Annotated in this window: 108 protein-coding genes, 2 tRNA genes and 2 pseudogenes (2 of these 112 only partly in view); 48 read left to right on the top strand and 64 right to left on the bottom strand. The window is 66.9% G+C overall.

Features of this window, described 5'->3' with window-relative positions; all coding sequences use genetic code 11:
- Both AC3IPM_RS17480 and AC3IPM_RS17485 read left to right on the top strand, forming a co-directional pair.
- Positions 1-1,346, top strand: the 3' portion of a protein-coding gene (locus AC3IPM_RS17480; RefSeq protein ID WP_489301515.1) for a histidine kinase. 364 nt of this gene lie to the left of the window's left edge; only the last 1,346 of its 1,710 coding nucleotides appear in the window; its start codon lies beyond the left edge, outside the window; the stop codon is at positions 1,344-1,346.
- Complete coding sequence (locus AC3IPM_RS17485) at positions 1,334-2,035, top strand: LytR/AlgR family response regulator transcription factor (protein WP_489301516.1); 702 nt, start codon at positions 1,334-1,336, stop codon at positions 2,033-2,035. Before AC3IPM_RS17480 ends, AC3IPM_RS17485 begins: the two co-directional genes overlap by 13 nt.
- On the opposite strand, the gene AC3IPM_RS17490 is transcribed toward AC3IPM_RS17485, so the two are convergent.
- The 4 genes from AC3IPM_RS17490 to AC3IPM_RS17505 form a co-directional block, all read right to left on the bottom strand.
- Positions 2,036-2,230 carry a heavy-metal-associated domain-containing protein gene (locus AC3IPM_RS17490; RefSeq protein WP_489301517.1) on the bottom strand — a complete coding sequence of 65 codons (195 nt, stop codon included), beginning with the start codon at positions 2,228-2,230 and terminating at the stop codon, positions 2,036-2,038.
- Between the two features lie 91 nt (positions 2,231-2,321).
- Positions 2,322-2,810 carry a Cu(I)-responsive transcriptional regulator gene (gene cueR, locus AC3IPM_RS17495; RefSeq protein ID WP_489304196.1) on the bottom strand — a complete coding sequence of 163 codons (489 nt, stop codon included), beginning with the start codon at positions 2,808-2,810 and terminating at the stop codon, positions 2,322-2,324.
- A gap of 26 nt (positions 2,811-2,836) precedes the next feature.
- Positions 2,837-3,856 (bottom strand): 2Fe-2S iron-sulfur cluster-binding protein, encoded by a 1,020-nt coding sequence (locus AC3IPM_RS17500; protein ID WP_489301518.1) that lies wholly within the window; start codon positions 3,854-3,856, stop codon positions 2,837-2,839.
- On the bottom strand, positions 3,853-6,387 hold the full coding sequence (locus tag AC3IPM_RS17505; protein WP_489301519.1) for a heavy metal translocating P-type ATPase: 2,535 nt from the start codon (positions 6,385-6,387) through the stop codon (positions 3,853-3,855). Before AC3IPM_RS17505 ends, AC3IPM_RS17500 begins: the two co-directional genes overlap by 4 nt.
- A gap of 159 nt (positions 6,388-6,546) precedes the next feature.
- Here AC3IPM_RS17505 and AC3IPM_RS17510 point away from each other — a divergent pair, with 159 nt between their 5' ends.
- Entirely contained in the window at positions 6,547-7,044 is a 498-nt protein-coding gene (locus AC3IPM_RS17510) for a GNAT family N-acetyltransferase (protein WP_489301520.1), read from the top strand.
- A gap of 58 nt (positions 7,045-7,102) precedes the next feature.
- On the opposite strand, the gene AC3IPM_RS17515 is transcribed toward AC3IPM_RS17510, so the two are convergent.
- From AC3IPM_RS17515 to AC3IPM_RS17540, 6 genes are all read right to left on the bottom strand, one after another.
- On the bottom strand, positions 7,103-7,552 hold the full coding sequence (locus AC3IPM_RS17515; protein WP_489301521.1) for an SRPBCC family protein: 450 nt from the start codon (positions 7,550-7,552) through the stop codon (positions 7,103-7,105).
- A gap of 63 nt (positions 7,553-7,615) precedes the next feature.
- Complete coding sequence (locus AC3IPM_RS17520; protein ID WP_489301522.1) at positions 7,616-7,993, bottom strand: putative quinol monooxygenase; 378 nt, start codon at positions 7,991-7,993, stop codon at positions 7,616-7,618.
- A 48-nt stretch (positions 7,994-8,041) separates the two neighbouring features.
- A complete protein-coding gene (locus AC3IPM_RS17525; RefSeq protein WP_489301523.1) occupies positions 8,042-8,770 on the bottom strand; it encodes a carboxymuconolactone decarboxylase family protein in 729 nt (242 codons plus the stop codon).
- A gap of 40 nt (positions 8,771-8,810) precedes the next feature.
- A complete protein-coding gene (locus AC3IPM_RS17530) occupies positions 8,811-9,311 on the bottom strand; it encodes a (R)-mandelonitrile lyase (protein WP_489301524.1) in 501 nt (166 codons plus the stop codon).
- A 121-nt stretch (positions 9,312-9,432) separates the two neighbouring features.
- On the bottom strand, positions 9,433-10,623 hold the full coding sequence (locus tag AC3IPM_RS17535; RefSeq protein WP_489301525.1) for an MFS transporter: 1,191 nt from the start codon (positions 10,621-10,623) through the stop codon (positions 9,433-9,435).
- On the bottom strand, positions 10,620-11,678 hold the full coding sequence (locus tag AC3IPM_RS17540) for an alpha/beta hydrolase (protein WP_489301526.1): 1,059 nt from the start codon (positions 11,676-11,678) through the stop codon (positions 10,620-10,622). The genes AC3IPM_RS17535 and AC3IPM_RS17540 overlap by 4 nt, the downstream gene beginning before the upstream one ends.
- Before the next feature lie 144 nt (positions 11,679-11,822).
- Between AC3IPM_RS17540 and AC3IPM_RS17545 the strand changes: the two genes are divergently transcribed.
- Positions 11,823-12,743, top strand: a complete 921-nt coding sequence (locus AC3IPM_RS17545) for a LysR family transcriptional regulator (protein WP_489301527.1) — start codon at positions 11,823-11,825, stop codon at positions 12,741-12,743.
- A gap of 31 nt (positions 12,744-12,774) precedes the next feature.
- On the opposite strand, the gene AC3IPM_RS17550 is transcribed toward AC3IPM_RS17545, so the two are convergent.
- Both AC3IPM_RS17550 and AC3IPM_RS17555 read right to left on the bottom strand, forming a co-directional pair.
- The gene (locus AC3IPM_RS17550; protein WP_489301528.1) at positions 12,775-14,043 is read right to left on the bottom strand and encodes a hypothetical protein; all 1,269 of its coding nucleotides are present in this window, start codon (positions 14,041-14,043) and stop codon (positions 12,775-12,777) included.
- Positions 14,044-14,159: 116 nt separating this feature from the next.
- Positions 14,160-14,273, bottom strand: a pseudogene (locus tag AC3IPM_RS17555) (IS5/IS1182 family transposase); the annotation flags it as partial.
- A 186-nt stretch (positions 14,274-14,459) separates the two neighbouring features.
- Here AC3IPM_RS17555 and aroQ point away from each other — a divergent pair.
- The 4 genes from aroQ to accC are packed head-to-tail and all read left to right on the top strand — an operon-like array spanning position 14,460 to position 17,252.
- Positions 14,460-14,909, top strand: a complete 450-nt coding sequence (aroQ, locus tag AC3IPM_RS17560) for a type II 3-dehydroquinate dehydratase (protein WP_489301529.1) — start codon at positions 14,460-14,462, stop codon at positions 14,907-14,909.
- Complete coding sequence (locus AC3IPM_RS17565; protein WP_489301530.1) at positions 14,909-15,331, top strand: lysozyme inhibitor LprI family protein; 423 nt, start codon at positions 14,909-14,911, stop codon at positions 15,329-15,331. The genes aroQ and AC3IPM_RS17565 overlap by 1 nt, the downstream gene beginning before the upstream one ends.
- Positions 15,332-15,385: 54 nt before the next feature.
- The gene (gene accB / locus AC3IPM_RS17570) at positions 15,386-15,874 is read left to right on the top strand and encodes an acetyl-CoA carboxylase biotin carboxyl carrier protein (RefSeq protein WP_489301531.1); all 489 of its coding nucleotides are present in this window, start codon (positions 15,386-15,388) and stop codon (positions 15,872-15,874) included.
- Positions 15,875-15,884: 10 nt separating this feature from the next.
- A complete protein-coding gene (accC, locus tag AC3IPM_RS17575) occupies positions 15,885-17,252 on the top strand; it encodes an acetyl-CoA carboxylase biotin carboxylase subunit (RefSeq protein WP_489301532.1) in 1,368 nt (455 codons plus the stop codon).
- Between the two features lie 202 nt (positions 17,253-17,454).
- Here the strand turns inward: accC and AC3IPM_RS17580 are convergent, their stop codons facing one another.
- Together AC3IPM_RS17580 and AC3IPM_RS17585 are read right to left on the bottom strand one after the other, a co-directional pair.
- On the bottom strand, positions 17,455-17,826 hold the full coding sequence (locus AC3IPM_RS17580; protein ID WP_489301533.1) for a hypothetical protein: 372 nt from the start codon (positions 17,824-17,826) through the stop codon (positions 17,455-17,457).
- Positions 17,823-18,782: a hypothetical protein gene (locus AC3IPM_RS17585; protein WP_489301534.1), complete on the bottom strand. Its 960-nt coding sequence runs from the start codon at positions 18,780-18,782 to the stop codon at positions 17,823-17,825. Before AC3IPM_RS17585 ends, AC3IPM_RS17580 begins: the two co-directional genes overlap by 4 nt.
- 184 nt (positions 18,783-18,966) lie before the next feature.
- Here AC3IPM_RS17585 and prmA point away from each other — a divergent pair, with 184 nt between their 5' ends.
- The 3 genes from prmA to fis all read left to right on the top strand — a co-directional run bounded on the left by prmA (position 18,967) and on the right by fis (position 21,121).
- Positions 18,967-19,887 (top strand): 50S ribosomal protein L11 methyltransferase, encoded by a 921-nt coding sequence (gene prmA / locus AC3IPM_RS17590; protein WP_489301535.1) that lies wholly within the window; start codon positions 18,967-18,969, stop codon positions 19,885-19,887.
- A 30-nt stretch (positions 19,888-19,917) separates the two neighbouring features.
- Positions 19,918-20,733, top strand: a complete 816-nt coding sequence (locus AC3IPM_RS17595; protein WP_489301536.1) for a DUF3426 domain-containing protein — start codon at positions 19,918-19,920, stop codon at positions 20,731-20,733.
- Between the two features lie 112 nt (positions 20,734-20,845).
- On the top strand, positions 20,846-21,121 hold the full coding sequence (gene fis, locus AC3IPM_RS17600) for a DNA-binding transcriptional regulator Fis (RefSeq protein WP_489301537.1): 276 nt from the start codon (positions 20,846-20,848) through the stop codon (positions 21,119-21,121).
- A gap of 2 nt (positions 21,122-21,123) precedes the next feature.
- Here fis and AC3IPM_RS17605 read toward each other — a convergent pair whose 3' ends face one another.
- The 7 genes from AC3IPM_RS17605 to AC3IPM_RS17635 all read right to left on the bottom strand — a co-directional run bounded on the left by AC3IPM_RS17605 (position 21,124) and on the right by AC3IPM_RS17635 (position 29,495).
- Complete coding sequence (locus AC3IPM_RS17605) at positions 21,124-22,107, bottom strand: phosphatidate cytidylyltransferase (RefSeq protein WP_489301538.1); 984 nt, start codon at positions 22,105-22,107, stop codon at positions 21,124-21,126.
- A complete protein-coding gene (locus AC3IPM_RS17610; RefSeq protein ID WP_489301539.1) occupies positions 22,104-22,739 on the bottom strand; it encodes a lysophospholipid acyltransferase family protein in 636 nt (211 codons plus the stop codon). The genes AC3IPM_RS17605 and AC3IPM_RS17610 overlap by 4 nt, the downstream gene beginning before the upstream one ends.
- The gene (locus tag AC3IPM_RS17615) at positions 22,729-23,163 is read right to left on the bottom strand and encodes a hypothetical protein (protein ID WP_489301540.1); all 435 of its coding nucleotides are present in this window, start codon (positions 23,161-23,163) and stop codon (positions 22,729-22,731) included. The genes AC3IPM_RS17610 and AC3IPM_RS17615 overlap by 11 nt, the downstream gene beginning before the upstream one ends.
- Positions 23,160-24,491 (bottom strand): phosphatase PAP2/dual specificity phosphatase family protein, encoded by a 1,332-nt coding sequence (locus tag AC3IPM_RS17620; protein WP_489301541.1) that lies wholly within the window; start codon positions 24,489-24,491, stop codon positions 23,160-23,162. Before AC3IPM_RS17620 ends, AC3IPM_RS17615 begins: the two co-directional genes overlap by 4 nt.
- Positions 24,484-26,241: a bifunctional alpha/beta hydrolase/class I SAM-dependent methyltransferase gene (locus tag AC3IPM_RS17625; protein WP_489301542.1), complete on the bottom strand. Its 1,758-nt coding sequence runs from the start codon at positions 26,239-26,241 to the stop codon at positions 24,484-24,486. The genes AC3IPM_RS17620 and AC3IPM_RS17625 overlap by 8 nt, the downstream gene beginning before the upstream one ends.
- Positions 26,242-26,278: 37 nt before the next feature.
- Complete coding sequence (locus AC3IPM_RS17630; protein WP_489301543.1) at positions 26,279-26,884, bottom strand: CDP-alcohol phosphatidyltransferase family protein; 606 nt, start codon at positions 26,882-26,884, stop codon at positions 26,279-26,281.
- 76 nt (positions 26,885-26,960) lie between these two features.
- A complete protein-coding gene (locus AC3IPM_RS17635) occupies positions 26,961-29,495 on the bottom strand; it encodes a tetratricopeptide repeat protein (RefSeq protein WP_489301544.1) in 2,535 nt (844 codons plus the stop codon).
- A gap of 191 nt (positions 29,496-29,686) precedes the next feature.
- On the opposite strand from AC3IPM_RS17635, the gene purH reads away from it, so the two are divergent.
- The 4 genes from purH to purD all read left to right on the top strand — a co-directional run bounded on the left by purH (position 29,687) and on the right by purD (position 34,466).
- Positions 29,687-31,270, top strand: a complete 1,584-nt coding sequence (gene purH / locus AC3IPM_RS17640) for a bifunctional phosphoribosylaminoimidazolecarboxamide formyltransferase/IMP cyclohydrolase (protein WP_489301545.1) — start codon at positions 29,687-29,689, stop codon at positions 31,268-31,270.
- A gap of 17 nt (positions 31,271-31,287) precedes the next feature.
- Complete coding sequence (locus tag AC3IPM_RS17645) at positions 31,288-32,148, top strand: hypothetical protein (protein ID WP_489301546.1); 861 nt, start codon at positions 31,288-31,290, stop codon at positions 32,146-32,148.
- A 9-nt stretch (positions 32,149-32,157) separates the two neighbouring features.
- Positions 32,158-33,102: a hypothetical protein gene (locus AC3IPM_RS17650; protein WP_489301547.1), complete on the top strand. Its 945-nt coding sequence runs from the start codon at positions 32,158-32,160 to the stop codon at positions 33,100-33,102.
- Positions 33,103-33,179: 77 nt separating this feature from the next.
- Complete coding sequence (gene purD / locus AC3IPM_RS17655; RefSeq protein WP_489301548.1) at positions 33,180-34,466, top strand: phosphoribosylamine--glycine ligase; 1,287 nt, start codon at positions 33,180-33,182, stop codon at positions 34,464-34,466.
- A 110-nt stretch (positions 34,467-34,576) separates the two neighbouring features.
- Here purD and rpoH read toward each other — a convergent pair whose 3' ends face one another.
- From rpoH to rhlB, 6 genes are all read right to left on the bottom strand, one after another.
- A complete protein-coding gene (gene rpoH, locus AC3IPM_RS17660; RefSeq protein ID WP_489304198.1) occupies positions 34,577-35,452 on the bottom strand; it encodes an RNA polymerase sigma factor RpoH in 876 nt (291 codons plus the stop codon).
- Between the two features lie 478 nt (positions 35,453-35,930).
- Positions 35,931-36,650 (bottom strand): uracil-DNA glycosylase, encoded by a 720-nt coding sequence (gene ung, locus AC3IPM_RS17665; protein ID WP_489301549.1) that lies wholly within the window; start codon positions 36,648-36,650, stop codon positions 35,931-35,933.
- Positions 36,647-37,489 carry a response regulator gene (locus tag AC3IPM_RS17670; protein WP_489301550.1) on the bottom strand — a complete coding sequence of 281 codons (843 nt, stop codon included), beginning with the start codon at positions 37,487-37,489 and terminating at the stop codon, positions 36,647-36,649. Before AC3IPM_RS17670 ends, ung begins: the two co-directional genes overlap by 4 nt.
- Positions 37,490-37,496: 7 nt before the next feature.
- Positions 37,497-38,462 (bottom strand): permease-like cell division protein FtsX, encoded by a 966-nt coding sequence (ftsX, locus tag AC3IPM_RS17675; protein WP_489301551.1) that lies wholly within the window; start codon positions 38,460-38,462, stop codon positions 37,497-37,499.
- Positions 38,459-39,145: a cell division ATP-binding protein FtsE gene (gene ftsE, locus AC3IPM_RS17680; RefSeq protein WP_489301552.1), complete on the bottom strand. Its 687-nt coding sequence runs from the start codon at positions 39,143-39,145 to the stop codon at positions 38,459-38,461. Before ftsE ends, ftsX begins: the two co-directional genes overlap by 4 nt.
- Before the next feature lie 165 nt (positions 39,146-39,310).
- Positions 39,311-41,023: an ATP-dependent RNA helicase RhlB gene (rhlB, locus tag AC3IPM_RS17685; protein WP_489301553.1), complete on the bottom strand. Its 1,713-nt coding sequence runs from the start codon at positions 41,021-41,023 to the stop codon at positions 39,311-39,313.
- Between the two features lie 557 nt (positions 41,024-41,580).
- Here rhlB and trxA point away from each other — a divergent pair.
- The 3 genes from trxA (at position 41,581) to AC3IPM_RS17700 (ending at position 45,776) form a co-directional block, all read left to right on the top strand.
- Positions 41,581-41,910, top strand: a complete 330-nt coding sequence (trxA, locus tag AC3IPM_RS17690; protein ID WP_489301554.1) for a thioredoxin — start codon at positions 41,581-41,583, stop codon at positions 41,908-41,910.
- Between the two features lie 221 nt (positions 41,911-42,131).
- Entirely contained in the window at positions 42,132-43,916 is a 1,785-nt protein-coding gene (rho, locus tag AC3IPM_RS17695) for a transcription termination factor Rho (RefSeq protein WP_489301555.1), read from the top strand.
- A gap of 273 nt (positions 43,917-44,189) precedes the next feature.
- Entirely contained in the window at positions 44,190-45,776 is a 1,587-nt protein-coding gene (locus AC3IPM_RS17700) for a GGDEF domain-containing protein (RefSeq protein WP_489301556.1), read from the top strand.
- Between the two features lie 18 nt (positions 45,777-45,794).
- Here the strand turns inward: AC3IPM_RS17700 and AC3IPM_RS17705 are convergent, their stop codons facing one another.
- From AC3IPM_RS17705 to AC3IPM_RS17755, 11 genes and pseudogenes are all read right to left on the bottom strand, one after another.
- Positions 45,795-46,652, bottom strand: coding sequence for an energy transducer TonB (locus tag AC3IPM_RS17705; protein ID WP_489301557.1), 858 nt, complete (start codon positions 46,650-46,652; stop codon positions 45,795-45,797).
- A 124-nt stretch (positions 46,653-46,776) separates the two neighbouring features.
- On the bottom strand, positions 46,777-48,489 hold the full coding sequence (gene aceK / locus AC3IPM_RS17710; protein WP_489301558.1) for a bifunctional isocitrate dehydrogenase kinase/phosphatase: 1,713 nt from the start codon (positions 48,487-48,489) through the stop codon (positions 46,777-46,779).
- A gap of 246 nt (positions 48,490-48,735) precedes the next feature.
- Positions 48,736-49,095: a hypothetical protein gene (locus AC3IPM_RS17715; protein ID WP_256776593.1), complete on the bottom strand. Its 360-nt coding sequence runs from the start codon at positions 49,093-49,095 to the stop codon at positions 48,736-48,738.
- Between the two features lie 50 nt (positions 49,096-49,145).
- Positions 49,146-49,559 (bottom strand): annotated as a pseudogene (locus tag AC3IPM_RS17720) (roadblock/LC7 domain-containing protein); the annotation flags it as partial.
- Positions 49,552-50,100 carry a GTP-binding protein gene (locus tag AC3IPM_RS17725; protein WP_489301559.1) on the bottom strand — a complete coding sequence of 183 codons (549 nt, stop codon included), beginning with the start codon at positions 50,098-50,100 and terminating at the stop codon, positions 49,552-49,554. The gene AC3IPM_RS17725 and the pseudogene AC3IPM_RS17720, both read right to left, overlap by 8 nt.
- 2 nt (positions 50,101-50,102) lie before the next feature.
- Positions 50,103-51,059: a hypothetical protein gene (locus tag AC3IPM_RS17730; protein ID WP_489301560.1), complete on the bottom strand. Its 957-nt coding sequence runs from the start codon at positions 51,057-51,059 to the stop codon at positions 50,103-50,105.
- 279 nt (positions 51,060-51,338) lie between these two features.
- Positions 51,339-53,564, bottom strand: a complete 2,226-nt coding sequence (locus AC3IPM_RS17735; RefSeq protein ID WP_489301561.1) for an NADP-dependent isocitrate dehydrogenase — start codon at positions 53,562-53,564, stop codon at positions 51,339-51,341.
- A gap of 494 nt (positions 53,565-54,058) precedes the next feature.
- Positions 54,059-54,559, bottom strand: a complete 501-nt coding sequence (locus AC3IPM_RS17740) for a hypothetical protein (protein WP_489301562.1) — start codon at positions 54,557-54,559, stop codon at positions 54,059-54,061.
- Positions 54,560-54,602: 43 nt separating this feature from the next.
- Positions 54,603-54,899: a LysM peptidoglycan-binding domain-containing protein gene (locus AC3IPM_RS17745; protein WP_489301563.1), complete on the bottom strand. Its 297-nt coding sequence runs from the start codon at positions 54,897-54,899 to the stop codon at positions 54,603-54,605.
- Between the two features lie 130 nt (positions 54,900-55,029).
- Entirely contained in the window at positions 55,030-55,848 is an 819-nt protein-coding gene (gene queF / locus AC3IPM_RS17750; RefSeq protein ID WP_489301564.1) for an NADPH-dependent 7-cyano-7-deazaguanine reductase QueF, read from the bottom strand.
- Positions 55,849-56,004: 156 nt separating this feature from the next.
- Complete coding sequence (locus AC3IPM_RS17755) at positions 56,005-57,330, bottom strand: M20 family metallopeptidase (protein WP_489301565.1); 1,326 nt, start codon at positions 57,328-57,330, stop codon at positions 56,005-56,007.
- A 226-nt stretch (positions 57,331-57,556) separates the two neighbouring features.
- Between AC3IPM_RS17755 and AC3IPM_RS17760 the strand changes: the two genes are divergently transcribed.
- From AC3IPM_RS17760 to AC3IPM_RS17800, 9 genes are all read left to right on the top strand, one after another.
- On the top strand, positions 57,557-58,801 hold the full coding sequence (locus AC3IPM_RS17760; RefSeq protein WP_489301566.1) for an efflux RND transporter periplasmic adaptor subunit: 1,245 nt from the start codon (positions 57,557-57,559) through the stop codon (positions 58,799-58,801).
- Between the two features lie 88 nt (positions 58,802-58,889).
- A complete protein-coding gene (locus AC3IPM_RS17765; protein WP_489301567.1) occupies positions 58,890-62,123 on the top strand; it encodes an efflux RND transporter permease subunit in 3,234 nt (1,077 codons plus the stop codon).
- A 34-nt stretch (positions 62,124-62,157) separates the two neighbouring features.
- Positions 62,158-65,280 (top strand): efflux RND transporter permease subunit, encoded by a 3,123-nt coding sequence (locus AC3IPM_RS17770; protein ID WP_489301568.1) that lies wholly within the window; start codon positions 62,158-62,160, stop codon positions 65,278-65,280.
- 110 nt (positions 65,281-65,390) lie between these two features.
- Entirely contained in the window at positions 65,391-67,568 is a 2,178-nt protein-coding gene (gene yccS / locus AC3IPM_RS17775; RefSeq protein WP_489301569.1) for a YccS family putative transporter, read from the top strand.
- Positions 67,569-67,727: 159 nt separating this feature from the next.
- Positions 67,728-68,522: an SDR family NAD(P)-dependent oxidoreductase gene (locus AC3IPM_RS17780; RefSeq protein WP_489301570.1), complete on the top strand. Its 795-nt coding sequence runs from the start codon at positions 67,728-67,730 to the stop codon at positions 68,520-68,522.
- A gap of 87 nt (positions 68,523-68,609) precedes the next feature.
- Entirely contained in the window at positions 68,610-70,499 is a 1,890-nt protein-coding gene (locus AC3IPM_RS17785; RefSeq protein ID WP_489301571.1) for an MFS transporter, read from the top strand.
- A 164-nt stretch (positions 70,500-70,663) separates the two neighbouring features.
- Positions 70,664-70,954, top strand: a complete 291-nt coding sequence (locus AC3IPM_RS17790; protein ID WP_489301572.1) for a CD225/dispanin family protein — start codon at positions 70,664-70,666, stop codon at positions 70,952-70,954.
- Positions 70,955-70,996: 42 nt separating this feature from the next.
- Positions 70,997-71,275 carry a CD225/dispanin family protein gene (locus AC3IPM_RS17795; protein WP_489301573.1) on the top strand — a complete coding sequence of 93 codons (279 nt, stop codon included), beginning with the start codon at positions 70,997-70,999 and terminating at the stop codon, positions 71,273-71,275.
- Between the two features lie 58 nt (positions 71,276-71,333).
- A complete protein-coding gene (locus AC3IPM_RS17800) occupies positions 71,334-71,762 on the top strand; it encodes a DUF2752 domain-containing protein (protein WP_489301574.1) in 429 nt (142 codons plus the stop codon).
- 21 nt (positions 71,763-71,783) lie between these two features.
- Here the strand turns inward: AC3IPM_RS17800 and ampE are convergent, their stop codons facing one another.
- The 5 genes from ampE to AC3IPM_RS17825 all read right to left on the bottom strand — a co-directional run bounded on the left by ampE (position 71,784) and on the right by AC3IPM_RS17825 (position 75,420).
- Positions 71,784-72,677, bottom strand: a complete 894-nt coding sequence (ampE, locus tag AC3IPM_RS17805) for a regulatory signaling modulator protein AmpE (RefSeq protein ID WP_489301575.1) — start codon at positions 72,675-72,677, stop codon at positions 71,784-71,786.
- Positions 72,678-72,790: 113 nt separating this feature from the next.
- Positions 72,791-73,696 carry an NAD(+) diphosphatase gene (nudC, locus tag AC3IPM_RS17810; protein ID WP_489301576.1) on the bottom strand — a complete coding sequence of 302 codons (906 nt, stop codon included), beginning with the start codon at positions 73,694-73,696 and terminating at the stop codon, positions 72,791-72,793.
- A 69-nt stretch (positions 73,697-73,765) separates the two neighbouring features.
- Positions 73,766-74,155, bottom strand: a complete 390-nt coding sequence (erpA, locus tag AC3IPM_RS17815) for an iron-sulfur cluster insertion protein ErpA (RefSeq protein ID WP_489301577.1) — start codon at positions 74,153-74,155, stop codon at positions 73,766-73,768.
- 46 nt (positions 74,156-74,201) lie between these two features.
- On the bottom strand, positions 74,202-74,663 hold the full coding sequence (locus tag AC3IPM_RS17820) for a bactofilin family protein (protein ID WP_489301578.1): 462 nt from the start codon (positions 74,661-74,663) through the stop codon (positions 74,202-74,204).
- A gap of 4 nt (positions 74,664-74,667) precedes the next feature.
- On the bottom strand, positions 74,668-75,420 hold the full coding sequence (locus AC3IPM_RS17825) for a DUF6776 family protein (RefSeq protein ID WP_489301579.1): 753 nt from the start codon (positions 75,418-75,420) through the stop codon (positions 74,668-74,670).
- 183 nt (positions 75,421-75,603) lie between these two features.
- Here AC3IPM_RS17825 and AC3IPM_RS17830 point away from each other — a divergent pair, with 183 nt between their 5' ends.
- From AC3IPM_RS17830 to AC3IPM_RS17840, 3 genes are read left to right on the top strand one after another with little or no spacing between them, the layout of a single operon-like run.
- Complete coding sequence (locus tag AC3IPM_RS17830; RefSeq protein WP_489301580.1) at positions 75,604-76,233, top strand: DUF4126 domain-containing protein; 630 nt, start codon at positions 75,604-75,606, stop codon at positions 76,231-76,233.
- A 45-nt stretch (positions 76,234-76,278) separates the two neighbouring features.
- Complete coding sequence (locus AC3IPM_RS17835; RefSeq protein ID WP_489301581.1) at positions 76,279-78,144, top strand: EAL domain-containing protein; 1,866 nt, start codon at positions 76,279-76,281, stop codon at positions 78,142-78,144.
- A 2-nt stretch (positions 78,145-78,146) separates the two neighbouring features.
- Positions 78,147-80,426: a response regulator gene (locus tag AC3IPM_RS17840; RefSeq protein WP_489301582.1), complete on the top strand. Its 2,280-nt coding sequence runs from the start codon at positions 78,147-78,149 to the stop codon at positions 80,424-80,426.
- Position 80,427: 1 nt separating this feature from the next.
- Here the strand turns inward: AC3IPM_RS17840 and bfr are convergent, their stop codons facing one another.
- From bfr to AC3IPM_RS17855, 3 genes are all read right to left on the bottom strand, one after another.
- The gene (bfr, locus tag AC3IPM_RS17845; RefSeq protein WP_489301583.1) at positions 80,428-80,898 is read right to left on the bottom strand and encodes a bacterioferritin; all 471 of its coding nucleotides are present in this window, start codon (positions 80,896-80,898) and stop codon (positions 80,428-80,430) included.
- A gap of 110 nt (positions 80,899-81,008) precedes the next feature.
- Entirely contained in the window at positions 81,009-81,218 is a 210-nt protein-coding gene (locus AC3IPM_RS17850; protein WP_026070525.1) for a (2Fe-2S)-binding protein, read from the bottom strand.
- 125 nt (positions 81,219-81,343) lie between these two features.
- Positions 81,344-81,979 carry an RNA pyrophosphohydrolase gene (locus AC3IPM_RS17855; protein ID WP_489301584.1) on the bottom strand — a complete coding sequence of 212 codons (636 nt, stop codon included), beginning with the start codon at positions 81,977-81,979 and terminating at the stop codon, positions 81,344-81,346.
- A 120-nt stretch (positions 81,980-82,099) separates the two neighbouring features.
- On the opposite strand from AC3IPM_RS17855, the gene AC3IPM_RS17860 reads away from it, so the two are divergent.
- Both AC3IPM_RS17860 and AC3IPM_RS17865 read left to right on the top strand, forming a co-directional pair.
- A tRNA-Met gene (locus AC3IPM_RS17860) sits at positions 82,100-82,176 on the top strand.
- A gap of 59 nt (positions 82,177-82,235) precedes the next feature.
- Positions 82,236-82,309, top strand: a tRNA-Gln gene (locus AC3IPM_RS17865).
- 259 nt (positions 82,310-82,568) lie between these two features.
- Here the strand turns inward: AC3IPM_RS17865 and rpsI are convergent.
- Positions 82,569-82,961: a 30S ribosomal protein S9 gene (gene rpsI, locus AC3IPM_RS17870; protein ID WP_017354549.1), complete on the bottom strand. Its 393-nt coding sequence runs from the start codon at positions 82,959-82,961 to the stop codon at positions 82,569-82,571.
- Positions 82,962-82,963: 2 nt separating this feature from the next.
- Positions 82,964-83,392, bottom strand: coding sequence for a 50S ribosomal protein L13 (gene rplM / locus AC3IPM_RS17875; RefSeq protein ID WP_038685795.1), 429 nt, complete (start codon positions 83,390-83,392; stop codon positions 82,964-82,966).
- Positions 83,393-83,571: 179 nt separating this feature from the next.
- On the opposite strand from rplM, the gene coq7 reads away from it, so the two are divergent.
- Positions 83,572-84,216 (top strand): 2-polyprenyl-3-methyl-6-methoxy-1,4-benzoquinone monooxygenase, encoded by a 645-nt coding sequence (coq7, locus tag AC3IPM_RS17880; RefSeq protein ID WP_489301585.1) that lies wholly within the window; start codon positions 83,572-83,574, stop codon positions 84,214-84,216.
- Positions 84,217-84,506: 290 nt separating this feature from the next.
- Here coq7 and speD read toward each other — a convergent pair whose 3' ends face one another.
- Positions 84,507-85,301, bottom strand: a complete 795-nt coding sequence (speD, locus tag AC3IPM_RS17885) for an adenosylmethionine decarboxylase (RefSeq protein ID WP_019185315.1) — start codon at positions 85,299-85,301, stop codon at positions 84,507-84,509.
- Positions 85,302-85,471: 170 nt separating this feature from the next.
- Between speD and crp the strand changes: the two genes are divergently transcribed.
- Entirely contained in the window at positions 85,472-86,137 is a 666-nt protein-coding gene (gene crp / locus AC3IPM_RS17890; RefSeq protein WP_489301586.1) for a cAMP-activated global transcriptional regulator CRP, read from the top strand.
- A 79-nt stretch (positions 86,138-86,216) separates the two neighbouring features.
- A complete protein-coding gene (locus tag AC3IPM_RS17895) occupies positions 86,217-86,978 on the top strand; it encodes a sulfite exporter TauE/SafE family protein (RefSeq protein ID WP_489301587.1) in 762 nt (253 codons plus the stop codon).
- 53 nt (positions 86,979-87,031) lie between these two features.
- Here AC3IPM_RS17895 and AC3IPM_RS17900 read toward each other — a convergent pair whose 3' ends face one another.
- From AC3IPM_RS17900 to AC3IPM_RS17930, 7 genes are all read right to left on the bottom strand, one after another.
- A complete protein-coding gene (locus tag AC3IPM_RS17900; RefSeq protein WP_489301588.1) occupies positions 87,032-87,748 on the bottom strand; it encodes a haloacid dehalogenase-like hydrolase in 717 nt (238 codons plus the stop codon).
- Complete coding sequence (gene trpC / locus AC3IPM_RS17905) at positions 87,745-88,548, bottom strand: indole-3-glycerol phosphate synthase TrpC (RefSeq protein ID WP_489301589.1); 804 nt, start codon at positions 88,546-88,548, stop codon at positions 87,745-87,747. The genes AC3IPM_RS17900 and trpC overlap by 4 nt, the downstream gene beginning before the upstream one ends.
- A gap of 63 nt (positions 88,549-88,611) precedes the next feature.
- Positions 88,612-89,649: an anthranilate phosphoribosyltransferase gene (trpD, locus tag AC3IPM_RS17910; RefSeq protein ID WP_489301590.1), complete on the bottom strand. Its 1,038-nt coding sequence runs from the start codon at positions 89,647-89,649 to the stop codon at positions 88,612-88,614.
- A 34-nt stretch (positions 89,650-89,683) separates the two neighbouring features.
- Positions 89,684-90,262, bottom strand: coding sequence for an anthranilate synthase component II (locus AC3IPM_RS17915; RefSeq protein WP_489301591.1), 579 nt, complete (start codon positions 90,260-90,262; stop codon positions 89,684-89,686).
- A gap of 2 nt (positions 90,263-90,264) precedes the next feature.
- A complete protein-coding gene (locus tag AC3IPM_RS17920; RefSeq protein WP_489301592.1) occupies positions 90,265-91,062 on the bottom strand; it encodes an SIMPL domain-containing protein in 798 nt (265 codons plus the stop codon).
- 62 nt (positions 91,063-91,124) lie between these two features.
- On the bottom strand, positions 91,125-92,600 hold the full coding sequence (trpE, locus tag AC3IPM_RS17925; RefSeq protein ID WP_489301593.1) for an anthranilate synthase component I: 1,476 nt from the start codon (positions 92,598-92,600) through the stop codon (positions 91,125-91,127).
- A gap of 217 nt (positions 92,601-92,817) precedes the next feature.
- Positions 92,818-95,208: a Tle-like phospholipase domain-containing protein gene (locus tag AC3IPM_RS17930; protein ID WP_489301594.1), complete on the bottom strand. Its 2,391-nt coding sequence runs from the start codon at positions 95,206-95,208 to the stop codon at positions 92,818-92,820.
- 107 nt (positions 95,209-95,315) lie between these two features.
- On the opposite strand from AC3IPM_RS17930, the gene AC3IPM_RS17935 reads away from it, so the two are divergent.
- Both AC3IPM_RS17935 and AC3IPM_RS17940 read left to right on the top strand, forming a co-directional pair.
- Positions 95,316-96,188: an ankyrin repeat domain-containing protein gene (locus tag AC3IPM_RS17935; protein WP_489301595.1), complete on the top strand. Its 873-nt coding sequence runs from the start codon at positions 95,316-95,318 to the stop codon at positions 96,186-96,188.
- Positions 96,189-96,221: 33 nt separating this feature from the next.
- The gene (locus AC3IPM_RS17940) at positions 96,222-97,070 is read left to right on the top strand and encodes an ankyrin repeat domain-containing protein (protein WP_489301596.1); all 849 of its coding nucleotides are present in this window, start codon (positions 96,222-96,224) and stop codon (positions 97,068-97,070) included.
- 22 nt (positions 97,071-97,092) lie between these two features.
- Here the strand turns inward: AC3IPM_RS17940 and yegS are convergent, their stop codons facing one another.
- The 4 genes from yegS to AC3IPM_RS17960 all read right to left on the bottom strand — a co-directional run bounded on the left by yegS (position 97,093) and on the right by AC3IPM_RS17960 (position 99,758).
- Positions 97,093-98,019 (bottom strand): lipid kinase YegS, encoded by a 927-nt coding sequence (gene yegS / locus AC3IPM_RS17945; RefSeq protein WP_489301597.1) that lies wholly within the window; start codon positions 98,017-98,019, stop codon positions 97,093-97,095.
- Between the two features lie 198 nt (positions 98,020-98,217).
- Positions 98,218-98,700 carry a GNAT family N-acetyltransferase gene (locus AC3IPM_RS17950; protein WP_489304200.1) on the bottom strand — a complete coding sequence of 161 codons (483 nt, stop codon included), beginning with the start codon at positions 98,698-98,700 and terminating at the stop codon, positions 98,218-98,220.
- Positions 98,701-98,709: 9 nt separating this feature from the next.
- The gene (gene rpe, locus AC3IPM_RS17955; protein ID WP_489301598.1) at positions 98,710-99,387 is read right to left on the bottom strand and encodes a ribulose-phosphate 3-epimerase; all 678 of its coding nucleotides are present in this window, start codon (positions 99,385-99,387) and stop codon (positions 98,710-98,712) included.
- Between the two features lie 41 nt (positions 99,388-99,428).
- Positions 99,429-99,758 carry a J domain-containing protein gene (locus AC3IPM_RS17960; RefSeq protein WP_489301599.1) on the bottom strand — a complete coding sequence of 110 codons (330 nt, stop codon included), beginning with the start codon at positions 99,756-99,758 and terminating at the stop codon, positions 99,429-99,431.
- A 143-nt stretch (positions 99,759-99,901) separates the two neighbouring features.
- On the opposite strand from AC3IPM_RS17960, the gene AC3IPM_RS17965 reads away from it, so the two are divergent.
- The 8 genes from AC3IPM_RS17965 to AC3IPM_RS18000 all read left to right on the top strand — a co-directional run bounded on the left by AC3IPM_RS17965 (position 99,902) and on the right by AC3IPM_RS18000 (position 107,710).
- Complete coding sequence (locus AC3IPM_RS17965) at positions 99,902-100,828, top strand: phosphoribosylaminoimidazolesuccinocarboxamide synthase (protein ID WP_489301600.1); 927 nt, start codon at positions 99,902-99,904, stop codon at positions 100,826-100,828.
- 118 nt (positions 100,829-100,946) lie between these two features.
- The gene (locus AC3IPM_RS17970; RefSeq protein WP_489301601.1) at positions 100,947-101,432 is read left to right on the top strand and encodes an Mpo1 family 2-hydroxy fatty acid dioxygenase; all 486 of its coding nucleotides are present in this window, start codon (positions 100,947-100,949) and stop codon (positions 101,430-101,432) included.
- A gap of 373 nt (positions 101,433-101,805) precedes the next feature.
- Positions 101,806-104,634, top strand: coding sequence for a monovalent cation/H+ antiporter subunit A (locus AC3IPM_RS17975; protein WP_489301602.1), 2,829 nt, complete (start codon positions 101,806-101,808; stop codon positions 104,632-104,634).
- A complete protein-coding gene (locus tag AC3IPM_RS17980; RefSeq protein ID WP_489301603.1) occupies positions 104,634-105,020 on the top strand; it encodes a Na+/H+ antiporter subunit C in 387 nt (128 codons plus the stop codon). The genes AC3IPM_RS17975 and AC3IPM_RS17980 overlap by 1 nt, the downstream gene beginning before the upstream one ends.
- The gene (locus tag AC3IPM_RS17985) at positions 105,017-106,552 is read left to right on the top strand and encodes a monovalent cation/H+ antiporter subunit D (protein WP_489301604.1); all 1,536 of its coding nucleotides are present in this window, start codon (positions 105,017-105,019) and stop codon (positions 106,550-106,552) included. The genes AC3IPM_RS17980 and AC3IPM_RS17985 overlap by 4 nt, the downstream gene beginning before the upstream one ends.
- Entirely contained in the window at positions 106,549-107,055 is a 507-nt protein-coding gene (locus tag AC3IPM_RS17990; protein WP_489301605.1) for a Na+/H+ antiporter subunit E, read from the top strand. The genes AC3IPM_RS17985 and AC3IPM_RS17990 overlap by 4 nt, the downstream gene beginning before the upstream one ends.
- Positions 107,052-107,336 (top strand): K+/H+ antiporter subunit F, encoded by a 285-nt coding sequence (locus tag AC3IPM_RS17995; protein WP_489292761.1) that lies wholly within the window; start codon positions 107,052-107,054, stop codon positions 107,334-107,336. Before AC3IPM_RS17990 ends, AC3IPM_RS17995 begins: the two co-directional genes overlap by 4 nt.
- A complete protein-coding gene (locus tag AC3IPM_RS18000; RefSeq protein WP_489301606.1) occupies positions 107,333-107,710 on the top strand; it encodes a Na+/H+ antiporter subunit G in 378 nt (125 codons plus the stop codon). Before AC3IPM_RS17995 ends, AC3IPM_RS18000 begins: the two co-directional genes overlap by 4 nt.
- Positions 107,711-107,766: 56 nt before the next feature.
- Here the strand turns inward: AC3IPM_RS18000 and AC3IPM_RS18005 are convergent, their stop codons facing one another.
- On the bottom strand, positions 107,767-108,720 hold the full coding sequence (locus AC3IPM_RS18005) for a sodium:calcium antiporter (protein WP_489301607.1): 954 nt from the start codon (positions 108,718-108,720) through the stop codon (positions 107,767-107,769).
- Positions 108,721-108,856: 136 nt separating this feature from the next.
- On the bottom strand, positions 108,857-109,459 hold the full coding sequence (locus AC3IPM_RS18010) for a hypothetical protein (RefSeq protein WP_489301608.1): 603 nt from the start codon (positions 109,457-109,459) through the stop codon (positions 108,857-108,859).
- Positions 109,460-109,592: 133 nt separating this feature from the next.
- Between AC3IPM_RS18010 and AC3IPM_RS18015 the strand changes: the two genes are divergently transcribed.
- The 3 genes from AC3IPM_RS18015 (at position 109,593) to AC3IPM_RS18025 (ending at position 110,737) form a co-directional block, all read left to right on the top strand.
- Positions 109,593-110,129 carry a hypothetical protein gene (locus AC3IPM_RS18015; RefSeq protein ID WP_489301609.1) on the top strand — a complete coding sequence of 179 codons (537 nt, stop codon included), beginning with the start codon at positions 109,593-109,595 and terminating at the stop codon, positions 110,127-110,129.
- 96 nt (positions 110,130-110,225) lie between these two features.
- A complete protein-coding gene (locus AC3IPM_RS18020; RefSeq protein ID WP_489301610.1) occupies positions 110,226-110,477 on the top strand; it encodes a type II toxin-antitoxin system Phd/YefM family antitoxin in 252 nt (83 codons plus the stop codon).
- The gene (locus AC3IPM_RS18025) at positions 110,474-110,737 is read left to right on the top strand and encodes a Txe/YoeB family addiction module toxin (RefSeq protein WP_489301611.1); all 264 of its coding nucleotides are present in this window, start codon (positions 110,474-110,476) and stop codon (positions 110,735-110,737) included. The genes AC3IPM_RS18020 and AC3IPM_RS18025 overlap by 4 nt, the downstream gene beginning before the upstream one ends.
- 39 nt (positions 110,738-110,776) lie before the next feature.
- On the opposite strand, the gene hmgA is transcribed toward AC3IPM_RS18025, so the two are convergent.
- Positions 110,777-112,078, bottom strand: a complete 1,302-nt coding sequence (gene hmgA, locus AC3IPM_RS18030) for a homogentisate 1,2-dioxygenase (protein ID WP_489301612.1) — start codon at positions 112,076-112,078, stop codon at positions 110,777-110,779.
- 83 nt (positions 112,079-112,161) lie between these two features.
- Positions 112,162-112,281, bottom strand: partial view of a 4-hydroxyphenylpyruvate dioxygenase gene (hppD, locus tag AC3IPM_RS18035; RefSeq protein WP_489304202.1) — the 3' portion only. It continues 951 nt past the right edge of the window; the window shows 120 of its 1,071 coding nt (coding positions 952-1,071); its start codon lies beyond the right edge, outside the window; the stop codon is at positions 112,162-112,164.

Genomic DNA, 112,281 nt, shown 5'->3' on the forward strand with positions numbered 1-112,281 from the left:
AGGAACAGCCCGGCAGAATCGACATTCTGCGCGTGCTGCCACCGACTTCACCCACTGGCACGGATACCCTGGCCGTACTCGCCTCCAGCCAGCACCAGTGGCTGCGCCTGCGTTCGGCCGACGCCGTGATCGTGGTGGGCCCGGTGGATGCGATCTACGGCCACCGCCTCGGGCCGTGGCTGATCGCCGCCCTGGCCACCGGCGCGCTCGGCGCGGCATGCCTGTACTTCCTGACGGTCCAGCACGGCATGCAACGCGTACCGGGGGCACGCCTGCTACTGGCGCTCGGCGCGGTCGGCCTGGCCTTGCCGATGACCGAAGCCTGGCGCCCGTTGCTCGGCTATCCCTATCCTTGGCATGCGCCGCGCCTGCTTGCCCTGCTGCTGTTGCACCTGTCCGCGGCGATACTGCTGCCGGCCTATCTGGCGCGGCGTTTCAAAGTGGCGGTATCCACCGGCGGGTACTGTCTCTACGCCGTGGTGCTGTTGGCGGTGCTGGCGTTCGTGCCGGGCTTCGATGCCCGTGGCGCCATTCTGCTGCTGATCAGCCTGCTCACTTCGGCCTGGCTCCTGCTGCGCGCGCGCGGCGAGCGGACCGAGCGCGGGTCGATCCTGGCCCTGGTGGTGGTCGGTGCACTGGCGATTCCGGTGGCCGGCGGCATCTTCCTCGACGGCCCGTACTTCCTGTTCCTGGCCGTGCTGATGGGCGACCTGCTGCTGCGCCACGCCGCGCAGCTGCGCGACCTGGACCGCCACAACGCGCTGCTGCGCGAAGAGCGCGCCCGCCTCGCGTTGCAGCTGCTGCAGCGGGGCATCCAGCCGCACTGGCTGATGAACACCCTGACCTGCCTGCAGGAGCTGATCGAGCAGGCACCGATGCGCGCCAGCCGCCTGGTCGAATCGCTGGCCGAACAGTTCGATCGTCTACGCCAGAGCAGCGCCCAGCAGAGCGTGGCGCTGGAAGACGAACTGGCCCTGTGCCGCAACCATCTGGACATCGTCGGGCAGGCGTTGGAACGCCATATCGCTCTGGAGGTGCACACCGATCATCCCGGCCTGTGGCTGCCGCCCGGCGTGCTCCACGCCCAGGTCGAGAACGCCCTTACCCATGCCGGTGCCCTCGCCTGCGCGGCGCATCCGTTCCGCCTGCGCGTGCAACGCGACAACAACCGCTGGGTGCTGGAACTGCGCAGCGCGCACGGCACCGCCGCGCACCGCGGTCAGGGTACCGGCACGCGTTACATCGAGGCCAGCCTGGCCGCCGCCTGCCCCGGTGGCTGGCGCTTCGTGCAGGGTATCGACGGCGCGGACTGGTGCAGCCGGATGGAGCTGACATGCGCATCCTGATCGTCGAAGACGAACTGCTGGTACGCCAGCGCCTGCTGCGCCTGTGCGCTGAACTGGCCGGCAGCCGCGCCCGCTTCGATGCCGTCGCCGACCTGGAGGCGGCCGGCGACCGGTTGCAGCGCAGCGTCTATGACGGGTTGCTGCTGGACCTCAACCTGGGCGGTGAGGACGGCTTCGAGCTGCTGCGTCGCGCGGTGGCAGGCCGCTATCACTGCGTGGTGGTTTCGGCCCATCGCGAACGCGCGTTGCAGGCCTTCGAGCACGGCGTGCTGGATTTCGTGCCCAAGCCCTTCTCGCGCGAACGCCTTGGCCAGGCCCTGGAGCGGCTGCTGGATGTGGGCCGTTACCGCGCAGGCGGCGCTCGCTACCTCGGTATCTGGCATGCCCAGGGCACGGCGCTGGTCGAACTCGCCGACGTGCAGTGGATCCGCGCCGATGGCGACTACAGCCAGCTGCGCATGCGCGACGGCCGCAGCGAGCTGCACGACAAATCCCTGGCCAGCCTCAGTGCCGTGCTGCCACCAGACTTCGTGCGTTGCCACCGCTCCTACCTGGTCAACCTGCGCCATGTGCGCACCCTGCACGCCGGGTCGGGCAGCCGTTATTGGCTGGTGCTCAACGACGGCACGGACGTACCGGTCGGCCGCGCCCATGTCGCCGCACTGCGCGGCGAACTGGCGTTGGCCTGATCAGCGCCGGTCCGGGTAACCGGCCTCTGCGAGCGCGGCCAGGAAGGCACCTTCGGCCATCGCGCTGTCCACGCGTGCCTGGCGTGCCGGCGGATCGGTTTCAATGCGTGCGTTCGGATCCACGCTCAGCAGCGCCTTGGTCACGGACTTCGCGCAGCCGCCGCAGGTCATGCTGGGAATATTGAAATGGTGCATCGAAGTAGCCTTGTTCACGGGATGGCCGACTACTTTCATGCCTGACAGCATGGCAAGGTCAAGCGCCTTCAGACGCGGGCTGGCAAACGGTTCAGCGGCGGGTGCGTTTGCGGGTGGAGACCGGCGTGTCGGCACCAAATTTCGGTGTGCGGTGCGGTGCGCGGGTGCGCTGCTCGGTCAGCGCCGCCGCCGTCGGCTCGGCCAGGTCGGCGAGGATCGGGCACTCGGGCCGATCATTGCCATGGCAGTGCTGGGCCAGATGTTCCAGGGTCTGCGCCATGGCCTCCAGCTCGGCAATCCGGGCCCGCAGCCCGGCGACATGGGACAGCGCCACCGCCTTGACGTCGATGCTCGCGCGCTGGCGGTCGCGCCACAGCAGCAGCAGTTCGGAAATCTGTTCGACCGGGAATCCCAGGTCGCGTGCGCGACGGATGAAGCGCAGGCTGTGCGCGTCCTGCGTGGTGTAGTTGCGATAGCCCGCCTCCGTGCGATCGGCCTTGGGGATCAAGCCGATCTGCTCGTAGTAGCGGATCATCTTCGCCGACACGCCGGAGGCCTTCGCTGCCTGACCAATATTCAACATGGTTCTCTCCCGATCAACGCCCATCATCGCGCCATTGGCAGCGCAGGTGTGAAGAACACATCCGCATGCGCGTCTTCGGCGCCCAGTCGGCGTGAGCGCAGTAGTCGCAACACCGCATCCACCATCGCCGGGGGCCCCGCCACATAGGCCTTCCAGCCCTTGAAATCGTGCAGATCCTGCGCGACGGCGTCGGTTACCCAGCCGGTGCGGTGAGCAGTTCCAGCGTCGGCCACGGAAAGTACCGGCGTGAAGCGCAGCGCCGGATGCTGCCGCGCCAGCGCCTGGAAATGCGCGAGCCGGTACAGATCACGCTCGCTGCGGACGCCGAAGTAGACATGGATCGGCTGCGTCATGCCGCCTGCCAGTGCGGCGTCGACAATGCTCTGGATCGGCGCAAGCCCCGAACCGCCGGCCACGCACAGGATCGGCCCGGCGTGCTGCTCGCGCAGGTAGGACGCCCCCAAGGGCCCTTCCACCGCCACGATATCGCCCAGTGCCACCCGCGCATGGATCTGCGCACTGGCGGTGCCACCCGGCACCCGACGGATGTGGAACTCCAGCACCCGGTGGCCGGGTACGCCGGCCATCGAATACGCACGCGCGGGCACGCCGGGAAAGGTGAGCTGCGCATACTGGCCCGCCTTGAACACCAGCGGATCGTCGTCCGCCACGGCCAGCTGGATGCACTTGATGTCGTGGGTGACGTCCTCGATCGCGGTCACCCTGGCGTTCCGTTGTTGCACCGGATCCACCGCCGTGTCCGCCTCGCCATTGCCCCATACCACCACCGCGTCGGTCACCGGCACCGCGCAGCAGGCAAGGATCAGGCCCTGCGCCCGTTCCTGTGCCGACAACGCGAAGCGGCTGTGCGGCAGCAGCGTCACCTCGCCATGCAGCAGTCGCGACAGGCACGACCCGCAGCGACCGGCACGGCACCCATGCGGGTAGGCGATTCCCTGGGCAAGCGCGGCCTCCAGCAGCGTGACGCCCGCGGGCACCGCAATGCGGCGGCCGTGCGGCAGGATCTGGACCTGATGGGTCATGGCTGCATCACGGGCGGCCGGGCGTCGACCTGCATCGGCGCGCGGAAGCGCTTGAGCCGCAGGGCATTGCCGAGCACGAAGATGCTCGACAGCGCCATCGCCGCCGCCGCGAAGATCGGCGACATCAGCGTACCGTTCAGCGGATACAACGCGCCGGCCGCGACGGGAATCAACACCGCGTTGTAGGCGAAGGCCCAGAACAGGTTCTGCTTGATATTGCGAATCGTGGCCTGGCTCAGCGCAATGGCATTGGTCACCCCGCGCAGGTCACCGGACATCAGCACCACGTCCGCTGCTTCAATCGCCACATCGGTGCCGGTACCGATGGCCAGGCCGACGTCGGCCTCGGCCAGTGCCGGCGCGTCATTGATGCCGTCGCCGACGAAGGCGACCCGCGCACCGTTGGCGCGGAACTGCTTGAGCGCGGCCACCTTGCCATCGGGCAGCACTTCGGCGGCCACTTCATCGATGCCCAGCTGGCGCGCGATGGCGGCAGCCGTGGCCGCGTTGTCGCCGGTGATCATCGCCACCTTCAGACCCAGCGCGTGCAGCGCCCGGATCGCCTCCGGGGTGGAGTCCTTGATCGGGTCGGCCACCGCGATCACCGCGGCCAGACGGCCATCGATCGCGGCATACAACGGGCTCTTGCCCTCGGCCCCCAGCCGCTGCGCAGCGCCCAGGAAGCCGCTGACATCGTGCCCCAGCCGGGTCATGAAACGGTCAGCACCGACCGCGACGTGGCGCCCGTTGGCCGTGGCGGTCACGCCGAAGCCCGGTGTCGCCTCGAAGCTGTCGACCGTGGCCAGCGCCAACCCACGCTGCGTGGCCGCCGCCACGATCGCCTCGGCAATCGGGTGCTCCGAGCGTGTCTCCACCCCCGCCACCAGCGCCAGCACCTCGTCATGCGTGAAGCCAGCGGCGGGCACCAGATCGGTCAGCTCCGGGCGGCCCTTGGTCAGCGTGCCGGTCTTGTCCAGCGCGATCACACGCACGTCGCGCAGCGCCTGCAGCGCCTCGCCCTTGCGGAACAGCACGCCCAGCTCGGCGGCGCGGCCGGTGCCGACCATGATCGAGGTCGGCGTGGCCAGTCCCATCGCACAGGGACAGGCGATGATCAGCACGGCCACCGCATTGACCAGCGCAAACGTCAGCGCCGGCGACGGGCCAAAGATCAGCCACACCAGGAAGGTCAACGCCGCCGCCACCATCACCGCCGGCACGAACCACATCGTGACCTTGTCCACCAGCGCCTGGATCGGCAGCTTGGAGCCCTGGGCCTGCTCGACCAGGCGGATGATCTGCGCCAGCACCGTATTCGCGCCCACCTGGGTGACGCGGAAGCTGAAGGCGCCGGTCTTGTTGATGGTGCCACCGACGACCCCGGCCCCCACGTTCTTGGCGACCGGCACCGGTTCGCCGGTGATCATGCTTTCATCGACATACGACGCGCCCTCGATGACCTCGCCATCCACCGGAATCTTCTCGCCCGGGCGCACCATCACCACATCGCCGGTGGCCACCTGGTCCAGCGGAATTTCGACGGTGACACCGTTGCGTTCCACGCGCGCGGTCCTGGCCTGCAATCCAACCAGCCGCTTGATCGCCTGCGATGTCCGCCCTTTCGCGCGCGCCTCCAGCGTCCGCCCGAGCAGGATCAGGGTGACGATCACCACCGCCGCTTCAAAGTAGATGTTGGCGGTGCCCTGCGGCAGCACCTCGGGAATGAAGGTGGCCACCACCGAGTAGCCATACGCCGCCGCCGTACCGACCGAGACCAGCGAGTTCATGTCAGGGGCGCCGCGCAGCAGCGCCGGTACCCCCTTGCGGAAGAAGCGCAGGCCCGGCCCGAACAGCACCAGGGTGGCCAGCACGAACTGGATGTAGGCATTGGTCTGGTGGCCCAGCACCCGCATCACCCAATGGTGCATGGCGGGCACCAGGTGCGAGCCCATCTCCAGCACGAACACCGGCAGGGTCAGGGCCGCAGCGATGTACAGCGCACGGCGCAGGTCACGCCCCTCGCGCTCGCGACGCTCAGCGTCCGCATCGCCGGTGGCGCCAGCGGCCGTCTCCAGCGGGCGGGCGCTGTAGCCGGCGCCCGCTACCGCCGCCGACAGGTCGGCAACGGTGACCACACCTGCAATATGGCGAACCCGTGCACGCTCGGTGGCGAGGTTGACGCTCGCCTCCAGCACCCCGGGAACCTGCAGCAGCGCCTTCTCGACCCGGCCCACGCACGAGGCGCAGGTCATGTCCTGGATCGCCAGCTCGGTGGTGGTCGCGCTGACGGTATACCCGGCGCCCTCGATGGCGCCGATGGCGGCCTGCACATCCGCCGCCGCCGTGAAGCTGACATCGGCCCGTTCGGTGGCCAGGTTGACCGCAGCGGCCTGCACGCCGGGAACGGCCGTCAGTGCACGCTCGACACGGCCGACGCAGGACGCACAGGTCATGCCTTCCACCGGCAGACTCAGCCGGGTAAGGGCCGAACGGGGCGGATGGGCGCCTTGTCGGGGGGCAACGGAAGCCATGGGATAACCCTTGTACGGTGATGTTGATGCCCAGCCTGAGGGTTACCACGATGGGAAGGTCAAGCGGGCGGACGCCCTACGCAGGGGATCCTGTGCAACATCACGCGTGTCGCCTACCATGCGCAGGGCTGAAGCCCAGCGCACACCCGGAGTTGGATCATGGAAGGATTGAGCCTGGTCAGCGCCAAGGCGGTGGACACAGACGTGTTGTTCCGGCTGATGCAGCTGTACTACTTCGAGGCCTCCGCGTGGAGTGGCGAAGCGATTCTGGCGGACGGCCTGTTCGACTGCGCCCGCGCGGATGTCGAGGCCACACTCCAGGAGCAACCGGGCTGGGCCCAGCTGCTCTGGCTGAACGGCGAGCTGTGTGGATTCGTACTGAGGGACGACATCGACTTCCAGGGCCGCCGCATCCCCGAGTTGGCGGACCTGTTCGTGCTGCCCCGGCATCGCGGCAAGGGCATTGCCCGCGCGGTTGTCTCGACCCTGGTCACCCCGGGCAGCGGTCAATGGCTGTTGGCCACCTTTCGCAATGACCACGGCGCGTACGCCTTCTGGAGCCGAAACCTGCCCAAGATGGGCATGGCGGTCGACGTTGTTTCCGCGCCTGAAGATTCCGATTTCCGCTCGTTTCTGATCAGCGCGTTGCAGGATTGACGCAGCGATTCCATCCACCTGCCAGGCCGGGTCCCACACTGAATCGGCCCGCTGCGTTTTAACCCTGCAGGCTGGTATCGAGGGGGAAGGCCCCGGCGCGTTCCTCGGCATAGGCTTTCAGCGAACGCAGGGTTCGAGGAAGCCCCTCCCGAACCTGCCTGGCAACCCCTGGGCCGAACAGAAAGGCAAGGCCACCCGTGAACCACACGCGGTGAACCACTTCGGCGCCGCCACTTACGGCGGATACCGTGTGCTCGAAGTGCATGCGGAACAGAGGAATATGGCCCTCTACCGTGAATGACCGACCCACTGAGCGCTCTGTCACAACCATCGCAACGCCCATTCCCTTTTGGGGGACTATCCGCCCCTTGGTTCCAACGGCGAACGGCCCATTGAGTTGGGCTGCCTTGGTGTCCGGGTCCCAAAGATGCCATCGGTCAACCTCGCTCCAGATCTGGTCGATGACCGTGGGCGGGACTGCGATGACGATGCGTTCTTCGATTCGCATAAGCAGAGGATCCCTGGCCGTATTCATATGGCAGCAATCATACAAGCGGATAGCCGATGACCCCTACTTGATCTTCAGCTCCGGCAAGAGCGGATCGACGTCAACCAGTTCAAGCGACTTGACCATGTGCAGCGTTTCGCTTTTGTACTTGAGGAAGTGTGGGCTCCTGACGTGCTGCTCGTAGGCCTCACGGCTTTGGTAGATCTCAAGAATGGTCAGCCGCGTGGGGTTCTCCTTCTCAAAGACCGCGTACAACGACAGGACCCCCGGCTCAACCTGCATGGAGGTACGAACCTCTTCAGCCAAAGCGTCCCGATACGCGGCCAGATGTTCGGGATCAACCGTGATCTTTGAAAGCCTGGTCATCTGTACGGATGCCGCATGTGCACCGAACGACAGCACCGACAGGCCGATGAGAACGCCAAGAATGGCTTTGGTCATTTCCTACTCCGATATGTGTTGATTCTGCGGAGAGCGTCCGCAAGCACATTACTTGGCGCGCGAGGAATCCCTCTGACGCCCAAGCGCAGCACGCACCCGTTCTGCGGCGTCCGCGCCAACGCGCGCTTCGAGAACATCAGCAACGGCGCCTAGTTCATCGGCATCCAATCCGATGTTCATGCTGATGCCGATATGCGACTGCAGCTGGGATTCCACCCCCGTCATCGCTGCCAGCATGCTCACAGTAGCCAGTTCGCGGCTTTGCCAATCCAGGTTGTCACGCTCGAAAATATCGCCAAACAAATGGGTGCGCAGGTATTCGTTGGCCTGCGGCGCGAAGTCGAACAGCGGGCCTGAGACGGGCGCGCCCGCCAGCCGGGTCTGGTTGGCCGTACCCGCCGCCAATAGCGCCTCCCCTTTGGGAACAGGCTTTGCAGGCTCGCGCCCGGCATCATCCTGGATACCGCGCTGCCTGCGCGCATCCACAACGCTCATCAACGCGCCCAACGCATTGAGACTTCGCGGAAATCCCGCGTAGGCGTAAACCTGCAGCAGAATCTCACGCGCCTCGGCCACGGTCATACCTGCGTCCAGGGCGTCGTCCAACGCGGGCTTCAAGCGGTCGATGTTGCCCGCTGCCGCCCATGCGCTGATCGGAATGATGGCCTGCTGGTTGGCATTCAAGGCGGAGGCCTTCGCCTGATTGGATTCGATGTTCATGGTGTTTCCCTCGTGTGCGTACACTATCTGGCCCAGCAGGCTGGCAAGCAGCACCATGCCGAACCGCCAGGTAAGGCGGCTGCACCGCCAATGTCGATCATTGCCCGTTGTACTGCGCATCGGTCACCTTCTCCATCCAGTTCACGTTCTCGCCGTCCCGGGTTCCGGTCACGGCAAGGTGCGTCATGGCGACGTCATGGGCGGCACCATGCCAGTGCTTCACGCCGGGCGGACACATCACCACATCGCCCGGCCGCACGATCTGGATCGGCTTTCCCCATTCCTGCACAAGCCCAACGCCGGCCGTTACCAGCAGCCGTTGGCCGGCCGGATGGGTATGCCACGCCGAACGTGCGCCGGGCTCAAAGGTAACCAGCCCGCCAGAGGCGTTGATACCCGGATCGGCGGACCAGACCGGGTCGATGCGTACGCGGCCGGTGAAGTACTCGTCCGGCCCGCGCATCGCGGGAACATCGCCGGCGCGGATGATCTGCTGCCCGGATCGGGCAGCTCCCGCTTCCGGTGCGCTACCAGAAGCATCCGCTGCGGACAGGCAGGCAGCAATGCCAAATGCCACGGATCGACTCAACATGTTCATGGTCCTCCTGAGGGATGGATGATGCGCTGGAGACAGAGAATCGCCGCGGCAACTTCGCGATGAAGCCGCATGCGTGATGCTGTCTTCCAGGGTGGCGAGCAACGTCTGAGGCGAATTTTCATCAGGCCGTCGCACCCACGACGGGCGCGCGTTCCGCCGCCGTCAGGTAGGCGAGCAACGCCCCCAACAGCAACAGGCCGGCACTGGCGAGAAACGTACTGGCGAAGCCGAAGCTGTCGAACAGCAGGCCGCCCAAGGTGGAACCCAAGGCGATCGAACACTGCACCACCGCGACCATCAGCCCGCCGCCCGCTTCGGCGTTGTCGGTGAAGGTCCGCGCCAGCCAGCTCCACCACCCCACCGGCGCGGCAGTGGCGAGCAGGCCCCACACGGACAGCAGCGCGGCCGTCGGCCAGAGCTGCGGGCCCAACGGCACCAGCACCACGGCGATGACCGCCATCACTGCTGGAATCCCCACCAGGGTGCGGTACAAGCCGCGTTTGAGCGCCGCCCCGATGGCCACCGTGCCGATGAAACCGCTCACGCCAATTGCGAGCAGCACCAGAGGTACGGCCGTGGCACCCGCGCCGGTGATCCGTTCCAGGAAAGGCCGCACGTAGGTGAACAAGGCAAACTGCCCCATGAAGAATGCACCGCACGCGGCCATGCCCAGCACCACGGCGCGCCGCGTGAGCAGTGCCGCGATGCCATCGCCCCTTCGTGCGCGCTCCACCGCCATGACCGGCAGGCTTATCCATTGCCATACGAATGCAACGGCGGCCACCGGCAGCAGGCACATGAACGCCCCACGCCAGCCGATCACGCCGCCAAGGTAGCTGCCGAGCGGGGCGGCGATCACCGTGGCAAGTGCGTTGCCGCCATTGAAGATCGCCATTGCCTTTGGCACCTGCGCTGCAGGCACCAGACGCATGGCGGTGGCGGCCGACATCGACCAGAAGCCACCGATCACCACGCCGATCAACGCACGGCCCGCCATGTAGACGGGGTAGCTCGGCGCCACGGCCACCAGCACGCCGGACACGGCCATCAAGGCCGTCAGCGCCAGCAGCAGCGTTTTGCGGTTGATGCCGGCCGCCCATCGCGAGATCGACAGGCTCGTCAGCACCGCGAACGCGCCCGATATGGCGATGCCATACCCGGCCAGGCCTTCGCTAACCTGCAGCTCCGCGGCCATCGGCGTAAGCAGGCTGACCGGCATGAACTCCGACGCGATCAACGCAAAGACGCATAGCGTCATCGCAAGCACGCCGCTCCAGTTGGCCTGGCCTTCAACGGTGTCGGAAGGGTTCATTGCCTGGCCAGGCCCTGCTGGAAGAACCGCGTCAATTCGGCAAAGGGAATCAGGTCGGTACGGTCGTACAGATCCACGTGGCCAGCGCCTTTCACCCAGTACAACGCCTTCGGCTGGCCGGCCTTGCGGTAGGCATCCTCACTGAACTCGCGCGAATGCGCCTGGTCTCCGGTGATGAACAGCATCGGCCGGGGGGAGATGGTGTCGATATCGTTGAACGGGTAGAAGTTGATGAACTTCACCAGGCTGCTGAAAAGCGGCTGTGTCGTCAGTTCGGCCTTCTCGCCTTCTGGCGTGTAGGCGCCGCGCGCCGTGCGGTAGAAGTCGAAGAACTCACGCTGCACGGCTGGCGTATCGGCTTGCAGCCGGTTCACGGTGCCAGGCACGTAGGTGGGAGCGGCACCATTGAACTCGGCGAAACGCTGGCTGGTGGCTGCCGCGATCAGCGCGTTGCGCTGGTCCAGCGACTGCGCGTTGTTGAGCCCCTGCCGCACCACCGCCCCCATGTCATACATGCTGACCGTGGCGATGGCCCGGATGCGCGGATCGATCTTGGCCGCACTGATGACAAAGCTGCCACTGCCGCAGATGCCCAGGCCGCCAATCTGCCCGGCATTCACGAAGGGCTGTGCACTCAGGTAGTCCACGGCCGCACTGATGTCGTCCGAATAGATTTCAGGCGCGACCAGGTGACGCGGCGCGCCCGCGCTTTCACCCCAGAAGGAAAGGTCCACGGCCAGCGTGACAAAGCCCTGCTCGGCCAGCTTCTGCGCGTACAGCTGCGCGCTCTGCTCCTTCACTGCCCCCATCGGGTGGCCAACGACAATCGCCGGCGCGCGGCTGCCATGCCCCAGGCCCGGCGGGCGGTACAGCGTGCCCACCACGTTCATCTGGTATTGATTGCGGAAGCGCACGCGCTCGCCCGACACGGTGGCGCTTTTGTAGAAATTGTCCGCGCCGGCGGGCCGGGCTTGCACCGGCGCGTCAGCAGCCTGTGCGGAGAGCGGAACAAGGCAGCTGGCGACCAGGGCCAGCAACAGCGTGGTGGGTTTCATGCGCGGAAAACCTCGGCGGGGGATGCAGGTGAGCACCATAGGTCCCGCCCGCCACCGTGATAATCCGGCTGACGGTTGATGCATTACTGAGCTGAGCTCACAATTGCCTGCACGGGGTCTCCCTCTCCCAGCGTGGTATCGCCCATGAACGCCGTGAAGACCAACGACCTGCAAGCCTTCCTCGTGGTGGCACAGGAGCAGAGCTTCACCAAGGCAGCGGTGCGCCTGGGGGTGACACCCTCTGCGTTGAGCCATTCGATGCGGCTGCTGGAAGAACGGCTGGGCATCCGCCTGTTGGCGCGCACCACGCGCAACGTTTCCCCCACCGAAGCGGGTGAGCGCCTGATGCGCTCCATCGCCCCGCACTTTGACGCCATCGGTGCCAGCATCGAAGCGCTGGGCGACCTGCGCGACCGCCCGGCCGGCACGCTGCGGATCTCCTGCACGGATGATTCCATCGAAACCATCATCCGCCCGCGCCTTGCCGGCTTCCTGGCCGCATATCCCGACATCACGCTGGAGCTGTACGTGGACTACGGCTTCACCAACGTGGTGGAACAACGCTTCGACGCCGGCATCCGGCTGGGCGAAGCGCTCAGCAAGGACATGATCGCGGTCAGGGTCGGACCGGACTGGCGCCTGGTCGTGGTGGGATCACCGGGCTATTTCAAGAAGCATCCCAAACCGAAGACGCCCGCCGACATCACCCAGCACCGCTGCGTGAACATCCGGCATCGCCCGAACGGCGCGATCTATGCGTGGGAGTTCGAGGAAAAAGGCAAGGAATTTACCGTCCGCGGCGACGGGCCACTGGTGTTCAACAGCATGACCCACGTCATCAACGCCGCACTGGATGGACTGGGGCTGACCTACGCGCCCGAGCCGCTGGTGGCCGACCACATCGCCGAGGGACGGCTGGTGGCCGTGCTGGACAAATGGTGCGTGCCCTTCCCCGGCTATCACTTGTACTACCCCAACCGCAGGCAGCCCTCGCCGGCGTTTTCAGCGTTGGTGGCATGGCTGCGATCGCCCGTAGCGGCGGGCTCGGTAACGAGCTCGATGTGATGTTCGCGCCCATGCTGAAAGCGGACACCCGCTAGGGGGCGTCAGGCGCCCCCAGCTTGGTGGACGGAGACAGTTCCGGCGCCACAACGGCGAGGTCGTAGCCGCGGATGAGCTCGCGCCATTCAGGCGTCATGGCTTCCATATCCTTGCTGCGCAAACGGCGCAGATCCACCAGAATCCAGTCGCCCGGTGCGGTGCCCGAGGGGCGGGCCAACATCACATCCTTGCGCCAGTCGCTGTCCTCGCCCGTGGTCGCATCGAAGGCGTACACCTTCATCGGGCGACCGACCCCGTTGTATCCGGCGCCCGTGCCTCTCGCGCCGACAACGATCAGGTTCAGGGAATGCACGCCCTGCCCGTCGGCAAGTTCAGCGACGAAGTTGCCCACGTCGCGCTGGCCGAGTGGGTTGTAGCCCTTGTAGAGATGAAAGGCGCCGAACTTCATCAGCACGCGCGCCTGCGGCACCTCCGCGAAATGGGCCGCGAGCGTCCGTTTCATCAGCCGCGCCCTGCGCCCGTTCGCATCGCCACGACCAGACTGCGAGGCCTGATAGATCGCGCGTGTTTCGCGCAAGGCGGCGAACAGCGCCTTTGCCCGCTCGCCGCCGTCCTGGTCGATGGCTTTCCCCGCCGGATCCAGCGCTGCATCGGTGGCCTTCAACAGGAAAAAGTCCATGGGTGAACCCGAAGCGAGCGCGGCCTGCACCGCCGTCCGCTCCTGTTTGGCCAAGGCCTCGATCTGGGCACGGGCGAGCGGCCCGGGGCCGGACGCCAGCATCTGGTCGAACAGATAGCCGCTTGCCCCCAGGAACTCCTGATCCAGCCCCCACAACGTGAAGTCCGGCCCGGCGACAGCGGCGCAATCGGCCACCGTCTGGCCTTCGGCGCGGCTGTTGAGGAACGCCATGGCGTCGGGATAGGCGGTCAGGAAGTCGGTAATCTGCTGTTCCCGGTCCGGCGCTCTCATCCGTGCGTTGACTGCGCCAGCAGCCTCCGGCCCGGTCTCGACGACCATGGCGGTCAGGCCACCGGGCGCCATCAACCGACAGACGTTCGTGGTGAAGGCGGGGATCTCGCGCGAGAAATGGCTCTCGCCGATGAGGACGTAGCGGCTGGCGTCCACCGCGTCCGACAGGATGGCGGCGCCGGGACCGGAGAAGCCATCCGGCCGGACGGTCAGCACCGACCCTGCCTGCGCCAGGCGCTCGGCAAAGGTGAGAGGTACAACGGTCTCCGCGTAAGCGGAAGCGGCGCACAGGCATGCGAGCGACAGTGCCGCTCCAATCGACTTCAGACGCATATTGCTTATCCCCCTGGATGAATCGGCTTTACGGATATTCCCGAAACACCGCGAGTTGAATCGCGGTCGCAGCTCCCCCCGCTGCTTGGAATCCGTTCAACGCCTTCTGGACAGTGGGCCAGGAAAGGCACGTGAACGAACTGCGGGCCAGTGTAGAGCAGACGCTCGCCGCTTTTCCGCAGCCTTCGGTTCTTCTCCAACCACGCAAAACTACATCCGCCAATCCAGCGCCCCGAAGCAGCCGGCCACCACCTATGCTGAGCCGCACACGGACCCGTTTCACGCGCCCGCCCCGCACCAGCGCAAGCGATCCACCCAAAATTCAAACGCTCGCTTTAAACACACCTAACTTCGCCGAACTGGACACGATCACCCGGTTCCGCCAGACTGCCGCCCTTTCCTGTCGTTCGGCACCCATGGCGAAACTGCTGGTCCTGCATGGCCCCAACCTCAACCTGCTCGGCACCCGCGAGCCGGGCGTGTATGGGCGCACCACGCTGGCGCAGATCGACCTGGCCCTGCTGGCCCAGGCACAGGCTGCAGGCCACGCGCTGGACCACCTGCAGTCCAACGCCGAGCACGTGCTGGTGGACCGGGTCCAGGCCGCGCGCGAGGACGGCACCGCCTTCATCCTGATCAACCCGGCGGCGTTCACCCACACTTCGGTGGCCCTGCGCGATGCGCTGGCCGCGGTGGACGTGCCGTTCATCGAGATCCACCTGTCCAACCCGCATACGCGCGAGCCGTTCCGTCAGCACAGCTATTTCAGCGACAAGGCCGTGGGCGTGATCTGCGGTTTCGGCGCGGACAGCTACCGCTATGCGATGGATGCGGCCCTGACCCGGTTGGCGGCCCTCCCCGCGTGATGACCCTGCCGCGCGTCCTGGCCAGCGTCGTGCTGTGGGGCTGCCTGTGTGGCGCTGCCATGGCGGCTGACCGCAGCGCCGAAGGCATCGACTGCCAGCACCCGTCGGGCACGATGGAGAGCGACCTGTGCGCCTCCGACGTGGCCGCCGAAGCCGACACCGAACTCAACACCGTGTACGCGCAGGTGCGTGCCGAACTGCGTACCCAGGCCGCCGAGGGCGCGTGCACCCATTGCACCGATGCCGAAAAGCAGCTGGTGCAGGCCCAGCGCGCCTGGATCCAGATGCGCGACCACGACTGCGACGCCGTGTATGCCTTCAACGCCGATGGCACCTCGCGCAATGGCGCGCAGATGCACTGCCTCACCACGCTGGCGCGCGACCGTACACGGCAGCTGCGCGACTTCTACGAATTGCTTTGACCCGAGCGCAACGCGCTTCCCACCACACTGACACCACGAGCTAAAGAGGCCCCTATGGATCTCCGCAAAATCAAGAAGCTGATCGACCTGCTGGAAGAGTCGAACCTCGCCGAAATCGAAATCAAGGAAGGCGAAGAGTCCGTGCGTCTGTCGCGCGCCCCGGTTTCGGGCTACGGCATGATGCAGGCCGCGCCGCAGATGATGATGGCCCCGGCACCGGTCCAGGCCGCTGCCCCGGCGATGCCGATGCAGTCGCCGACCGAAGCCTCCACCGGCGGCACCGCCAAGCCGGGCAATGCCCTGCCCGACGGCCACGTGCTGCGCGCACCGATGGTCGGCACCTTCTACGCGTCGGCCTCGCCGGACAAGCCGGCCTTCGTGTCGGTGGGCCAGCAGGTCAAGGCCGGCGAAACGCTGGCGATCATCGAAGCGATGAAGATGTTCAACCCGATCGAAGCCGATGTCTCCGGCACCATCGTCGCCGTACTGGGCGAAAACGGCCAGCCGGTCGAATTCGACCAGCCGCTGTTCGTGATCGGCTAAGGATCCGTCCATGCTCGACAAAGTCGTTATTGCCAACCGAGGGGAGATCGCACTGCGCATCCTGCGCGCGTGCCACACCCTGGGCATCCGCACGGTCGCCGTGCATTCCACGGTCGACCGCAACCTCAAGCACGTGGCCATGGCCGACGAGTCGGTCTGCATCGGTCCGGCACCGTCCTCGGAGAGCTACCTCAACATCCCGGCCCTGATCGCCGCGGCGGAAGTCACCGACGCCCAGGCCATCCATCCGGGCTACGGCTTCCTGTCGGAGAACGCCGACTTCGCCGAACGCGTCGAAGAATCCGGCTTCATCTTCATCGGCCCCAAGGCCGACACCATCCGCCTGATGGGCGACAAGGTGGAAGCGATCCGCGCGATGAAGGCTGCCGGCGTGCCGTGCGTGCCCGGCTCGGGCGGCCCGCTGACCGATGACATCGTGGCCAACACCAAGATCGCCCGTGAGATCGGCTACCCGGTCATCATCAAGGCATCCGGTGGTGGTGGCGGTCGCGGCATGCGCGTAGTGCATGCCGAGGCGGCACTGAAGACGGCCATCGAGACCACCAAGTCCGAAGCCAAGGCGGCCTTCAGCAACGACCAGGTGTACATGGAGAAGTTCCTGGAGAATCCGCGCCACGTGGAAATCCAGGTGCTCGCCGACGGCCAGGGCAATGCCATCCACCTGGGCGAACGCGACTGCTCGATGCAGCGCCGCCACCAGAAGGTGGTGGAAGAAGCACCGGCCCCGGGCATCACCGAAGAGATGCGCGAGCAGATCGGCAAGGTGTGCGTGGAAGCCTGCATCCGCATCGGCTACCGCGGCGCGGGGACGTTCGAGTTCCTGTTCGAAGATGGCCACTTCTACTTCATCGAAATGAACACCCGCGTGCAGGTGGAGCATCCGGTGACGGAGATGGTGACCGGCATCGACCTGGTCTGCGAGCAGCTGCGCATCGCCGCAGGCCAGAAGCTGACCATCAAGCAGAGCGACGTGGTGCTGACCGGCCACGCGATCGAGTGCCGCATCAACGCCGAAGATGCTGAAACCTTCGTGCCGAGCCCGGGCCAGATCACCGCCTTCCATCCGCCCGGTGGCCCCGGTGTGCGCGTGGACACCCACATCTACAGTGGCTACCGCGTGCCGCCGAACTACGACTCGATGATCGGCAAGCTGATCGTGCATGGCCCGGACCGCGAAACCGCGATCGCACGCATGCGTGTGGCGCTGAGCGAGATGGTGGTGGATGGCATCAAGACCAACGTCGCGCTGCAGCAGCGGATCATGCGTGACAAGGGCTTCCAGGCCGGTGGGCAGAACATCCACTACCTGGAAAAGCGCCTGGCCGAACGCAAGAACAAGTCGATCGCGCTGACCTGATCGACGGCACCACGCGTTACAGCAGAAAGGCGGGGATTTCCCCGCCTTTTCTGTTTCTACCGGAGGCCGTCCTGCACCGAGGCATTCCCACCCCGGGCGCGCATCGCAGCGGCGAAGTCCGAGTGCTGGGTGCCGGTGGCATCCAGCCCCGGCAGCACCACCAGCCGCAGCGGGCGCGAGGGATCAGCGCCCGCGGCCGGCATCAGGGCCGGGTGTCGGCCGCGGTGACCTGGGAGTTCTTGACCGGTGCCACGCCCGAGGACGAGGTCGGATCGACGATCACCATGGTCTCGGTGGAACCGTCGGGCCAGACCACCTGGAAGGTACTGCCGGCCGGCAGCGAGGCGAACGGCATGCCGCTCTGCGCGCGATACACCGCCGCCACCTGGCTGGCCCCGGCACGCCTCACGTCTTCCTGGGTCTTCACCGAGGTCAACTGCACCTTGGACAGCTTGCGATAGCGGTCATCGTAGGTATCGATCATCACCAGCCCCACCGCACCGGCGGAGTAAGCCACGAACAGCGCCACCCAGAACCAGAACTTGGCGCCATGCAGGAATCGACGGTAGTTCATCGCCCCTTCCTCCGCTTGATCAGTTGTTCTACCAGCGTCTTCATTTTCCCCGCACCTTGCCGCGATACCGCAGCGTCATACACAAAAGTCGAAAAGTCCTGCCCGCCATCCGTCGAACAGATCCCGGCATTCGCACAGAAATTATTCATCAGCACACTGTCCGGCCCGCAGGCCATGCCCAGCTCGCAGGCCGCCAGACGCCAGGCCAGTTCACTGAACTGGTCGCCGGCCACCATGCCCTCCAGCGCGCGGTCACCGCTGGCGCGCACGCCCATGCCGGTGGACAGCGCCATGTAGGCTTCCGGGTCACGCGAATCCATTACCCGCTCGACCAGGCCACGTCGATACGCATCGGTGGTCTGCAGCGGCTCGCCCTCGGCGAACAGCGACGCCTCGGCAGCCAGGTTGCCGGCCTTGGCGGCCTGGCGGCGCTGGGCGAGGATCAACTGGCGGCCGAGCTGGTCGCTGCTCACAAAGCCCACGCAGCGCCGTGCCACGCGTTCGCGCGCCTGCACCATCGGCGCCGAGGCGGTCATGCCCAGCCCGGACAGCACGTTGTTGTCCAGCTGGTAGCCACCGGGGTCCATCGCATAGATGGCGCAGTAGTCGTATACGCGGCTGACCATCCAGCCGGCCTCGGCGTTGCCGTTGGCGGCCTGCAGCTGCAGACGCTGCGCATACGCGAACAGATCGGTATCGCCTTCGATATCGGCCCGGATGTCCAGCGGCAGCCCCGAGGCGATCGCACTGCCGCGCTCCCGGGCCAGCAGCTGGCGGGCCAGGCGCTGGGCTTCCACCGGCATCACCGGCGTGCTGCCCAGCGGCACCTCTTCAGCCACGGCCTGGGCGGACTCGGCGTGCAGCGCCCGGCCACCCGCGCGATAGCCCACCACCCCAAGCAATGCCAGGGCCGGGACAACCAGCAGCCAGGTTTTGAGGGTGGGCACGAGCGCCATGCGCGGGACCGGAAGTTGCCCTTGCGGGCAGCGGAATGCCAAGTCTAGCAAGCACCTGCGCCCCTGTCTGAACCTGCCGTTCGGCCGATTCTCACGGCCATGTGAGACACCGTCATGACCGCGACCCGGCAGTGACCGCCCGCAATGGTCTAGCATTCACGTTTTTCCGCAGGTCCCCATCGCCATGCCGTTCCTGGAACTCACCCTTCACTGCACCGAAACCACCCAGCCCCGCTACGAGAACGCGCTGGACGATGTCGGCGCGCTGGCGGTGACCCTGCTCGATGCCGATGCCGACACCAGCAACGAGCGCGCCATCCTGGAGCCGGGCGTGGGCGAGACCCCGCTGTGGAACGACCTGGTGCTCACCGCCCTGTTCGCCGCCGAAACCAATGCGCTGGCCCTGCTGGCCGCGCTGGAAGCATTCGACCCCGGCCTGGACTGGTCCAACGCCAGCTTCCGTGCGGTCCAGGATGAAGACTGGGAACGCGCCTGGCTGGACCAGTTCCAGCCGATGGCCTTCGGTGAGCGCACCTGGATCGTGCCGTGGAACCATGAACTGCCCGAGGCGGCCCAGGCCGCCGACGCCGCCGTGGTCCGGCTCGACCCGGGCCTGGCGTTCGGCTCGGGCACCCACCCCACCACCGCGCTGTGCCTGCGCTGGCTGGACGGGCTGGCCGGTGAAGGCCTGCTCGATGGCCAGACCGTGCTCGACTTCGGCTGCGGCTCGGGCATCCTCGCGCTGGCCGCGCTGAGGCTCGGTGCGCAGCGCGCGGTGGGCGTGGACAACGACCCGCAGGCCGTGATCGCCACCGGCGACAACGCCGAACGCAACGGCCTGCAGGACCGCATCCAGGTGTATCTGCCCGCCGACGAACCGCAGGCCACCTACCCGGTGGTCGTCGCCAACATCCTGGCCTCGGCCCTGGACGCGCTGGCCGACGTGCTGGCCGCGCGCGTGGCTGCAGGCGGCCGCATCGCGCTGTCGGGCATCCTGCACGGGCAGGAAGGCGAACTGGTGGAACGCTATGCCGCCTGGTTCGATACGCTGGAGGTGGCCCAGGACGGCGACTGGATGCGCATCACCGGCATCCGCCGTGCTTGAATAGGGCGACCTCCGCCCGGCCCTGCCTTGATGACCGAGCCCACGCCACCACGCCGTCCGCTGGCCACGTTCCTGCGCGCGTCCAGCGAGGACGCGCCACGCCCTGCGCCGGACGCCACACCGGCGCCGGAAGTGCACACCGTGCCCGTGCCGGATCCGGTGGTTGCCGAACGTCCTGCAGCGCCCGCGATCACTGAGCCGCTGGCAGGGTCCGAGCTGCACGATACCGATACCGATACCGATACCGATACCGATACCGAGCCCAGCGTGGCGCAGGTATCGGAAAACGATGCCGTCGATGCCGCAGCCAGTGCGGCATTCGATTCACCCACCGTGAGCGCGGCGCCCAGCTTCCTGCGCCTGCCCGGCGCGCGCCTGCGCACGCCGCGTTGGCAATGGGGCCTGGTGAGTGGGCTGGTGGTGGTGCTGCTGTTGCAGATCGCCGTGGCCGACCGCGCGCGGCTGGCCGCCGATGCCGGCAGCCGCCCCTGGATCGCCGGCCTGTGCAGCGTCCTGCGCTGCACGCTGCCGGCCTGGCAGGAGCCAGCAGCCATCAGCATGATCAGCCGCGATGTGCGTCCCGTGCCGGGCCAGCCCGGCGCGCTGCAGGTGCAGGCCAGCTTCCGCAACGATGCGCGCTGGGCGCAAGGCTGGCCATCGCTGCGGCTGTCCTTGTCCGACGCCGATGGCCGCGTGATCGGCAGCAGCGTGTTCGCGCCCCGCGACTACCTGGACGCCGCGACTACCGCGCAATCCGTACTGGAACCGGGTCAAAGCGCACAGATCGCGTTCCGCGTCCGTGAGCCTGCCGCCGCCACTGTCGCATTCACCTTCGAATTCCTGTAACCGTCTTTCCCGCCACCGAGCGTGGCGGGCCGGGCACGCACGCGCTAGACTGGCCCTCAACATTTTTCCGCCAGGGGCTGAAGTCCGCCCCGGCATCGCACCGGGAATCTCCTTGAACGCTGTCCTTTCTCGTCCTGACACCAGTCGTGGCGCGCCCAAGCCACCGCTGCGCGAACACGTGGCCCAATCGGTCAGGCGCTACCTGCGGGACCTGGATGGATGCGACGCCGACGATGTCTACGAAATCGTCCTGCGTGAAATGGAGATCCCGTTGTTCGTGGAGGTGCTCAACCACTGCGAAGGCAACCAGAGCCGTGCCGCGGCAATGCTGGGCATCCACCGCGCCACGCTGCGCAAGAAGCTCAAGGAATACGGCATCACCACCTGAGATCAACCGCTCCAGAAATAACGCACCAGGTGGAAGAACACCGGCGCGGCGAAACACACCGAATCCAAGCGATCGAGCATGCCGCCATGGCCCTCGATCATGTGGCCCCAATCCTTGATGCCGCGATCACGCTTGATCGCCGACATCACCAGGCCACCCCAGAATCCCATCAGGTTCACCGCCAGCGACATCCCGAACGCCTGCCACGGCGTGAACGGCGTCAGCCAGCACAGGGCCGCACCCAGCGCACTGGCCGACAGCACCCCGCCAATGAAGCCTTCCACGGTCTTGGACGGCGACAGCTTCGGCGCGATCAGGCGCTTGCCGATCAATTTGCCCCAGATGTACTGCAGCACGTCCGAGGACTGCACCACGATCACCAGGAAGGCGAACAGCAGCAGGTTGCGCGCCGGATCCACCCCGGCCAGCTTCAGGTTCAGCAATGCCGGCACGTGCGAGATGCAGAACACGCAGATCATCAGCCCCCACTGCACCTTGGACGTACGCTCCAGGTAATCGGTGGTGTCGCCGCCGATGGTGGCCAGGATCGGCAGGAACAGGAACGCATAGACCGGGATCAACAGCGTGTACATGCCGTACCAGTCGGTCCACACCAGCCAGTACTGCCAGGGCAGCACCACGTAGAACGCCACCAGCAGCGCGTAGTAGTCACCGGCGCGGGTGGGGGTCAGCGTGATGAACTCGCGCAGTGCGAACAGCGACACCAGCGCGAACAGCACCACCACCCCGGTGCGGCCGAAGAAGAACGCCAGCGCCACCACCGCCGCCATCACCCACCACGCGCGGATCCGCGACACCAGGTTGGCCAGCACGCTGCTGGGCGCATGTCGCGCGCGCCAGCGCAGCGTCTCGGCGATCACCGTGGCCACCAGCAGCACCGCTACGATGCCGGCGAACAGCAGGCGTGTCTGCGCGTGCGTGGACAGCTGGTCGAGATCCGTGGACAACATCGAGAACAGCGTCATGCGGTGTGGCTCCGGCGCGGCTGCGGGTCCAGCGCCAGCAGCGCCATCCGCGCCCGTTCCAGGAAGCGGTCCTTGTCCTCGTCGGCCTTCAACCGCAGCGGCTCACCGAAGGTGGTGGTGCACAGCAGCGGCAACGGCAACCAGCGCCCCTTGGGCATCACCCGCTTGAGGTTGTCGATCCACACCGGCACGAACTCCAGTTCCGGGCGTTGCCGGGCCAGATGGTAGATGCCGCTCTTGAACGGCAGCACCCCTTCTTCCGGGTTGCGGGTACCTTCCGGGAACAGGATCAGCGAATTGCCCTCATCCACGGCCTGGCACAGGCAGGCGATGGGATCGTGTTCGCGCTTGGCCGGATCCCGCTCGATCAGCACGCCGTTGAACACCGCGTGGATCAGATACCGGCGCAGGCCATCACGCTGCCAGTAGTCCGCTGCCGCCACCGGCCGCACCTGGCGGCGTAGCGCATTGGGCAGCGCCGACCAGATCAGCACGAAGTCGCCATGGCTGGCGTGGTTGCCGTAGTAGACCCGATGGTCGCTGGATGGCGCGCAGCCCTGCCACAGGGCACGTGCACCGGTGAGGGTGCGGATGGCACCACTGCAGCTGCGAGCGATCAGCTCAGCAAACATCGGACAAGCTCCCGTAGAGGGCAACCAGCAGCGCAACCGTCTGCAGTATCAGGCACAGCAGCTGTCCGCGTAGCAGCCGGCGCATGCCCTGCCAGCGTACCGGCCATGCACGCGTCTGCGCCGCGGGTGCGCGCAGGCCCAGCGCCTGCAGCGCGTCATCAAGCGGGACCAGCGCGGCATCCGGGTCGCTGTAGCTGCTGGCCAGGGCTTCGAGCAACGCGCGGTCAAAGCCCAGGCGCGCGGCGAAATACGCCTGCGCCGCCGCGGCCAGCAATGACACCGCCACCGCACCCAGCGCCAGTGATGAAACGCCCAGGCACAGCAGCAGCAACGCGACCGCCGCCAGCAACCACGACACCGCCGCGGGAATGCGCGCCTGCTGCAGCAACGCGGCCATCACCCGCAGCGGCAGCACGCCACTCATGCGCTGACCTGCGGTGCGCCGGAAATCGTATTGGCGTGCACGGCCTGTGCGATCGCCTGTCGATGGCGGTCGTGCAGCACGATCCACGGGCAATCCAGCGCCAGCAGTGCGATCGCCTTGTCGGCCGAGTCGGCATGGCCACTGCGGCACAGCCACACCGCCAGTGCCGCGGCACTGCGCGAGTAACCCAGCGCGCAGCACACCAGCACCTCACCGCGGCGTTTGCCGTGGGCGATCGCTTCGGCCGCGCGTTGCAGCGCTTCCGGGCTGGGCGTGGCCAGGTCCAGCATCGGCACGTGCCGGTAGTGGCGTGCCTGCGCCAGGAAGGGCAGTTCGGCGCACACGTCCACCACGGTCGGTGGCAGCGCCTTGGCACTGGCATCGGGCATGCGTCCCAACCACACCCCATCGATCACCAGCTGGGGCTGCGGCGCGCGCCGCGTCCACCAGCGCGAGTTCGCCCACGCGGCCAGCAGGTAGGGCGCCAGCAACCAGCTGGCGGCCACGCTCAAGCGGCCGGTCTCCTGCTTCTGGAACACCGCCGTACCCAACCCGGCATAGGCCAGTGCGACCAGCAGCAGTGACAGCGCCGGCCAGCCCAGCCACAGCGCCCAACCACCGAAGGTCAGCGCCAGCGAGGCGCACAGCACACTGCCCAGCGCATACAGCGCCGCCAAGCGCCAGCGTGCGCCCTCGCGCGCGGTGCGCCATTGGCGCAACGGTGAAGCGTCGTGTGCCGGCCACAGCCACACACACAACCAGCCCACCGCCACGCCGGTGGGTACGTCGATGAAGTGATGCTGCCAGGTGGTCAGCACCGAAAGCCCGATCAGCGCGAACCACACATGCAGCGCGATGCGCCACAGGCCGTGCAGGTGCTGCTGGAAGCGCACCCACAGCACCACCAGCAGCACGATGTGCAGCGATGGGGCCTGGTTGAACGGTTTGTCGAACCCCAGCAATACGTCGAACAACCAGCCGAACACGCCGCCGGTCTCCGGGCGCTCCAGGCTGAAGCGCAGCGGCCACAGCAGGAAGCACGCCACCGACAGCACCTGCGCGGTCAGCAGCCGGCGCGCATGCATGTCCAGCTCGGCACGGCGACTGCAGACGAAGAACGAGGCCACGTAGAACAGGTCGATCGACCAGTACGGCACGATGGTCCAGGCCTGAAACGGAATCTTCGCTTCCCAGCCGAACACGATCGACGGCACGAACGGCAACCGCCCGGCCATCGCATTGGCGAAGCCGTAGCTGAGGAAGAAGAACGGCCCCAGCAGCGCCAGCCACAGCAGCGCCCGCCGCCATGGCCGCCCGACCTCAGTCATGGCCCACCCGGCGCGCCAGCGACACGGTGAAGATGCCGAAGCGGTCGATCCGCTGGGCGACCTTCTCGAATCCGGCCAGACGCACCAGCTCGTCCATCTCCTGCTGGGTGCGGCGCCGCATCACCCACGCCGCGCCCTCGCGATGACTGGTCAACGCACGCGCGATGAACTCCAGCTGCGGGTGCCACGGCTGCCCGGTATAGACCAGATAGCCACCTTCGCGCATTGCCGCGGCGATGCCCTCCAGCGAGCGCGACACGGCATCGTTGTCGGCGAACAATTCGTACAGCCCCGACACGATCGACAACGTCGGCGCCTCCGGCAGCGCGGCCAAGCCCTCGCGGTCGAACGCATCGCCCTGCTCGAAGCGGGCGATGTCCTGGGCACCGAACTCGGCGATCAGCTTGCGTCCGTCGATGACATTGCGTTCGCTGAAATCGCGCAACAGCATCGACTCGGCGCGCTGCTCGCCCTGCGCCAGTGCATCCAGTGCGTAGCGGCCATGCCCGGCGGCCACATCCAGCACCCGCACCGGCCGGCCTTCGCCGTGCAGGTGCAGCGCGGCCAGCTGCAGCAGTTCACGCACATGCGCACGCCGCACGCGGATGCCGCGCCAACCGATCGCATCGAGGTAGTTGCGGTCCACCATGCGACCCAACGGGCCGCGACCGCGCGCCTGGTCGCGGTAGATGTAGTCCAGCGTACTGCCGGAATCGAAGCCGGTTTCCAGCCCCAGCGCGATGCCTTCGGACAGCGTTCCGCCGAAGCGCAGCCCGGCGCGGGTGAAGCGCCAGTACAGGTCCTGCGCGCTGTTGCGCGGTGGCGGCCAGGCCAGGATCTCGGCCTCATCGAAAGTCGGCCCGTGCCGGTGCGCCTGGCGCAGGCTGGGGCGCACCAGCGGCGCGGCGAAGCGTTCGCTGACGAAACGACGGATCGCCGCGATCGCCGGGGCGCGGTCACGCTCGCCCAGGGTGTCGTGGAAGAATCCAGGCAGCAGGTGGCGTTCCTTGATCGGCGAGGACAGCCGCTCGTAGAAGCGGTCCTGCGGCGCGCGGTGCACCACGAAGTCCGCGCCCGACACCAGCAGCTGGGTCGGCACGGTGATCGCCTGCGCATCGCCGACCACGCGCTCAGCCGCCTCGTACAGGCCCAGCAGCACACGCACCGAAATCGGCCGGGTGATCAACGGATCGGTGCGGTAGCTTTCCACCCGTTCCGGGTCATGGGTAAGCCATTGCGGTTTGACGTAGCTGTTGACGAAGAAGTTGCCGCGCAGCTTCTGCATCAGCTTCAAGCCCGGTACCGCCAGCGGCACGTACAGCTTCACCTTGAACGCCGGCGACGCCAGCACCAGGGCGCGCAGCGGCGGTGCGTAATCGTGCACCCAGCTCGCAGCGACCACCGCGCCAACGCTCTGGGCAATGATCACGATGTCCTGCACGGCGATGCCATGCTGCTGGCCGATATGCGCGATGAAACTGTCCAGGTCGCGCACCAGCGCTTCAAAGCCCGGGGCATCGCCACGCTCGCCCGGTGACTGGCCGTTGCCACGCGCATCCCAGGCAAATACCGCGGTGTCGGGCAGGTCCAGCTCATCGACCAGGTGCGCAACGCGACCGGAATGCTCATGGCCGCGGTGCAGCAGCACCAGCGCGCGCGGCGGCGTTGCGGGGGTGGCGGTGGGCCAATGACGGTAGAACAGCGGCTGGCCGTCAAAGCTGTGGAACTGCAGATGTTCCTGTTCGCGCATGCATCACTCCGTTGTGCATCCGACGGGGCGGGCCAGGTCAGCCAGCCTCCGCCAATCCTTGTCGCACGCGCCGGCAGGCGGTCAGCGCACACAGCACTGCCGCGCCCCACGCGATCCAGCCCACCGCCGCGCCGTCGATCCAGCCCAGCGCCAGCAGTACACCTACCAGCCCCACCACGAACGCGCGGTCGCTCTTGCCCATTGGCCCGTCATAGCGCCGGCTGGCCCCGACCATCACCCCCAGGACGCCAGCGTACTCGCAAACCGCCGCCATCCACGTCAGTACCCACAGCGCCGTGGCCGGAACGCCCGGCAGGCTGAGCAGGCTCAGGTACAGCGCGGCATCGGCGACGATGTCGCACAGTTCATTGAGATAAGCCCCCAGCCGCGACTGCTGGCCGAACTCGCGCGCCAGCATCCCGTCCACGGCGTTGAGCGCCATGCGCAGCAGCATCCACACCGGCAACGCCAGATACCACAGCGGCTGCGCCGGTCCCCATGCGTACACCGCAGCGGCCACCGCCAGCGACACCACGGCGGCGCTTACGGTCACCGTGTTGGCGGTGATGCCCATTCGATACAGACCGCGTACGCCCGGGCGCAGCAGATCCTGGAAACGCCCCTTCAATGCATAGATCGACATACCGCAACGTTCTCCTGACCCGTTCCACAGTATCGGTGCCTGCCACGGCAGGGAATTGCCTCGTTGCCGCGTCCGCTCATCGTGCCGCCATCAGTTGCCGCCACAGCTGCACGAAGCGCGGTGAATACCAATAGCCTTCGTTGCGCATCAATTGGGTAGGCAGATCATCGGCCAGCCGGTAGCGGCCGTCGAAGCGCTGGCCGAACTGCTGCTTCAGGCGGGTCAGGTGCGCGGGGTCGCTGTCGAGCATGGCGCAGGCCAGCAGGCCCAGCCAACCGTCCACGTCGTCCGGCTCGCGGGTAAAGGCCTGTTCGAACAGGCGCTTTGCATCCTGCGGGCGGCCCAGGTCCAGCAGCATGAATCCGTAGTTGCGTTGCGCGTCGAGGTTGTCCGGCTGCGCCTGCAGCAGCTGTTGCATGCGCAGGGCAGCCTCGCCGGTGCGGCCCAGGTGGAACAGGACGTAGCCGGCGTGTTCCAGCAGGTCCGGGTCAGGCTGCGCCTGCGCCGGCTGCGCGCGTTGCAGGGCGTCCAGGCGTACCCACGCCGCCTCGAAATCGGGCGTGACCGACGCCGGGTCGCCGGCCGACAAGGCCATCGCGGCACGGTTGAACCACGGGCGGTAATCCTCGGGCGCTTCGTCGATGGCGGCCTGCAGCGCGGCACGTGCGCCGGCAGCATCGCCACTGTCGGTGAGCGCGCTGGCCAGGTTGAGATGGATGCTCATGCGCTGCTCGCGCTGCCCGTCGGCGTCCAGGTCCGGCGCCGACGGCAGTGTCAGCGCGGTGCGGTATTCCTGCACGGCCTTGCGCGGCTGCTTGAGCTGCTGCAGGTACAGGTTGCCCAGGTTGAAGTGCGCATCCAGGCGCTTGGGCTGCAGCCGCATCGCCGCGCGGTAGGCATCCACCGCCAGGGCATGCTGGCCGCTGTCACCCAGTGCACTGCCCTGGTTGAGGCGCAGGCCATAGTTGTCCGGGAAGCGTGCCACGCCGTTGCCGGCCACTACCGCCGCCTCGCGGGTATCGCCCAGCTGCAGCAGCATGGCGGCGTAGTTGATGAAAGCATCCGGCGACACATTGCCGGGCAGCGTCACCAGTTGGGCGTAGTAGCGCCGCGCCTTGTCGGTCTGCCCGGTGCGGCTGTAGTGGTAGGCCAGGCGCTGCTGGATGTCCAGGTTGCCCGGCTCCAGCTGTGCGGCCCGCAGCAGGTCCTTCTCGGCCGCGCCATCATCGCCGAGTTCATGCAGCACATTGGCGCGGTTGAGCAGGCCGATGGTCTTGAGCGGGGCACGCTGGATGTAGTCGTTGAACGTGTCCAGCGCGCGCTGGTGCTGCCCCAGCCTGGCCTGCGCCACGCCCAGGTTGAGCCAGGCGGTATCCAGGCCGGGATCCAGCCGTACCGCCTGCGCGAACAGGTCCGCCGCGGCCTGCCACTGTCCTGTCCGGCTCTGCGCCTGGCCCTGGTTGAACAGCAGCTGCGCCTGGTTTTCGGCCGGCAGCGCAACGGCCTGCGCGGCCACGGCCGCACGATCGCCCTTGCCCCCCTTGCCCAGCAGCGACAGCCGGTTGGTCAGCGCCCGCGGGTTGCCCGGCTCCTTGGCCAGCGCCCGGTCGTAGGCGGCCAGCGCCTCGCGGGTGTGGCCCAGCCGCTCCTGGACCACGCCGATGTTGAGCCAGGTATCGGCATCGTCCTTGCCCAGCGCCAGGGCCGCGTTGAAGTCCTGCAGCGCGCCGGCCGCATCGCCCATGTCCAGCCGGGTCACACCACGGTTGTAGGGATACAGCGGTTCGGACGGCGCCAGCCGCATGGCCTGGCCATCATCGGCCAGCGACTGGCTGGACCGGCCCAGCGCGTGCTGGGCCAGTGCGCGGTTGCCGTAGTAGCCGGCCACCTGCGGCGATTGCGCGATAGCCTGGTCCAGCAGCTCCAGCGCGCGCCGTGGCTGGCCCAGGTGGTGATACGCCTGCGCGGCGTGGAAGAGGATGTCGGCCTGCTGCCCGGTGCCTTCCGGGTCATCGCGGTAAGCCTGCTCGTAGGCGGCGAACACCGCCAGCATGCGCGGGTTGTCGTGCTGCTGGTTGAGCAGGAACAGGTAATTGCGGAACAGGCTGCTGGCGTGGCCACCGGCCTGGAGTGCCGCCGCGTAGTCGGCGAGCGCGCCGGCGGTGTCGCCGGCCTTGGCCTTGGCGGTGCCCTGCAGCTGCAGGCTTTCCGCGTCGGTCGGGTCGGCCCGCAGCGCCTGCGCGGCGGCGGCCAGTACCCCGGCGTTGTCGTCGGTCGCCGCGGCGATGTAGGCCTTCAGGCGATACAGGCGGGCCTGCTGCGGGTCCAGGACGATGGCCTGGTCGATCAGCCGCCTGGCCCCGGGCCAGTCCTGCGCCTCGTAGGCCGCGTTGGCCAGCTGCTCCAGATCCTCGCTGCTCGCTCCGTCAGCATCGGCGGGTGCATCGGCGTCCGAGGCGTCCCGCGCCGACGCCGCTGCCGTCGCCACGTCCTCCACCCCCACCGGCACATCGGCCACGCTGGCGGCCTCCTGCGCCTGCGCGGCGCCCATCAGGCTGGCCCACGCCGCAATGCCGGCAAGCAGCACCCCCTTCCCTGTTGCTGTCGACACGATCTGGACCTGCAAATCCCTGGCAGATCGCGCAGCCTACCCTATCGCCCTGCGCTTCCGGCTGGCGCTGGCACGTCCCGCACGGCTGTGCCGGATGCGGCCGGCGGCGTGGATATCGGCCGGCGGCGCCCGCCACCGGCCCCCACGGCCTACAATATCGGCCCCGCTCCGCTGCCGATTGCCCTGTCCCCATGACTGCTGATCTGTTGCCCGTTCGCCGGGCCCTCCTGTCTGTTTCCGACAAAACCGGTCTGATCGACCTGGCCCGTGCCCTGGCCGCCCGCAACGTGGAGCTGCTGTCCACCGGCGGCACCGCCAAGGCGATCCGCGAGGCCGGCCTGGCGGTCAAGGACGTGGCCGATGTCACCGGCTTCCCGGAAATGATGGACGGCCGGGTCAAGACCCTGCACCCGCTGGTCCACGGTGGCCTGCTCGGCCGTGCGGGCCTGGACGAGGCGGTGATGGCCGAACACGGCATCGGCGCGATCGACCTGCTGGTGCTGAACCTGTACCCGTTTGAGGCGGTCACGGCCAAGGCCGACTGCGCGCTGGAAGACGCCGTGGAGAACATCGACATCGGCGGCCCCGCCATGCTGCGCTCGGCGGCCAAGAATTTCGCCCGTGTCGCCGTGGCCACCGATCCGTCGCAGTACGCCGAACTGCTCGCCGAGCTGGACGCCAACGATGGTCAGCTGTCCGCGGCCAAGCGTTTCGCCTTCTCGGTGGCCGCCTTCAACCGTGTGGCCCAGTACGACGCGGCGATCAGCAACTACCTCTCGGCGGTCACCGCCACCGATGCGGCCGTACCGGCGCGGAGTGAATTCCCCGCGCAGATGAATGCCAGCTTCGTCAAAGTGATGGACCTGCGCTACGGCGAAAACCCGCACCAGGCCGGCGCGTTCTACCGCGACCTGCAGCCGGTGCCGGGCACCCTGGCCACCTTCGAGCAGCTGCAGGGCAAGGAGCTGAGCTACAACAACCTGGCCGATGCCGACGCCGCCTGGGAATGCGTGCGCCAGTTCGACGCCCCGGCCTGCGTGATCGTCAAGCACGCCAACCCGTGCGGCGTGGCCGTGGGTGCCGGCAACGGCGATGCCTACGAGCTGGCCTACGCCACCGACCCGACCAGCGCCTTCGGCGGCATCATCGCCTTCAACAAGCCCCTGGACGCCGCCACCGCGCAGGTGATCCTGGACCGCCAGTTCGTCGAAGTGCTGATCGCCCCGGACTACGAACCGGCCGCGCTGGCGTACGCACAGAAGAAAGCCAACGTGCGCGTGCTGCGCATTCCGCATGGCGATGGCCGCAACCAGTACGACACCAAGCGCATCGGTTCGGGCCTGCTGGTGCAGTCCTCGGACAACCGCGGCATGACCCGCGAAGAACTCAAGGTGGTCAGCAAGCTGGTCCCCACCGACAAGCAGTTCAGCGACCTGCTGTTCGCCTGGAACGTGGCCAAGTTCGTGAAGTCCAACGCGATTGTCTATGCCAAGGACAACCGCACCATCGGTGTCGGTGCCGGCCAGATGAGCCGCGTGTACTCGGCCCGTATCGCCGGCATCAAGGCCACCGATGCGAACCTGGTGGTGGAAGGCTCGGTGATGGCCTCCGATGCGTTCTTCCCGTTCCGCGACGGCATCGATGCCGCGGCCGCTGCCGGTATCAAGGCGGTGATCCAGCCGGGCGGTTCGATGCGCGACGCCGAAGTGATCGCCGCCGCCGACGAACACGGTCTGGCGATGGTGTTCACCGGCGTGCGCCACTTCCGCCACTGAGCACGGGAGCGACACGGATGTCCGCATTTCGATACAACACCCTCACGGTGCTGGCCCTGGCCGGCACCGTCCTGCTGGTCGGCTGCACCCCGGCCAATGAACCGGCCGCGGCGCCGTCCGCCGCCACGCCGTCGACCACGCCCACCGCCGCCCCCGTGCACGTCAGCCGCACCGCGCGGCTGCAGGCGTTCCTGACCGAACGTTATGGCAAGGCGGCCGTGCTCTCGGGCCAGTGGCGCGGCAGCTGGACCCAGGATGGCGATACCCGCGCCACCGATTGGCAGGTCTGTGCCGAGCAACCGGTGGTGACCGGCGACAGCTGGCAACAGCTGCTGGCCGTGTGCGGTTCGCCGCTCGACGGCGCCCATCCGGATCCAGGTGCGATCGACTTCTTCGTCCTGCGCCCCAGCGGTGATCGTTTCAGCATCGCCGCCGAGCTCACCGGACAGAACTTCGGCAGCCAGGGCCAGCCCGGCACGGTCAGCATCATCCGCGCCGGCAGCGACTTCTACGGCTTCCGCATCGAGCATGGCTGGTTCGGCCAGGGCTATTCGCTGATCTCGCAGACGCTGGTTCTGCCCGGCCCGAACGGCATGGTCGAGGCCGGCGGCCTGCGCAGTCACATCGACAATGCCAGTGCCTACGACTGCGACGATGCAGACGCGGACGCGGACTGCCGCGACAAGCTGTTCAATCTGGATTTCAGCCTGGACTTCGACAACAGCGACCCGGCCGCACGGCAATGGCCGCTGGTGGTGGAAGAAGCCGGCAGCAGCTGCGGTGGCAAGCCGATGCACCGCACGCACCGTTTCACCCTCGACCCGAAGACCTGGACCTACAGCTTCCCCGAGGCGCTGCAACGCGAAGGCTGTGAGTAAGGTGTCGCGGTGAGCCCGCGCCGCAACGCCGGTGCAGGCCGGGGCCTGGGTTGGCTGGCCCTGGCGGCGGGGCTACCGGTCCTGGTTGCCGGCTGTGACAACAGCACGCCCATCGCCGACGCCGGCAAGCCACGCCGGACGCTCGACAGCAGCGTGCGAGTGGAGCAGGCCGTCTACGTCAGCGGCACGCCCGAACAGCGCCTGCTGGGTTTCCTGCACGCCCGTTATGGCGACAACGCCACCCTGGACGGTGCCTGGAAAGACCGGTGGCAGGACACCGAGGTGGATGCCGAGCGCCCGGTCACGCGCAGCGTGTGCGCGCGTGACACGCTGGACACCGACGGGCAGCGCCAGACCCTGCTGGCGGTGTGCCAGAGCCTCGACGTGGCCGCCAGCGTGGAACCCGGCCGCATCGACCTGTACGTACTGCGGTTGGGCAGCGACGAGGCGGGCGCCGCACAGGGCAGCCTGTTCGACCAGTTGATGGCCGACCATCCGCCACTGCAGGTGATCGCGCAGCGACTGCAGGGCCAGTACGGGCGCGAAGGCGTGCCCGGCACGGTCGAGATCGAGGCCCTCGGCCCACAGCGCCATGCCTTCCGCATCCATCACCCGTGGCAGGGCCGCGGCACCATGCTGCTGTCGCGCACTTACATCGCCGTGCACAGCAGCCGCCTGCGCGAGGTCGCCCTGCTGCACGAACACATCGACAACCGCGCCGCGCAGGACTGCACGGACGCCTCCAGGTTCTGCGATGACACCGCATTCGACATCGATTTCAGCATCACCGTGGGCCACGCCGATGCGGTGGACGGCTACTGGCCGTTGAGCGTCCGCGCACGCGGCCAGGACTGTGCCGGGCCTGCCCAGGAGTACCACGTGCTGCCCTTCGACCCGGCCACGCGCAGCTATACGGTGCCCGAGGCGCTGCAGCGCACGTCCTGCCCGGAGTGAGCCGCGTCCACGGCAATGCAGGCCCCGCCCGCACCGCGTAAAATCACCGCCCTGCCCCCTCTTACGCGAGAACTGCATTGAAGATCCTGGTCATCGGCGCTGGCGGCCGCGAACATGCCCTGGCCTGGAAGCTGGCCCAATCGGCCAAGGTCAGCGAAGTGCTGGTGGCACCGGGCAATGCGGGCAGCGCGACCGAACCGAAGTGCCGCAACGTGGCCGTAAAGGTCACCGACCTCGACGGGCTGCTGGCCCTGGCCGCCGCCGAAGGCATCGGCCTGACCGTGGTCGGCCCGGAAGTGCCGCTGGTAGCCGGTGTGGTCGACCGCTTCCGCGCCGCAGGCCATCGCATCTTCGGGCCCACCGCCGCCGCCGCCCAGCTGGAGGGCAGCAAGGCCTACGCCAAAGACTTCCTGGCCCGCCACAACATTCCCACCGCGTTCTACGCCGTGCACACCGAGGTGGAGCCGGCACTGGCCTACCTGCGTGAAAAGGGCGCGCCGATCGTGGTCAAGGCTGACGGCCTGGCCGCCGGCAAGGGCGTGATCGTGGCGATGACCCTGGCCGAGGCCGAAGACGCCGTGCGCGACATGCTCTCCGGCAATGCCTTCGGCGACGCCGGCGCACGCGTGGTGATCGAAGAATTCCTTGATGGCGAGGAAGCCAGCTTCATCTCGATGGTGGACGGCCGCACCGCGCTGCCGATGGCCACCTCGCAGGACCACAAGCGCGTCGGCGATGGCGACACCGGCCCGAACACCGGCGGCATGGGCGCGTACTCGCCCGCACCGGTGGTCACCGATGACGTGCATGCCCGGGTGATGCGTGAAGTGGTCAACCCGACCGTGCAGGGCATGATCGCCGACGGCATTCCGTTCACCGGTTTCCTCTATGCGGGCCTGATGATCGATGCCAGCGGCGCGCCGAAGGTGATCGAGTTCAACGTGCGTTTCGGCGACCCGGAAACGCAGCCGGTGATGCTGCGCCTGCAGTCGGACCTGGTGGAACTGGTCGAAGCCGCCATCGACGAGCGCCTGCACGATGTACAGGCACAGTGGGACCCGCGCCCGTCGCTGGGCGTGGTGATGGCCGCCGCACCGTACCCGGAAACGCCGATCACCGGCGAGGTGATCCACGGCCTGGACGCGGTGCCGACGACGGCCAAGGTGTTCCATGCCGGCACCACGCTGGATGCGCAGGGCCAGGTGCTCAGCGCGGGCGGCCGGGTGCTGTGCGTGGCCGCGTTGGGCGACAGCGTGAGCGATGCGCAGGCCAACGCGTACGCCGGTGTTGCCGCGATCACCTGGGACCACGAGTTCCACCGCAACGACATCGGCTGGCGCGCGATTGCGCGTGAGCGCAGCTGACCGGCGCCTTCGTCGTGCATGGCAATGGCCCGGCCATGTCGGGCCTTTGAGTCGCCCAAAGAAAAAGCCCGGCAATCGCCGGGCTTTTGCATGTCATGCAGTGCGAACGATCACGCGGTAAACAGCGCCTTCATCTTCTTCAGCGCGTTCGCTTCCACCTGGCGGATGCGTTCGGCCGACACGCCGTACTCATCGGCCAGTTCCTGCAGCGTGACCTTGCTGTCCGCGTCCAGCCAGCGACGGCGGATGATGTCGCGCGAACGCGCATCCAGCTCGGCCAGGCCTTCGCGCAGCAGCTGCAGCTGGTTGTCTTCGCTGTCTTCGCGCTCGTAGGCCATCGACGGATCTTCGGCGTCGGCCATCAGGTACGCAGCCGGCGACGGCGGCGCATTCTCGTTGTCATCGTCGCTGGGCGCATCGAAACCGATATCGCGGCCGGACAGGCGCGACTCCATCTCGAGCACTTCGCGCTCGGACACGTTCAGGTCCTTGGCCACCGCACGCACTTCGGCCGCGTTCATCCAACCCAGGCGCGTCTTGGACTTGCGCAGGTTGAAGAACAGCTTGCGCTGCGCCTTGGTGGTGGCGACTTTGACGATGCGCCAGTTCTTCAGGATGAACTCGTGCATTTCGGCACGGATCCAATGCACCGCGAACGACACCAGGCGTACGCCCATGTCCGGGTCGAAACGCTTCACCGCCTTCATCAGGCCGATGTTGCCTTCCTGGATCAGATCGCCCAGCGCAAGGCCGTAGCCGTTGTAGCCACGGGCCACGTGCACCACGAAGCGCAGATGCGAGTGGACCAGTTCGCGCGCGGCGTCCAGGTCCACGTCGTCGCGGAAGCGACGGGCCAAGTCCTGCTCGTCATCGACCGACAGCACCGGGATCTGGTGCACGGCACCGATGTAGGCGTCCAGCGAACCGAGCGCACTGGGAATCGGGAGATTGTTTGCCACAAGGGCAGTAGAGGTGTTCTGGCTCATAGGGCTCATCTTAGCAGTCCGGTTATTCGACTGCTAAAGGGGAAAAAAGTTCCAGCGTTCTGTTGATGCAACGCTGGCGCTGATTACCCCACTACGCTACCGCGAAATGATGACAGTGGCGAGCGGCGGCAAATAGCCTTGATTCATCTATTAAATCAATTAGATAGCCTGAAACACCAGGCCAAACCGTGTGCTTTTTGGCTGAACATCGGGCTGGGAAGGCCTATTCAGGTTACAGATGTTGTCCGACATTCAGCCGGGCATGGCCCGGCTCTACCAAGGCCCTAACACCGACGTTCATGGACCCACCGAAGCCAACCGCCGAAGCCACCCTCTCCGGTAGTGCCGAGCCATGCTCGGCAGGCCAGACAACACCGAAGCCCACCACCGGCCACCGCCAACACCCGACCCGACCCAACACCCCACCGCGCCGCCCCCGACCCCACCGCCCCGCTGCCCCACCCACCCTACGCCTCGCTCAGCCCTCCACATCCAACCCCGCACGCGACGGCAGCGCCCAATCAATCCGCCCCAGGTTGCGCCGGCCCAGATACTCGTTGGTCGCCGAGAAATGCCGACACCCCATGAACCCCCGGTGCGCCGACAGCGGCGAAGGATGCGGCGCCTTCAACACCCGGTGGCGGCCGGTATCGATGACCTTGCCCTTCTGCTGGGCATAGCTGCCCCACAACAGGAACACCAGGCCTTCGCGCTCGCGGTTGAGCGTGTCCACCACGTGGTCGGTAAAGCCTTCCCAGCCGCGGCCCTGGTGCGAGCCGGCCTTGGCCTCTTCCACGGTCAATACCGCGTTCAGCAGCAGCACGCCCTGGCGTGCCCACGGCAGCAGGCAGCCATGGTCCGGGCGCGGAATGCCGAGGTCGGCTTCGATCTCTTTATAGATGTTCAACAGCGACGGCGGCACCGGTACGCCGGGCATCACCGAGAAGCTCAACCCATGCGCCTGGCCATAGCCGTGGTACGGGTCCTGGCCGAGGATCACCACCTTGACCTGCTCGAACGGGGTGGCATCGAAGGCGGCAAAGATCTGCGGGCCCGGCGGGAACACATGCGCGCCTGCCGCTTTGCGCTGGCGCAGGAAGCCGGACAGTTCACGCATCTCCGGGCGCAGCAGCCAATCGCCAATACGCGCCTTCCAGCTCGGTTCGAGCTGGATGCTCGGTTGGGTTTCGTCGTTCATCGCACCACGGGTTTGTCGTTGAGGCGGGCCAGGCGCAGCTGGAACAGCACCTTGGTGATCAGCAGGCGTTCTTCGATCGGCTTCTGCACCAGATCGTTCGCACCGGCCTGGAGCAGGCTGGACTGGTTGTGCGGGTTGCCATCGCCGGTCATCACCAGCACCGGCAGGCGGCGCTTGCCGTAGCCGAAGTCCACGCGCACGCGCTGCACCACATCGCGGCCGCTGAGCTCGCCCTTCAGGGTGACGTCGGTCAGCACCAGGTCGATGCGGTGGCTGCTACGCCCCAACGATTCGGCGGTGAGCAGCGCGAACGCATCCTCGGCGGTCATCACGTGCAGCACGCGCAGGCCCTGGCGCTCGAGCATGCGCTTGGTCGCCTCGGCAACCACGCGACTGTCCTCGACATACAGGATGGTGGCGCCGGGAATGGTTTCCGGCTGCACGTAGCCGCGGATGAAGGTCGCCAGGGCTTCGTGGCCCAGCGCCTTGTCGAAATAATCGGTGACGTACTCGGTGAAGCGGCGCTGTTCCAGATGCTGCTGCGCGTCACCGGATACCACGATCACCGGCACGTAGGCCTGCCCGGCGGTCTCGCGGATGATCCGCGCCAGCGCCAGGCCATCGCCGTCGCTGAGCGTGAGCGAGGTGGTCACCAGGTTCACCGGGCCAGCTTCCAGCGCCTGGCGGGCTTCCTCGATGCTGGCGCAGCCGACGACGTCCACCGCCGGCAGTTCGCGTTGCAGCACATCGGCAATCAACTTGCGGACCAGCTTGGAACCGTCGACCACCATCACGCGCGGTGCGTCGTCGGCCAGGTGCTTCAGGGCTTGCGGACGCATGCGGGCCTCAGGTCTCGGTCGGTCGGGTCTGGCGCAGGAAATGCCCTGTCACCAGCCATGCGCCCAGCCAGCCCAGCACCACGGTGCCGAGCAGTACGAACGAAGAATGCAACAGGTCCAGCCCGTGCAGCACGAACGGGCTGGCATAACTTTCCGACAGCGCCGCCAGCGGCGGGCGCAGGGCCAGCCCGGCCACGCCGATCAGCGCCAACGCCAGCGCACCGGCGCCCAGCCCATACCAGGCGCCCAGGTACAGGAACGGGCGGCGGATGAAGCCATCGCTGGCCCCCAGCAACTGCAGCACGCCGATTTCGTCGCGACGGGCCTGGATGTCCAGCCGCACCGTGTTGCCCACCACCAGCGCCGCGCCCAGCCCCAGCAGCACCGACAGCACCTGCACCAGCCGCGTGCCGAAGCCCAGCCACGCATCCAGGCGCTTGCGCCACAGCGCGTCGTGCTGCACCAGATCGGCCTGCGGCAGACCTTCCAGCGACTGCGCCAGGCGCGCGTCATCGGCGCCATTGGCCGGGGTGACGATCAACAGGGTCGGCAGCGGGTTGTCGTGCAGCGCATCGATCGCCTCGCCCAAGCCGGCGCTCTCGCGCAGCTCGGCCAGGCCCTCGTCGGGCGTGCGCGCCACCACCTCTGAAACATCGGCGCGACCGCGCAGGCTCTCGGCGACCTGCTTGGCACTGGCCGCATCGACATCGGTCTTGAGGAACAGGTTGATGTCGCGCGACTGCTGCACGCTGCCGGCGAAGTGCTTCAGGTTGTCCAATGCGATCGACAGGCCCAGCGGCAACGCCAGGGCCAGCGCCATCACCATGATGGTCAGCAATGTCGCCCACGGCTTGCGCCAGGCGCGGCCGAGGCTGAACACCACGCTGTGGCCATGGTGGTGCAGCCACACGCCCAGACGCGAAGGGGCGGCGGCTTCCTTGTTGGGGGCCGGCTTGGCAGTGGCAGTGCTCATTCGGCCAGGTCCTGCGGCGAGATGTCGTCGATCAGCTTGCCGTGATCCAGGATCAGCACGCGCTTGCGCATGTGCCGCAGCAGCGCCAGGTCGTGGCTGACCACCAGCACGCTGGTGCCACGCTCGGGCAGTTCGGCGAACAGCGCCATGATTTCCGCGGCCAAGGTGGGATCGAGATTGCCGGTGGGTTCGTCGGCGACCAGCAGCTTGGGTTCGCTGACGATGGCGCGGGCGATGCCGACGCGCTGCTGCTCACCGGCCGACAGCTGCGACGGCAGCGCCTTTTCGCGGTGGCCCAGGCCCATGCGTTCGAGCACCGAACGGACCCGCTTGCCGATCTCGGCGCGGCGCGTGCCACGCAGGATCAGCGGCAGGGCCACGTTCTCGGCGATGCTGCGGTCCATCAGCAGGCGATGGTCCTGGTAGACCGCGCCCACCTGGCGGCGGTGCCGCGGGATGCTGCCACCGCGCACCTTGAGCAGGTTGCGCTCATCGAAGATCACCGCGCCGCGGCTGGGCCGCTCGTCGAGGTGGATCAGTTTGAGCAGGGTGCTCTTGCCGGCACCGGAATGACCGGTGACGAACAGCATTTCCCCGGGCGCGACATCGAAGCTGACGTCCACCAGTGCCTGGTGGCCGCCGGCATATTGTTTGCTGACATTGTCAAAACGCAGGACGCTCATCCCCTGATTATGCAGGAGGAGCGTGGCAGCGTGCAGATGAGGCTACCGACGGCGGGTACCATCCGGGCCTTGCTGGGTGCCATCCGGGCCTTGGTGGGTGCCGACCGTTGGTCGGCACGCCTTGAATGTCACCCGACCAACGGTCGGGTGCTACCGCCGCGCCGATCAGCTTCCCGACAGCATCCGGCGGATCTTGCGGCCGATGCGGGTCAGGAACGAGGCGCTCGGGTCGGCGGCCGGTGCACTGCGCATCGGCTTGGCGGCGACCTGCACCGGGGTGACCGGCTGGCCTGCGGCGTCGGCACCTTCCAGCGGACGACCGTGGCGACGGCGACGACGCTTGCGCGGCGCGCGCTCGCCTTCCACGGCCGGGCTGCCGGCGGCGGACGGGGCGGCGCTGGCGACCGGCGCCGGGGCTACCGGCGTCGCTGCTGCACCCTCGACGACCGGCTGCTCGCCTTCCACGCGCGGCTTGCGCTCACGACGCGGCTGGCCATCGGCACTGCGCTCACCCGGGCCGCGACGCTCGCCGCGGCCACCGGACGGCTTGCCGCCCCGGCCACTGCTGCTGCCACCGCCGCGACGCTGTTCCTCGGCGGCACGCGCTTCGCGCGCCTCGCGGAAGATCTGGCCGACGCTTTCGTTCTGGTCTTCGTCGACCTCTTCGCCTTCGGCCGGCGGCGCGCGCTCGGCACGCGGCAGCGAGGTCAGAATTTCGCTGGTGACCGCTTCAACCGGGATCTTCTGCTCGATGTAGGCCTCGATGTCCGGCAGGCCCATCGCATAGCGTTCGCAGGCGAAGCTGATCGCATCGCCTTCCTCGCCCAGGCGGGCGGTACGGCCAATACGGTGCACGTAGTCTTCGGCGTCGAAGGGCAGGTCGTAGTTGTAGACGTACTTGATGCCGTCGATGTGCAGGCCGCGCGCGGCCACATCGGTGGCCACCAGGATTTCCAGCTGGCCCTTCTGGAAGCGGTTGAGCAGGCTCTCACGCTTCTTCTGCGGCACATCGCCGGACAGCACGCCGACCCGGTAGCCGGCCTTTTCCAGCGAACGCGCCACACGCTCGACGAACACCTTGGTGTTGACGAAGACCATGGTGCGCGCGCCTTCGCTGCGCGACAGCAGGCCCAGCAGCAGCGGAATCTTCTCTTCGTCGGCCGGGAAGTAGATGCGCTGGCGCACGCGGGCGGCGGTGATCGATTCGCTTTCCACCACCAGCTTCTGCGGCTCGTTCATGTGCTCATAGGCCAGCTCCAGCACGCGGTGGCTGAGCGTGGCGCTGAACAGCAGGGTCTGCCGCGTGCTGCGCTCGGGCATGCGGCGCAGCAGGAAGCGGATGTCCTTGATGAAGCCCAGGTCGAACATGCGGTCGGCTTCGTCGAGCACGCAGATTTCGCAGGCGTGCAGCGACACCACCTTGTGCTGCTTGACGTAGTCGATCAGGCGGCCCGGGGTGGCGATGATGACGTCCACGCCCTGCTGCAGGATCTCGCGCTGCTTGTCGTAATCGACACCGCCGTAGACCAGCGCGAAGCGCAGGCCCAGGTCCGAGCCGAACTTGACCGCATCCTTGTGGATCTGGATGGCCAGTTCGCGGGTCGGGGCCAGGATCAGCGCGCGCGGGTCTTCCGGCTTGCGATCGGCCAGCGCCGGGCGGGTCAGCAGGCGGTTCACCACCGCGACCAGGAAGGCCAGCGTCTTGCCGGTACCGGTCTGGGCCTGGCCGGCGACATCGCCGCCGGGCAGCGCGACCGGCAAGGTCAGCGCCTGGATCGGCGTGCAACGGGTGAATCCGGCTCCTTCAAGGCCGGCCTGCAGGGCCGGATGCAGCTCGAAGGAGGAAAAGGTCAAATCGGTCAGCGGTTTGTCGCTCATGAGTCCGTCTTGGTAAGGCCAACCCGGCAGAGGTGCGGGCAGCTTGCGATCTTGGGGGGCACCGTCGCCTTAGCGGCCCCTGCGCCGGGGTTGGCGAGGCCGGACCCAACCGGTCCTGGGGCGCCGCACAATGTCCCAGTTTAGCGCAATGTCGGCGCCAAACCGGGCTTGCGCGTCGCAGCCCCCTCAGAGACTGCCATATGGCCCTCGTATCCGCAGCGCGCCGGGCCGGTTTCTCCCCGTGTTCACCGCGCCTGCCGCCAGTTGAACAGGCGTGGCCCGGGTGCTGGAAGCGGCCCGCACAGGCCGCATATAGGGAGCAGGCCAACGGACACAAAGCGCGATGGTGATCACAGGACGCTTCTTTCCAAACCGCGTCTGTCCCCTCCCGACGATAGGGGTACACTGCCCGCCGTGAGCGTCCAGGCATCCACCTGACGCACCGCTGGCCGCCCGATGCGGTCACGAGGCAGCAGACGGGGAAGACGCCGCCAGGTGTCCTCCAGGTTCAACCTCCCTCCGGCCCGGCCGGGTGCATTTCCAGACGAGAGACCAAGATGAGCGACAAGGTTGTACATGTCAGCACGGCTGACTTCCAAAGCGCAGTGCTGGATTCCAAAGAACCGGTGCTGGTCGATTTCTGGGCCGAGTGGTGTGGCCCGTGCAAGATGATCGCCCCTGCCCTGGATGAGCTGGCCGACGCCTACAACGGCCGCGCCAAGGTCGCCAAGGTCAACGTGGACGAGCAGCGCGACCTGGCCGTGAAATATCACGTGCGTTCGATCCCGATGCTGCTGGTGTTCAAGAACGGCGAAGTCCATTCGCAGCAGGTCGGCGCGGTCGGCAAGGCCCAGCTGGCCAGCATGCTCGACAAGGCCCTGGCCTGATCGTACCCGGCAGCCGGCCCATGCCGGCTGCCCCGCGGGCCTTTGCCCCGCATGAATGACCCTGCCCCACCCGGCTTGCGCGCTGCCGCGAGCCGGTGTTAGTGTCGGCATATCCGGCCGCATTCGCGCGCCGCATCTTCTGGACGCAGTTCTTTCCAGATCCTTTCCCAACGTTCGCTGCCCTGCCGGGCGCTCGCACCTTCTAGCGAGGAATCCAGCACTTGTCCGATATCACTACTTCCGAACCCGGGAGCGCCGACGCGCCCGCCGAGAAGCGCGTGCGCAAGCCGCGCGTTGCCAAGGCCGCCGCCAACACCGCTGCCGAAGCAAGTTCCCCCCCCTCACAGCCTGCCCTGCCCCTGGCTGCCGCGCATGACGCGCCGGCGCCGGTCGCCGCTTCGTCGGCGCCGCAGCAGGCACCGGCCGCCCAGGCCGGCGAATCGTCGTCCGCCCAGGGCGGCGCGCCGTCCGACACCGGCGACGGTGGCCAGCGCAACCCCAAGGGCGGGCAAAACCCGTACCAGCAGGGCCAAGGTCAGGGTCAAGGCCAAAACCAGGGCCAAGGCCAAGGCCAAGGCCAAGGCCAGGGTCAGGGCAATCGCCGTGACCGCTTCCGCAACCGTCGTGACCGCGACCGCAACCGCGGTGGCGATCGCTACAACGACGACGGCATGCCGCAGGACAATGGCGAGCAGCAGCCGTTCGTGCGTAGCACGCAGGCCAATGTGCCCGAAGGCTTCCCGGTCTATTCGCTGAGCGATCTCAAGCGCATGCCGGCACAGAAGCTGCTGGAAATCGCCGAGCAGCTGCAGATCTCCGAAGGCGTGGCCCGTGCCCGCAAGCAGGACGTGATCTTCGCCCTGCTCAAGGTGCTCACCCGCCATGGCGACGGCGTCGCCGCCGACGGCGTGCTGGAAATCCTGCCGGACGGCTTCGGTTTCCTGCGCGCGGCCGAAGCCAGCTACCTGGCCGGCCCGGACGATACCTACATTTCGCCCAGCCAGATCCGCCGCTTCAACCTGCGCACCGGCGACCATCTCTCCGGCCGCATCCGCTTCCCGAAGGACGGCGAACGCTACTTCGCGCTGTCCATCGTGGACACCATCAACGGTGAGCCGCTGGAAGCGTCCAAGAACAAGGTGCTGTTCGAGAACCTGACCCCGCTGTTCCCGCGCAAGCGCTTCACCCTGGAACGCGGCAACGGCTCCTCCGAAGACATCACCGGTCGTATCCTCGACCTGATGGCGCCGCAGGGCAAAGGCCAGCGCTCGCTCATCGTCTCCCAGCCCAAGGCCGGTAAGACGATGATGATGCAGCAGGTGGCCACGGCCATCACCACCAATCATCCGGACGTACACCTGATCGTGCTGTTGATCGACGAGCGCCCGGAAGAAGTCACCGAAATGCAGCGCACCGTGCGCGGCGAAGTCATCAGCTCGACGTTCGACGAGCCGGCCGCCCGCCACGTGCAGGTTGCTGAAATGGTGATCGAGCGGGCCAAGCGCCTGGTCGAGCACAAGAAGGACGTGGTGATCCTGCTCGACTCGATCACCCGTCTGGCCCGTGCCTACAACAACGTGGTGCCGAGCTCGGGCAAGGTCCTCACCGGTGGTGTGGATGCCAACGCCCTGCATCGTCCGAAGCGCTTCTTCGGCGCGGCACGTAACGTGGAGGAAGGCGGCAGCCTGACCATCATCGCCACCGCGCTGGTCGACACCGGCAGCAAGATGGACGAGGTGATCTACGAAGAGTTCAAGGGCACCGGCAACAGCGAAGTGCACCTGAGCCGCCGCATCTCTGAGAAGCGCGTGTTCCCGGCCATCGACATCAACCGCTCCGGCACCCGCCGCGAAGACCTGCTGATCGAACCGGAACTGCTGCAGAAGATCTGGATCCTGCGCAAGCTGCTGCATCCGATGGATGAAATGGCCGCGATGGAGTTCCTGCTCGACAAGATGAAGAACACCAAGTCCAACGACGAGTTCTTCGGTTCGATGAAGCGCTGATCGCGCGACAACGAACGAGAGAAGGCCCCGCACTGCGGGGCCTTTTCTGTTTCGGGGCGTCGGCAACCGTCCTTGCCACCCACTTAACCCACGGCCGGCCGGAATCCGCAATAATCCGCGCGAGATCTGTTAGTCGCCCGGGGGCGGGGTGGTCGAGCGACGGGGCGGACAGCGCACCGGGTCGACGCCGCGCAGTGCGCTCCTGATTGCTCCATCGTTGCCGTTCCAACCGCACTGCGGCTGGCGCTGCACCCTGCCAGTCCAAACGACCGCATGCGCCCGTTTTCCACCCGCCTCAACCTCGGCAAGCTGATCCTGGGCTTGGCCCTGCTCAGCGCCATCATCGCGTTGGCCAACACCCTGCACGCCAGCTACCGCGTGCAGCGCGAACAGCTGATCGACACCACGCTGGAAGCCAACCGGGTGTATGCCAGCAAGCTGGCCGAATCCACCCAGAACTTCATCCAGTCCGCGCAGCAGCAGTTGGCCTACAGCGCCACCACGCTGGGCCAGCGCCTGCACGACCGCAGCGAACTGGAAGCAGAAGCGGCACGCCTGCAGCTGCAGACCAACAGCTTCAATTCGGTGCTGGTGGTGGATGCCGCCGGCACCGTGCTGGCCACCTCCCCGCAGAGCCTGGCCCTGCAGGGCGTGGTGCTGCGCAGCCCGGGCAACAAGGAAGCGCTGGCGCGGCGCGTACCGTTCATCAGCGACCCCTACCAGTCGGCCACCGGTCGCCTGCTGGTGGCGATATCGCACCCGATCTTCAGCGCCCAGGGCCAGTACCAGGGCTATGTCAGCGGCACCATCTACCTGCGCCAGCGCAGCATCCTGCAGTCCCTGCTGGGCAAGCATTACTACCGCGATGGCTCCTACCTGTACGTGGTGGACCGCAACGGCCGCATCCTCTACCACCTCGAACCGCGCCGGGTGGGCGAATACGCGCTGGAGAACCCAGCGGTGAAGGCGGTCAGCCAGGGCCATTCCGGCGCGCAGCAGGTGCGCAACAGCCATGGCGTGCAGATGCTGGCCGGCTACGCGCCGGTGCCGATCGTGGGCTGGGGCGTGGTGGCGCAGCGCCCGACCAGCGCCACTCTGGCGCCACTGTCGCGGCTGATGACGGCGGTGATCTGGAATGCGATTCCGCTCGGGGTGCTGTCGCTGCTGCTGACCTGGTGGTTCGCCCGGCGCATCTCACTGCCGCTGTGGCAGCTGGCCCGCAACGTGCAGAACCGCGACACCGGCATCGCCATCCGCCATGTCACCGGCATCCGCGCGTGGTACTACGAAGTGGCCCACCTCAAGCAGGCGCTGCTGTACAGCTTCAACCTGCTGCAGGACCGGATCGGCAAGCTCAACCGGGCCAGCATGACCGACCCGCTCACCGGCCTGCAGAACCGTCGCGGGCTGCAGCAGGGGCTGGAGGACTGGCAGGCACGCGGGCAACCGTTCGGCATCATCGCGCTGGACATCGACCGCTTCAAAGCGATCAATGACCGCTTCGGCCATGCGGTGGGCGATGCGGTGATCCTGCGCATCGCGCAGCTGATGCGCGATGACTCGCGCGACACCGACCTGCTGTGCCGCAACGGTGGCGAAGAGTTCCTGATCCTGCTGCCCGGCATCGACACCCCCGCCGCGGCACAGATCGCCGAACGGCTGCGCCGCCAGGTGGCGGCGGAGGTGTTCGAGGAGGTCGGCACGGTGACCATTTCACTGGGCGTGGCGCACTACCCCAGCTACCACGAAGATCCGCAGCAGGCGCTGCGGCTGGCCGACAAGGCGCTGTATATGGCCAAGGAACAGGGCCGCGACCGTACCGTGGTGCACCCGGAACCGGAACAGGCCGGCATCGGCTGAGGCCGATACCGGCGCTGCTCAGCCACCGTCCAGCGGTGTGCGCAGGGTCAGCCGCGCGCGACTGCTGGCCATGTAGACCCCGCCATTTGCCGGCAGCGCATCCGGCGCATCGGCCAGCAGCAGGTTGGGGTCTTCCCAGCGCGGGCGCTGGCGGGGGCCTGGCAGGTAGGGATCCCAACGCCCATAGGCGGCCCCGACGTAATCGTTGGCGAAGCGCACTGGTACCCGCACCGTCCAGTAGCGTGCGTCCCGATCCGGCCCGTTGCTGGGGATGCGGAACGTCCATCGGCGCGCGGCGTGCAGCGCATTGCGGCTGAACTGCTCACTGAAGGCCTTCAACCGCCGCTGCGAGGCGATCACGCGCATGTTGACCTGCTCGACCATCGCATCGAGCACCTTGCCGTCGCGCCCGACCTGGAGCAGCAGATAGACATCGCCGGTGGCGCCGAACATCGCCGCGCCACCGGGATACAGCGGTGGGTCGCGGTCGACCATCGCCAGCAGCGTGGGATCGGACGGGTCGAACCGAGCGAAGCTGGCCGCACGCAGCGCGATCTGCACGTCCCCACTGCTGCCCAACGGCTTGCCGACCACGCGCAGACCGAGCGGTGCGGTGATCGGTACCGCGCGGCCATCCTTGAGGTAGGGATCAAAGCGCCATTCGGCGACCGTGCGTTTGACGAACTCGGCCACTGCGGGCGGTACCTGCCCTTCACGCGCCAGCCGCAGCGCCTGCACCTGGCCGGTCTCGCTGACGTCCAGCTCGCCGACCAGCACCATGCTGACTTCCATCTGGCGCAGTGCGTCCTCGCGCGGCGACCCGATCGCCGCACCAGCGCTGCTCCCCATGACCAGCAGGCCCATCAGGCCTGCCATCCACCCACTGCAACGACGCTGACCCTGGCGCATCTGCATGACTCCGTGTCCGATGGTGGGCCAAGCCTACCCCGGAGTTCGCCCGCATGCAGCTACCCCAACAATGAAGCTCACACGCCCGCCTTCACGCCAACTTGTGAGCCAACGCATAAGGCGGCGTATCCGGGTATTCGCCCACGGCAAAGCGCGCCTGCAATGCCTGCCACCATTCCGGATCGAACAGGTGCCGGTGCTGCTCGCGTACCGCGGCCAGTTCCAGCGCCGGCAGGCCCATGAACATCCAGAAGCGCTCGGGGAACACATCGCGCGGGCCGATCTGGAACCACGGCTCGTCAGCCAGCGCTTCCTCCTCGTTTCGTGGCGCGGGCCAGACGCGGAAGTTGCAGTCGCTGACCAGGCACAACTCGTCGTAGTCATAGAACACCGCGCGGCCATGCCGGGACACACCGAAGTTCTTCGGCAGCATGTCGCCGGGGAAGATGTTGTTGCGGGCCATGTCCGTGATCGCCTGCGCATAGTCCAACGCCGCGGCAAGCCGCGCATCGGCAGTCTGCTCGCGCAGGTACAGGTTGAGCGGACGGAAGCGGCGCTGCACATAGCACAACGCAATCACCAACTCGTCGCCCTCTTCGCGCACGCTGGCACTGCACTGGTTCAGCAGTTCCTCGCGCAATGCCGGGGCGAAACGCGCACGTGGAAACCGCAGGTGGCGGTACGGCTGTGCGTCGAGCAGGCGGCCTACCCGGTCCAGGTTGAACACCAGTGCGTACTTCTCCTCGACCTGGTGGCGGGTCATGGTTTTGGGCCACGCGAAGCGGTCGCGGATCAGCTTGAACACCAGCGGATAGCTGGGCAGCGTAAACACGGCCATGACCATGCCCGGCGTGCCGTCGGCATGCACGAGCTGTGCGTCGGGGTGCTCATGGAAGTGGCGGAAGAAGGTGCGGTAGCGCTCGGTCTTGCCCTGCTTGGCACGGCCGAGCACGGTGTAGATTTCATCGATCGGCTTGGCCGGCAGCAGGCTGCGCAGGAACACCACCGCATCGCCGACCGTGCCCAGGTCGGCCTGGAAATAGCTGCGCGACACCCCGAACAGGTGCGCGACATCGCGTCGCCGGGTCAGCACGGCTTCCGCACGCAGGCCCTTGTCATCGTTGACCAGGGCGATCACGCAGGGAGAGAAGCGATGCTCGCCGAACACGCGCCCGACCAGATACGCGCGGCGCTCGCGGTAGAACACGGTGTCGAGCAGTTCGATGCTGCGCGCCGGGTAATCACCCCAGTGGGCGAGGTCGTCCTGCAGGCGCACCGCGATCGATGCCGCGCAGCGCAACTGGTGCGCATAGGGCACCTCGAATCGGTAGTCGCCAAGGACCCGCATGAAGGCCTCGGCCGGACGGTTCGCCGAAAGCGTGTAGCTGTGTCGCGCGACCGGATGGGTGATGGCATCGGACGGCTCGACATCGATCGCCATGAACTCCACCGCCGCGTCCACGCCCTCGGTGGCGAACAAGCGGCGTGCCAGCGTGTTGTAGAAGGTCTTGTACAGCTCGGCGTCGATCAGCCCCTCGATCGAGCCGGCGAAGGCCTGGCGTACCTGCTGCCACAGCGTGCGGGTGCCGATGGCTTCACCGGCGGTACGCCGCAGCACATCCACGGTTTCGGCGATGCAACGGTCATACAGCCCGATGCGCTCTACCGCATCCTGGCGGGCGCCGGCCCAATCGCGGGTTTCAAAGCGCCCTTTGGCCCGCCGGGTGATCCCGGCGAAGCGCGCATGGTAGGTCTCGAATCCCGTCTGGATACGAGCAGCCAGCGTGGCCGGCAACGTGGTCATCGTGCCCCCGTGCAGGACAGGGATGCCGCAGAACGATCAAGGCCAGACATGCATCCGCATCCGAAGGACCGGACTCCACCATACGGCAGCGACTGTGGGCTTGCCCAGCCTTCCAGGGCCACTGCTCTGTCTTCGTTCCGGGTCTGAGGCGAGCATCGGGGCCAGCGCCCCAGCCATCTGCACCGCGGCGCCTTACACGGCAAAATGCCGCCGACGCCCACCACGAGCGCCGACGGCGGAGCAAACCTAGAGCGCCAGATCCGCTTCCACGTCCTGCACCTTGCGCCGCGCCAGGGCCAGGTTGGACTTGTTGCGGTCCAGGACCAGATACAGGAACAGGCCCTTCTTGCGCGAGACCGGGCGCAGGATGTGATACGCCTTGCCGAGCGAGATCAGGATGTCTTCGATGGTGTCATTGAGATTGAGCGATGCCGCCGTTTTCATCTTCGCCCGGATCACTTCGGTATTGCCGGCGGCCGCCACCTCCATGTCCATTCCCGAGCCGGCCTCCCCCAGCAGCATCCCGCTCTCGTAATCGACCAGCGCCACCGCCTGCGCGCCGTCGATGGTCATCAGCGCGTTCAAGGTATCGTCGAGTCCTGCCATGTTGCACCCCGTTGGTTGTCGAGCCCCGTTTTCTCGTGCGGATCGGCTCGTGATCCGCTGAGTTCGGCCATGATGTTGCGGCCACATTGCTTGGCACTCCACAGCACTTTGCCGATCACGCAGCGTGCATCGCAGGCGGTCATCAGCAGCAACGGTGCCGGCAGCGAAGGCAGCGCCAGCATCAGCACCTTGCCTTCGCCGGCTTCAAGCATCAGCACCTCCAGTTCTCCCAGCGACAACTCCCGGCCCACCGCCGCCGCCAAGGCCAGCATCGCGCTGGTCATCGCAGCCAGCCGCTCGCCGTTGCCGTGCGTGCCCGCCGCCGGCACCAGCGCGAAGCCATCCACGCTGGCCAGCACCACGCTGCGCACCCCGGTGATGTCGTCCGCGAAGGTCTGCAGGTGCGCGCTCAAGCGCGCGCGCAGTTGCGTATCCAGATGACGGGAATCGTGTCCATCAGCCATGGGCCAGCACCAGCTCACGCGCTTCCATCTCACTCATCAGCACATCCATCAGGCACAGGCCCTGCTCGCGGTCGCGCGCATCCAGCGGCACCACCGGCAACTCACGCCCGCCCTGGCTGGCCTGCAGCGCACAGGCGTCCAGGTCGAATTGGGGAGCCAGGTCCAGCCGCGAAATGCCGATCACTGCCGGTACCTGCGCGGCGTGTTGCTGCAGCACATCCAGGTACGCACCCAGTTCGGTGGCGGCGGCCGTGCGGGTGGCATCCAGCAGCAGCACCACCCCGCTCGCCCCCTGCAGCAGGATCGGCCACAGGAAGTCGAAACGCTGCTGCCCGGGCGTGCCGTACAGGCGCAGGCGGTCGCCGTTGGGAAGATCGATATCGGCGTAGTCCATCGCTACCGTAGTGGAGGCCTTGTCGGCGCCCTGGCGGTCGCTGTTGTGCACGTCGGTGTCGATCACCGCACCGGCGGCGATCGCCCTGACCAAGGTGGATTTGCCGCTGCCCATCGTCCCCAACACCACGATCTTGTGTTCGCGCACGCTCAGCTCCCGCTTCGCTGGCGCACGCTGCGCCACATGCGGGCCAGCAGGCTGCCACCGGCGCTGCCTTCGGCGCGCACGCTGCGGGCCGACGTTGCCGAGGTCTCCAGCGCGGCATAGCCGCACAGATAGGCCGGGTGCACGAAGGCGCGGACCGCCGCGCCCGGGATGTCCAGCAGCGAAGCGCATTCGTCCACGCTGCAGGCGCGCTTGAGCAGCAGCGAGCACAGCCGGAAGCTGTCGTGCTGATGGCCCAGTACGCGGAAGTCCGGCCAGCGCAGCAGCTTGACCCGCGCCTGCTGCTGCAGCCGCGTATCCAGGTCGTGCCAGTGCGCCGGATGCTGCCCCCATTGCCACAACAACGGTCGCAACGATTGCCGCGGCAGCGCGCCGGACAACTGCGCATAGCGTTTGGCGGACAGACCATGCAGGGCCAGCTGTTCGAAGCCGTCGGACAACGCCTGCGCCAGCGCGGTCGTGGAGGCAGCGGTGGGCACCACCATCTGGTCCTGGGTGAAATCAATCAACACCTGCACCTCATCGTGCAGGACCAGCAGCGCATGGCCCTGGCGTGATTGCAGGCTTTCACGCAGCGCGCGGGTGATGGCTTTCGCGCCGCGCGCCGCACACGGCTCGTCGATGGGCGCCGCGGCGGCGGGCATCCGCCGCAGCGCGTGCTCGATGGCATGGTCGTCCAGCACCGCATGCTCATCGCCCTGGCCGTGGCGCAGGTGGCCCTGCTGGTCTTCGATCCAGAACTGGATGCGCGGGCGCTCGCGCACCATCCGCAGCGCGGCGTTGCGCAGCGCCGGGGTGTCCTTGATCACCAACAGGTCGCAGTCGTCGAGGTCGCGACAACTGCGCACAAGGTCGGCCGGCAACGACGCCGCTGCGCGCAGGCGCTGCAGCAGTGCGTGCTCCCCCTGGATATCCGATCCGACCACCAGCACCCTCGCCATCGCCTTCCCCCTGCGTCCTGAGAGACCACATCTGCTGCGGAAAAGATCGTGGCTAGGCTATGCCAAGGTTCTCAATCCATAAGTGATGGATCGCACAGATTGAAGTGAAGTTTCCGCGCGTTCGCGTGGGCGCAAGACACTGCTGCGACAAGGCAAGTTCCGTACCAATGATGTTGACGCGGTCTTCATCGGAAGCGAGGTGTGTGCGATGAACGCCCAACAAAAAACCCGCGCCGAAGCGCGGGTTTCTCGTCCATCACTGCAACTGCGCTGTCGCGCTTACAGGGCGGCCAGCGCACCGTTGAAGGTAGTGCTCGGACGCATCGCGGCGGCGGCCTTGGCCACGTCCGGACGGTAGTAGCCACCAATGTCGACCGGCTTGCCCTGCACGGCGGCCAGCTCGGCCACGATGGCCTGCTCGTTGTCGGCCAGGGCCTGGGCCAGCGGGGCGAAGCGGGCCTTCAGCGCGGCATCGTCATTCTGCGCGGCGAGGGCCTGGGCCCAGTACAGCGCGATGTAGAAGTGACTGCCACGGTTGTCGATGCCACCGAGCTTGCGCGACGGCGACTTGTCGTTGTCCAGGAACTGGCCGTTGGCCTGGTCCAGGGTCCGGGCCAGCACGCTGGCACCGGCATTGTTGTAACGGTTGCCCAGGTGCTCCAGCGATGCGGCCAGGGCCAGGAACTCACCCAGCGAATCCCAGCGCAGGTAGTCCTCTTCCACGAACTGCTGCACGTGCTTGGGTGCCGAACCGCCGGCACCGGTCTCGAACAGGCCACCACCGGCCATCAGCGGCACGATGGACAGCATCTTGGCGCTGGTGCCCAGCTCCATGATCGGGAACAGGTCGGTGAGGTAATCGCGCAGCACGTTGCCGGTCACCGAGATGGTGTCCTCACCCTTGCGGATGCGATCCAGCGAGAACGCAGTGGCCTCGACGGGGGCCAGGATGCGGATATCCAGACCGGTGGTGTCGTGGTCCTTCAGGTAGGTTTCGACCTTGGCGATCACCTGTGCATCGTGGGCACGCGCGGCATCCAGCCAGAACACGGCCGGGGTACCGCTCAGGCGCGCACGGTTGACGGCCAGCTTCACCCAGTCCTGGATCGGGGCGTCCTTGGTCTGGCACATGCGCCAGATGTCGCCGGTCTGCACGGCGTGCTCGAACACCACGCTGCCGGCCTCGTCGGTGACGCGCACGGTGCCGCCGGCCGGAATCTGGAAGGTCTTGTCGTGCGAGCCGTACTCCTCGGCCTTCTGCGCCATCAGGCCGACGTTGGGCACCGAGCCCATGGTGGCCGGGTCGAACGCGCCGTGGGTGCGGCAGTCATCGATCACGGCCTGGTACACACCGGCGTAGCAGCGGTCCGGAATCACGGCCTTGGTGTCCTGCAGCTTGCCGGCGGCATTCCACATGCCACCGGAGTCGCGGATCATCGCCGGCATCGACGCATCGACGATCACGTCGCTGGGCACGTGCAGGTTGGTGATGCCCTTGTCGGAATTGACCATGGCCAGGCCCGGACGCTTGCCGTATTCGGCGGCCAGGTCGGCCTTGATGGTTTCCTGCAGCGCCTCGGGCAGCTGCGGCAGGCGTGCATAGAGGTCGCCGATGCCGTTGTTGGGATCGAAACCGGCCTGCTTGAGCACGTCGGCGTGCTTGGCCAGTACGTCCTTGTAGAACTCTTCCACGACCACACCGAACATGATCGGGTCGGAGACCTTCATCATGGTCGCCTTCAGGTGCAGCGAGAACAGCACGCCACGGGCCTTGGCATCGGCGATCTGGGCCTGCACGAAGCTGGCCAGCGCGCTGCGGCTCATCACCGCCGCATCGACGATCTCACCGGCCTTGACCGCGGTCTTTTCCTTCAGCACGACGCTGCTGCCATCGGCCTTGCGCAGTTCGATCTTCAGGCTGCCGGCGTTGGCCAGGGTGGCCGACTTCTCGCTGCCGTAGAAATCACCGCCGTCCATGTGCGACACGTGCGACTTGGATTCTGTGGACCACTTGCCCATGCGGTGCGGGTGCTTGCGGGCGTAGTTCTTCACCGACAGCGGTGCGCGGCGATCGGAGTTGCCTTCGCGCAGCACCGGGTTGACCGCGCTGCCCTTGACCTTGTCGTAGCGCGCCTTGATGTCGCGCGAGACGTCATCGGTGGGCACGTCCGGGTAGTTCGGCAGGGCAAAGCCCTGGTCCTGCAGTTCCTTGATGGCCGCCTTCAACTGCGGCACCGAGGCGCTGATGTTGGGCAGCTTGATGATGTTCGCATCCGGGGTGGTCGCCAGCTGGCCGAGCTCGGCCAGGTGGTCGGTTTCCTTCTGCGCGTCCTTCAGGTAATCCGGGAACAGCGCCAGGATGCGACCGGACAGGGAGATGTCGCGGGTTTCCACCGCGATGCCGGCGGTGGCGGTGTAGGCCTCGACGATCGGCAGCAGCGACTGGGTGGCCAGGAACGGGGCTTCATCGGTAAGCGTGTAGAGAATCTTCGGCGAGTTCGACATGGGGGACTGATGCTCTCTTGCGGATCTGATGAGTGATGGCCGACGGCGATGCCGGGCCGCGTGCAACCGTGTCGCGTGCGGGCCGCGCTGGGCGCCGGTCCGCACTTTCCCCGTGGATCGCGCCGGTCGGCGCGCGCTGCGGGAAACCCCGGCATTGTCGCGTTTTCAGCCCCCCGGAGCAAAGCCATCCCATACGCAAACGTACTGGAACAGTGCGATCCGCCGCCGTGGACAGTATCGGCTGCAACCAAACGGCCGCCGTAGAAAAAGTCCTTCTCCCCTTGGAGGGGCGTCTCACTTCCAGATCAACAGCGGCGGTTTCGTTCTGGGTGTGAGGCGAGCGTTGGGGCCGCCTTGATGGCTGGGGCGCGAGGCCTTACACGGGAAAAATGCGCCGAGGACTTCAACCACAGATGGGAGAAGAACCAAAAAAAAGACGCAGCCTTGCGGCTGCGTCCATCGTGAACCCGTGCCGGGAGAGAGTCGGCGTGGGTTTACTTGACTTCAAACTCCTGCGGCGTTCCGGCCGCCTTACCATCTACCATGACTTCCGCGCGGTACTTGCCCGCCGGCCAGCCCTTGGCATTCTTGAAGCTGATGTTGGTGGTCTCGGCACCGGCGGTGTTCAGCGCCTGGTTCTGCTCGCCGGCCACCTGGCCGTCCTGGAAGGTCAGCTTGGCCGCCACATTGGTGTTGTTGGCCGCACCGTCAGTGCGGATCGACACGATGATGTCGTCCTTCGGGGCGAACATCGCCGTGGTGGCCACGCTCTTGTCGGCCGCGGCGGTCTTGCCCACCGTCACGCTGGACACGCTCACCATGGCCGCAGCCATCGGCTCAGGGGCCGCCTGGGTCATCGGCGCCGGCTCGGCCGGGGTCATCGCCGCGGGCTGCGCATTGGCGTCGGCGGTCTCTTCTTTCTTCTTACAGCCGACCAACGCCACGGTGGCCAGCAGGGCAGCGAGTACAGCAGTACTGATTGACGTCTTCTTCATGGAATTCCTCCCGGGGAATCAGTGGACTACAAACAAGGGTGACTCAGCCTTTTGGCGGCAACTTGAGGGTCTGGCCCGGGAATATCTTGTCCGGGTCGTCCAGCACATCACGGTTGGCCTCGAAGATCTTTTTCCAGGCGTTGGCATCGCCCAGTTCCGCTTTGGCGATCTTCGACAGCGAGTCGCCCTTCTGTACGGTGTAGGTGCCGCCGCCGACCTTTTCCGCGGTGGTATCCACCGAAGAGGTCACGCCGGAGAAATCGGCCTTTTCCACCTTCTGCGCGGACGTATCCACGCTGGAGGTGACACCGGAGAAATCGGCTTTCTTATCGGTACTCATCCACACACTCCCGTCTTCATTGACGACATGGGAGGCACGGTGTCACAGCGCTTGTTAATAGGGCATGGCGCAGATGTGAAGAAGCCAGGCGCCCGGGGCAACGACACCCGGGCGTCTGGCGCTGCTGGCGCTACTGGCGCAGGTCGCGCACGGTGCGGGCCGGGTGCTCGATGCCCGGGCTGGCCCGCCACGGGTTGATATCCAGGCCGCCACGACGGGTATAGCGCGCTTCCACCTCCAGCCACTGCGGTGCGCAGCGCTGGGTGATCTCGCTGAAGATGCGTTCCACGCACTGCTCATGGAACTCGGCATGCTCGCGGTAGCTGATCAGGTACTTGAGCAGGCCCTCGCGGTCCAGCTGCGGGCCGCGGTAGCGGATGCTGACACTGGCCCAGTCCGGCTGGCCGGTGACCGGGCAGTTGGATTTGAGCAGCGCCGAGCTCAGCGTCTCGGTGACTATCTGGCCGGCATCGGCCGACAGGTACTCCGGCGCCGGCGGGCCATAGCGCTCGATCGCCACGTCCAGCTCGTCCAGCGACTCGCCTTCGGCCTCTTCGACCAGCAGCGGCACGCCGAAACGCACCGTCACCACCGCGCCGGCACAGGCCGACAGGTCCGTGGTGATCTGCAGGCGGGCCGCTTCGTCATCCTCGAAGCGGGTGCTGTTGAGCGAGTTGAGGTAAAGCTTGAACGACTTGGATTCAATCAGGTTCGGCGAGGTGCACGGCACGCTGACCGTGGCCACCGCGACGCGCGGCTTGCCGCGCCGGTCCAGCCAGCTCAGCTCATAGGCCTGCCAGCGGTCATGGCCAACGAAGGGCAGCGCCGCTTCGTCCAGGCCGATCTCCTCGCGTGCGCCACGGCGCGGGATGGGGAACAGCAGGCTGGAATCGTACTGCGACGGGTAAGCAACCTCGCGACCGAGGCTGGAGTCCTGGGGGGTATTCATGGGGCCATTTTATGCTGGTGGCGTGTTGGCGGCCGATTCGGGGTTGGCCGGGGGCTGAAAGCAGTCCCGACCAACGGTCGGGACCTACCGCTTCAGCTCCTGCCCACCGCTTCAGGTCCGGGCGGCCGCCTTGGCGGCCGCCCGCGGCGCTGGCAATCAGCCCGCAGCCGGGGCCGGGGTGCCGTTGAGGTAGTCCAGGCTCACCTGCAGCAACGCGCGCAAGCCCACGTCCAGCGCCTTCTCGTCGAGCAGGAACTTCGGCGAGTGGTTGGCCGGCGCGGTCGCCGGGTCGATGCCTTCGCTGGTGGCGCCGACGAAGAAGAACAGGCCCGGCACCTCCTTGGCATACAGCGAGAAGTCCTCGGCACCCATCTGCAGCGGCGGCTCGTACACGTTGTCCTTGCCCACCACGGCCTGCAGGCTGGGCAGCATGCGGGCGGTCAGCGCCGGGTCGTTGACCGTGGCCGGGTTGCCCTCGGACTCGTAGATCTCGGTCTGCGCCTTGGCCCCGTGGGCGGCGGCGGTGTGCTCGGCGACGTTGCGCAGGTCGGCGAAGATCTGCTGGCGCATGCCCTCGTCGAAGGTGCGGATGGTGCCCACCATCTCCACCTCGTCGGGGATGATGTTGTAGCGGATGCCGCCCTTGATCGCGCCGAAGGTCAGTACCGCCGGCTGCTTGGACAGGTTGGCCCGGCGGCTGACGATGGTCTGCGCGGTGCCGACCAGGTCGGCGGTGGCCACGATCGGGTCGACCCCGTTCCATGGCGCCGACCCGTGGGTCTGGCGGCCGATGACCTTGATGCCGAAGCGGTCCGACGCGGCCATCAGCGGGCCGCCGCGCACCGCGATCTGCCCCGCCTGCACGGTGGAGAACACGTGCAGGCCAAACACGGCTTCGGGCTTGAAGTCGGCGAACAGGCCTTCCTTGAGCATCAGCGACGCACCGCCCTCTTCCGGCGGCGGTGCGCCTTCCTCGGAGGGCTGGAAGATCAGCATCACTTCACCGGGCAGGCTGGCCTGCATTTTCACCAGCGCATCGGCTACCCCCAACAGGGTGGCGGTATGGGCGTCGTGGCCGCAGGCGTGCATCACCCCGACCGGCTCGCCGCGGTAGGTGCTGGTGGCCTTGGAGGCGAACGCCAGGCCAGTCTGCTCGGTCACCGGCAACGCATCCATATCCGCGCGCAGGGCGATCCGCGGGCCGGGCTTGCCGCCCTTGATGATGGCCACCACGCCATGGTGAGCGATCCCGGTCTTGGGCTTGAGGCCCATCGCGCGCAGCTGCTCGGCGACCTTGGCCGCGGTGCGCTCTTCGCGGTTGGACAGCTCGGGGTGCTGGTGGAAATCGCGCCGCCAGTCGACCACCTTGGCCTTGAGCCGGGTCGCCGCCGCGGTCACTTCGGGGCGCTCGGCAGGGGCGGCCGCGGCCAGCGCGGGGCAGGCAAGCAGCAGGGCAGACAGCAGCAGCGACAGACGGGGCATTGCGGATCTCCACGAAGCACGAAGGGCAGTCGAAACTGAATGTAGGCCATCGGCGCGCGGCGCGCTGTAACTTTCTGCCGCTACAGACGTTCACCCATGGAACCTGGCCGGTCACATCCGGTCTGATCGCCCGTCCCATCCGTCATGCATGAAAGCCCGCAGCCGACGGGTATGCTTTGCCTCTAGCCAACCGGGCCCTGCCCTCCGCCAGCCTCAGGAGTTTTGAATGTCGCGTTTCTGGAAGATCGTGCTGCTGGTGGTCGCAGTGCTGGTGGTGGGCTTCATCGGCATGCGCATGCTCGGCGGCGGCAAGCCCAAGGGCGATGCGGCGTCGGCCAGTGCCGGCCAGGGCGGCGAGGAGCGCAACACCGGGCCGGTCCCGGTCACCGTGATTGAAGCAGCGCGCCAGGATGTACCGGTCTACGCCAGCGCGCTGGGCACGGTGGCGGCGATGAATACCGTCACGGTCAGCCCGCAGGTCGGCGGCCAGCTGGTCAGCCTGAACTTCAAGGAAGGCCAGGAAGTGAAGCAGGGCGACCTGCTGGCGCAGATCGACCCGCGCACCCTGCAGGCCAGCTACGACGAGGCCGCCGCGGCCAAGCGCCAGAACCAGGCCCAGCTGGCCACCGCACGCTCCAACTACCAGCGTTCCAATTCGCCGGAATACCGCCAGTACGTCGCCAAGACCGACCTGGACACCCAGCGCAACCAGGTGGCGCAGTTCGAGAGCGCGGTGGCCGCCAACGAGGCGAGCATGCGTGCCGCCCAGGTGCAGCTGCAGTACACCCGCGTGACCGCGCCGATCTCCGGCATCGCCGGCATCCGCGCGGTGGACGCCGGCAACATTGTCAGCGCCGGCACCGCGCTGGTCACCCTGACCCAGATCCACCCGATCCACGTGGTGTTCAACCTGCCCGAGCGCCAGCTGCCCGAGGTGCGCCAGGCCCAGCAGGCCGGCCCGGTCGGCATCGCCGCGCTGGACCGCAACGATTCGCACGTGCTCACCGACGGCGGCAAACTGGACGTGGTGGACAACCAGATCAGCAGCGACAGCGGCACCTTCCGCGCCCGTGCGCTGTTCGACAACGCCGACAACATTCTGTGGCCGGGCCAGTTCGTCAACGTGCGCATGCAGCTGCGCACGATTGCCGGCGGCGTGGTGATTCCGACCCAGGCCGTGATGCGCGGCCCGGATGGCGAGTACGTCTACATCGTCAAGCCGGACAACACGGTGGTGATGCAGACCATCAAGAGCGGCGTGGAAGTGGGCGACAGCAATGTGCAGATCACCGACGGCCTGAAGGGCGGTGAGCGGGTGGTCAGCGAAGGCCAGTTCCGGCTCAAGCCGGGCAGCAAGGTCACCGCGCTGAAGCCCGGCGAGACCCCGGCCGCGCCGACCGAGGCCGAGCTCAAGGCCGCCGAACAGCAGCAGAAGGGCGGTGGCAGCCGCCGCGGTGGCGGTCCGCGCTGATCGCGCCCGCCTGATGTTCCTGGCGTCGGCTTCGCGGCCGGCGCCCGCCTGTTCCACTGCAGCATGACGTAACGCCAAGGATCCGCCCGTGGGCTTTTCGACGATCTTCATCCGCCGCCCGATCGCCACCTCGCTGCTGATGGCGGGGCTGTTGCTGCTCGGCATCCTCGGCTACCGCCAGCTGCCGGTATCGGCGCTGCCGGAGATCGATGCGCCCAGCCTGGTGGTGACCACCCAGTACCCGGGCGCGAACGCCACCACCATGGCCTCGCTGGTGACCACGCCGCTGGAGCGCCAGTTCGGGCAGATCTCCGGGCTGGAGATCATGACCTCGGACTCCTCGGCCGGGCTGTCCACGATCATCCTGCAGTTCTCGATGGACCGGAACATCGACATCGCCGCCCAGGACGTGCAGGCCGCGATCCGTCAGGCCACCCTGCCCTCCTCGCTGCCTTACCAGCCGGTCTACAACCGGGTGAACCCGGCCGATGCGGCGATCGTCACGCTCAAGCTCACCTCGGATACGCGCCCGCTGCGCGATGTGAACAACTACGCCGACTCCATCCTGGCCCAGCGCCTGTCGCAGGTGCAGGGCGTGGGCCTGGTGTCGATCGCCGGCAACGTACGCCCGGCCGTGCGCATCCAGGTCAACCCGGCGCAGCTGTCCAACATGGGCCTGACCCTGGAAGAACTGCGCAGCGCGCTGACCCAGGCCAACGTCAACGCACCCAAAGGCTCGCTCAACGGCAAGACCCAGTCCTACAGCATCGGTACCAACGACCAGCTGACCAGCGCCGCCGACTACCGCAGCACCATCATCAGCTACAAAAACGGCCGCCCGGTGCGGCTGTCCGACGTGGCCGAGGTGCTCGATGGGGTGGAGAACGACCAGCTGGCCGCCTGGGCCGATGGCAAGCCGGCGGTGCTGCTGGAAGTGCGCCGCCAGCCCGGTGCCAACATCGTGCAGACCGTCGAGCGCATCCGCGCGTTGCTGCCGCAGTTGCAGAACGTGCTGCCCGCCGACGTGCACCTGGAAATCTTCAATGACCGCACCGAGACCATCCGCGCCTCGGTGCATGAAGTGCAGTTCACCCTGATCCTGACCATCTGCCTGGTGGTGGCGGTGATCTTCGTGTTCCTGCGCCGCTTGTGGGCCACCATCATTCCCTCGGTAGCGGTGCCGCTGTCGCTGGCCGGCACCTTCGGGGTGATGGCCTTCGCCGGCATGTCGCTGGACAATCTGTCGCTGATGGCGCTGGTGGTGGCCACCGGCTTCGTGGTCGACGATGCGATCGTGATGATCGAGAACATCGTGCGTTACATCGAACAGGGCAAGAGCGGTAAGGAAGCGGCCGAGATCGGTGCGCGCCAGATCGGCTTCACCGTGTTGTCGCTGACCATCTCGCTGGTGGCGGTGTTCCTGCCGTTGCTGCTGATGCCCGGCGTCACCGGCCGGCTGTTCCATGAGTTCGCCTGGGTGCTGAGCATCGCGGTGGTGCTGTCGATGCTGATCTCGCTGACGCTCACCCCGATGATGTGCGCCTACCTGCTCAAGCCCGATGCGCTGCCCGAAGGCGAGGACGCGCACGAGCGTGCCGCCGCTGCCGGCAAGCAGAACCTGTGGTCGCGTACCGTGGGTGCCTACGAGCGCAGCCTGGACTGGGTGCTCGAACACCAGCGCATGACCCTGGCCGTGGCGGCCGGCGCACTGGTGCTGACCGTGCTGCTGTACGTGGTGATTCCCAAGGGCCTGCTGCCCGAGCAGGACACCGGGCTGATCACCGGCGTGGTCCAGGCCGACCAGAACATCGCCTTCCCACAGATGGAACAGCGCACCAAGGCCGTGGCCGAAGCGCTGCGCAAGGACCCGGCGGTGACCGGCGTGTCGGCCTTCATCGGCGCCGGCAGCATGAATCCCACGCTCAACCAGGGCCAGCTGTCGATCGTGCTCAAGGAGCGTGGCGACCGCGACGGCCTGGACGAGATCCTGCCGCGCCTGCAGAAGGCCGTGGCCGGCATTCCCGGCGTGGCGCTGTACCTCAAGCCGGTGCAGGACGTCACTCTGGACACCCGCGTGGCCGCCACCGAGTACCAGTACTCGCTGTCGGATGTGGACAGCGCGCAGGTCGCGCTGCAGGCCACCCGCATGACCGAAGCGCTGCGCCAGCGCCCGGAGCTGGCCGACGTGGACAACAACCTGTCCAACCAGGGGCGTGCGCTGGAGCTGACCATCGACCGCGACAAGGCCAGCGTGCTTGGCGTGCCGATGCAGACCATCGACGACACCCTGTACGACGCGTTCGGCCAGCGCCAGATCTCGACCATCTTCACCGAGCTCAACCAGTACCGGGTCGTGCTCGAAGTGGCACCGGAATTCCGCACCAGCACCGCGCTGATGAACCAGCTCGCGGTGGCCTCCAACGGTGCCGGTGCGCTGACCGGCAGCAATGCCACCAACTTCGGTCAGGTCACCTCGTCCAACTCGTCCACCGCCACCGGCATCGGCGCGCAGAACACCGGCATTCCGGTCGGCGCCGGCAACATCATCCCGCTGGCCGCGCTGGCCGAAGGCAAGGTCACCAGCACGCCACTGGTGGTCAGCCACCAGCAGCAGCTGCCGGCGGTGACGGTGTCGTTCAACATCGCGCCGGGCTATTCGCTGTCCGATGCGGTCAAGGCGATCGAGGAAACCAAGGACAGCCTGGACATGCCCTCGCAGGTGCATGCGCAGTTCATCGGCAAGGCCGCCGAGTTCACCGGCAGCCAGACCGACGTGGTGTGGCTGCTGCTGGCCTCGCTGGTGGTGATCTACATCGTGCTCGGCGTGCTGTATGAAAGCTACATCCACCCGATCACCATCATCTCGACCCTGCCACCGGCCGGCGTCGGTGCGCTGCTGGCGCTGATGGCCTGCGGGCTGCCGCTGTCGGTGGATGGCATCGTCGGCATCGTGCTGCTGATCGGCATCGTCAAGAAGAACGGCATCATGATGGTCGACTTCGCCATCGAGGCCCGGCGTGCCGGTGCCAACGCGCACGACGCGATCCGCCGCGCCTGCCTGCTGCGCTTCCGCCCGATCATGATGACCACCGCCGCGGCCATGCTCGGCGCGCTGCCGCTGGCGCTGGGTACCGGCATCGGCTCGGAACTGCGCCGGCCGCTGGGCATCGCCATCGTTGGCGGCCTGCTGCTGTCCCAGCTGGTCACCCTGTACACCACCCCGGTGATCTACCTGTATATGGAGCGCTTCTCCGAATGGCTACGCCAGCGCCGCGAACAGCGCGCGCTGCGCGACGCCCCGGCCGCGCAGGACCCCGCATGAACCGGCTGGCGTCCGGCACCGTGGCGGTGCACGCATGAACATCTCCGGGCCGTTCATCCGCCGCCCGATCGGCACCACGCTGCTGGCCATCGGCCTGTTCGCGATCGGCCTGATCTGCTATCTCAAACTGGGTGTCTCGGCGCTGCCGAACATCCAGATCCCGGTGATCTTCGTGCACGCCAGCCAGTCCGGCGCGGACGCGACCACCATGGCCTCCACGGTCACCGCGCCGCTGGAGCGCCACCTCGGCCAGCTGCCCGGCATCGACCAGATGCGCTCTTCCAGTTCGGAAGGCAGCTCGCTGGTGTTCATGATTTTCCAGAGTGGCGTGGACATCGATTCCGCCGCGCTGGACGTACAGACTGCGATCAACTCGGCGCAGGCCGACCTGCCCTCCGGGCTGGGCTCGCCGATGTACCAGAAAGCCAACCCGAACGACGACCCGGTGATCGCCATCGCGCTCACCTCGCAGACGCAGTCGGCCGACGAGCTCTACAACGTCGCCGATTCACTGCTGGCCCAGCGCATCCGCCAGATCAGCGGGGTGTCGTCGGTGGATATCGCCGGCGCCTCCACGCCCGCCGTGCGGGTGGACGTCAACCTGCGCCTGCTCAACGCGCTCAACCTCACCCCCGATGACCTGCGCAACGCGGTGCGCGCGGCCAACGTCACCTCGCCCACCGGCTTCCTCAGCGACGGCAACACCACCACGGCGATCATCGCCAACGATTCGGTGGCCCGCGCGGCCGACTTCGCCAACCTGGTGATCAAGACCCAGGCCGATGGCCGGGTGATCCGGCTCAAGGACGTGGCCAACGTCTATGACGGCCAGCAGGACGCCTACCAGGCCGCCTGGTTCAACCACAAACCGGCCGTGGTGATGTATGTATTCACCCGCGCGGGGGCCAACATCGTGGAGACCGTGGACCGGGTCAAGGCGCAGATCCCGATGCTGCGCGACTACCTGCAGCCGGGCACCGTCCTCACCCCGTACTTCGACCGCACCCCGACCATCCGCTCGTCGCTGCATGAAGTGCAGATCACCCTGCTGATCAGCCTGGCGATGGTGATCCTGACCATGGCGCTGTTCCTGCGCCGGCTCGCCCCGACCCTGATCGCGGCGATCACCGTGCCACTGTCGCTGGCCGGCTCGGCGCTGGTGATGTACGTCTTCGGCTTCACCTTGAACAACCTCAGCCTGCTGGCGCTGGTCATCGCCATTGGCTTCGTCGTCGATGATGCGATCGTGGTGATCGAGAACATCATGCGCCACCTCGATGAGGGCATGACCCGCATGCAGGCGGCGCTGGCTGGCGCGCGCGAGATCGGCTTCACCATCGTCTCGATCACCGCCTCGCTGGTGGCCGTGTTCATCCCGCTGCTGTTCGCCAGCGGCATGATCGGTGCGTTCTTCCGCGAGTTCACCGTCACCCTGGTGGCGGCGATCGTGGTCTCGATGATCGTCTCGCTGACCCTGACCCCGGCGCTGTGCAGCCGCTTCCTGAGCGCGCATGCCGAACCGGCCAAGCCGTCGCGGATCGGCCGTTTCCTGGACGGCGTGCATGACCGCATGCTGCGTATCTACACGGTGTGCCTGGACTTCTCGCTGCGCCACGCACTGCTGTTGTCGCTGACCCCGATCCTGCTGATCGTGGCCACGGTGATGCTCGGCGGTGCGGTCAAGAAAGGCTCGTTCCCGCCGCAGGACACCGGCCTGATCTGGGGCCGGGCCAATTCCAGCGCCACGGTGTCCTTCGAGGACATGGTCAACCGCCAGCGCCGCATCACCGACATGCTGATGGGCGACCCGGCGGTGAAGACCGTCGGCGTGCGCCTGGGCAGTGGCCGCCAGGGCTCCAGCGCGCAGTTCAACATCGAACTGAAGACCCGCAGCGAGGGACGCCGCGAAACCACGGCGCTGGCGCTGGCACGCCTGAGTGCCAAGGCCGACCGTTACCCCGACCTGCAGCTGCGCCTGCGCGCCATCCAGGATCTGCCCAGCGATGGCGGCGGCGGCAACAGCCAGGGCGCGCAGTACCGCGTCTCGCTGCAGGGCAACGACCTGGCCCAGTTGCAGGAATGGCTGCCCAAGCTGCAGGCCGCACTGAAGAAGAACCCCAAGCTGCGCGACGTCGGCACCGACGTGGACACGGCCGGGTTACGCCAGAACATCGTGATCGACCGTGACAAGGCCGCCCGCCTGGGCGTGTCGGTGGGTGCGATCGACGGTGCGCTGTATGGCGCCTTCGGCCAGCGCCAGATCTCCACCATCTACTCGGATATCAACCAGTACAGCGTGGTGGTCAATGCGCTGCCCGAGCAGACCGCCACGCCGCGGGCACTGGATGAGATCTACGTGCGCGCCGCCAATGGCGAGATGGTGCCGATCACCGCGGTGGCGCACCAGGTGCCGGGGCTGGCCCCGCCGCAGATCACCCACGAAAACCAGTACACCACGATGGACCTGAGCTACAACCTGGCCCCCGGCGTGAGTACCGGCGATGGCGAGGCGATCATCAAGGCCACCGTGGATGGCCTGCGCATGCCCGGCGACATCCGCATCTCCGATGGTGGCGGCTTCAACGTGCAGCTCAATCCGAACTCGATGCTGATCCTGGTGCTGGCGGCGATCATCACCGTGTACCTGGTGCTGGGCATGCTGTACGAAAGCCTGGTGCACCCGGTCACCATCCTGTCCACGCTGCCGGCGGCCGGCGTCGGCGCGCTGCTGGCGTTGTTCGTGACCAACACCGAGTTGTCAGTGATCTCGATGATCGCGCTGGTGCTGCTGATCGGTATCGTCAAGAAGAACGCGATCATGATGATCGACTTCGCCCTGGTCGCGCAGCGCGTGCATGGCATGTCCCCGCGCGACGCCGTGCGCGAAGCCAGCATCGTGCGCTTCCGCCCGATCATGATGACCACCATGGTCGCCATCCTCGCCGCGGTGCCGCTGGCGATCGGGCTGGGCGAGGGTTCCGAGCTGCGCCGCCCGCTGGGCATCGCGATGATCGGCGGGCTGCTGTTCTCGCAGAGCCTGACCCTGCTCAGCACCCCGGCGCTGTACGTGATCTTCTCGTGCCTGCGCGAGCGCTGGGTCGCCCGCCGTGCGCGCCGCCGCGAGAAGAAACTGCTGGCACGCGCCGCACGCGCCTGATCCCCAGGGAGTGCCGGCCGCTGGCCGGCATTGCCGTCGGCAATCCGATTGCCGGTGTCCCCTTCACCTGCCACACGCAATAATGGGCCGCCCCCGTACGCCGAGCCCGCATGACCGCCCGAGACTCCCGCCTGAGCCGCCTGTGGGCGCACGAAAAGGCCAGCTATGGCTTGCGGGTGTTCATTGCGTTGTCCGTGGCCATGGGGCTGTGCTGGTACCTGGACGATCTGACCGCGCTGCCCGGGGTGTTCCTGGGCATCATCGCCAGCGCCATCGCCGAAACCGACGACAACTGGTGGGGCCGGACAAAATCGGTTGCGCTGTCACTGCTGTGCTTCGTCGCCGCGGCCGCCGCGGTGGTCGAACTGTTCGCGTGGCCCTGGCTGTTCATCGCGGCACTGGCCGTCTCCACCTTCGGCCTGACCCTGCTCGGCGCACTGGGCGAGCGCTATGCCTCCATCGCCCAGGCCACCGTCACCCTGGCCATCTACACCATGATCGGGCTGGAGCAGCACGGTGCCAGTGACCGCGCCCAGGCCCTCGTCGCGGTCAGCCACCTGCTCGCCGGCGCACTCTGGTACGGCCTGCTCTCGATCCTGTGGACGGCGTTGTTCGCCAACCGTCCCGTGCGCGAACGCCTGGCCCGCCTCTATCTGGAACTGGGCCGCTACCTGCAGCTCAAGGCCGACCTGTTCGAACCGGTGCGCGATGCCGACGTGCAGCAGCGCCAGCTCGCCCTGGCCGAACAGAACCGGCGCGTGGTCGAGGCCCTCAACATCGCCAAGACCGCCATCCTGGCCCGCTTCGGTCGCTCCGGCCGGCCCGGCGTGCAGTCCGGCCTGTACCTGCGCATGTACTACATGGCCCAGGATTTCCACGAACGCGCCAGCTCCTCGCACTACCCCTACGGCGCGCTGACCGAAGCGTTCTTCCACAGCGATGTGCTGTACCGCTGCCAGCGCCTGCTCGCCCTGCAGGGCGAGGCCTGTGCCAACCTGGGCCAGGCCATCCGGCTGCGTCGGCCGTTCCAGTACGGCGAGCGCACCAAACAGGCCACCGCCGACCTCACCGACTCGCTGACCTGGCTGCGTGCACAGGGCAACCCGCAATGGCAGCGCCTGCTGTCCTCGCTGGACCTGCTCGGCCACAACCTGCAGAGCATCGAACGGCGCCTGTCCGAAGCGGCGCAATCCGAATCCACCCTGGACAACGTCGATACCCGCCTGCGCGACACCAACCCGCACACCCTGCGCGAAATGGGCGTGCGCATCCGCCAGCAGCTCACCCCCGGCTCGGTGCTGTTCCGGCACGGTCTGCGCATGGCCCTGGCGCTGGTGGTGGGCTTCGCCGCGATCCGCCTGTTCAACGCACAGAACGGTTCCTGGGTGCTGCTGACCATCGTGTTCGTGTGCCGCCCGCACTTCGGCGCCACCCGCCAGCGCCTGGCACAACGTATCGCCGGCACCCTGATCGGGCTGGTGCTGACCTGGGCATTGCTGCAGCTGTTCCAGGACCTGCGCATCGAACTGCTGATCGCACTGTTGTCGGCGCTGCTGTTCTTCTTCACCCGCAGCGACCGCTACTTGGTGGCCTCGGCGGCGATCACGGTGATGGCGCTGACCTGCTTCAACCTGATCGGCGACGGCTTCCTGCTGATCTGGCCGCGCCTGATCGATACCCTGCTGGGCTGTGCGATCGCCGCGGCCGCTGCCTTCCTGATCCTGCCCGACTGGCAGGGCCGGCGCCTGAATCTGGTGATGGCGCGCGTGCTGACCAACTGCGCGCGCTACCTGGATGCGGTGCTGGGCCAATACGGCAGCGGCATGCAGGACGACCTGGCCTACCGCATCGCGCGCCGCGACATGCACAACGCCGACGCGGCGCTGTCCACCGCGCTGTCCAACATGCTGCGCGAGCCCGGCCACGTGCGCCGCAACCTGGATGCCGGCTTCCGCTTCCTGGCGCTGTCCAACACCCTGCTCGGCCATCTCTCGGCATTGGGCGCGCACCGTGCGCAACTGGACAGTTACGCGCAGGATCCGCTGGCGTTGTCCGGCGGCGAGCGCGTGGAACAGGCGATGCAGCAGATTGCCGCCGCGCTGGAACAGCGCGAGCCGGTCGCCGAGGAAGCGAACGAGGGCGACCGCGCCCTGGCCGAGCAGCTGGAACAGATCACCGATGCGATGCCGCCCAAGCTGCAGCTGATCCGTACCCAGATGGGCCTGATGCTGCGGCTGCTGCCCAAGCTGCGCAGCGCCGCCAACGAGGCCGCACGCACGCTGCGCTGAGCTGATGAACCGCACGCGCGGCCGCGTGCAATGCAACGTTGCAGCATCCGCACTGGTCCAGGCCGGGATGCGTCCCGATCTGTTCCCTGTGCCCCATGCGCGGCCACCACAGGGGGCCGCGCAGACTGGGGCTGCCCTTCCCGTTCAAGGATCCGCCCCATGCAGCTCAATCTCTCCGGCAAGACCGCCCTGGTCACCGCCTCCACCGCCGGCATCGGCCATGGCATCGCCCACGGGCTGGCCGCCGCCGGTGCGCAGGTGGTCGTCAACGGCCGCAGCCAGGCCTCGGTGGACAAGGCGCTGGCCACGCTACGCGATGCCCTCCCCGATGCCCGCCTGCTCGGCGCCGCGGCCGACCTGTCCGACGCGGCCGGCGTCGACACCCTGCTGGCCGAACTGCCGGCGGTGGACATCCTGGTCAACAATGCCGGCATCTTCGGCCCGCAGGACTTCTTCGACACCGACGACGCCACCTGGGAGCAGTACTGGCAGACCAACGTGATGTCCGGCGTGCGCCTGTCGCGCGCGCTGCTGCCTGGCATGGTTGAACGTGGCTGGGGCCGGGTGCTGTTCCTGTCTTCGGAATCGGCACGCAACATTCCCGCCGACATGATCCATTACGGGGTCACCAAGACCGCGCTGCTCGGCCTGTCGCGCGGGCTGGCCAAACGCGTCGCCGGCAGCGGCGTCACCGTCAATGCGGTGCTGCCCGGCCCGACCCTGTCCGACGGCTTCGCCGCGATGATGGAAGAAGAACGCGTGCGTACCGGCAAGTCACTGGAGCAGATCGGCCGCGAATTCGTCATGGCCCACCGCCCCAGTTCGGTGATCCAGCGCGCGGCCAGCGTGGAGGAAGTGGCCAACATGGTCGTGTACCTGGCGTCCCCGCAGGCCTCGGCGACCTCCGGGGCCGCCCTGCGCGTGGACGGTGGGGTGGTCGACGACATCGTCTGAACCACACTGGCAGCGCCGCCCCGGCGGTGCTGCGATGCCCGGGCAACGGCGACAGTGCTAGGCTGCGCCGGTTCGCAAGGAGTTTCCATGTCCGGCCACAGCCAGTTCGCCCTGCTCAAGCAGCGCCGTTTCCTGCCGTTCTTCATCGTGCAGTCGTTGGGTGCCTTCAACGACAACGTGTACCGCCAGGCCATCATCGGGCTGCTGTTCTACCTGGGCGTCAGCCAGGCCGAACAATCGCTGTACACCACGCTGGCGCCGGCCATCTTCATCCTGCCCTACTTCCTGTTCTCCGCCCTGGCCGGGCAGATCGCCGAGAAACTGGAAAAATCGCGACTGATCGTGATCACCACCACGATGGAGATCGTGATCATGTCGCTGGCCGCGGTCGGCTTCCTGACCCAGAGCATGCCGATCCTGCTGATCGCGCTGTTCTGTACCGGCCTGCAATCCACCCTGTTCGGCCCGGTCAAATACTCGGTGCTGCCCTCGGTACTCAAGCCGGAAGAACTTACCGGCGGCAATGGTCTGGTCGAGATGGGCACCTCGATGTCGATCCTGACCGGCATGATCAGCGGCGGCATCATCTTTACCCTGGCCGGCAGCTTCGGCCCGGTGGTAGCCGCCACGGCGGTGATCGCGCTGGCCATCTTCGGCAACATCACCGCGCGGATGATCCCCAAGGTGGATGCCGGTGCGCCGGACCTGAAGATCAACTGGAACCCCATCCCCGAATCGCTGGCGGTGCTGCGCCTGGCCCGGAAGCAGAAGGCGGTGCGCAACGCCATCCTCGGCGTGTCCTGGTTCTGGTTCGTCGGCACCATGCTGACCTCGCAGCTGCCCACCTACGCGGTGGTCAACCTGGGCGGCGAGCCCACCCTGTACATCTTTGCGCTGGCGCTGTTCTCGGTGGGTACCGGGGTCGGTTCGCTGCTGTGCGAAAAGCTGTCCGGGCGCACCGTGGAAATCGGCCTGGTACCGCTGGGCGCCTTCGGCATGACCGCCTTCATGCTCGACCTGTATTTCGCGCGCGCCGGCACCGCCACGGCCGCCGGCCTGAGCGTGTCAGCCTTCGTGGCCGCACCGGGCAGCGTACGCATCATCATCGACCTGATCGGCATCGGCCTGTTCACCGGCTTCTTCGTGGTGCCGCTGTTCGCGCTGATCCAGAGCCGCACGCCGAAGTCGGAGATGTCGCGCGTGTTTGCCGCGCTCAACATCCAGAACTCCGGCTTCATCGTCGGTGCGGCGATGATCGCGCTGGCCACGCAGAAGTTCCTGCACTGGACCATCCCGCAGCTGTTCCTGGCACTGGCCATCGCCAACGCCGTGGTGGCGATCTACATCTTCACCATCGTCCCCGAATTCCTGATGCGCTTCCTCAGCTGGGTGATGGTGCGCACGCTGTACCGCCTGCGCGTGCATGGCATCGAAGCCAACGTGCCCGACGATGGCGCCGCGCTGATCGTGTGCAACCACGTCAGCTACATGGATGCGCTGATCCTGTCGGCGACGATTCCGCGCCCGGTGCGCTTCGTCATGTACTACAAGATCTTCAACATTCCGGTGATGCGCTGGATCTTCCGCACCGCCAAGGCGATCCCCATTGCCGGTGCGCGCGAGAACCCGGCGCTGATGCAAGCGGCCTTCGACGAGGTCGACAAGGCGCTGGCCGAGGGCGAACTGGTGTGCATCTTCCCGGAGGGCGCGTTGACCAAGGATGGCGAGATGGCCGCGTTCAAGTCCGGCGTCGAGAAGATCCTGGAGCGCCGCCCGGTGCCGGTGGTGCCGATGGCGCTGCGCGGCATGTGGTCCAGCATGTGGAGCCGGCGCGATACCCGGCTGGGCCGGATGCGCGTTCCGCGCCGGTTCCGCGCCCACGTCGAGGTGGTGGCCGGCCCCCCGGTGGAGGGTCAACAGGCCACCGCCGAGACGCTGGAAGCACGGGTGCGCACACTGCGTGCCGACCAGGCCTGAGCGCGTGACCGGGCTGGAAGCGGCCTGGGCCAAGCGTGCGTAGCCGCGGCCAGGCGATGTAAACGCATACATCCACCCACAACATCGGGTAGATTACCCCCCCATAGGGGGTGTCTTCCGGCATTTGGCGATGCTGGACGACCACCAAAGGAATGGAGTTGCACTTGAATCACCCGCCACCACTCAACCCGCCGGCCGTCGTGGTCCCCAACTATCTGGTCTGGGCGATCCTGACAACGCTGTTCTGCTGCCTGCCGCTGGGCGTGGTGTCGATCGTGTATGCCGCGCAGGTGGACGGCCGCCGTGCGGCCGGCGATCTGGAAGGGGCGTACGCTGCTTCACGCAAGGCGGGTTGGTGGGCACTGGCTTCCGCGCTGGTCATGCCGATCCTGTTGCTGTTGTGGTTCGGCCTGTTCGGTGGCATCGCCGTGTTGGGCGCTCTTTCCGACCTTTGATTCACCCACGTTCAATTCACCTAAAAAAACGGAGCTTCACCCATGAACGCCACTGCCCCGCAAGTCCCCAACAACCTGGTCTGGGCCATCCTGACCACCCTGTTCTGCTGCCTGCCGGCCGGCATCGTCTCGATCGTCTATGCCGCTCAGGTCAATGGCAAGCTGGCCGCCGGTGACGTCGCCGGTGCGCGCGAATCCTCGGACAAGGCCAAGAAGTGGGCCATGTGGTCGGCCATCATCGGTGTTGTCGGCATCGTGCTGTACGTGATCTTCATGGTCGCCCTGGGCGGCATGGGCGCGATGAGCGGCTCCAGCTACTGATCCAGCGCATGGCCGGGTCCAGCCCCCACCGGGGCCTGGGCCCGGCTGTTCCATCGCAATGAATCTGTCTCTTCCGCCACGCCTGCAGCGCTGGATACCGTCGGCCGTCGCACTCGGTCTTGCGGCCGGTGCCACCGTGGTGCTGCGCAACGTCAGCCCCTATGCCAGCAACAGTCCGCTACCGGGCTGCCCGCTGTACGCGCTCACCGGGTTGTACTGCCCCGGCTGCGGCAGCACGCGCTGCCTGTATTCGCTGGTCCACCTGGACTGGCAGGGCGCACTGGCGATGAACCCGTTGATGGTGATCTCGCTGCCGTTCCTGCTGCTGATGCTGCTCAACGGCGCCGGCGTGCGCATGCGCGCGCTCGATCCTCTGCTCCGGATTCTGGCCAGCCCGACCTTCTGGTTGGTCCTGCTGGTCGGCTACGCCATCGCCCGCAACCTGCCCTGGCCACCGTTCTCCTGGCTGGCTCCGGTCTCGGGCTGATCGCCCCGGCAGATCGTGCGGTTACGCCACCCAGCCTGCAATCACCAGCAACGCCAGCGCGGCCATCCACAGCAGCAGCATCCGCCAGACCAGGCTCATCGCATCGCGCAGCTCAGGCAGGCGACGCCATACCGGCACCATGCCGGCATCGCTGTAGTCATGCGCATCTTCGCGCAGTTCCGCGCTCACGCTGGCGCGCGCCACCGCACCCAGAAACCCGGTGGAGGCGACCCAGCGGTTGCCGTGCGCCTCGCGCCAGGCCTTGAAGGCGGTGTCGAAATTCCCCACCAGTGCCATCGACAGCGACATCAGCTGCGCCACCGGCCACTCCAGCCACGACAACGCGGCGCGTGCACCGGCCACGGTCTCAACGGCCGCCAGCGAGCGCAACGGGCCTTCGGCCAGCAACGCCAGCAGGCGGTAGGCCAAAGCGCCTACCGGGCCCAGCAGCAGGAACCAGAACAGCACCGCGAACCAGCGCCGCAGCGCGTTGAGCACGGTGGCCTCGACCAGCGAGGGCACGTCTTCGTGCAGGCTGCCTCCGGCGGACTGGAGTTGCGCGATGGTGGCGTGCCGGGTCGGCGCGTCATCGGCATCGATGATCGCCTCGACATCGCGATCCAGGTCACGCGGGCCCCAGCAGATCACCAGGGCCGCGATGCCCAGCAACAACGAGGGCAGCCCGAACAGGCGGTCGTGCGCCCACCATTGCACCAGCAGCAGCACCAGCACGAACGGCAGCAGCGCCAGCAGCCAGCCCTGGCGGCTGCGCCAGAAGCCGGTTTCACCGGCACGCGCGCCCAGCCATTGCAGCCAGCGCCGGTACAACCCGAAGCGCCGCAGCGCTACCGCCGCGGCAGGCGCGACATGGCCCAGGGCCAGGGCGACCAGCACGGCGACCAGGGTGGTGAACATGTATGCCTCCGCGCGGTTTCTGGCCGCTACTATGCCTTGCGGCCCGGCAATTCCCCGGGCCGTTGGTAATGTACGCTGCCGCGTGTTCAGCCAGCGGCAACGCGGCGCCCCGGTCAGCCCACCTGTTGGCGGTACCAGTGCTCGATCAGGCTGCGTGAAATCGAGATCGGCGGCGACAGCCGGATCCCCTCGCCGTCGTCTTCAACATCGCGGGCCAACGCGGCGCCAACCTCTTCAACACTGAACCAGCGCGCGTCCTCCAGCTCGCCGTCCACGGTCGGCACGTCGTCTTCGGCGGTGGCGCTGAAGCCCAGCATCAGTGCGCCCGGGAACGGCCAGGGCTGGGTGCCCAGGTAGCGGCACTCGCGCACGCGTACCTTGCTCTCCTCGAACACCTCGCGGACCACGGTCTGCTCCAGCGACTCGCCGGGCTCGACGAAACCGGCCAGCACCGAATAGCGCCGCGGCGCCCAGTTGGCCTGGCGGCCCAGCAACAGGCGGCCGTTGTTTTCCACCGCCACGATCACGGCCGGATCCACCCGCGGATAGTGCTCGGTATTGCACTGCGCACAGCGGCCGATGAAGCCGCCACGGGTGAAGGTCACCGCACCGCCACAGACGCCGCAGAAGCGCGTGCGCGACTGCCAGTACGACATGCCCCGGGCATAGCAGAAGGCGCTGGCATCGGCGGCCGACCAGCTGTTGGCCGACTCGCGCAGGTCCACCCGCTGGGGCGCGGTCACGGTGAGGGCGGCGGCTTCCTGCGAGAACCAGGCGCGCCCTTCGCGCAGGCCGAGGAAGATCGCGGTCCCCGGGCCACCACCGACCTGCGCGCCGGTCAGCGCCAGCGGCTGGCCGTCCTCGCCCGCCAGCGCGCGGCCATCGGCGTCGAGCACCAGGATGTGCGCGTCCGGCCACAGCCGCGACAACGCATCGGCGTCATCGCGCAGCGTATCGGCGCGTTCGAGTGGGTGGGTGGTGAAGGCGAAACCGGAGAGCGGCGAAGAAAGTAGAGACATCGCTAGAGCCTGCCCACATTCGACGACAGTGGCAAGCGGCATCGCTCCGTGTGGACCGATGCGGCCCCCTTACATGCTGAAACTGCTACCGCAGCCGCAGGTGGTCTTGGCATTCGGATTGCGGATCACGAACTGCGCCCCGGTCAGGCTCTCGGTGTAGTCCACCTCGGCGCCCATCAGGTACTGCAGGCTCAGCGGGTCCACCAGCAGGGTCACCCCGTTGGTGTCCACGGCCAGGTCATCCTCGGCGCGGTTCTCATCGAACTCGAAACCGTACTGGAAACCCGAGCAACCGCCGCCCTGGATGTACACACGCAGGGCGAGCGAAGTGCTGGCCTCGTCCTGGATCAGTTCCTTCACTTTGGCCGCAGCGGCTTCGGTGAAGTTCAGGGGACGGTCCAGCGATTGGTAGTTCGGCGCGGCCGCGGGTGCGCCGGGCAGGGAAACAAGCGTGCTCATGCCCCCAGCATGGGGGTGCATGGGCACGCTTTCAAGCCGTGGCCGTTCAGGCCATGGCTTCGGCGAGCTTCTTGCGGGCCGCCCCATCCTTGCCGTTGCTGGCGCTGTCCTCGGCCGGCGCCGGCAGGGCCATCTGCTGGGCGCTGGCGTGGATCAGGCGGCCGGTCAGCTGGGCACCGGCGTTCATCTCCACCACCTGGTAGTGGATGTTGCCGGTAACCCGTGCGGTCGGGGTCAGTTCGACCTTCTCGCTGGCATGGACATCCCCGTCCAGCCGGCCACTGATCACCACCACCTGGGCGCGGATCTCGCCCTCGATGTTGCCCTGCTCGGCCAGGGTGATGGTCGCGTTGGCGGCGCCTTCCTGGGCGATCACCTTGCCCAGGATGGTGCCTTCCACGTACAGGCCACCGCTGAATTCCACATCGCCGCGGATCACCACCTGCGCGCCGATCAATGCGTCCACGACCAGATGTCCGTCGCGGTTGGATTTGTTGCTGCCAAACATGGGCTTACTCCCCTTCTTTCGCCGATGGTGCAGCCGGTGCTCCGGCCTGCTTCCAATCAAAAACCTGGGTGGCGCCCCCCGCGCCCGATCCCAGCGTGACCCGCACACGTTGCGGGGTGAAGTCTTTCGGCAGGATGACGCTGCCGGTGAGCTGCTGGAAGTACCGGAAGGAATACTCCTGGCCCGGCACCTTGGTGCGCTGGTGCAGCTCGTCCCAGCTGACCGAGGTCAGCTTGCCGCCTTTGACGCCCTCGACGGTGAAACGCATCTGGCCTTGGCTGATCGCGCCACGGTTCAGGTTCTGGGTCAGCACCACGGCGTACTGCCAGGTGCCACCGGTTTCCGGCGAGAACTCGATGGAATGGGTGTTCAGGCCCTTGCGCTGGCTGGTCGCCCCGACCAGGCGCTCATAGAAGGCCACGTCGGCACGCAGGCCGGCGATTTCCTCGTCGCGTTCGCCCAGCGAGGTCTGCACCTCGTTGTTGGCGGCGCGGCTGATGCGGTCGGAGGCTTCGGCCGTGGCCTGCTTCTGCTGCAGCTCGACCACCTGCTGGTTGAGGGTGTTGGCACGCTTTTCGGCGGCGCCCAGCTGGGTGCCGACGTCGCCGCCCGGGCTGCCCAGCCAGCGCCCCAGCAGCACCGCCAGGATCAGGGTGACCAGCCAGATCCCGGCCAGAATGGCCAGGCGGCGGCGATCCTGCACGGGCGGCGTACCCGGCCGGCGGATCTGGATACGGGAAGGTGTTGGATTGTTCATGGCGGATGTCCACGGCAGCGCGCTTGGCGATACCGGCACGGCCCCTGTCGGAACGAACGACTGGCTAGTGTAAGTCAGGGTTGGCGCAATTGACGTGTCGGCCGGGGTGGCCGGCGGTGGCGTTCATCGACGTCATCCCCGATAGTGTGGGCCTGTGCACACTTTTCAGCCGGAGCGCGTGCCATGACCGAAGCCCATCTGTTCGTTGTCGGCATCCTGCTGGCCTGGCTGGCCGGCATCCGCGTGTACCTCACCGTGTTCGGCGTCGGGCTGGCCGGCCTGCTCGGCTGGGTCGACCTGCCACCGGCCCTGCAGGCCACCGAATCGTGGTGGGTGCTGGGCACCTCGGCCGCGCTGGCCGTGGCGGAATTCGTGGCCGACAAGATTCCCGGGGTGGACTCGGTCTGGGACCTGGTCCAGACCCTGGCGCGGGTCCCCGCCGGCGCCTTCCTGGCGGCCGCCACGTTGTCGCCCAACGGTGAACTCAGCGGCACCGCGCTGGTGGCCGGGGCCGGCGTGGCGCTGGCCAGCCATGGGCTCAAGTCCGGCACCCGCGCGCTGCTCAACACCTCGCCGGAACCGGCCAGCAACTGGGTCGCCTCCGCCGCCGAAGACACCGTGGTGGTCGGCGGCCTGGCCCTGGCGCTGGCACACCCGTGGGCGGCGTTGATCGTGGTGGTCGGCTGCAGCCTGGTCGGTGCACTGGTGGTCTGGCTGGTCTGGCGCGCCCTGTGGAAAGGCATGCGCTGGCTGCTGCGGCAACCGGCCAATGCAACGGCCAGCCTCGCCAACCGCGACGCACTACCACCGTAACCTACGGCGTGCACTGCATAATTGCGCCGCAGACTGGGAGTACTGATGGCCGTCCACGAAAACGCTGTTGCATCCACCCGCGCCTCGCGCGCTGAAACCCCGCCGGCCGACCATTGGCAGCGCTGGGTCGGTACGGCTGCGCCGCCGGCGGCGCCGAGCAACGTGGTTCCGTTGACGCCGGGCGCCGCCATCACCGGCGCGCCACCGCCGCCGTTGCCGCCGCTGGCCAGCGACGAGGCCCCGGCTACGCCGCTGAGCATGGATGCGCCCTACCGCGTGCTGATCGTCGAAGATGATCGCTCGCAGGCCCTGTTCGCGCAGAGCGTGCTGCACGGTGCCGGGATGGAGGCCGTCGTGCACAGCGATGCCGAAGGCGTGCAGCAGGCCATCGCCGAAAACCGCCCCGACCTGATCCTGATGGACCTGCACCTGCCCGGGCTGGACGGCATGCGGCTGACCGCACTGATCCGTCAGCAGCCGGGCCAGCAGCTGCTGCCGATCGTGTTCCTCAGCGGCGACCCCGACCCGGAGCGCCAGTTCGAGGTGCTCGACAGCGGCGCCGATGACTTCCTCAGCAAGCCGATCCGGCCGCGTCACCTGATCGCGGCCGTCTCCAACCGGATCCGCCGTGCCCGTGCGCAGGCCGCAACCCAGCCCGGTGCCAATGGCGCCCCGGCGATGAACAATCCCGAGACCGGCCTGCCCACCCGCCACCATGTGATGCAGCAGTTGGCGGCCTCGCTGGCCCATCGCGACCAGGGCGGCCTGTTCTTCATCGAAGTAGCCAGTGCCCTGGGCCTGCGCGAGCGTTACGGCTATGCCGCGTTCGAACGGCTGATGGTGCAGGCCGCGCAGCGGCTGGCCGACAGTGCGCATCCGCACCTGCTGGCGCGCCTCAACGACAACAGCTTCCTGGTACTCGCCCGCGGCGCCGATGAAGAGAGCCTGGATGTGATCGCACAGAACCTGCGCGAGCAGCTCTCCACGCGCGCCTTCGTGATCCGCGACGACGAATCGGTGCACCTGCGCGGCGTGGTCGGGCATGCGCAGCTGTCACCCGGTTTCAGTGATGCCGGCAGCGCGCTGGAGGCCGTCGAACGCACCACCCTGCAGGCGCGGCTGCTCAGCGCCGGGGTTGCCGCACATGTCCGCCGCGAGGATGTCGCCGCGCAGGAACACCTGGCCCTGCTCGAAGGCCAACTGGAACTGGCCTACCAGCCTATCGTGGCCGTGGCCGGCGGCAACACCGCGCAGTACCAGGTGCTGCTGCGGCTGCGCCAGGCCGATGGCAGCGTGCTGGCCGCCGGCCAGGTGATTCCCGCCGCCGAAGCCGCCGGGCGCATCGCCGACCTCGACCAGCAGGTACTCGACCATGCGTTGGGCCTGCTGGATCTGTACCGGCATGCCACCCAGCCGCTGCACCTGTTCGTGTCGCAGTCGCTGCGCACGCTGGCCCGCGACGCCTTCGCCGACTGGCTGCTGGAATCGCTGGAACGCCGGCAGATCGCTGGCGACAAACTGATCATCGACGTGCGCCTGCCCGATGCGCTGATCCACACCGTCACCCTGCAGCAGTTCTGCACGCGCATGAGCGCTGCAGGCGTACGTTTCTGCCTCAGCCAGTTCGAACCCGGCGGCGAAGCCAACGCCCTGCTGACCCAGCTGCCGTTGTCGTTCGTGCGCATGGCCGCGCGCTTCTCCAGCAGCCATGCCAACCAGCAGACCCGCGATGAACTGCGCGGCGCCATCGAGCTGGCGCACCGCGCCGGGCTGCAGATCATCGGCCAGCAGATCGAAGACCCGCAGGCCGCCGCGGCGATGTGGATGGGCGGGGTCGATTTCATCCAGGGCAACATGGTGCAGTCGGCCGGCAGTGATCTGAACTTCGACTTCCACAACGCGGTGCTGTGAACATGACCACCCACGGACGGGTTCCCTTCAGCCTGTGGCTGGCCGCAGTGGCCGCTGCCGTGGCCGCCTCCGCCGGCGCAATGGCGGCCACCGGTGCGAACGGCCCGTGGCCGGCCATCGCCGCAGGCACCGCCGTGCTGGCGGTGATCGCCAGCCTGACTTCGGTACGGCACTGGCGCGATCAATCCGCGCGACAGCTGCAGCTGCAACGCCGCGGCGATGCGCTGGCCAACGAGCGCGACCAGCTGCAGCGCACGATGCAGCAGCAGGACAAACTCGAACAGGAGCTCCTGCAGGCCAAGCAGGCCGCTGAAGCGGCCGCATTGGCCAAGGGCGAGTTCCTGGCCACCATGAGCCATGAGATCCGCACGCCGCTCAACGGCATCCTGCCGATGCTGGACCTGATCGCCGGCGGCCAGCTCGGCGAGGATCAGCGGCAGATGCTGCAGACGGCCACCATCAGTTCGCAGCAGCTGCTGCGCATCGTCGATGACATCCTCGATTACTCCCGGTTGGAGGCCAAGGGCCTGGACCTGGAGATCACCACGTTCAACCTGCGCGAACTGCTCGAAGGCCTGGTCCAGCTGATGCAGCGCAGCGCCGAAGCCAAGGGCCTGCAGCTGTCGCTGGAACTGGACCCGTCCGTGCGCCTGTCGGTCCGCGGTGATCCGGTGCGGCTGCGCCAGGTGCTGGGCAACCTGCTGGTCAACGCGATCAAGTTCACCGAGCGCGGGCAGATCCGCCTGCGCGTGCTGCGCCAGGGTGAAACCAGTGCCCAGCACCAGCTGCGCTTCGAAGTGATCGACAGCGGTATCGGCATCGACGATGCGCTGCAGTCGCGGCTGTTCCAGTCCTTCAGCCAGGCCGATGCCTCCACCACGCGGCTGTACGGCGGCACCGGGCTGGGCCTGGCCATCTGCAAGCGCATCATCGACCTGATGCACGGCCACATCGGGGTCAGTTCCATCCCCGGCCGCGGCGCCACGTTCTGGTTCGAGATCCCGCTGCTGAAAGTCATCGGTGACCTGCCCGCGATGGGCAGCACCAGTACCCGTGCGCTGCTGGTCAGCGACGATGCGCTGCTGGGGCAGCGCCTGGAGCGGGTGCTGGAGCACCATGACATCCGCCTGCACCTGGTCGACAGCGCTTCGGCCGCCCTGGACATCCTGCGTGCGCCGCAGCGCCCGGGGATCGAACTGGAGCTGGTCTGGGTGATCGCCGATACCGACGCGCTGCGCCATGGCGCCACCGCGCTGCATCGCGCGGTGGTCCACGACGGCCGCACGCCACCGCCGCGTCTGCTCTGGCTGCAGGGGCGCGATGCGCTGGCGCCGCTGTTGTACACCGATGCCATGCAGCTGCCGCGCGAAGCCAACGATGCCGAGCTGCATGCGCTGCTGCGCCCGGCCACCGCCAGTGCACGCCCTGCCCCGCTGTTGGCCGAGGTCGACGCACGCGCCGCCGAACGCGACACCGTGCAGCTGGGCCTGCGCCTGCTGCTGGTCGAGGACAACAGCACCAACCTGCTGGTGGCCCAGCGCCTGCTGCAGGTGCTCGGGTGCCAGGTCAGCACCGCCAACGACGGCGAACAGGCGCTGCAGCAACTGCAGACGCAGCACTTCGACCTGGTGCTGATGGACTGCCAGATGCCGGTGCTGGACGGCTACCGCGCCACCACGCAGTGGCGCGCGCATGAAGCGCGATCGGGCATGCCGCGGCTGCCGATCGTGGCGATGACCGCCAACGCGATGGCCGGTGATCGCGAACGTTGCCTGCAGGCGGGCATGGACGATTACCTGTCCAAGCCGGTCAACCGCGACTCACTCCAGGCCTGCCTGCAGCGCTGGCAGGGCGATGGGTCAGCCACGCCGATGCCGCCGGCACTGCCCACCGCAATGCCGTCGCAGGACGACGACGCACCGCCGACGGTGCTCGATACCAGCGTATTGGATGAACTGCAGGAAGTGATCGGGGCGGAAACCGCGCGCATCATCGGCGTGTTCCTGGACGACAGCCCGCCGCTGATCCGGCAATTGCAGGACGCCTCGGTGGCCGCCGACCTGGACCAGCTGCGCGCGCTCGCGCACAGCCTCAAGTCGGCCAGTGCCAATGTCGGTGCCAGCGCGCTCAGCGCGGCGGCACGGCGGATCGAACATGACGCACGCGCCGGTACGTTGGAGCGCCCCGCCGTGGCGGTGGCGCTGTTGATCGCCGAGTTCGCGCGTGCGCGGATCGCGCTGGCCGGTTATCAGGCCAGCCTGGGCGTTCCGCTGCAGGACTGACTCAGTCTTCGATCTTGGTCAGCAGGTAATTCGGTTCGCCGATGCGCTCGATCAGGTCCAGCTGGGTTTCCAGCCAATCGATATGCTCTTCCTCGGACTCGAGGATCTTCACGAACAACTGGCGGCTGACGTAGTCGCCGATCGAATCGGCATAGGCCACCGCCTCACGCAGCGTCACCACGCCGTCGCGCTCCAGGCTCAGGTCGCACTGCAGGATCTCGGCCGGGTTCTCGCCGATGCGCAGCTTGCCCAATGCCTGGAAGTTCGGCAGGCCTTCGAGGAAGAGGATGCGGTCGGACAGGACGTCCGCATGCTTCATCTCTTCGATCGATTCCTTGTACTCGTGGTCGGCCAGTTCCTTCAGCCCCCAGTTCTTCAGCATCTTGGCGTGCAGGAAGTACTGGTTGATGGCGGTCAGCTCGTTGTAGAGGACCTTGTTGAGGAATTCGATGACCTTGGCGTCGCCCTTCATGAGCTTGCTCCTGCTGCGTGGAAACGCCGGCACTGTAGCGGCTTTATCCGTCGCATGAAGGAACGCGAATCGTGCTCACTTGCGCGTGCGGCGCAGCGCGCGGAGCGACCTCAGGCGACCTGGGCCAGGCCGAGGACCGGCAGCGGCAGATCGTGGGTGGCGCGAGCCTTGGCCAGCAGGTCGGCCGCCATGTCCAGGCAGGAACCGCAGGTGGCACCGCAGCCGGTGCGCATGGTCAGCTCGGACACGCTCGCGACACCGCTGTGGGCGGCTTCACGGATCTGATGGTCGGTAACCCCGTTGCAGATGCAGACGTACACGTGCGGACTCGGCAGGCAGGCCAGAAATGGCCTGCCGCTATTCCAATCGAAACGAGAATGGTTGTCAATTTCGAAGCTGAATCATTCTCGATACGGTTCATGCACCCGCATCGAGACGCCCGGGATCAGGGTGTCCCGGGCTCGGCCTTGGCCTTGCGCGGCCAGTAGCCACGCTTGCTGGAGGACGGGCTGGGCGTGCGCTTGCGCGGCCGGTCGTGGCCGGCGGCGTTGCCGGGCATCCAGGCCTCCTGTGCGGACTTGGGCATCGATTCCACCCCCGTCCCCGCCACCCCCCGCGCCAATGGCGCCAGGTGACGCAGCGCGCGGGCATAGACCCCCCGCTTGAACACCACCACATGTTCGACCGGGTACCAGAAATCCACCCAGCGCCACTGATCGAACTCGGGGCTGTCGGTATGGTCCAGCGTCACATGGGATTCGTCACCGGCCAGGCGCAGCAGAAACCAGACCTGCTTCTGACCGATGCAGACCTGCTTCTCATTGCGGCGGATGGCCCGTGCCGGCAACCGATAGCGAAGCCACCCCGGCGTGGCACCGAGCACTTCAACATGCTCAGGCAACAACCCGGTTTCTTCGTGCAACTCGCGATACATGGCTTCAACCGGCGTCTCGTCGGTATTCATGCCGCCCTGCGGGAACTGCCAGCCATCCCGGCGCACACGTCGTGCCCAGAATACCTGCCCATCCTGCCGCATCAGCACAATACCGACATTCGGTCGGTAGCCGTCCGGATCGATCACGATGCGGACTCCTAGAAAAATCTACTGGTCGGGACTGTGCCACGCCCGCTGCCCACTCACAAGCGCGGTGAAAAAGTGTTGACAGAACCCGCAGACATCTCCAGAATTACCGGCTCCCTAGGCTATGTAGCTCAGCCGGTTAGAGCACAGCACTCATAATGCTGGGGTCGGTGGTTCGAGTCCACCCATAGCCACCAAGTTCGTTACGTTGAGCTTGGTTTTGTAGGGAAAAAGTGCAATACTTGCACGCACATTTTGCCCCGTAGCCAAGCGGTAAGGCACCTGACTCTGACTCAGGCATCGGTGGTTCGAATCCATCCGGGGCAGCCAAATAAAACAAAAAGGCCTGATCGAAAGATCAGGCCTTTTGTTTTATTTGGTGCGGCGAACGAAACCCACGGTAGTGCCGGCCGCTGGCCGGCAACCACGGAACGTACCCATCACCCGTGGGGCTGCCGGCCAGCGGCCGGCACTACCGAAGCACAGCCACACCCCGCTCCGCCCCACAAACGACAAAAGCCCGGCCGAAGCCGGGCTTTTGCTGTCCTCCCAGCGGGATCCCGAAGGATCCCACGCCAGGCGCGATGGATCAGCGCTTGGAGAACTGGGTGGCGCGACGTGCCTTGTGCAGGCCGACCTTCTTACGCTCGACTTCACGGGCGTCACGGGTCATGAAGCCAGCCTTGCGCAGCTCGGACTTCAGGGTTTCGTCGTACTCGACCAGCGCACGGGCGATGCCCAGACGGATCGCACCGGCCTGGCCGGTGGTGCCGCCGCCAGCGGCGGTGACCATGATGTCGAAGCTTTCGGTGTTCTTGGTCAGTTCCAGCGGCTGACGCACGATCATGCGTGCAGTCTCACGGCCAAAGAACTCGTCCAGCGGACGGCCATTGACGGTGATGTTGCCGGCACCCTTGCGCAGGAACACGCGGGCGGTGGAGGACTTGCGGCGGCCGGTGCCGTAGTTTTGAGTGATAGCCATGATTAGATATCCAGAACCTGAGGCTGCTGAGCGGCGTGCGGGTGCTCGGAACCCGAGTACACCTTGAGCTTGCGGTACATGGCGCGGCCCAGCGGGCCCTTCGGCAGCATGCCCTTGACGGCGGTCTCGATGACACGCTCCGGGTGGCGCTCAAGCGCCTGGGCCAGAGTTTCGGTCTTCAGGTTGCCGATGTAGCCAGTGAAACGGTGATACAGCTTGTCCTGCAGCTTGTTGCCGGTGACGACAATCTTTTCTGCATTGATGACAACCAGGTAATCACCGGTATCAACGTGAGGGGTGTAGACCGGCTTGTGCTTGCCGCGCAGACGGCGGGCCAGCTCGGTGGACAGACGGCCCAGCGTCTTGCCGGAAGCGTCGACGAGATACCAGTCGCGCTGGACGGTCTCGGACTTTGCAGTGAAAGTGCTCATGAAAGAACTCAAGTAGGTCGGGCTCATTACGGCCATGGAGCGGCCGGAACTCTGCCACGCGTTGTGAAGAGGCGGGATTGTACCGGCCACCCCCTCCACATGCAAGCCGGCCCCCTGCCCGGCTTGGCACACCGGCCCGGGAGGGCGAGAATCGTTCATCCCCCGCTGCTGCCCCACCGATGACCGCGACCCGCCAGATCACCCCGCTCGACCACCTGCTCACCGAAGCCCAGCGCGCGCTGGACACGGTGTTCGGCAACCCGCCGGCCAGCCGCCCCTACCCGGCGCAGGCCACCCCGGACGTACAGATGGCCGCTGCCGAGCGCCGCCATGCGGCCGGGCTGATGCGGATCAACCATGTCGGCGAGGTCTGTGCCCAGGGCCTGTACTTCGGCCAGGCGGCCGTCGCCCGCGAGCCGCAGACCCGCGCCCACCTGCTCGATGCCGCCCAGGAAGAGACCGACCACCTGGCCTGGTGCGCCGAGCGCCTGCGCGAGCTGGACAGCCGGCCCAGCCTGTTCAACCCGATCTGGTATGCCGGCAGCTACACCATCGGCACTCTGGCCGGCCTGCGCGGCGATGGCTGGAACCTGGGCTTCGTGGTGGAGACAGAGCGCCAGGTGGAGGCCCACCTGGACGAGCACCTGGACACCCTGCCCCCGGCCGACCTGCGCAGCCGGGAGATCCTCAAGGTGATGAAGGTCGACGAAGCCCGCCACGCCGAGCACGCCGAACATGCCGGCGCGCGCAAGCTGCCGTTCCCGATTCCGTCGGTGATGGCGCTGGCCTCGGCTGTGATGAAGACCATCGCTTACCGCTTGTAAGCGGGTGGGGTGTGCGTGGTTGCCGGCCAGCGGCCGGCACTACCCGGGAGGGCCGTGCACCGTTGCTTGCGGCAGGAGGATTTCGCGCACCTATTGTTAACGTCTGGTGACGAATACCTGCGGATGGACCGCCGTCCAATAACGTAAAACGGCCCGGTGTTTTCACACCGGACCGTCGTTGATCGCTGCCGTGGAACCCGGTTTTGCGCAAACACCGGTTCCACAGGGCGGGCCATCCCGCCTGGACGAGGCCGCCCGGAACGCATCCGGCACGACCCTTCGCCACTGTATTACTCGGCCAGGTTGCGCCCGTGGAACAGCTCTTCGATCTCACGACGCAGCAGCGCCTCGATCTTCATGCGTTCCTTGAACGACAGGTTCTTGGCCTTCTCTTCGAACAGGTACTGGTCCAGGTCGAAGTCCTTCAGGTGCATCTTCGTGTGGAAGATATTTTCCTGATAGACGTTGACGTCGAACATCTCGTAACGCGACTTGATGTTCTTGGCCAGGAAGTTCTGGATCGAGTTGATCTTGTGATCGATGTAGTGCTTCTTGCCCTTCACGTCACGGGTGAAGCCACGCACGCGGTAGTCCATGATCACGATGTCCGATTCCAGACTCTCGATCAGGTAGTTCAGCGCTTTCAGCGGCGAAATAACGCCACAGGTAGCCACATCGATGTCGGCGCGGAAGGTGGCGATGCCTTCCTGCGGGTGCGTTTCCGGATAGGTGTGCACGGTGATGTGCGACTTGTCCATGTGCGCGACCACGGCGTCGGAGATCAACTCCTTGCCGGCCTGCTTCTTGTCGATCACCGGCTCTTCCGAGATCAGGATCGTGACCGAGGCACCCTGGGGGTCGTAGTCCTGGCGGGCCACGTTCAGGATGTTGGCGCCGATGATTTCGGCGACGTCGGTAAGGATCTGAGTCAGCCTATCGGCGTTGTACTCTTCATCAATATATTCGATGTAACGCTGACGCTCCTCTTCGGTGCGGGCGTAACAGACGTCATAGATGTTGAAGCTCAGCGCCTTGGTGAGGTTGTTGAAACCCTGCAACCTCAGGCGAGGCAACGGCTTGACCACGGTGGTCGATCCTGTGTGTGGTGGGAAAGGCGCAATTATGGGGCAAAGTGATCGGGGGCGAAACTTGCATCGAAAGAAGTGACTGTGCTCGGTTTGCCCTTAACAAATCGGATCGTTAAGCTCGCGGCACATAGCCGTGAATTGTTCATGAGCAAAGGGAGCGCCTCAACGTGTCATCTGTGCGCCTTGCCACAAGTCCATTGGCCCTGGATATCGCCACCATCGACCGCTTCCTGGCCCACAGCCATCGGCGCCGCTATCCCGCCCGTACGGACGTGTTCCGCCCAGGAGACCCGGCTGGCACCCTTTACTACGTGATCAGTGGCTCGGTCTCTATAATTGCTGAGGAAGAGGACGATCGTGAGCTGGTCCTCGGCTACTTCGGTTCAGGTGAATTCGTCGGCGAAATGGGCCTGTTCGTGGAGTCGGACCGCCGTGAGGTGATCCTGCGCACCCGCACCCCCTGCGAGCTGGCCGAGATCAGCTACGAGCGTCTGCATCAGCTGTTCCTGGGCCCGCTGTCGGCCGATGCCCCGCGCCTGCTGTACGCGCTGGGCCAGCAGATCTCCAAGCGCCTGCTGGACACCAGCCGCAAGGCCAGCCGTCTGGCGTTCCTGGATGTCACCGACCGCATCGTGCGCACCCTGCATGACCTGTCCCGCGAGCCGGAAGCCATGAGCCACCCGCAGGGCACCCAGCTGCGCGTGTCCCGCCAGGAGCTGGCGCGGCTGGTGGGCTGCTCGCGTGAAATGGCCGGGCGCGTGCTCAAGAAGCTGCAGACCGACGGCCTGCTGCATGCGCGCGGCAAGACCGTCGTTCTGTACGGAACCCGTTGAGATCCCTCGTCTGCGGGGGACGTGCCGGCCGCTGGCCGGCACTACCGCCCTCTTCACCTGTTGCCGCTAGGCTGTAGGCATGGAGCTGGGCAGCGAATTCTATTGGTTCATCCTGATCGGCCTGGGCGCGCAGCTGGTGGATGGCGCACTGGGCATGGCCTTCGGGCTGGTCTCCTCCTCGGTCCTGCTCAGCATGGGCCTGCCGCCTGCAGCTGTCAGCGCCAGCATCCATACCGCCGAGGTGTTCACCACCGGCGCCTCGGGCGTCTCGCACCTGGCGGCCGGCAATGTCGACCGGCGGCTGTTCGTGCGCCTGGCCATCCCCGGCGCGGTCGGCGGCGTGGTCGGGGCCTACGTGCTGACCCAGCTGCCGGGCGAATTCATCCGCCCGTTCATCTACGCCTACCTGCTGGTGCTGGCGATCTTCATCCTGCTGCGCGCGGCCGGGCGGCTGATGCCGGCCCAGGAGGTCAAGCGGGTGCCGGTGCTGGGCTTCGTGGCCGGCCTGCTTGATGCCAGCGGCGGTGGCGGCTGGGGCCCGGTGGCCACCTCCACCCTGCTCGCCCGCGGCGGCCAGGCCCGCACCACCATCGGCACGGTCAATGCGGCCGAGTTCGTGGTGACGCTGGCGGTGTCGATCACCTTCCTGCTGACCATGGGCCTGCAGTACCTGAACATCGTGGCGGGCCTGCTGATCGGCGGCATGATGGCCGCGCCGGTCGCCGCGCTGCTGGTGAAAAAGGTCAAGGAACGCTGGGTGCTGGTCGCGGTCGGCGTGCTGGTACTGACCATCAGCCTGTTCCAGATCGGCACCGCGATCGTGCAGTGGCGCGCAGCCTGAGCCGTTGACGACAGCCGGGGACGGCCCCGGCCATCGAAGGTTCCGATCAGGCCTCAGCCCGGATCGCCGGCCCGGTCCACACAGCCCCAGTTGAGTATCGGCGTGCCCGGTGGCAACACCTGACGGAAGTGGGCCACCCGCGATGCCTTCGGATTGACCACCACCGGCGCCTTGGCGGCCAGCAGCAGCGGCAGGTCCGCACTGCTGTCGGAATAGGCGATGGCGATCCGTGCATAGCCGCGCTCGCGCAGCATCCGCATCTTTTCTTCGTTGTGGCAGTGGCGGGTGGCGATCACCGCGCCCAGGCACGGGCCCACTTCCGTGCCGATCACCGGCACGTCCTGGTGGGCCACGAAAGCCAGGATGGCGCGGGCCAGCTCCGGTGGCGCGCCGGTGGCTACCACCACGCGGTCGCCGGCCTCGCGGTGCTGGGTGAACACATCCAGCGCGATCGGCAGCAGTCGGCGGCGGATGTCGGCCTCGTGGGTGAGCACGTAGCGGTCGATCGCCTTGTTGAAGTCACGCGCCCGGTGCAGGCCGAACGTGGCGATCCACACATAGCCGGAGATGCCGCGGCGGCGGGTGGGCAGCATCGCCACCAGCGGCCCCAGCAGCGGCGTGGCCAGCAGCGCGGCCAGCAACCGCAGGGGATTGCGCTTGATCAGCCACGCAAACAGGTGGCTGCCGGAATCGCCGTCGTACAGGGTGTGATCGAAATCGAAGACCACCAGCGGGGCGTCTTCGCGCGGCGTTGGGTAGTTCGCAGTCATGCGCTGAAGAATAGCTGACGCAGACCCTCGCCGGGCTCTTCCACGCGCATGAACGCCTCGCCGACCAGGAAGGCGTGCACGCCCGCATTGCGCATCAGGCTGACGTCTTCGGCAGCCAGAATGCCGCTTTCGGTGACCAGCAGGCGGTCGCGCGGCACCGCCTGGCGCATGTCCAGGGTGGTCTGCAGCGACACCTCGAAGGTGCGCAGGTTGCGGTTGTTGATGCCGATCAGCGGCACCGGCACCTGGATGGCGCGTTCGAGCTCGTCGATGTCGTGCACTTCCACCAGCACGTCCATGCCCAGCTGCATGGCCAGGTCGGACAGTTCGGCGAGCTGGCGGTCGTCCAGCGCCGCGACGATCAGCAGGATGCAGTCGGCACCGAGCACGCGCGCCTCGTACACCTGGTAGGCGTCAATCACGAAGTCCTTGCGCAGCACCGGCAGGGTGCAGGCGTCACGGGCCTGCTGCAGGTAGGCATCGCTGCCCTGGAAGAAGTCCACATCGGTCAGTACCGACAGGCAGCTGGCGCCGCCGAACTCGTAGCTGACCGCGATGTCGGCCGGGCGGAAGTCCGGGCGGATCACGCCTTTGGACGGGCTGGCCTTCTTCACCTCGGCGATCACCGCCGGGTTGCCCGCGGCAATCGACGCACGCAGCGCCTCGGTGAAGCCGCGCACCGGCGGGGCCTGCTCGACGCGGGCGATCAGCGCCTCCAGCGGCACCTGCGCGCGCCGTGCGGCGACTTCTTCGGCCTTGCGGGCCAGGATGGTCTCGAGGATGTCGCTCTTGTCGCTCATGTCGGTCGGGTCCTTCAGGCCGGCCATTATCGGCCAGGCACGGGCAATGCGTGAAACCGCCGCTCAGACGGCGGCGTGGATGCGCTGGGTGGCGGCGACGTACTGCTCCATGCGCGAGCGCGCACTGCCGTCGGCCAGCACCGCGCGGGCACGGGCCAGGCCATCGGCGATGCTGTCGGCCACCCCGGCCACGTACAGCGCCGCGCCGGCGTTGAGCGCCACGATGTCCAGGGCCGGGCCGGGCTGGTTGTCGAGCACGCCGCGCAGCATCGCGATCGACTCCTCCGGGCCGTCGACCTTGAGGTTGCGGCTGGCCGACATCGCAATGCCGAAGTCTTCCGGGTGGATCTCGTATTCGCGCACCTTGCCATCGCGCAGCTCGCCGACCAGGGTACCGGCACCGAGCGAGATCTCATCCATGTTGTCGCGTCCCCACACCACCAGCGCGCGCTCGGCGCCCAGCTCGCGCAACACGCGCGCCTGGATGCCGACCAGATCGGGGTGGAACACGCCCATCAGCACATTGGTCGCCCCGACCGGATTGGTCAGCGGGCCGAGGATGTTGAAGATGGTGCGCACGCCCATCTCGCGACGGACCGGCGCGACGACCTTCATCGCCGGGTGATGCATCGGCGCGAACATGAAGCCGATCCCGGTCTCGGTGATGGCGCGCGCGACCTGCTCGGGGCGCAGCTCGATCACCGCGCCCAGCGCTTCCACCGCATCGGCGCTGCCGGACTTGGAGGACACGCTGCGGTTGCCGTGCTTGGCTACCTTGGCCCCGGCGGCGGAGACCACGAACATCGCGCAGGTGGAGATGTTGAAGGTGTGCGAGCCATCACCACCGGTACCCACGATGTCGACCAGGTTGAGCGTGTCCTCGACCGGCACCGGCAAGGCGAACTCGCGCATCACCGTGGCCGCGCCGGCGATCTCGCCAACGGTTTCCTTCTTGACCCGCAGGCCGGTGAGGATGGCGGCGGTCATCACCGGCGAGACATCGCCGCGCATGATCTGCCGCATCAGATCGACCATTTCGTCGAAGAAGATTTCGCGATGCTCGATCGTACGCTGCAGCGCTTCCTGGGGGGAGAAGGTCATGCGGGGAGTCCTTGTGATGCGGGCGCGGCGCGGCTCAGCGCTGCAGGAAATTCTTCAGCAGGGCGTGGCCATGCTCGGTGAGGATCGATTCGGGGTGGAACTGCACGCCTTCGACCGGATGTTCACGGTGGCGCAGACCCATGATCTCCTCCATCGAACCGTCGTCGTTCTCGGTCCAGGCGGTCACTTCCAGGCAGGCCGGCAAGGTGGTCTTGTCCACCACCAGCGAGTGGTAGCGCGTGGCCTGGTAGCGGTCCGGCAGGCCGGCGAACACGCCCTTGCCCTGGTGCCGGATCGACGAGGTCTTGCCGTGCATGATGGTGCCGGCACGGATCACATCGCCGCCGTAGACCTGGCCGATGCCCTGGTGACCCAGGCACACGCCGAGGATTGGCGTGGTCGGGCCAAGCCGCCGGATCAGTTCCAGCGACACGCCCGCTTCGTTGGGCGTGCACGGGCCGGGCGAGATCACGATGCGCTCGGGCGCGAGCGCGGCGATTTCATCGACGCTCAGGGCGTCATTGCGCACCACTTTGACCTCGGCACCCAGCGTCTGCAGGTACTGCACGAGGTTGTAGGTGAAGCTGTCGTAGTTGTCGAGCATCAACAACATGGTCAGGATCCGTCGGTAATGAGGAAAATGGCGTACACGTTTTCGGTGTACGTGATGGGAGCTGCGGCGAGAAGTTCGCCAGCTGCGGCTGGAGCCGCCGCGATACGGGAGCTGGTTACCTGGACACGATCCAAGGCGCTCCCTTCGGCGTAGTCGTCGCTGATGGGCGTGCCGGGCGCGGTCGGCCAACTACCGGCCTGTACGCCATAGGCGAAACTCGGCGCCACATCGGAAATACTGTAGAGCCCGGCAACCCGCGCACCGTATGCCGCAGCCAGGCCCTTGGCCGACGCACGCGTCTGTGCAGCGGCCTCCGCCTTCAGCTCAGCCCGCAGGCGGGCAGCTCCCGAGTAGGTGGGCGTGGCCGTGCTGACCTGCACTTCGCGACTGGCTTTGAGTTCGCCCAGAAACGCCTGCAACGCCTCGGCACTGGGGAACGCCGCTTCCAGATCCCGGCTGACGGCCGTGCCCTCGAACACATCCTTGTCGTCGCGATAGCGGGTGGACGGCGCGATGCTGAGGTTGTCGGCACGCACAGTATCGGCAATGGCGCCATGGTGCGTGAACAACTGCATTACCCGTTCGCTGTTGACCTGCACACGGCGTCGGGCGATGTCGGTCTGCATGTCCACTGTCTCCAGGGCGACCTTCACCAGGAAGCGATCGGGCAGGACGGTGCGACTCGCATTGCCCTTCACCAGCAGGTGCGGCTCGGAAGGAATCGTATTGGCCTGCGCCCAGACCGGCCCAGCCGCCACGGCCAATGTCGATGACAACAGCAATGCGCTCAGCAGCTTCATGCGGTATTCCTTGTCAGAGGGGTGCAGCGGCTGCCGTGGCGAGGGCCACGGCACGGAAAAACTCACAAGCCCTTGGCGGCCTGGGCGACGGCGCGGAACAGCGCGCGGCCCTTGTTCATCGTCTCGTCCCATTCCTTGCCGGGATCGGAGTCGTAGACAATGCCGGCGCCGGCCTGCACATGCAGGCGGCCATCCTTGATCACCGCGGTGCGGATCGCGATGGCGGTGTCGGCATCGCCGTGCCAGCCGATGTAGCCGATGCTGCCGGCGTAGACATTACGCTTGATCGGCTCCAGTTCGCGGATCACTTCCAGCGCGCGGATCTTCGGCGCGCCGCTGACGGTGCCGGCCGGGAACGTCGCACGCAGCACGTCGGTGTAGCTCAGGCCCGGCTGCAACTGCCCGGTCACTTCGCTGACGATATGCATCACGTGGCTGTAGCGCTCGATCACGAACTGCTCGCCCACTTCCACCGTACCGGCCTTGGACACACGGCCGGCATCATTGCGGCCGAGATCGATCAGCATCAGGTGCTCGGCACGCTCCTTCGGGTCGACCAGCAGTTCGGCTTCCAGCGCGTTGTCTTCTTCCACCGTCGCGCCGCGCGGGCGGGTGCCGGCGATCGGGCGCACGGTGACTTCACCATCCTGCAGGCGCACCAGGATCTCCGGCGAGGAGCCCACCACCTGCACGTCGCCCACATCCAGGAAGTACATGTACGGCGAGGGATTCAGCGCACGCAGCGCGCGGTACACATCCACCGGGCGCGCCTTGAACGGCACGCTCAGGCGCTGGCTCAGCACCACCTGGAAGATGTCGCCGGCGCGGATGTATTCCTTGGATTTTTCGACTGCGGCGATGAAGCCTTCGCGGGTGAAACCGGAGACGAAGTCGTTCTCGTCGAGCACGTCGCGGGTGATCGGCGCCGGGTAGCCCGCACCGGGTGCACGCAGCTTGGCGACCAGCGCATCCAGCTGCGCCTGCGCGGCATCCCACGCACCGGGCTGGCCGGGATCGGCATGCACGATCAGGTACAGGCGGCCCTTGAGGTTGTCGAATACCGCCAGTTCTTCCGAATGCAGCAGCAGGATGTCCGGCGTGCCCAGCTCGTCGCGGCCTCGCGGCGGGGCCAGGCGCGGTTCGATATAGCCGATGCACTCAAAACCGAACCAGCCGACCAACCCACCGGTAAAGCCCGGCAAGCCAGCCAGCTTGGGCACCGAGTGGGCGCTGCGCAGCGCCTCGACCTCGGTGAACGGATCGGCGACCTCACGGGTTTCAACCACGGAGCCGGACTCGCTGATGGTCAGGGTATGGCCATGGAAGGCATACACCCGGCGCGCCGGCAGGCCGATGATGGAATAGCGCCCAAAGCGTTCGCCGCCTTCGACCGATTCAAACAGATAGGTATGCGGGCCGTCGGCGAGCTTCAGATAGACCGAAAGCGGCGTGTCCAGGTCGGACAGCACTTCGCGGACGACGGGGATGCGGGTGTGGCCTTCAGCGGCCTGCTGCTGGAACTGCTCGAACGTGATCAAGACGACTTTCCTTCCGGGAAACGGCGGTGGCGGGACGGACGACGGCAACAGGCCACCATCGCCACCAACGGCGAGCGGAAGAAAGGGTATGCGGGGTCGTCAGAATGGACACCCGGCGACTGTACCGCATTGGCGGCACTGGATGGAACCCGCGGCGGCCGGACGGACCCGCGTCGCGCCGGGCCCGCCCATGCTGCACGGGCCTTTCAGCCGGGCCTCAGCCCATCCGCCGCGCCGCCTGCTGCTGTTCCTGCCCCTGCTGCTCGGCGGCCACGCTGGCCACCAGTTGCGGGGCCTCGGCGCTCCGGGCGTGCTGGCGGTCCACTTCGGCGGCCTGCTCGGTACTCACGCTGAGCGGCTGCTGGCGGCCGGTCGCCACCTCGACATGGGCCAGCTGGCGGTTCACCGCGGCCAGGTCCGGCGTGTCCACCGCAAAGGCGCGCGCGCGGTCTTCGCTGAGCACCACCCGTTCGATCGACTGCAGCCCTTCCTGCTTGGCCTTGGCCGCCAACGCCCCGGCCAGCTGGTCGCTGTGCAGGTCGGGGGTGCGGTTGTAGTGGGCATCCAGGCCGTGCACGCCGTTCTGGGCGCCCTTGAACAGACTGTAGTCCGGGTGATTCGGGTCGTTGATGCCCAGCCGCGGGGCCAAGGTCTCGGCCGCCGCTCCGGTCTGCCGCCCATCCTGGGGTTGCTGGATGCGCTGATGCTGCTGCAGCAGTGTGCGTGCGGCCGCTTCCTGTTTGATCAGCTCGGCGTCCATGCTGGGAATCACGGTCGCATCCATGCCATGGCGGTCGGCGGCCTCGGCGAACGCCGGCCCCAGACGCTTCATCAACACCGCTGATTCGGCGAGGTTGGCCACGTTGAGCGGCCGTTCCACCGTGGGAACGTGGGTCTTGGCTGCAACGGTGATGGCTGCGGTGGCACCGCCTACCGACGCCAGCACCGCCGGGGCCTGCGCGGTAACGTGCTTGACGTGGTAACCGGCAAAATCATAGCCCTTGTCGATGTGGGCGCCGGCCGTGGCATAGCCATCGCGCACCGCACCCGCTACCCATTGGCCGCCGCGATCCACGCCCGCTGCCGCACGCTGGCCGACGCCGCGGACGTCAACGGCATCCTCGCGCGCCTGCCGCGTGGCATGTGCGGCGCGTTCGTCGCCGGTGGTACGCGCTGCATCCGATCGACCCCTCAGGTCCCTGGCAACATCGTCCCGCCCGAGCAGACCCGCGCCCCAGGCCGCGATGGACAACGCGCCCGACTGCGCCCTGCCTTCGACCCGATGCAGCGTGGACTCGACCAGGCCGGTGAGCTCGCGCCCTTCGGCGATCACCGTCGTGCCGCCCTTGATCCCCACCTGCAGGGTCGCCGAGCCCATGTCCACCACCTTGCCCACCGCCATGCCCTGCACGCGCGCCACCTGCTCGGCCGCATCGCCAGCCTTGTCCAGCACATGGCCCGCACCGGCACCGACGCGCTCGACCTGCTCACCCGCCACACGCCCGACGCGCATGCCCTGGGCGCCGGCGTGCAACACGGCCGACAGCGGCCCGGCCAGCTCGGCGACCTGACTGGGTGCAGCCGTTGCAGTGCGGTCGACCAGGTTGCCCTGCGCATCGCGGGTCTTGGCGTCCAACATGATTTCCAGGCGCCCCGCGGCCACCGGGATGTTGCGCAGCGCATCCTGACCCGGCTTGGTCGCCAGCTGCTCCACGAACTGCGCCGCCGAGGTCTGCGCCCCCGCCGGCATCATTTCGCGCAGCTTGTCGCCGACCAGTTTCTCCATCATCGGCTCGCGCATGAGCAGGCCCACTTCGTTGGCCAGCAGGCCGTAGCCGGCGCGCTGTTGGTCACTCAATCGCTGCAGCCCGTTCTGCACATCGTTGAGCACCTCACCGCTGGTCTGGTAGGTGTGCACCGTCTGTTGCGTATTGAAGGTGGGCAGGCCATTTTCCTTCGAAAACCGCGCGGTGGTCTCCGGGTGCAGACCCGCTGCATTGAAGGTCGTGGCGCGTGCGCCGGTCACTGCGGAGGCAGCCGAGGCCATGCCGCCGCCCAGGGAGTGGCCGGCGATTTCGAAACGGCCACGGGTTTCTGCGTTCAACCGGGTCGCCAACAGCATTGCGCGATCGTAGTAATCACTGCGCATGCCGATACCCTGCTGCCCATTGTTGAGGAAGTCTTCGCCCCCGGACTCGCGCTTCCCACCGGGGGCAAGCGGATCAACGATCTCACCCGTCGAACCCTTGTAGACGACCACCGGCGTTGCATCTTCACCAAAGACGCGCTTGTCGGGAATATAGATTTCGGCACGGAAGCCGGACTGCGGCGGCTCCAGCAGATCCCGTATTTCCTCGTCCGAAATATTGACCCCAGCGGCCCGAAACGCCTCAGGATCCTTACTGGCGCGCGACCAACCAGCGGGCGGCTCACCCTCGTGCTTTGCCGATTGATAGACGTCTGCAGCGAGACCAGACATCTCGCGCGCATGATAGGTTTCCAAGAGTCGATCTGCTTGGCTGTCATTGCCGCTCTCACGCAGCTGCTGGACAAGAAGATTCTGCTCCTGGATTACACGGGCACGCGTCTCGATATCGGGACCACTCATGGCAAGCTCCATTGCACAGGGACGGCAAGCGCCGCCTTTCAGCCGCGCTGCTTATCGAATAGCAGAACACTTTGCTAATGTCATCCCTTCAGAGGATCAACATCAGGATGATCATGCCCGTCAGCCTTCACAACATGATGACAAAATTTCTATTAAGTGCGGCATGGCTCACACTTTTTCTTGTCAACGGATGCGCGGCGTCGTCTTCACATGGTGCCGCTGACTATTTTGACGGAAGGGCTCTTCAGCTAGCCATCGCAACCGAGAACGGCGATGAGGAAGCCATCCGCCACCTGGTCAAGGATGAAGGTGTCGATCCCGACACGACGTTTGCACGTCGTGACGGCATTCCACTGATCGCCTGGCCACTACGTGCGAAGAGTATTGAGGGATTGAGCGCATTGCTCGAGAACGGCGCGGACCCCAATGCACGCCAGTTCAAGCAGGTGGACACGCGCAGGCTCGGCTTCAATAACGCGATGGTCTACGCGGCAAAAATGGACGACCCCAGATTCCTGGAGCTGCTTCTGAAACACGGCGGCGATCCAAACACGCGAAGTTCGGCGAGAGAGACGTTGATGTACCTCGCATTCCTGAGTGGCAACCAGTGGAAGAATGTGCAGTTGCTCGTAGAACATGGGGCCAACATTAATGAAGCCAATCTCGGCTCTGCAGATACGATATTGAGTTTGTACACCAGTCGAGGTGGCTTCAACTATGCCTATTGGCTGCTGGAGCACGGTGCAGATCCCACCATCAAGACCAAGATTCTCACTGGTTCCGGAGAGGCGCCCCCCATGCGGATGGTTGACGCAATCTACTGGGAAATCACCACGCCCGACCTTCTGCCCTGGCAGAAGAAGTGTCAGCAGTGGTTGATCGCCCGCGGCATTCCGCGGCCGCCGATGCCAGACCACATCCGCAGGAAGCGCGAGGCATTCAACTTCCCCTCCAAAGAAGAAGATATTCCGGTTCTTTGACGTTGCAGCGACACTCCAAGGATGGCCATCTTCGTGAACAACATCAGCCGGAACATGCTCCGAGCGCTCATGGCACTCTTGATTCTGGGACTCGCTGGCTGCTTCTCTTCCTCCCGGCATGGCGCGGACCAGTACTTCGATGGCAAGGCGCTGCAACTGGCGGTCGCCAGTGAGGAGGGTGACGCCAAGACCATTTCCCGCCTGATGAAGGAGGAACGCTTCAACGCCGACAACACGTTTTCCAGTCGTGACGGAGTGCCCCTGCTTGCCTGGCCGCTACGCGCCAAGAACCTTGAAGGCCTGCGTGCGATGCTCGAGAACGGCGCGGATCCCAATGCGCGACGTGTGAAGTTCATGAATGGACAGGAGATCCACTTCAACAACGCGATGGTCTATGCGGCGAAGATGGATGATCCGCGTTTCCTGCAGGTGCTCCTGCAGCGTGGTGGCGACCCCAACACGCGCAACTCGGCCGGAGAAACATTACTGTTTCAATCCTTTATTTCCGGGAACCAGTGGGAGAACGTCAAAACTCTGGTGGAGAACGGGGCGGAGATAAACGAGTCAAATCGCGGGAGCGCGGACACTGTACTCAGCTGGTACACCACACGCGGTGGCTTTAAGCATGCGTATTGGCTGCTTGAACACGGTGCAGATCCCACACTGATGCTCACATCCTCCATCGGCAAGCCCGACCGAATGTTCATGGCCGAGCATATCTACTGGGGCATCACCACGCCAGACCTCCTGCCTTGGCAGAAGAAGTGCCAGCAATGGCTGATCGCGCGAAACATCCCGCGCCCCCCCATGCCTGACGGCATCCGCGACAAACGAAAAGCCTTCGGCTTCCCCACGGAAGAGAAGGACATCCCGCTTCTTTGACCGTGCCGGGCAGCGCCCGGCACTACCGGGTCAGCGCACTGTCCGCAGGCAGATGCATACGCACCCGCCCCGCTACGCAGTCGATGCGGAAATGCCGTGCCTTCACCGGCTCGCCATCCAGGTTCAGCGTGATCGGCTGTTCGGCGTCGATTTCCACCCACGGCGCGCGGGTACGCTCGGCCACCTGCTCCAGCGCGCCCTGCTTGCCGCCCTTGATCAGCGCACCGATCGTGGCCGCCACTTCGCCGCCGAGATCGGGAATGACGGTGACGTCGAGCAGGCCATCGTTGACCAGCGCGTCCGGGCACAGTACCTGGCCGCCACCGGCCTGACGCCCGTTGCCGATGCCGAGCGCGATGAAGCCGCCTTCCCAGTTGAAATCGGCCGTGCGGATACGCGCCCGGATCGGGTCGATCCGGCCCAGCCGCGAGATGCCGGTAACCAGGTAGGCCAGCCCACCCAGCACCTTCTTCAGACCTTCATCGGTCTCCACCGTCACTTCGGTACCGAAGCCACCACTGGCCACGTTGGCGCACCACCAGTGCGTGCCATCGGCCTCGATGCTGAGCAGATCCAGCGGACGCGCCGGCTCGCGCTCGACCAGCATCAGCGCCGCCATCGGGTCGTCGGGAATGCCGGCGGCGCTGGCGAAGTCGTTGGCGGTGCCCAGTGGCACCAGCCCCAGCGAAGGCAACGCGTCGGCCGCCTCATCGCGGTGCGCCAGCGTCTCGGCCACTTCGCTCAAGGTGCCATCGCCACCGGCGGCAATGATCGTATCCACGCCGTGCGCGATGGCTTCGGCCACGTAACGCTCAGCATCACCGTCCTCCCAGGTGACCCGCACTTCCAGGGTCACGCCGCGTTCGCGCAGCGCGTGCACGGCTTCGCGCAGGTCGGTGTTGCCGGTGGACTTGCCGTTGAGGATCAGACGCCAGCGGGTACGGCTCATGCAGCACTTCCACGATCAGGGGAAGCGCAGGCTAGCAGCGCGCGTCGTCGGGCACGGTGAACGTCATCAAAGCGTCATCGTCGGGCCGGAGAATGAAAGGCCATAGCAGGGACGATGGATGGAGGCAGGATCAGCCTCCGAATATTCCCAGGGCCGTATCCGTGAGGGTGCGGTCTTTTTTTTGCGTAGAACCTGCGTTCAGCCCGCTGCGAACTTCCGCAACGCCTCGCCTTCCATCCGGTACACCGTCCACTCGCTCTGCGGCCTGGCGCCGGCGGCCTCATAGAATTTGATCGCCGGTTCATTCCAGTCCAGTACCGACCACTCGAAACGCCCGCAGTTTTCGGCCACGGCGATGCGTGCGATGTGCTGCAGCAGGGCTTTGCCGGCGCCACTGCCGCGGCTCTCCGGGCTGACGTACAGGTCTTCCAGGTAGATGCCGTTGCGGCCCAGCCAGGTGGAATAGTTGTAGAAATACACCGCATAGCCAAGCGCGGCGCCGTCGGCTTCGCAGATCAGCGCATGGGCTTTTGCGTCCGCACCGAACAGGCTGGCGCGGATGCCCGCTTCGTCGGTCTGCACCGACGACTCGGCCTTTTCATAGATCGCCAGCTCGCGGATGAAGCGCAGGATCAGCGCCGCATCCTCGGCGGTGGCCACGCGGATGTTCACAGTGGCCACCGTCATGGCTCAGCGCCGTGCCTTGGCGACGTTGTGGCGCATCTGCGCGATCACGTCCTGGTAGCTGATCGGCGCATTGAAGATTGCCGAGCCGGCCACGAAGGCATCGGCACCGGCGGCGGCGATCGCACCGATGTTGTCGGCCTTCACGCCACCGTCGATTTCCAGGCGCACGTCGCGGCCACTGGCATCGATCTTCTTGCGGATCGCGCGCAGCTTGTCCAGCGCCGAGGGGATGAAGGCCTGGCCGCCAAAGCCCGGGTTGACCGACATCACCAGCACCAGGTCCAGGTCATCGAGCACCCAGTCCAGGATGTCCACCGGGGTGGCCGGGTTGAGCACCAGGCCCGGCTTGCAGCCCAGCGAGCGGATCAGCTGGATGGTGCGGTGTACGTGGCGCGAGGCTTCCGGGTGGAAGCTGATGTAGGTGGCACCGGCCTCGGCGAAGTCCGGGATGATCCGGTCCACCGGCTCCACCATCAGGTGCACGTCGATCGGCGCGGTGACGCCGTGCTTGCGCAGCGCCTGGCAGACCATCGGGCCGATGGTCAGGTTGGGCACGTAGTGGTTGTCCATCACATCGAAGTGCACCCAGTCGGCACCGGCGGCGAGCACGTTGTCCACTTCCTCGCCGAGGCGGGCGAAATTGGCGGACAGGATGGAGGGGGCGATGATGCAGTTGGACATGGCCGGGGCCTTCAGGACGTGGAATGAGGGGCCGCGCGCACTCAGCGCTTGCGCAGGGTCTTGATGCGGTCGTAGGCGGCGTTGAGCTGGCGCGACTTGCGCTCGGCCTGCTGGCGCAGCTCCGGGGCGGCGCCGATGACCTTGTCGGGGTGGTACTGGGAGATCAGCCGACGGTAGGCCAGATCGACCTCGGCATCGGTGGCCTCGGAGGTCAGCCCCAGGTCCCGGTAGGGGTTTTCCTTGTTCAGGCGGAACCAGTCGGCGTCAAAGGCATGTCCCAGCAACAGGCCGATCACGGCCCCGAACAGCGGATTGGGCCTGAAAAGCAGGGCGCCGGCGATGAATCCGAGCAGTTTTCCGTACCAGCGCATGGTCGTCAGGGCGGCCGTGGCAACAAAGGATCCTCATTTTACGTCACAGCGGGCCCAACCCGCTTTACACTAGGCCGCCCGCTGTCTGTGCGGGCCCTCCGGGTCCCCTGGACAGCTGTCATGACGAAGCCTCAGGAGTGCCCGTGCCGACCACGTTGTTGCAATCCGATCTCCCCGGCCTGCCCTTGCGCCATCGCGGCAAGGTGCGTGATGTTTTCGACATTCCGCGCGACCGGCTGCCCGCCGGCACACCGCCGGGGGACTACCTGCTGATGGTCGCAACCGACCGTCTGTCGGCCTTCGACGTCGTGCTTCCCGATCCGATTCCCGGCAAGGGCGAAATGCTCTGCCAGGTCTCGAACTTCTGGTTCGCCAAGACCGCGCACCTGATGCCGAACCATTTGACCGGCATCGACGTGGCCAGCGTGCTGCCCGACGGCGTGGACCCGGCGCTGTATGCCAACCGCGCCGTGGTCACCCGCAAACTCAAGCCGGTACCGGTCGAGGCGATCGCCCGCGGCTACCTGATCGGCAGCGGCTGGAAGGACTACCAGCGCACCGGCAAGGTCAGCGGCATCGAACTGCCCGATGGCCTGCGCCAGGCCGAGCAGCTGCCCGAGCCGATCTTCACCCCCTCGACCAAGGCCGCCGTGGGCGACCATGACGAGAACATCGATTTCGATGCGATGGTGAAGGCGGTCGGTGCGGACCTGGCCGAGCGCGTGCGCGATGCCACCCTGCGCATCTACAAGTTCGCCGCCGATTACGCCCGCGAGCGCGGGATCATCCTGGCCGACACCAAGTTCGAGTTCGGTACCGACGCCGATGGCCGTCTGTACATCATGGACGAGATGCTGACCCCGGACTCCTCGCGCTACTGGCCCGCCGACGAGTACGAAGTGGGTACCAGCCCGCCGAGCTACGACAAGCAGTTCGTGCGTGATTACCTGGAAACCCTGGACTGGGGCAAGACTGCCCCGGGCCCGGCCATTCCGGCGGAGATCATCGAGCGCACCCGTGCCAAGTACGCCGAAGCGCTGCAGCGACTGGCCGGAATCAGCGTCGACTGACCCACCCGGCCCAGGCCGGATGCTGGCGGCCCCTCCCTGAACAGGGCGGGGCCTTTCTCCGTTCGATTATGCTGGGTCGTCGGCCAGGGGCCGGCACTACCGGAGGAAGCGAAGAAGCATGTCCACGACCACCCCGCTTGCGCGCCCGATCGACCGCTACTTTGCGAGCTATTCCGACGACCACCGCAATGCGCTCAACCAGCGCATCCATGTGCTGGCGGTACCGGCGATCCTGTGGTCCGTGGTGGCATTGCTGTGGTGCGTGCCGCCGCTGGCGAGCTTCTTCCAGTACGGAATCTGGTCGGCGTTTGCGATGTTCGCTGCGTGGTGCTGGTACAACCGGATGTCGCGGCCGCTGGGCATCGGCATGCTGGCGTTGTTTTTCGTGTGCGGCTGCCTATGCCGCCTGCTGGAAGCAAGAATCGGCCTGGACGGGCTGCTGAAGACCGCCATCGCGGTGTTCGTGGTGGCCTGGATCGCGCAGTTCATCGGCCACAAGTTCGAGGGCCGCAAGCCCAGCTTCCTCACCGACCTGACCTATCTGCTGATCGGCCCGGCCTGGGTGATGGCCAAGTTGTACCGCCGTCTCGGCTGGCACTACTAAGCAGCGCGTTGCCGGCCAACCTCGCGCCCGGCACTTCCTGAACGAAGCGGGATGCTCACCGGCAGTCCACGGCACCGCGTCCAGCATCGGCATGGGCACGCTTCGGTAGCGGCCATCTGTTCATGTTCGCGGCCGCGATCGTCGCCTTGCAGCCCCTGCCATTGCTGGCTGGCGGTGCCTGCGAGGGAGCAGATCCGGCAAAGTCGACGGCGTTATTCCATACGGCCTTCAACGGTCTCGAATGGGCGCGATACGGAGCCTGAAAAAATGAATCACGCACGTTACATGCAATTGCTTGCGTATTCGGGTGTATCGGCAGCAATTGACTGCCTGTTAGACTAAACGACCTGCTCGTGAATCCCGCATTCCCTGCATGAATCCTAGCCTGCTCCTGCTGCTCGCCCTGCCCTTCCTGATGGCCGTGGCGGTCGCCTCATTCCGCCACACCTCCCGCTCCACGGCCGCCTGGTTGGCCGCGGCCGCCCCATTGGGCGGGCTGGCGCTGCTGGCGAGCATGACCCCGGACATCCTCGCCGGCGGGGTGGTCCGCAGTTTCGGCCAATGGCTGCCGCAGATCGGGCTGGCCTTCTCGCTGCGCCTGGACGGGCTGGCCTGGATGTTCGCCGGGCTGGTGCTGGCCATCGGCGCGTTGGTGGTGATGTACGCCCACTACTACCTCAGCGCGCGCGACAGTGCCCACCGCTTTTACTGCTACCTGCTGCTGTTCATGGGCGCCATGCTGGGCATGGTGCTGTCGGGCAACCTGCTGCTGCTGATGGTGTTCTGGGAAATGACCAGCATCAGCTCGTTCCTGCTGATCGGCTTCTGGTCGCACCGCCAGGACGCCCGCGAAGGCGCGCGGATGGCGCTGGTGGTCACCGGGGGCGGCGGCCTGGCGCTGCTCGGCGGCGTGCTGCTGATCGGGCGCATCGTGGGCAGCTTCGAGCTGGATGTGGTGCTCGCCGCCGGCGATGTCATCCGCGCCAGCGCCCTGTATCCCTGGGCGCTGTTGCTGGTCCTGGCGGGCATCTTCACCAAGAGCGCGCAGTTCCCGTTCCATTTCTGGCTGCCGCACGCGATGGCCGCGCCGACCCCGGTGTCGGCCTACCTGCATTCGGCCACGATGGTCAAAGCCGGCGTGTTCCTGCTCGCGCGGCTGCATCCGGCGCTGGCCGGTACCGACCTGTTCTTCTATACGGTCAGCGGCATCGGCGCGATCACCCTGCTGATCGGGGCCTGGAATGCAATCTTCCAGCATGACCTGAAGGGCCTGCTGGCCTATTCGACCATCTCGCACCTGGGCCTGATCACGATGCTGTTCGGGCTGTCCACGCCGATGGCGGTGGTGGCCGGCGTGTTCCACATCCTCAACCACGCCACCTTCAAGGCGTCGTTGTTCATGGCCGCAGGCATCATCGACCACGAAACCGGCACCCGCGACATGCGCAAGCTGGGCGGGCTGCGGCGGTTGATGCCATTCACCAGCGCACTGGCGATCATCGCCTCGCTGGCCATGGCCGGCATTCCGCTGCTCAACGGTTTCCTGTCCAAGGAAATGCTGTTTGCCGAGGCGTTGAGCGCCGGCGGCCCGGAGACCATGCGCATCGCGATGTCGATCGCCGCGCTGCTGGCCGGCGTGTTCGGCGTGGCCTACAGCCTGCGCTTCGTGCACGACACCTTCTTCGGCAAGGGCCCACACGACCTGGACCGTGTCCCGCACGAACCGCCGCGCTGGATGAAGGTGCCGGTGGAGATCCTGGTGGTGGTCTGCGTGGCCGTGGGCGTGGCCCCGGCGCTGACCATCGCCCCGGTGCTGCATGCGGCCGCCTCCTCCATTCTCGGCCCGGCGATGCCGGCCTACAGCCTGTCGGTGTGGCACGGCTTCAACCTGCCGCTGGCGATGAGCGCACTAGGCGTGGTGGGCGGCATCGCGCTGTATTTCGGCCTGCGCCGGCTGATCAACCTGCACGCCGTGGTAACCCGCACCACCGGCCGCAACGTGTTCCACAAGCAATTGGACCTGGTGTTCGGCTTCGCCCACCGGCTGACCCAGGCGCTGGCCAACGGCAGCCTGCAGCGCATGCTGATGGCGCTGGTGGTGGTGGCGATCATCGTCGCCGCCGCGCCGTTCCTGGCCAGCCCGGGCTCGCCGAACTGGCCCTCGCCGCAGCCGATTCCGCTGCTGGGCTGGGCGCTGTGGCTGGTGATGATGGCCTGCGCGCTGGGCGCTCTGTTCGTGTACCGGCAGCGCCTGCTGGCGGTACTGGTGGTGGGCGGGGTCGGGCTGATGGTGGCGCTGACCTTCGTGTTCCTGTCCGCACCGGACCTGGCCCTGACCCAGCTGCTGGTGGAGATGGTCACCCTGGTGCTGATGCTGCTGGGCATGAACTACCTGCCGGCGCAGTCGGCGCCGGAGAAAGGCCGCTGGCGCAAGCGCCGCGATGCGCTGATCGCGATCATCGGCGGCGGCGGCCTGGCCGCGCTGGCCTACACCGCCATGACCCTGCCGCCCAACACCATGGCCGGCGAGCTGCTCGCACGCGCATTGCCGGAAGCCTATGGGCAGAACGTGGTCAACGTGATCCTGGTCGACTTCCGCGGCTTCGATACCTTCGGTGAGATCACCGTGTTCGGCATCGCCGCGCTGGTGGTGCACGCGATGCTGCGGCGCTCGCGGATGGCACCGGAGCAGCAGATGCCGGGCCCGCCGGTGAAGCTGCCGGTGCCGGCCGACCTGGCCCAGATCATGTTCCCGCTGACCATGACCGTTTCCATCTTCCTGTTCCTGCGCGGCCACAACGCACCCGGTGGCGGCTTCATCGCCGGCCTGGTGCTGGCCGTGCCGCTGCTGATCCAGTACGTGATCCAGGGCACCACCTCGGTGGAGTCGCGGTTCGGGTTCGACTACATCCGCTGCATCGGTGCGGGCCTGCTGATCGCCATCGTCAGCGGCAGCGCCTCGATGCTGTTCGGGGTGCCGTTCCTGACCAGCGGCCACCTGGACCTGTACATCCCGCTGATCGGCGAGGTGCCGCTGGCCAGCGCGATTGGTTTTGATACCGGCGTGTACCTGGTGGTGTTCGGCGGGGCGATGCTGATGCTGTCGATGATGGGCACGATCAAGCCCTCGCGCACCCGCACTGCCCGCAAGGGCGAGATCGATCCCAACCGACGTTCGGCAAGAACCGGGGAGATGCACTGATGGAACTGGCCCTGGCAAGCGCGATCGGCGTGTTGAGTGCGATCGGCATCTACCTGCTCCTGCGTGCGCGCAGCTTCGACGTCATCCTCGGCATGACCTTCCTGTCCTACGCCACCAATCTGTTGATCTTCGCCGGTGGCCGGCTGGTCACGGGCAAGGCGCCGGTGCTGCGCGAAGGCATCGACAGCAACCTGGGCAACTACACCGACCCGCTGCCGCAGGCGCTGGTGCTGACCGCCATCGTGATCGCCTTTGCGATGACCGCGGTGAGCATCGTGCTGGCCATGCGCAGCCGCAGTGACAACCACAGCGACCACGTCGACGCCCACGAAGAAGAAGACGACACCGCCGCCGATACCGCGCCGGGCCGGGAGGGCGGCGCATGAACCATGCGGTGATCCTGCCGATCCTGATTCCGCTGGTGGGTGCGGCCTGCTCGTTGTTCGTCGAACACCGCCGCTACGGCCCCAAGGTGCAGCGCGGCGTGGCCTGGCTGACCATGGCGGCGCTGGCCGCGGCGGTGGCTCTGCTGTTCGCGCAGACCGCCGATGGCAGCATCGCGGTGTACCTGCTCGGCGACTGGCCCTCACGCCTGGGCATCGCCCTGGTTGCCGACCGGCTGTCGGCGTGGATGCTGGTCACCACCGTGCTGCTGGCCATTCCCTGCCTGCTGCATGCGTGCTCGGGCTGGGACCGGCGCGCACCGCACTTCCATGCGTTGTTCCAGTTCCAGTTGGTGGGGCTCAACGGTGCCTTCCTGACCGGCGACATCTTCAACCTGTTCGTGTTCTTCGAGGTGATGCTGATCGCCTCTTACGGGCTGCTGCTCAGCGGCGGGCGCGGCCTGCGCATGCGCATCGGCCTGCACTACGTGGTGTTCAACGTCACCGCCTCGACCCTGTTCCTGATCGCGCTCGGCCTGCTGTACGCCTCGCTCGGTTCGTTGAACATGGCCGAACTGTCCCAGCGCATCGCCGAGGTACCGCCCTCGCACCTGGTGCTGGTCAAGGCCACCATGGGTCTGTTGCTGCTGGTCTTCTGCAGCAAGGCGGCGCTGATGCCGCTGTACCTGTGGCTGCCTGAAGCCTATGCCCGTGCACCGGCCGCGGTGGCCGCGCTGTTCGCGATCATGACCAAGGTCGGCCTGTATGCAGTGCTGCGGGTCAGTTCGTTGTGGTTCGGCGATGAGGCCGGTGCAATGGCCGGCTACGGCAGCGACTGGCTGCTGTGGGCGGGTGTGGCCACGCTGGTGCTCGGCGGCCTGGGTGTCCTGGCTGCGGCGCGTCTGCGCGTGCTGATCTCCTACCTGGTGGTGGTCTCGGCGGCCACGCTGTTCATCGCCTTCGCGGTGCGTACCCCGCAGGTGCTCTCGGCCGGGTTGTACTACCTGCCGCACAGTACCTTCGTGGCCGCCGCGCTGTTCCTGGTTGCCGACCTGATCCGGCGCCGTCGTGGCGGAGCCAGCGACAGGAAGGAAGTCATCGCGCCGATGCCCGGCAAGCAGACCCCGGCGGTGCTGTTCCTGATCGGCGCGGTCTCGGTGGCCGGGCTGCCGCCGCTGTCCGGCTTCCTGGCCAAGGCCGCGCTGCTGGCCGGCATGCCGGCGCAGTACACCGGCTGGGTTTGGCTGGCGGTGCTGGGCAGCAGCCTGATGGTGATCGTCGGGCTGACCCGCGCCGGTATCCGCCTGTTCTGGCGCGTGCCGGTGGTCGAAGACGGCACACCGCCGCCGCGCAAGGCACCCACCCGTACCGTCGAACTGATCGCCGCCGCCCTGCTGCTCAGTTACGGCATCGCGATGAGCGTGTTCGCCGCGCCGCTGGTGCGCCATACCGATGCGATGGCGACCCAGCTGCTGCAGCCTCAGGACTATGTCGGCGAGCTGCGCGCGACCACGCCGGAGATCCGCCAGCCATGACACGCAAACCATCGCTGTACAAGCGCCTGATTCCCTCGCCGTCGCTGAGCGTGATGGTGGTGGCGTTCTGGTTGCTGATGTCCGACAGCTTCACCCTGGGCCAGATCGTGCTGGGCATGATCCTGGGCGTGGTGGTGCCGTTGTTCGCCGCGCGGCTGGACCGCGAGTTCGCCCGGATCGGCTCGCTCAAGCCACTGCCCAAGCTGGTCTGCGTGACCTTGTGGGACATCCTGGTGTCCAACATCCGCGTAGCCATCCAGGTGCTCGGCCCGGAGCGCCGCATCCATCCCGGCTTCATCTGGTTGCCGCTGGACATCGCCAACATCCACGGCATCGCCGCGCTCACCAGCATGATCACGCTGACCCCGGGCACGGTCTCGGCGGCACTGTCCGATGACCGCCGCTACCTGCTGGTGCACGTGCTGCACCTGGACGACCCGGATGCACTGATCCGGCAGATCAAGACGCGCTACGAAGCGCCGTTGATGGAGATCTTCCCATGACCGGTTTCACCTTCATCCAGACCACCATGGTGGTGTGCATGCACGTGGTCGGCCTGGCCATGCTGCTGGCCACCTGGCGCCTGCTGCGCGGCCCGACCGTGCCCGACCGCATCCTGGCGCTGGACACCCTGTCGGTGACGGCGATCGCCGAGCTGATGTTGTTCGGCATGTACCTCAATTCGGCGGTGTACTTCGAGGCGGCGCTGATCATCGCCATGCTCGGCTTCGGCAGCACGGTGGTGCTGAGCAAGTTCGTGCTGCGCCGGGACATCGTCGAATGATCACCTTCATCCAGATCGCGCTGTCGCTGCTGCTGCTGTTCGGCTGCTTCTTCATCCTGATCGGGGCGCTGGGGCTGGTGAAGCTGTCGAGCTTCTTCAAGCGCCTGCATGCGCCGACCAAGGCCAGCACGCTGGGCGTGGGCTGCGTGCTGGTGGGTTCGGTGTGTTACCACATCTTCCTCGGACAGGACCCACAGCCGCGCGAGCTGCTGATCACCGTATTCCTGTTCATCACCGCCCCGATCAGCGCCCACATGATGGCCAAGGCCGCGCTGTCGCTGATGATGGAAAAGCGCCCGATGCTGCCCGGCGATGAGACGGCCAAGGAAGAAGCCGTACCGCCCCCGAAGCCGGACGGCGACGACACCCTGTAGTTCGGTTTCGGTGGGGTAGAGCCACGCCATGCGTGGCTGCGCGGTCTATGCGCAAACTAGGCCCAGACCAGCGCCAACTCCAGCGCCACCCACCCCAGGAACGCCACCACCAGCACCGCGCCTTCGCGTCGGCTGATGGTGAGATTCCCGCGCAGCATCGGGTACAGCACCAGCACGAAGGCGATCGCCGCCGGCAGTTCCAGCTTCACGAACGACTCCGGCAACGCCAGCGGACGGAGTGCGGCCATGCCGCCGATCACCACCAGCAGGTTGAACAGGCTCGAGCCGATCACGTGGCCCAGCACCATGTCGCCCTGCCCACGCCGTGCCGCGGCGATGGCGGCCGCCACTTCGGGCAGCGCGGTGCCGATCGCCACCGGCAACAGGCCCACCAGCAGCGGCGACCAGCCCAGCGCCGCGCCGAACACCGGCGCCGCCTGCACGATCCAGCGCGCGCCGTAGTACAGGCACAGGCCGGCAAACAGTACCCGCAGCACGTTGAGGAACAACCCGGTGCGGGTCATCGCGTAGCCGGCGATGGCCTCGCGTACCGGCTCGGATTCCAGGCGTGCGCGGCGCAGCACGAACGCCAGCAGGGCGACGAAGCCGAGCAGCAGCAGGCCGCCTTCCCAGCGCGTGATCACCCCGTCCAGGCCGAACACGATCAGCGCCAGGCTCGCGACCGCCAGCAGCACCAGCATCGGCGAGAGCAGCCGGGCACGGATCAGCAGCGGCGCCGCCAGGGCGGCCAGGCCCAGGGTCAGGCCAACGTTGACGATGTTGCTGCCCACCGCGTTGCCGAGCGCCAGCTCCTCGGCGCCCACCGCAAAGGCACGCGCGTTGACCACCAGTTCCGGCAACGAGGTACCGAAGGCCACCAGCAGCAGCCCGGCCACGAACGGCGAGGCGCCAAAGCGCTGGGCCAGCCCCGAGGCCGCCTTGACGATGGAGTCCCCGCCCAGTGCCAGCAGCAGCAGACCCAACACGAACCAAGCAGTGGCAGCGATCATCGATGTATCCCCGGGCAGCAAGCGTGGGCCGATTCTAGAGCGGGTGCGGCCGCAGCGGGTGAGCGCAATGTCCGAGCAGGCTCAGCGCGTACCGGGGGCGGGCCGTAGCCGCCCCCGATGACGCCCCACCTTGGGCTCAGGAACAGCCTTCCACGTAGTCCACCTGCGGTGTCTGGCCCACCCGCCAGGCGGTGACGTTGCCATCGCCCCCGATCTCGAAGTTGATCAACGCACCGCCCTCGGTCGCCGGACGCACGCGCAGGTTGTGCCCCTTCTCGTCGTACTTGTGCGGGGTCAGGTCGCCGCGGTCCGGGTACAGGGTCTGCAGCTGGCCCAGCGACATCCCGACCTTGCCGCCGCCCGGGGCCACGATGCGGTCGTTGCGCACGTCGTAGCGCACCAGGCGCTTGCCTTCGATCATCAGGATCACGTCATCGGCCTGTGCACCCTGCGGGCGCAGCGCGTGGCAGTAGTCATCGGGGACATCACCGGTCAATGCCTCCTTCCAGGCGGTGCGCACTTCCTCCACGCTGCTGCCCAGGCGCGCAGGACCATAGCCATCCAGCCGGGCCGGGCCTGCCGCGTCCGCCGCCACCGGTGGCGTGGGCGCTGCCGCAGGTGCCGCCTCAGCGGGTGCGGGCGTTGCCGCCGCGTCCTTGGCGGGCGCCTCTGCGCTGCGGTCGCAACCGCCCAGTGCCAGGGCGATGCCCAGGGCCAGAACGCTTCCCAGCTGCTTCATGTGCGTTTTCTCCTGTGAGTGGCGCCGAGCCTAGCGCGAACCCCGTGCAATGGCTGCATGCACGCACGGGCTTGTCATCGCGCTTTCACCTGACGCGTTCAGGCTCGGCCTGCACCGCATCGACCCCACTCCCATGCAACCGCGCAAGACCGACCTCGCCCGCACCGCCCTGCAGGCCCACCGAGCGCCGCTGGACATGCGCCAGCGACGCCTGCTGATCCTCTGCGACGGCCAACGCGACCTGCCGCAGCTCACCGCCATGATCGGGCCGGAAACGTCAGCGATGGTCATCCAGCTGATCCAGGCCGGCTACCTGGTCTCGGCACCGGCCGCCGCCGGGAACACGCCCGTGGCCGCGCCGGTTGCGGCCGTTTCCGTACCTGTCACCACCGCGGCGCCGACCGAACGCCGCCGCTCGCTGGTGGCCGCGCGCATCTACCTGCTCGGCATCCTGGAGCTGCAGCGGCACCCGCAGGCAGCGGCGCTGTTCCATGCGCTGCAGCAGGCGCGCAGCGATGAGGCGGTGATCGCTGGACTATTGACCGCGCTGGATGCGCTGCCCGGGCTGACCTCATCTGGCTACGCGCAACGGGTGCAGCAGCGACTGCTGGAGGTGCTGCCCACCGAACATGCACATCGGCTGGAGCGTGAGCCGCTGCCCGCAGGGTGACACGAATGCGCGCCGAGGCCATCTGCGACGCGGTCAATTGACCCTGCGAAAGCGATACGTACAATTTTCTGTACATGTACAGCCGAGGGCTCGACGATGCAGATCCTTACTTACAGTGCGGCCCGCGCCGCCTTGGCGGAAACCATGGACCGCGTCATCAACGATCATGAGCCCGTCACCATCACCCGTAGCGGCCAGAAGGCCGTGGTGATGATGTCACTCGAGGACTACCAATCCATCGAAGAAACCGCCTATCTACTACGCTCACCGGCCAACGCCGCACGGCTGGCAGCTGCCATTGAACAGCTTGATGCGGGCGGAGGCACTGCGCGCGAGCTCGCCGAGTGACGTTGCAGTTCTCCGACGTGGCGTGGGAGGACTACCTGCACTGGCAACGCACGGACAAACGCAGGCTGGCGCGGATCAACACGCTGCTGAAAGCAATCCTGCGTGCGCCGTATGAAGGCTTGGGAAAGCCCGAACGGTTGCGTTTCGACAAGACGGGCTGGTGGTCGCGACGCATCGACCAGGAGCATCGCCTGGTTTACCGGGTCGACGCCGGGGTGCTTTTGGTCGCGGCATTGCGCTACCACTACGCCATGCCGTGATGCCCCGACGCTGGTCGTGCTGGCAGCCAGCACCATCGATCATGCCTTGAAATGCTTCTTCAACCCGCTCCAGCACTGCTGGTAGCCGGCCTGCCGGTGCTCCGCCGCCATCGCCTGCGCGGTGGGCCGGATCACGCCGCGGGTTTCGAACATGAAGGCCATCGTGTCCTTGATCTCGTCCGGCCGGCTCAGCTCGGCCGCCGATGCCTTCTCGAACGTGGCCGCATCCGGGCCATGCCCGCTCATGCAGTTGTGCAGCGAGGCCCCGCCCGGCACGAAGCCTTCGGCCTTGGCATCGTAGGCACCGTGGATCAGGCCCATGAACTCGCTGGCGATGTTGCGGTGGAACCACGGTGGACGGAACGTGTCCTGCGCCACCAGCCAGCGCGGCGGGAAGATCGCGAAATCCATGTTACTGGTACCCGGCGTGTCGCTGGGCGAATGCAGCACCAGGAAGATCGACGGGTCCGGATGGTCGTGGCTGATCGAACCGATGGTGTTGAAGCGGCGCAGGTCGTAGCGGTACGGCGCGTAGTTGCCGTGCCAGGCCACCACGTCCAGCGGCGAATGATCGATGTCCGCACGCCACAGCTGGCCCTGGAACTTGGCCACCAGCTCGAAGTTGCCCTCGACATCCTCGAACGCCGCGTTCGGCGTTTCGAAGTCACGCGGATTGGCCAGCCCGTTGGACCCGATCGGGCCAAGGTCGGGAAGCTTCAGCAGCGCGCCGAAGTTCTCACAGATATAGCCGCGCGCCTGCCCGTCGGGCAGTTCGACACGGAAGCGCACGCCGCGCGGTATCACTGCGATCTGCTGCGGTTCGATCTCGATGACACCGAACTCGGTCAGCAGCCGCAACCGGCCCAGCTGCGGCACGATCAGCAGCTCGCCGTCGGCGTTGTAGAAATAGCGGCCCTGCATGTCCGCATTGGCCGCGTACAAATGAATACCCACACCGTGGTGCGCATCCGGCGCGCCGTTACCGCCCATGGTGTACAGCCCCTCGACGAAGTCGGTCGGGGTGGTGGGCAGCGGCAGCGGGTCCCAGCGCAGCTGGTTCGGCGATACCGCACCGTGGGCGAAATCCCCCTGCAGGTATGCCTGCACGAACGGCGTGAACTCGCCGTGGGCCACGGCCGGGCGAATCCGGTACACCCAACTGCGCCGGTTGCTGCCGCGCGGCGCGGTGAACGCGGTGCCCGACAGCTGTTCGGCGTACAGCCCATGCGCAACCCGCTGCGGCGAATTGCGGCCCACCGGCAAGGCACCGGGCACCGCCTCGGTGGCGAACTCGTTGCCGAATCCGGTCTGGTAGCCGCGCGCTGACATCGGGTTGTTCATGGTCCTGCTCCGCCGGAGGCGAGTGATGGGGAAGCACACAACCGTGCCCGCGAACGGGCACGGCTGCCCAAGCGTAGCGGCTTTTACAGCACGCCGCGCTTGATCTGGTCGCGCTCGATGCTCTCGAACAGCGCCGTGAAGTTGCCTTCGCCGAAGCCTTCGTTGCCCTTGCGCTGGATGATCTCGAAGAAGATCGGGCCGAT

The sequence above is a fragment of the Stenotrophomonas sp. GL_111 genome (assembly GCF_057835245.1).

Coding starts and splice junctions, on each gene's coding strand:
- AC3IPM_RS17485 (WP_489301516.1), top strand. CDS start 1,334: ATGCGCATCCTGATCGTCGAAGACGAACTGCTGGTACGCCAGCGCCTG.
- AC3IPM_RS17740 (WP_489301562.1), bottom strand. CDS start 54,559: ATGAAGAAGACGTCAATCAGTACTGCTGTACTCGCTGCCCTGCTGGCC.
- coq7 (WP_489301585.1), top strand. CDS start 83,572: ATGACCGCGACCCGCCAGATCACCCCGCTCGACCACCTGCTCACCGAA.
- rhlB (WP_489301553.1), bottom strand. CDS start 41,023: ATGAGCGACAAACCGCTGACCGATTTGACCTTTTCCTCCTTCGAGCTG.
- AC3IPM_RS17800 (WP_489301574.1), top strand. CDS start 71,334: ATGAATCTGTCTCTTCCGCCACGCCTGCAGCGCTGGATACCGTCGGCC.
- bfr (WP_489301583.1), bottom strand. CDS start 80,898: ATGAAGGGCGACGCCAAGGTCATCGAATTCCTCAACAAGGTCCTCTAC.
- AC3IPM_RS17510 (WP_489301520.1), top strand. CDS start 6,547: ATGGAAGGATTGAGCCTGGTCAGCGCCAAGGCGGTGGACACAGACGTG.
- erpA (WP_489301577.1), bottom strand. CDS start 74,155: ATGAGCACGCTTGTTTCCCTGCCCGGCGCACCCGCGGCCGCGCCGAAC.
- AC3IPM_RS17525 (WP_489301523.1), bottom strand. CDS start 8,770: ATGGTGCTGCTTGCCAGCCTGCTGGGCCAGATAGTGTACGCACACGAG.
- ftsX (WP_489301551.1), bottom strand. CDS start 38,462: ATGAGCACTGCCACTGCCAAGCCGGCCCCCAACAAGGAAGCCGCCGCC.
- AC3IPM_RS17930 (WP_489301594.1), bottom strand. CDS start 95,208: ATGAGTGGTCCCGATATCGAGACGCGTGCCCGTGTAATCCAGGAGCAG.
- AC3IPM_RS17895 (WP_489301587.1), top strand. CDS start 86,217: ATGGAGCTGGGCAGCGAATTCTATTGGTTCATCCTGATCGGCCTGGGC.
- AC3IPM_RS17995 (WP_489292761.1), top strand. CDS start 107,052: ATGACCGGTTTCACCTTCATCCAGACCACCATGGTGGTGTGCATGCAC.
- ung (WP_489301549.1), bottom strand. CDS start 36,650: ATGAACGACGAAACCCAACCGAGCATCCAGCTCGAACCGAGCTGGAAG.
- rpsI (WP_017354549.1), bottom strand. CDS start 82,961: ATGGCTATCACTCAAAACTACGGCACCGGCCGCCGCAAGTCCTCCACC.
- AC3IPM_RS17605 (WP_489301538.1), bottom strand. CDS start 22,107: ATGACGCTGTTCTCGATGTTGTCCACGGATCTCGACCAGCTGTCCACG.
- AC3IPM_RS17975 (WP_489301602.1), top strand. CDS start 101,806: ATGAATCCTAGCCTGCTCCTGCTGCTCGCCCTGCCCTTCCTGATGGCC.
- AC3IPM_RS17500 (WP_489301518.1), bottom strand. CDS start 3,856: ATGACCCATCAGGTCCAGATCCTGCCGCACGGCCGCCGCATTGCGGTG.
- AC3IPM_RS17735 (WP_489301561.1), bottom strand. CDS start 53,564: ATGTCGAACTCGCCGAAGATTCTCTACACGCTTACCGATGAAGCCCCG.
- AC3IPM_RS17830 (WP_489301580.1), top strand. CDS start 75,604: ATGACCGAAGCCCATCTGTTCGTTGTCGGCATCCTGCTGGCCTGGCTG.
- aceK (WP_489301558.1), bottom strand. CDS start 48,489: ATGACCACGTTGCCGGCCACGCTGGCTGCTCGTATCCAGACGGGATTC.
- AC3IPM_RS17980 (WP_489301603.1), top strand. CDS start 104,634: ATGGAACTGGCCCTGGCAAGCGCGATCGGCGTGTTGAGTGCGATCGGC.
- AC3IPM_RS17780 (WP_489301570.1), top strand. CDS start 67,728: ATGCAGCTCAATCTCTCCGGCAAGACCGCCCTGGTCACCGCCTCCACC.
- AC3IPM_RS17835 (WP_489301581.1), top strand. CDS start 76,279: ATGGCCGTCCACGAAAACGCTGTTGCATCCACCCGCGCCTCGCGCGCT.
- nudC (WP_489301576.1), bottom strand. CDS start 73,696: ATGTCTCTACTTTCTTCGCCGCTCTCCGGTTTCGCCTTCACCACCCAC.
- AC3IPM_RS17515 (WP_489301521.1), bottom strand. CDS start 7,552: ATGCGAATCGAAGAACGCATCGTCATCGCAGTCCCGCCCACGGTCATC.
- AC3IPM_RS17960 (WP_489301599.1), bottom strand. CDS start 99,758: ATGCGCTGGTACGGAAAACTGCTCGGATTCATCGCCGGCGCCCTGCTT.
- AC3IPM_RS17520 (WP_489301522.1), bottom strand. CDS start 7,993: ATGACCAAAGCCATTCTTGGCGTTCTCATCGGCCTGTCGGTGCTGTCG.
- AC3IPM_RS17550 (WP_489301528.1), bottom strand. CDS start 14,043: ATGCGTCTGAAGTCGATTGGAGCGGCACTGTCGCTCGCATGCCTGTGC.
- AC3IPM_RS17645 (WP_489301546.1), top strand. CDS start 31,288: ATGTCCGCATTTCGATACAACACCCTCACGGTGCTGGCCCTGGCCGGC.
- AC3IPM_RS17620 (WP_489301541.1), bottom strand. CDS start 24,491: ATGACTGAGGTCGGGCGGCCATGGCGGCGGGCGCTGCTGTGGCTGGCG.
- AC3IPM_RS17795 (WP_489301573.1), top strand. CDS start 70,997: ATGAACGCCACTGCCCCGCAAGTCCCCAACAACCTGGTCTGGGCCATC.
- AC3IPM_RS17825 (WP_489301579.1), bottom strand. CDS start 75,420: ATGAACAATCCAACACCTTCCCGTATCCAGATCCGCCGGCCGGGTACG.
- hmgA (WP_489301612.1), bottom strand. CDS start 112,078: ATGAACAACCCGATGTCAGCGCGCGGCTACCAGACCGGATTCGGCAAC.
- yegS (WP_489301597.1), bottom strand. CDS start 98,019: ATGAGCCGTACCCGCTGGCGTCTGATCCTCAACGGCAAGTCCACCGGC.
- AC3IPM_RS17625 (WP_489301542.1), bottom strand. CDS start 26,241: ATGCGCGAACAGGAACATCTGCAGTTCCACAGCTTTGACGGCCAGCCG.
- AC3IPM_RS17715 (WP_256776593.1), bottom strand. CDS start 49,095: ATGGCAGGACTCGACGATACCTTGAACGCGCTGATGACCATCGACGGC.
- trpD (WP_489301590.1), bottom strand. CDS start 89,649: ATGACCTTCTCCCCCCAGGAAGCGCTGCAGCGTACGATCGAGCATCGC.
- purH (WP_489301545.1), top strand. CDS start 29,687: ATGACTGCTGATCTGTTGCCCGTTCGCCGGGCCCTCCTGTCTGTTTCC.
- AC3IPM_RS17610 (WP_489301539.1), bottom strand. CDS start 22,739: ATGTTTGCTGAGCTGATCGCTCGCAGCTGCAGTGGTGCCATCCGCACC.
- AC3IPM_RS18010 (WP_489301608.1), bottom strand. CDS start 109,459: ATGAAGCAGCTGGGAAGCGTTCTGGCCCTGGGCATCGCCCTGGCACTG.
- accB (WP_489301531.1), top strand. CDS start 15,386: ATGGATCTCCGCAAAATCAAGAAGCTGATCGACCTGCTGGAAGAGTCG.
- trpC (WP_489301589.1), bottom strand. CDS start 88,548: ATGAGCGACAAGAGCGACATCCTCGAGACCATCCTGGCCCGCAAGGCC.
- queF (WP_489301564.1), bottom strand. CDS start 55,848: ATGAATACCCCCCAGGACTCCAGCCTCGGTCGCGAGGTTGCTTACCCG.
- AC3IPM_RS17755 (WP_489301565.1), bottom strand. CDS start 57,330: ATGCCCCGTCTGTCGCTGCTGCTGTCTGCCCTGCTGCTTGCCTGCCCC.
- AC3IPM_RS17985 (WP_489301604.1), top strand. CDS start 105,017: ATGAACCATGCGGTGATCCTGCCGATCCTGATTCCGCTGGTGGGTGCG.
- AC3IPM_RS17670 (WP_489301550.1), bottom strand. CDS start 37,489: ATGCGTCCGCAAGCCCTGAAGCACCTGGCCGACGACGCACCGCGCGTG.
- prmA (WP_489301535.1), top strand. CDS start 18,967: ATGCCGTTCCTGGAACTCACCCTTCACTGCACCGAAACCACCCAGCCC.
- AC3IPM_RS17490 (WP_489301517.1), bottom strand. CDS start 2,230: ATGCACCATTTCAATATTCCCAGCATGACCTGCGGCGGCTGCGCGAAG.
- rpe (WP_489301598.1), bottom strand. CDS start 99,387: ATGTCCAACTGCATCATCGCCCCCTCCATCCTGTCCGCCAATTTCGCC.
- AC3IPM_RS17820 (WP_489301578.1), bottom strand. CDS start 74,663: ATGTTTGGCAGCAACAAATCCAACCGCGACGGACATCTGGTCGTGGAC.
- AC3IPM_RS17840 (WP_489301582.1), top strand. CDS start 78,147: ATGACCACCCACGGACGGGTTCCCTTCAGCCTGTGGCTGGCCGCAGTG.
- AC3IPM_RS17770 (WP_489301568.1), top strand. CDS start 62,158: ATGAACATCTCCGGGCCGTTCATCCGCCGCCCGATCGGCACCACGCTG.
- AC3IPM_RS17615 (WP_489301540.1), bottom strand. CDS start 23,163: ATGAGTGGCGTGCTGCCGCTGCGGGTGATGGCCGCGTTGCTGCAGCAG.
- AC3IPM_RS18005 (WP_489301607.1), bottom strand. CDS start 108,720: ATGATCGCTGCCACTGCTTGGTTCGTGTTGGGTCTGCTGCTGCTGGCA.
- AC3IPM_RS17935 (WP_489301595.1), top strand. CDS start 95,316: ATGATCATGCCCGTCAGCCTTCACAACATGATGACAAAATTTCTATTA.
- AC3IPM_RS18020 (WP_489301610.1), top strand. CDS start 110,226: ATGCAGATCCTTACTTACAGTGCGGCCCGCGCCGCCTTGGCGGAAACC.
- AC3IPM_RS17585 (WP_489301534.1), bottom strand. CDS start 18,782: ATGGCGCTCGTGCCCACCCTCAAAACCTGGCTGCTGGTTGTCCCGGCC.
- ftsE (WP_489301552.1), bottom strand. CDS start 39,145: ATGAGCGTCCTGCGTTTTGACAATGTCAGCAAACAATATGCCGGCGGC.
- AC3IPM_RS17545 (WP_489301527.1), top strand. CDS start 11,823: ATGAACGCCGTGAAGACCAACGACCTGCAAGCCTTCCTCGTGGTGGCA.
- AC3IPM_RS17920 (WP_489301592.1), bottom strand. CDS start 91,062: ATGAAGCTGCTGAGCGCATTGCTGTTGTCATCGACATTGGCCGTGGCG.
- AC3IPM_RS17900 (WP_489301588.1), bottom strand. CDS start 87,748: ATGACTGCGAACTACCCAACGCCGCGCGAAGACGCCCCGCTGGTGGTC.
- AC3IPM_RS17970 (WP_489301601.1), top strand. CDS start 100,947: ATGTCCACGACCACCCCGCTTGCGCGCCCGATCGACCGCTACTTTGCG.
- AC3IPM_RS17595 (WP_489301536.1), top strand. CDS start 19,918: ATGACCGAGCCCACGCCACCACGCCGTCCGCTGGCCACGTTCCTGCGC.
- AC3IPM_RS17760 (WP_489301566.1), top strand. CDS start 57,557: ATGTCGCGTTTCTGGAAGATCGTGCTGCTGGTGGTCGCAGTGCTGGTG.
- aroQ (WP_489301529.1), top strand. CDS start 14,460: ATGGCGAAACTGCTGGTCCTGCATGGCCCCAACCTCAACCTGCTCGGC.
- rplM (WP_038685795.1), bottom strand. CDS start 83,392: ATGAGCACTTTCACTGCAAAGTCCGAGACCGTCCAGCGCGACTGGTAT.
- AC3IPM_RS17915 (WP_489301591.1), bottom strand. CDS start 90,262: ATGTTGTTGATGCTCGACAACTACGACAGCTTCACCTACAACCTCGTG.
- AC3IPM_RS17785 (WP_489301571.1), top strand. CDS start 68,610: ATGTCCGGCCACAGCCAGTTCGCCCTGCTCAAGCAGCGCCGTTTCCTG.
- AC3IPM_RS17530 (WP_489301524.1), bottom strand. CDS start 9,311: ATGAACATGTTGAGTCGATCCGTGGCATTTGGCATTGCTGCCTGCCTG.
- AC3IPM_RS18015 (WP_489301609.1), top strand. CDS start 109,593: ATGCAACCGCGCAAGACCGACCTCGCCCGCACCGCCCTGCAGGCCCAC.
- AC3IPM_RS17630 (WP_489301543.1), bottom strand. CDS start 26,884: ATGTCGATCTATGCATTGAAGGGGCGTTTCCAGGATCTGCTGCGCCCG.
- AC3IPM_RS17730 (WP_489301560.1), bottom strand. CDS start 51,059: ATGGCGAGGGTGCTGGTGGTCGGATCGGATATCCAGGGGGAGCACGCA.
- AC3IPM_RS17505 (WP_489301519.1), bottom strand. CDS start 6,387: ATGGCTTCCGTTGCCCCCCGACAAGGCGCCCATCCGCCCCGTTCGGCC.
- AC3IPM_RS17700 (WP_489301556.1), top strand. CDS start 44,190: ATGCGCCCGTTTTCCACCCGCCTCAACCTCGGCAAGCTGATCCTGGGC.
- AC3IPM_RS17990 (WP_489301605.1), top strand. CDS start 106,549: ATGACACGCAAACCATCGCTGTACAAGCGCCTGATTCCCTCGCCGTCG.
- AC3IPM_RS17705 (WP_489301557.1), bottom strand. CDS start 46,652: ATGGCAGGCCTGATGGGCCTGCTGGTCATGGGGAGCAGCGCTGGTGCG.
- accC (WP_489301532.1), top strand. CDS start 15,885: ATGCTCGACAAAGTCGTTATTGCCAACCGAGGGGAGATCGCACTGCGC.
- AC3IPM_RS18000 (WP_489301606.1), top strand. CDS start 107,333: ATGATCACCTTCATCCAGATCGCGCTGTCGCTGCTGCTGCTGTTCGGC.
- yccS (WP_489301569.1), top strand. CDS start 65,391: ATGACCGCCCGAGACTCCCGCCTGAGCCGCCTGTGGGCGCACGAAAAG.
- AC3IPM_RS17580 (WP_489301533.1), bottom strand. CDS start 17,826: ATGAACTACCGTCGATTCCTGCATGGCGCCAAGTTCTGGTTCTGGGTG.
- AC3IPM_RS17565 (WP_489301530.1), top strand. CDS start 14,909: ATGACCCTGCCGCGCGTCCTGGCCAGCGTCGTGCTGTGGGGCTGCCTG.
- AC3IPM_RS17745 (WP_489301563.1), bottom strand. CDS start 54,899: ATGAGTACCGATAAGAAAGCCGATTTCTCCGGTGTCACCTCCAGCGTG.
- AC3IPM_RS17535 (WP_489301525.1), bottom strand. CDS start 10,623: ATGAACCCTTCCGACACCGTTGAAGGCCAGGCCAACTGGAGCGGCGTG.
- ampE (WP_489301575.1), bottom strand. CDS start 72,677: ATGTTCACCACCCTGGTCGCCGTGCTGGTCGCCCTGGCCCTGGGCCAT.
- trxA (WP_489301554.1), top strand. CDS start 41,581: ATGAGCGACAAGGTTGTACATGTCAGCACGGCTGACTTCCAAAGCGCA.
- rpoH (WP_489304198.1), bottom strand. CDS start 35,452: ATGAGCCAGAACACCTCTACTGCCCTTGTGGCAAACAATCTCCCGATT.
- AC3IPM_RS17540 (WP_489301526.1), bottom strand. CDS start 11,678: ATGAAACCCACCACGCTGTTGCTGGCCCTGGTCGCCAGCTGCCTTGTT.